We start from the raw sequence: 115,343 nt of genomic DNA, 5'->3' as shown, positions 1-115,343 counted from the left end.
TTCTTTATTTAAATTTAGTTGAATAAATTCTATTGATGCTAATTGAATTATTGAGTTATTTACTTTTTTTGTTATATTCGTTCCGATAACGGATACAGGTATATTATGGACGAAGAAAAACGCACGGATGCTGCGGCGGAACGGGTTAACGGCTTTAAAAACGAAGCCGGACGCTATTATTTTCCCGCAGGCCCACAAAATTTAGTATTAAAAAAACGATGAATGCAGAGCTTAGCGATCGCCTGGAGCATAAAAAATGCGCCTAATACCTTGCGATGCGGTTAAAGAACACTTCATTAATGGAAATTTTGGCCATCTGGATGGCTGGTATCATACTGGAACGGTATATGTTTAATTCATTACTCCCTATCTCTCGCCGCCATGCGCTGATATTTTGTTTGGTCCTTTCGCTATTTGAGTTGTTAACCTATATCGGTAGTGATGTTGTTATGCCCGGTATGTTATCTGTTATCGCCGATTTACATGCCGAACCTCATTATGTCCCATGGTCGCTAAATGCCTATCTGCTTGGCGGCGTGGCTTTTCAGTGGTTAATTGGTCCATTGTCTGACCGGTTCGGGCGGCGCCCTTTATTGCTGGCCGGGTGCGCCCTCTATACTTTTTCCTGTCTGGTCACGCCCTGGGTGAGTGATATTAACCTGTTTACCATGCTACGTTTTATTCAGGGGGTTGGGCTGGGTTTCGTTGTCACCGTTAGCTATCCCGCCCTGCAGGAGGGGTTTAACGAATCGAATGCCATACGTTTAATCGCTATTTTTTCCAATATAGCTCTGCTGTCACCGTTATTTGGGCCGCTGGTGGGCAGCTTTCTTCTTTCATTTATCTCCTGGCGCGTACTTTTTATTATTATCGCTGCACTTGCAGCGTTGAGCTGGTTAGGGTTGCTATTGTTTATGCCAGAAACCATCGGCGTAACGCGTAAGGATGGCAGTAAAATAGAGCCTCAGCCGCTCCATGCGGGGGATATTTTCCGCGTCTACCGCGATTTGTTAAAGAACAGACGTTTTATGTCTGGCAGTACTGCGCTTGGCCTGGCCGGACTTCCGTTGATGACCTGGATAGCGCTTTCTCCTTTGCTGCTGGTTCACAATCTGGGTATGAGCATGCTGGAGTATGCTTTGTGGCAATTACCTATATTTGGTTCGTTGATCGCAGGCAATATTGTACTGAATCATATTGCCGAACGAATTAAAATAGAACGTATTTTAACGAATTCTTTATTCCCTGTTTTTGCTGGCTTAGCCTCAGCTCTTGTTATGACCTTATTTTTTGAAAATATCATTGCGCTGGTTGTCGGAATGGCGATCTATTCCTTTGGTCTGGGGATCTGTAACGCAACGCTATACCGGCTTACGCTATTTTCCAGCGAAGACGGTAAAGGGGCAGTATCCGCCATGATGGGGATGGTATCGGTCTCTATATTTGGGCTGGGTGGTGCGTTGCTGGCCGCGCTGGGCGCTGGCAACAGCCTTAGCGCCTATATTATTTCCGTTTTCCTCCCAGGGATAATCGCCGTGTTGCTGATTGTTTATATTTTCAGAGACCGGGATGTAGACGAAGCGGAGGTGGCAAGCTATTCAGATTGAACATGGACGGACATTTTTATTAAGGATGAATTAAATGACAGTTATTTCTGGTGTTGATGCGCTGTGCGCAATTGAGCACCCTTATCAAACAGGTGCAAATGTGGATCAACTGTTTGATACCGCGATGCGTGAAATAGTGGCCTGGCATGTAGTGAATACACCGGGCTATTCGCAATGGCTTGCTCATCACGGTATTAAACCGGACGTGTCGAATATCACTACGTGGTCGCAATTACCGCCGGTTTTTGCTAATTATTTCAAAAAAAACCTGCTGCTGAGCCAGTCCGGCCAGGCTGCGCTGGAGCTTACTTCCTCCGGCACTACCGGCCAGAAAAGCCGCATGCGTTATGATGAGCGAAGCATATCTGCGGCCCAGGGGATGGTCGATCGGATATTTCGTTACTATGGGTGGGAGAATACTGATAAGCCGTGCAATTATCTTCTGCTGAGTTACGAACCTGCTGATGTTATTACCCTCGGCACCTCCTATACCGATCAGTTTCTGTGCAAATATGCGCCGGTCAAACGTGCGGTTTATGCATTACGACATACCGGCAAAGGCCATGAGTTCGACCTTTTCGGCGTTATTCGTGCCTTACAGGAATTTGCTGAAGAAGGTGCACCGGTTCGTATTTTCGGCTTCCCTGCATTTATGTGGTTCGTGCTCGAGCGGATGCGCGAAATGCAGTTACCGCCGCTAAAATTACATTCCGATTCGTTGGTTTTTTTTGGCGGCGGCTGGAAAACCCACGCTGACAAGGAAATTCCTAAGTCTGAGTTATATGCTCGCCTCACCGGGCAACTTGGAATATGGGATAGCCGCTGCCGTGATGGATATGGTGCCGTGGAACATTGCGTACCTTACGTTGAGTGCAGCCATCATCGTTTTCATCTTCCGGTTTATGCCAGAGCGTGGATACGCGACACCCGTACCTTTGAGGTAAGGGATTACGGTCAGCGCGGTTTTCTCCAGTTTGTTTCTCCCTATATTACTTCCTGTCCGGCCCACAGCATTGTGATGAGCGACCTTGCGGTACTCCATTGTGCAGATGAATGTGAATGCGAACTGCAAACTGACTGGTTTGAACTGCTGGGACGCGCAAGTAATCATCAGGCGCGTAGCTGTGCGCTGGCAGCCTCTGAGCTGATTCAGGAGAAATAATATGTATCTTATCCAGGGAAATTTTTATACAGCATTATCGTCAGAGCAGGTTATCACCCTGTTGACGGACAGGCTGAGCGACACACTGAGCCAGCCACTTCCAACCGAAACTTTATTATCCTGCGCTGGCCGCTTTGTCAGGCGGTTACAGAACGCCACTTTTTTACCTGAACTGGATGAGGTGGCAAGGGCGGAAATTCGCCGTTTTTGTCAGCCAGCGACCCTGCGCAGCAAGCTCGAACATGAGCTGGGTGACAACCCATTTTCACTGCGACGCCCTGACTTTAAGGCGCCTCACTTTGAAAGCTGGCGTCCGCTGGGCGTCGTGGTTCATATCACGCCAGCCAATGCAGAATTGCTTCCCTTTTTCGCTGTGCTTGAAAGCTTGCTGGTCGGCAATATTAACTGGCTGCGCCCAAGTTCCAGCGAGCAGGGACTGACGATTAAACTGCTGGAAGCGTTCATCCGTTGCGATAACACGGGGAAACTGGCGGAGTTTATCGCAGTTGTTCCCGTTGCCACCCATGATCTTGCTCTGTTGCTGCATCACGCCGATGGTGTTTCTGCCTGGGGAGGCGATGCCGCCCTCGACGCCATCCGTCGCCAGTTACCGGCAGGCTGCCGTTGGATCCCCTGGGGACATAAAATCAGTTTTGCCTGGTTAATTGTGGATGCCATCGATGCTTCAGCCCTGGATGCCCTGGCTGATGAGGTGTGTCGCTTCGATCAGCAGGCCTGTTCCAGCCCGCAAATTGTTTTTGTTGATACTGAGAACAAGGCGACGTTACAGCATATTGGCGCTCAGCTGGCGCAGGCGATGCAAAATCGACAGTCGCGATGGCCATCGCTGATGCCTGATGAAAAAGCGGCCGCTGATATTACCACCATGCTCGCGTTCTCACAGATGGATGTTATTTTTGCCGGTGCCGGGAATGAATTCTGGACGGGCGAGGGATGGCGCATCATCCTGCAGCAGACGACGGCAATCGAGCCTTCGCCACTATACCGGACCATTTTGCTGCGTCCTTTGCCGCGACAGAAATTGATGTCGACGTTACGTGCCTGGCGAACCCATATGCAAACCTGCGGTCTGGTTGCCCCTGAACGGGATATTGCGTCTCTCAGCCAGCTATTGCTGGCGGCTGGCGTGAGCCGGGTCACCACCCTGGCCAGTATGCATGAAAGCTATAGTGGCGCACCGCATGATGGTGTGTATGCGTTGAGTCAGCTCGCCCGCCGGGTTTCAGTAACGCTGGATGCAAATGTGCTGCCACGCCAGGCCACGCTTGATCTTAATCCGCCACCGCCGGTGCTGCCTGCACGTCAGCCAATAATGGACCGGGCCGCATTTCTTGATGGTTCCATGCAGCCCGGCGCCCAAATATTCTTCCGCAGCGGGGGAAGTAGCGGCGTGCCGAAACTCGCCGGTTTTACCTACCGCGATTATCACCTGCAGATGCAGGCCGCCGCAGATGGGTTATTCGCCGCAGGTCTGGATCCTGCCAGCGACAGAGCGCTTAATCTGATGTATGCCGGCAATCTCTATGGCGGCTTACTGAGCTTTTTCACCGTGCTCGAAAAAATGGGCGTTACGCATTATCCCATGGGCGGACCTCACGATGACGACTATAGCGAAATTGCCCAGGCTATTGTGAGTCAGAGGATCGATACTCTTGTCGGTATGCCAAGTACGCTGTACCAGCTGTTTAAGCGAGAAGAGACATTGCTGCGTAACTACGGCGGCATCCGGAAACTGATGCTGGGCGGCGAGCATATGGGAATCTCCCAGCGCGAATATATCGCCGGTTTTGGTGTAAAAACGATACGTTCTGCGTTGTATGGCTCCGTTGATGCGGGCCCTCTGGGGCACGCCTGCAGTGCGAGTCCCGAAGGCGTTTTCCATCTGATGGCTGATATTCAGTGGCTGGAAATTGTCGATCCCGAATGCGATCGCCCCGTCGCACCTGGTGATGCAGGTCGTCTGCTGTTTACCTCAACGGCGCGGGAAGGCCAGAATATTATGCGCTATGACATCGGCGATATGGGGCGTTGGGTTGAAGGGCAATGTCTCTGCGCTGCCCCCAGCCCCCGCTTCGAACTGTTAGGGCGCCACGGCAGCCTGGTGCGTATTGGCTCGATGTTTATTCAGCCACAGCGGCTGGCGACGCTCGCCGCTGTGGCCGTGCAGATAATTCTTGAGTATCATCCTGAGAGCGGCCTGGAGCGCATCCGGTTGCTGGCGGAGGGAGATGCCGGTCAGGTAAAACAGAGAGTAAGTGCCGATCCGGAACTGGCAGTAACGCTGGAGGGCGGGTTACTGGAATTACAGGTAATCAGTCTGCCATTTGCGCAATTTGAACGGCATCCGCAAAGCGGTAAAACCCCGCTGCTGATTGATAAACGTCATTAAGTAAGCGGCCAGCGTACCCGTTAATCAATGACGGATTTATGTAAATTATAGGGATATTTGAACATGACAAAGCCAACGGTCAATCATGACTTTGCGTCCGGGTTTTCCCGTCCGAAAGATGCCGACACCCCATCCAGTCTGGAACAACTGGTTAATATTGCCCGCCGCTGCTCGCCCTGGTATGCGCAGCATTTCCGTCATCTGGCGATGACGGGCTGGAAAATTACCGATCTGCCAATAATTAATCCTGACAAATATTGGGAGGGAGGTTGTGGCCTGAAAAACTGGCCCGTGCTTACCGGGCCGGTGAGCGACGGTATCGTATTTAAAACCGGCGGGACTACCGGCGCAGGTAAATTATCTGTTTATACCCTTAATGAGTGGCGTAATTTTGTCACCAGCTTTGGCCGCAGCCTTGCCAGCCAGCTGCAGCCGGGAGCAAGGGTCGCTAATTTATTTTTTGCCGGCGATCTCTACGCCAGCTTTTTATTTATTCATGGCGCACTTTCACATATGGAAAAACCGGTGTGCGAATACCCGTTCACCGGCTCCGTGGCGACACAAGCGCTTACGGAACAGATAGCGATGCACGGCATCACGGTGCTGGCCGGTGTTCCGGCAACGTTGCTGCGTTATGCATCGGAACTGGCAGAACAGAACCTTCAGCTACCGGCCATCTCAACCATTCTTTATGGCAGCGAAAGTCTTTTCGCCGAACAGCTCAGGCAGCTGGCAACCGTATTCCCGAATGCCCGCGTGGCTTCCATTGGCTGTGCCAGCGTTGATGCCGGGCTGATTGGCGCCAGCACGCCTGATTGCCTGCCGGGAGAACACCGGGTGTTTGAACCTGAGACGATTATCGAGATCGTTGATGAGGTAACGGGAGAACCTGTCGATGAGGTTGATTATACAGGAAGGCTGGTCGTCACCAATCTGACGCGTACGCTCATGCCGCTGATTCGTTATCCGACAGGCGATGCGGCAGCCTGGCGTGAGCCGCCGGGAAGCCCAAACCGTAAGTTTGTTTTGCAGGGACGCAGTAGCCTTGGTCATCGTTTGCGGGTGGGGTATGCCTCACTTTTTCCTGATGAAATTGACACGCTTATTGGTGAAAAGGTCGGTAACTGCCACTGGCAAATCGTGATAGAGCATAGTAACAGCTGCGATCACCTTACTTTGCGTATCGCTTTTGCCGGTAATCAGGCGCTTGCCGATAGCGTGCTGATGACATTAGCGGAAAAAGATCACGCCATTGAGGAATTGATGGCGGCAGGGCAGTTACGTCTGCAGGTTGAGTGGTGCGGGCAGGCTGAGCTTATCCTCAACTCCCGAACGGGAAAACTGCAACGCGTAATCGATAAACGTGATTATCGCATTCAGGTCGGGGCTTAAAGATGGTCGTCAGGGATTTTAAGGCGGGCGATGCGCAAAACATTAGCATGCTGTTTCGAGTCATTTATGGCGAGCGTTATGTCTACCCGGATGTCTATCAGCCCAACATGATTTGCCAGCGTAATACCCAGGGAGAGTGGTATAGCGCGGTCGCCGAGCTGGGTGGCGTTATCGTAGGCCATGCTGCGTTATTGCTCCATCCGGGAAAGGGAAAAATGGCGGAGCTGGCCATGTGCGTGGTTGATCCCGCGATCAGACATCGCGGCGTGGCGACCGCTTTAGGCAAATATTTATGCAAGGTGGCGCATACACTTGGGCTGGATACGCTGACCATAAAGATAGTGTCCAGTCATCCATACACGCAGCGGCTGGCTAAGGCGCTGGGTTTTTATTCAACAGCGCTTCTCAGGGACTATGTGCCGACGCCATTTGAGCAAGCAGGGAGGGAGAGCGTCATTCTGGGCGTATTGCCGTTAAAGCCACGTCCTATTCCACTCAATTTGCTTGATTATCGCCATAATGGCTGGATTGCTTTGTTGGCTGAAAAATTCGGCGCGGCGCGACTACCCGCCGCTGGGGCGACGGTGATTCCGGCCGTAGAGTTTACTGCCAGCGGTGGGCGTCTGGATGTTACGCTGAATAATATGACGTTAAAAATCCTTAAGGAGATAGAAAGACAACCATTCAATGAGCTGATTCACTTACGTGCGCGTATTGATGTGGCTTTCCTGTCATTACTCCCCTGGTTATACCGAGCGGGTTATAAGGATATGGGATTAGCCCCCGCGGAAGAGGGACAATGGTTCTGGTTGTTACAGCGGGGCTACAATCCGCGACAGCTTAAGCTGCATTGCCCCATAGCCAATGTCCTGCAGGGCAATAGCCGGTAATTCTCAGAGCTGAACCGCACGGTAATTCTGTACAGGCGTTGGCAGAGGGAGTGGGGGCAATGGAGCAGCAAACGCCGTTAAGCGGTTAATTTTCCTGGCCATATAATTAAAAATCAATGAATTATCGCTCTTCATTGCATGCCCTCCATCCCCTCTGCTGGCCGCCTGCGGAACCGTCAATAATATAGCGGGAAAGATGTTCGGTTTTAGTTGATGTTATCGTGAAAAGGACGAGCTTAATCCCGTCCCGTTCAGACTTAACTGGCTTTTTCTTTCCCTGCTACCGAATAGGTCACCTGCTGATTGCGCGTCTGCATAAATTCTTCCAGCGATACGCCGCGCATGGCGGCATAAATATCCAGATTCGAGCCGCTAATAACCGCACCCAGCTTTTCCAGCAGGAAAAAACTGGCGCCATATTGAATCAGTTTGCGCCAGTCACGATCGCGCACCATTGCGCACTCTTGCTCGGTCAGTTTGGCTTCAGCAAACATCGCCTCCTGCTCGCGACGAAAACGCTCGCGCGGGCCGGGCTGAATAAGCTGATGTAAAAAACGATTTAAACGTAACGCCTCAAGGCTACGCGCCTGAGTAAACGGATATGAACCGCTCAGCTTCTCAATCCCTGCCAGCTGGCTTGCCATCTTCTCCTGATGACGCGTTATCGTATTAACCGGCAAGGTTCCTGACTGATTCTCCAGAATCAAGGTCGCGATCCCGGTCATTGACGGCAAATAGTAAGCCTGATGTTTATTCACCACATTAGCCGACAGCGCGCCGCGCATCACCAGCCACATGATCTCTTCGGTGCCTTCTACGCCGCTGAGTTCGGCATATTCGGCAATGGTCATCTCCGTCAGTTTTTCCGGATCGTTGACGAGCAAATCCATAAACTGCCGATCCCATTCAACGTTATTAAAGCCGCAGCGTTCGCCGTGGACCTGGTGCGATAAGCCGCCGGTCGCCACAATCGCCACGTTAATATCTTCAGGGTAACTTTCTATGGCGCGACGCAGCGCCTGGCCCAGTTTGTAGCAGCGACGCGCCGATGGAATAGGGAATTGCAACACACCGACCTGCAACGGAATTACTTTGGTCGGCCAGTCCGGTTTAAACGGCAGCAGTGCTGAAAGCGGCGAGAATAAACCGTGATCGAGCGGCTTATCCATAAAAAATGACATGTCGAACTCATCGCTCATCAGGCTGGTGCCAATATGGCGCGACAGCACAGCATCGCCTTTTACCGGTGGCAGATCGCGCGCACCGCCGCCCTCATCTGCCACGTGATATTGATGGTCGATACCGAGCGAAAACGCCGAATAGTGATCGAAGAAAAATGAGGTTACATGGTCGTTGAAGATATAGACCAGCGCGTCAGGTTTTTTCTCGGCAAGCCACTGCTGCATTGGCGCAAAACTGTCAAAAATCGGCTCCCAGGGACCTTCTTTCTGCTTATCGTGATCGACGGCAAAGCCGATGGTTGGGGTATGAGAAACGGCCAGGCCGCCAATAATCTTCGCCATAACGGTTACTCCACTTATCGGTTATTTAATGTTTGCGACAGTGCCGGAATTTCACCCAGTCCTGCGCCTTTTATTTTCATAGTCAGTTGGATGTTGCGATGTAAAACAATGCTGATCGCGGCAAGCAGCGCGGGCAGGGCCAGAATAAAATAGATGGCGGACTGGCCTGGAAAAACCCCCATTAACAGGCCACCCAGTGATGAGCTCAGGATGGCGCCGATGCGACCAATCCCGTGCATCCAGCTCACGCCAGTGGCGCGAATCTCTGTCGGGTAGTAGGCGGGCGAGTAAACCTGGAGGCCGTTTTGCGCGCCGTTAATGCACATGCCGGTGATAAAAATAATAACGCCCAGTGCCACGCCGCTCAGGCCAAACAGACCCTGCGTAATCAGACAGACGCAGCCGATAAAATAGACCACGGCAATGACCCATTTGGCGCGCAGCTTATCCATCAGCGCGCCGACAATAACGCCACCCAGCGGACCGCCCAGCTGGAACAATCCGGCGATAATGGCGGCCTGCTCCAGCGAAATGCCGCCCGAGCGCATAATGGTTGGCAGCCAGCCGTTCAGCAGGTAAATCACGAACAGCCCCATAAAATAGGTCAGCCAGAGGATGATGGTGCCGCGTGCAAAGCCATGACGAAACAGCTCCGTAATGGTGCTGTTGCGTTTTACGCCGGGAGAATTAAGGATGAAGGCGCTGTCACTGGCAAATTTCCCACCCATACGATTCAGCAGCGCGGCTATCTGCGCGCGCGGCGCCTTGCGTACCACCAGATTGAGCGCCGATTCCGGTAACAGCCAGACAATAACCGGCAACATTAACAGCGGCAGCGCACCGCCAAAAATCAGCACTGCGGGCCAGTGATAATGGGCCAGCAACCCGGCGGCAATAAATCCGCCCAGTCCCGAACCAATATTGAAGCCGCTAAACATTAAGGTGATCATGATGCCTTTCCGGCGCTCAGGCATATATTCAGAGAGTAGCGTCACGCAGTTCGGCATAACCGCGCCCAGCCCTAATCCGGCAGTGAAGCGCAGCAGCGCCATCTGCGTGGGCGTAGCGGCAAATGCGCAGGCGAGGCTGAACGCTGAGAACATCATTACCGACAATAAAATGACCCGCTTGCGGCCGTAACGATCGGACATCGGCCCGGCGATCAGTGCCCCCAGCGCCACGCCAAACATTGCCGCACCAAGAATTGGCCCCATCGCTGAGCGGCTGATATGCCAGTGTTCAATCAGCGCCGGGGCAATAAAGCCCATCACGGCGGCGTCGTAGCCGTCAAACATAATAATAATCAGACACAGCACCAGTACGCGCCACTGAAAGGACGAAATGGGCCGCGCATCAATCCACGCTTTCACATTGACCAGGTTATTTGCAGTCATCGGGTACGCTCTCTTGTGTGCTACATACGGCAGCTATCGTTGTGGTGAGAGAAAGGTAACAATCGAGTAACACGTTAAGCGGGGTGAGCAGCTGTGTCTGTCAAAAAAGGCTTTTAGAGGTATGAGTTAGCTTTATAATGTGATGCGTTTAACATAGCCAGAAGGCGTTGTAAAGTGCGCCAGAGTGCAGGGAGAGCCAGTCCTGACGCTAAATACGTTAAGTTACACTATGAATTTCGTTTAGGCGATGTCAGCCAGCGTCTCATTGATACAGCTTAACAACGCTTTTGCCGCAGGCGAGTGCAGCGCGCCCTGACGGAACGTTAACCCAATTTCACGGCGCGTATCCGGCAGATTAAGCCTCAGTGGCGTAAGAATTTTGGCACGTAATTCATATTCAAGCTGATGCGAAGAGACGGCCGCCACCATATCTGAATGAAGCAGCAGCCCACGCACTATCGCCAGATCGCCACTCTCCACTACCGGCTGCGGCGCGGGCATGCCCAGGGCCTTAAATGCGCGATCTAATAAATGGCGCGCAGGGGTGCTGTCACGCGGCAGGATCCACTGCGTCAGCGCCAAATCGTCCGGGGTGAGCGGGCGCTCAGCCAGCGGATGCTGCGGCCGCGCCAGTAAAATAAGCTCCTCATCGAACAAAACCTGATTATGAATATCCGGCACGGCATCATTCTGACGCAGTGCGCCGAGAATGAAATCAATATCACCAGCGCGCAGTTCCGTCACCAGCGCGCTAAAAGCGCTCTCATTGGTTACCACTTTGATACCGGGATGGCGCGTCACCAGCTGAGCAATCGCCAGAGGCAACAAACTGCTACGGCACAGCGGCAGTGCGCCCACGTGCACGATGCCGGTTAGCACACCTTGCTGTGCCGCGAGATCTTCAGGTATGTGACGGATCTCATTCAGTGCGCGACTAATAAAAGGCGCTATTTCGCGCCCGGCGGGCGTAGGCATCATGCCTTTTGGCGTGCGCTGAAACAGCGTTAACCCTGCGCCTTTTTCCAGTACTTTTAACGCCGCGCTGACGGCGGGTTGGCTGATACCGAGCGAAGTGGCCACGCTTTGGGTGTGGTGAAGCCGATACAGTGCCAGGAAAATTTGCAGGCGCCGCAGGTTAAATAGCCAGATCGGCTCTGCCTCTTCGCGCCCGCCGTCGCGCTGTTTTAGTTTGCTGAGCAGCGATGGGATCCGATGCAGCTCCTGAATGGCGCGTATGGCGCGCGGCAGAACACATTTCCCCATTTCCGTCAGCATCATGCCGCTCGCGTGGCGCTCGAACAGCGGCGTGGCTAAAGTGTGCTCAAGATCACGGATTGAGCGGGTAATAGCCGACTGGGTACGAAACAATTTATTCGCGGCTTCCGATACGGTGCCGCGTTCAGCAATCATGCAAAATGCACGTATTTGCATGATTTTTAACTGGTATTCTTCAGCTTCTTTTTTCATTTTTACCGTAGAGCGTATGAGGTCTGAATCACAACATAAATAAAAGTCATAACTCACGCAATGAAAGGCATTATCCGTGCGTTGCACGGCATGTCAGGATGAAAAAAACAGCAAAATGCAGGATGACATGATGGAAAAGATGCTAAAAAAGAGTGCCTTAGTGGTCAGTGCACACTCCGCTGATTTTGTCTGGCGTGCGGGCGGCGCGATTGCGTTGCATGCCGCACGGGGTTACGACGTGCATGTGGTATGCCTTTCCTATGGCGAACGCGGCGAATCAGCCAGGCTGTGGCGCAAAGGTAACATGACTGAAACCATCGTGAAGCAGCACCGTCAGGAAGAAGCCGAAGCGGCGGCAAAAATCCTTGGGGCCAGCATTGAGTTTTTTGATCTTGGCGATTATCCGCTACGCGCAGATAAAGAGACGTTGTTCCGTCTTGCTGACGTGTTCCGCAAAGTACAGCCGCACTTCGTCCTGACCCATTCGGTCAACGATCCCTATAACTACGATCATCCGCTGGCCGCTAACCTGGCTCAGGAAGCGCGCATCATCGCGCAGGCCGAGGGCTATCGTCCGGGTGAAACCATTATCGGTGCGCCGCCAGTCTATTGTTTTGAGCCACACCAGCCGGAACAGTGTCACTGGAAGCCGGACGTCCTGCTGGATATTACGTCGGTATGGGAACAGAAATACGCGGCGATACAGTGCATGGCGGGGCAGGAGCACCTGTGGGAATACTATACGCGCGTCGCCCTGCAGCGCGGGGTACAGGCCAAGCGCAACGTGGGGATTGCCTCGCCTAAAGTTATCAGCCACGGCGAAGGTTATCAGAGCCTGTTCCCACGCGTGACGGAGGATTTGTCATGAGTCTGGTCAATAAAAAAGGCGTAGTAGTGCGACATATTGAGCGCGCCGACGCGGGTTTAATTACGCGTTTTGCGCGCTACGGCGTGGCGACAACGCATGAAGCACAGGGACGTACGGGCCTGCTGGATGCGCGCGTGCGCCCGGTGCAGCAAAATCGCGCCATTGCCGGCAGCGCCGTCACCGTACTGGTATCGCCCGGTGATAACTGGATGTTTCACGTGGCGGTAGAGCAGTGTCAGCCAGGCGATGTTTTGCTGGTGACCCCCACTTCTGATTGCCATGACGGCTTTTTTGGCGACCTGCTGGCAACCTCATTAAAAGCGCGCGGTGTGGTGGCCCTGGTAGGCGACATCGGTATCCGTGACAGCCAGACGCTGCGTGATATGAATTTTCCGGTCTGGTCGCGGGCCGTGTATGCGCAGGGGACGGTAAAAGAGACGCTGGGCTCGGTAAATGTGCCGGTGATCTGTGCCGGACAGCTGGTTAATCCGGGCGATATTGTGGTGGCCGATGATGATGGCGTGGTCATTGTGCCCCGCGAGCAGGCTGTGGCGGTTGATGCTGCCGCGCAAAAACGCGTCGATGCTGAAGAAGGTAAACGTCAGCGGCTCGCAGCCGGAGAGCTGGGGCTGGATATTTATCAGATGCGGCCAACCCTGGCTGAAAAAGGGCTGCGCTATGTGGATACCCTTAATGAACTGAAGAATGCCTGATCATGAAACAGACCTTTCTTCCTTGCGTACTGATGCGCGGCGGCACCTCTAAAGCCGCCTGCTTTCTGGCAGCCGATCTGCCTGAAGATAACGCCACGCGCGATCGCGTGCTGCTGGCGGTGATGGGTTCGCCCGATGCGCGTCAGATTGACGGGATTGGTGGGGCGGACCCGCTGACCAGTAAAGTCGCGATTATTTCGCCATCAGCGCGTTCGGACGCGGATGTTGATTACCTGTTCGCGCAGGTTAACGTCAATAAAGCCGTGGTGGATTACGGACAAAATTGCGGCAACATTCTGGCCGCAGTGGGCCCCTTTGCCATTGAGAAAGGCCTGGTGAAAGCGCAGGGCGCCGTCACGCGGGTGCGCATTTTTATGGTGAACACCGGGCAGATCGCCGAAGCGCAAATCGCCACGCCTGATGGTGCCGTAGAGTATGAGGGCGACACGCAGATTGATGGCGTACCGGGCTTTGCCGCTGAGCAGGTGCTCAGTTTTCAGGATATTGCCGGTTCCAGCTGTGGCGCATTACTGCCGACGGGCAACGCGCGCGACAGTTTCGATGGGATTGACGTTACCTGTATCGATAATGGTATGCCAGTGGTGCTGATACGTGCAGCCGATCTGCAGCGCAGCGGGCTGGAAACGCGTGAGCAGCTGGATAATGACGACGCGTTGAAAGCGCGGCTGGAGTCCATCCGCTTACAGGCTGGCCCACTGATGAATCTTGGCGATGTGGCGCAGCGCACCGTGCCGAAAATGACGCTGATTGCCGCCCCGACCCAGGGCGGCACCCTTACCACTCGCACCTTTATTCCTCATCGCTGTCATGCATCGATTGGCGTGCTGGGCGCGGTTAGCGTGGCGACGGCCTGTCTGATCCCCGGCTCTGTTACGGAAGGGCTGGCAAGCGTCAGCGATGACGGCGAGCAGCGGCTGGCGGTGGAACATCCTACCGGCGAATTTAGCGTAATGTTGACGCGAGATGCGGCGGGCAACGTGATCAACAGCGGACTGATTCGCACCGCACGTTTGCTGTTTGAGGGACGTGTAGCCATTCCGGGTTCACTGTGGTCAGGCAACTAAGGAGAGCAAAATGACATGCATTGCGATTATAGGTTTTGGCGAAGCTGGACAAATTTATGCGCAGGATTTAGCGAGTGCGGCGGAGGTGCGCGTTTGGGATAAAAAGTTTCTTAACCTGCAAGCCGAACATTTGCACGGGCTGGCGGTGCAGGCTGGCGTGCGGCCCGCCAGTTCGCTGGCTGATGCGCTGGACGGCGCGCATTTAGTGTTATCACTGGTCACCGCAGGTAACGCGCTCGACGTAGCAGAGCAGGCTGCGCCGCTGCTGCGTACCGGCCAGCTTTTCCTCGACTTTAATTCCGTCGCACCTGAAACCAAGCGTGCTGCGGCAAAAGCCGTAGCCGCCGGTGCCGGGGATTATCTGGACGTTGCGGTAATGGCGCCGGTAGCGCCAAAACGGCTGGGTACGTCGCTGCTGATGGGGGGGCTGGCAGCCAGCCACGCCGCAGAGACATTAAGCGCGCTGGGCTGTAACGCTCGCGCTGCCAGTGAGCGCATTGGCGATGTGTCGGCAATAAAGATGTGCCGCAGCGTGATGATCAAAGGGCTGGAAGCGTTAACCACCGAATGTCTCAGCGCAGCGCGGCAATATGGAGTGGAAGAGGCTGTTTTGGCCTCGCTGCATGCCAGTTTTCCATCGCTGGGATGGGACGATCAACTGCCGCATTATCTTATTAGCCGTGTTGCCGAGCATGGCGTCAGACGCGCCGAAGAGATGGGCGAAGTGGTGAAAACCTTGCAGGATGTCGGTGTGGCAGCGGCCATGAGTTATGCGACGCAGCAGGTGCAGGCTGGGTTACCGGCAAGAATAGCGGAGCAGGGCATGCGCTATAGCGATCTGACGCCGTTCGTCTGGCAGGATACGCTGGACCGGTTGCGGTAAGCGATATAGGGTTGAACGCAGGTGAGTCGTTGAGGAATTAGCGGGTTAAAACATATTTTCTTACGCTGCTTATCTGATAAATGACATTCTCCAGCAAAAAGATTTCACGGTGAAAAGAGGTGATAAATCTATACTTGCCTCACTCGGTATTTCCTCAGGAAACCCCATGAAAACTAAGATTTTTTACAGCCTGCCGTTATTGTCGCTGCTGGCGGTTTTTTTAATACTGCCGAAGGCTTATGCAGCGGATTTGGCGTTGATGCAACCGTCAGTAGGCTGTGACAGCCTGAAAACTATCGACCTGACTGACATCGGCGGTAAAGGCAGCAAAGTAGACAGCACCTCCGTCATCAAACTGAATAATGCGCAGTGGTGTAAAGTGGAAGGCACGCTGGCACCGGAAATTGGTTTTCGGCTGTTATTACCGGCTGACCACTGGAATCAACGCTACATGCAGGTAGGCTGTGGCGGCTTATGCGGCTCCATTACGCTGCAGCCGGGCGCGGCGGCGGGTTGCGCGCCGCTCAACAGCAACGGCTTTGCTGTGGCTGCTACTAATATGGGCCACCGTGAAGAGGAAACGAACTGGGGGAATGACCGCCAGAAACGCAGTGATTTTGCCTGGCGTGGAGAGCATTTGACTGCGCTGGCGGCGAAAAAACTCATTGCCGCGTTCTATCAAAAACCGGCGGCGTTCAGCTATTTCAACGGCTGTTCAGACGGCGGGCGTGAAGCCCTGATGGCAGCCCAGCGTTTTCCGCATGACTTTAATGGCATCGTTGCGGGCGCGGCAGCCATGAATTTCCAGGTGCAGAACGCGATGTATCATACCTGGCAGGTGGTCAGTAACCGGGACAAAGATGGCAATGCGCTGCTGACGGCAAAGGATCTTCCGTTAATACATCAGGCAGTGATGAACCAGTGTGATGCCCTGGACGGCCAGAAAGATGGCCTGATTGCCGCGCCGGAAGCCTGCCATCCCCGCCTGGAGGTATTACGCTGTAAAGCGGAGCAGCAGGGTAAATGCCTGAGCGACGCGCAACTTACCGCGTTGAAGAAACTCTACGATGGGCCGCGCGACGTAAAAACCGGGCGTAAACTGATTGTCGGCGGGCCGCAGTATGGTTCTGAACTGGCCTGGCAAGGCGTGTTTATTCCCGCAGAGGCGCATCAACCCGTTATGAGCGCCATGATTGCGCTCTCCTCGCTGCGTTATGTCCATTTTGCCATCAACCCAGCGCCAGGGTTTACTCTGAGCGATGTGAAGTTTGACCAGGCAACCTTCGATCAACTGAGCAGGCTTCATAACCTTTATGACGCCACCAATCCCGATTTGCGCGCGTTCGCCCGCGCAGGCGGCAAGCTTATCATCTGGCACGGCTGGGCCGATCCGCATATCTCGCCGCTCAATTCAATTGCTTATCACCATGCGCTGGGTAAAGAGATGGGTACGTCGCAGCGGCAGGCCTTTGAGCGTCTCTATTTGCTGCCCGGCGTCTATCACTGTTCGAATGGTGAAGGCCCAAGCCTGGTCGATTTTATGACGCCGGTAATGAACTGGGTGGAAAATGGTCAGGCACCTGAAGCTGTCACCACCTGGCAGGCTTCACCGCAGCAGAATAACAGTTTCGGTCAGCCCGTCGGCGCGGAAGGTAAACCCACCTCACAGGCGGCTCTGATGCAGGAAGGTAAACCTTCGCGGCTGAATCTTCCGGATATGAAACTGGAAACCATTCCGGCCAACGCGGCATCGCGTCCTGTTTATCCTTATCCGCAATATGCCGTGTGGAACGGCAAGGGCGATGTAAAACAGGCGGCGTCATATGTGCCGAAAAAGCTACCGGTTATTAATGAGCATTATGACTGGGCCGGATCTGGTTTTTATCAGCCTTATCAATTTATTAATTAATCATCCGGGAAAATATAAATATTAAAAAACCAGGGCGTTGCGATTGCGACGCTCTGGTTTTTAATCCGGCGTTTAAAAGTGACGGCAAACCCAGAAGGCGCAAGCGCGGGCTCCTCCGCAGATAGTTATATTTATCTTAATCTGGCCTGTTTCCCCTACGACTGCCGAAACCCCGGCAAAACAACTTCCGCTCAACCTCCTTCTTTTCCCGTTGACGATCCGTGACCAACTTCTGAGTTTTCATTCGCAGAGAAGAGCAATATCTAGACATATCGTAATAACAGATATATCTGGTTTAATGAAGTCTGCAACGAGCCCGACGTCATAGCCAAAAATTTATTAATGGATACGACCCGGTAACGATCCTGTTAAATCGCGGAGAAATCATGGACTTAGGCATAAGAAATAGGGTTGCGTTTGTCTGTGCTTCATCGCAGGGGCTGGGTCTGGCCTGCGCTCAGGCATTAGCGGCAGAAGGGGTTGCCATCATTTTAAACGGGCGTGATGAAAGCAAGCTGCAAAGCGTTGTGCAGCAATTTCGCCTCGATAATCCCGCAGCAGCCGTCAGTTATATCGCCGCCGATCTGACCACGTCTTCGGGACGGGAAAAAATCATTGCTTCGTTACCGCAGGTGGACATTCTGGTCACGAATAATGCCGGGCCTCAGCCCGGTGCGTTATCTGACTGGAGCGAGGAGGCCTTACGCAAGGCAATGGAAGCCAATTTTATTCCCGCCGTTCAGCTGATACGCGCCTGGCTTCCCGGTATGCAGGCCGTGGGCTTTGGCCGCATCGTTAATATCACCTCCGCGATGGTGAAATCCCCGCATTATATGATGGGGTTATCAACCTCGGCGCGCACCGCGCTGACGGCAATATGTAAAGCCATCAGTCAGGAGGTGGCGAAAGATAATGTCACGATTAATAACCTGTTGCCTGAGCGGATTGATACGCCGCGGCAGGAATTTATGCTGCAGCGTTTAATTGCGAAAGAGGGGATTAGCCGCGAAGAAGCTCGCTTGCGCAATATGCAATCCATTGCCGCCAGGCGTTATGGCACGCCGCAGGAGTTTGGCGCCGCCTGCGCTTTTTTATGCAGTCAGCAGGCCGCTTTCATCTCAGGCCAGAACCTGCAACTGGACGGTGGATCTTACGACGGTCTGATTTAACCGAGGTGGGGCAGATAATGAAACCGCAGTTTAGCGAGCTGCTTGAATTCGAACAGCAACGCCAGCAGGCCTTAACGCAACCTGACCTTATCCTGCTGGAAAGCTTACTGGCAGAGGATCTTGTCCATATTCACAGCACCGGCATGGTCCATAACAAGCAACAATTTCTGACGCATATTGAACGCATGGGCGGCTTTAGCGCTATTTCACGCGATACACCTGAAATTCGTCTGGAAGGCAATATTGCTATCCTCGCCGGTAATACACGTAACACCGTTCGACTGCTGGAAACGGGTGAAGAAAAAGTGCGGTTTGGTTTCTCCACGCTGGTGCTGCGACGCACGCCGCCGGGCTGGCAAATCGTTTTATCTCAACTGACCCCTTATCAGACGTAAATTTTACTCATTAAGTAAAAGGAGAACAGCATGAAACTGGTACGTTTTACTGAGCAGGGGCGTACGCGCATTGGCAAAGTAATTAACGATCGGGTAGTCGATCTCTCCGCCGTGCCGGGTGTGTCTGAATCGATGCGCCAGCTGATAACCGATCTGCCGCAGCTGCGGATGACGCTTGAAGAAGCCAGCGGACCAGCTTTTCCACTGGCAGATATTCAGTTAGAAGCGCCAGTACAGGATGCGCAAAAATTTCTCGGTATTGGCATGAATTACCGTAAACATGCGGATGAAGCCCGACTGGCTGGCATACCGATCCCTGAAAGTCAGATGTGGTTCAACAAGCAGGTATCCTGTATTAACGGCCCTTTCTCGCCGGTAGTGAAGCCTGATGCCAGCGATAAAATGGATTACGAAATTGAACTTGGCGTGGTGATTGGTAAACGCTGTCGTCACGTCAAAGCCAGCAACGCGGCTGCGGTCATCGCGGGTTACCTTATCGTGAATGATGTCTCCGCTCGCGACTGGTTACACAAATCGCCCACCTTCACCTTAGGAAAATCCTTCGATACGCATGGGCCAACGGGCCCCTGGCTCACGACCGCCGATGAAATACCCGATCCGCTTAATCTGAATATGAAGCTGTATGTGAACGGAGAGCTGCGTCAGCATTCCGGCAGCGGCGACATGATCTATGACATCTATGCGCAAATCGAATACCTCTCAACGGTGATGACCCTTGAACCAGGCGATATTCTTGCCACCGGCACACCGTCGGGCATTGGCGCACCAACCGGCCGCTTCCTGCAGCCCGGCGATGTGATGAGGCTGGAGATAGAAGGCTTAGGCCATATAGAAAATCATGTGGTGGCGGAAGCCGCCCACGCTTAATCGCCGGGGGATGTTATGACCAGTCGGAACTTTCGTGATTACTTAATGCCAGCGGATGCGCATCGTATTGCGCTTGCGCGTGGTGTTGATGTGCATACTTATGGCGAGCGTATGCTTGCCACGGATAAAGCGCAAAAATTAAAAGCCCACTGGCAGGCGATGCTGGATGAAACCTTTCGCGGCATTACCCGCAACGGTGAAGTCCAGCCGCATCTTTACAGTCTGCAGGATGAGGGCTTTGCCGTTGAAATCGCCGCCGCCGCCGCCCGGGCGCTTTTACACACCCTTGCGCCTGAAGTACAAAAAGCGGCGTGTTATCCCATAGATGCCAAACAGTGGCGCGCCTGGTACAACCCCGAAATTCCGTTTAATGATTACGGCGTAAGACTTGAAGAAACCTCAACGGCTACGCGCGCAGCCTTCCTGGAACTACTACGCAGCTGCACAAGCGACCGGGGTTTTACTAAAGTGCAGCAGCTTATGGATGCTAATCATTTTCTGGGCGAACTCTACGATCTCACCAATATCATGAACCGCTGGAGTTTTCATTTCATGCTGTTCGGCGAGCCGTCTGCTACGCAACCCTGGGGCTGGAGCATCTATGGTCATCATGTGGCGTTTTGCTGCTTTATCGTAGGACGGCAGCTGGTCATTGCGCCAACATTTATGGGCGTGGAACCTAACGTTATTGCGCGCGGTGACGACAGCGACTGCGTGCTGTTCACCGAAGAAGAACAGCGTGGACTGGCGCTGATGCAATCTCTCAGCCCGCAGCAGCAGGCGCGGGCGACCGTTTATCAGCAGATGGAAGATCCGCTGATGCCAGCAGAGCGTTTTAACTTTGCCGATCAGCGCCACCTTGGCGGCGCATTTCAGGATAATCGCGTTATTCCGCTGGAAGGGGTGTGCGCCGCGGAGTTTGATGCATCACAGCGCGCCAGGCTGATGGAAACCATAGGCGTATTTCTCGATTTTTTACCGGACGGGCCGCGTCAGGCACGCCTGAAGCAGATTGAGCAACACCTTGCATCGACCTGGTGGAGCTGGATCGGCGGCTGCGGCGATGACGACGTATTTTATTACCGCATTCAAAGTCCGGTGGTATTGCTGGAATTCGATCATCACAGCGGAATGTGGCTTACCAATAAAGAGCCGGCACGCTTCCATATTCATACGATTACCCGCATCCCGAACGGCAACGATTACGGCAAGGCCTTGCTGATGCAATATCAGAAGTAACAACAGGCCGCAGAGCCTGACCCGTCGTACCGGGTGACGTCGTTTTGCCCGGATAACCCACAGCGTTTGTTGACCGCTTCCTGACGGAGGCGGAAGGCTTCGCTGCGCCTAAAAACCATAAGAGACCAACCCTACACATCTATATAACGAGGTTATCAGGCAATGCGTGTCCAAAAATTCAAAACATCTGCATTAACCGTCGTACCTCTGGCGCTGTTCTGTGGCGCGTGTTACGCCGAAACGTCGCCAGCTGCTGAGTCAGACAGCTTTAACGACTGGCTGGCCCAGGGAAATATTTCCGGCGAGCTGAAAACCATGACTTTTTTCAAAGAGTTCAGCGGAACGCTACCGAACAAGCGCACCAGTTCGCTGGGGGGGAATATTCAGTATCGCAGCCCGAAAATAGGTGGATTCAGCGTTGGGCTGGGCGCTTACGGCGCTTATAACCTGGGGGTAAATCCTTCAGACGTTGAGAAAACAGAGATTTATCTGCCGTCCGATAATACTACCGTGCTCGGCAAAGCTTTTTTGCGCTATCAGGGTTACGGGCTCGATCTGCAGGCAGGGCGTTTTGGCCTTGATACGCCTTTTGCCAACGAAGGAGAGGGCTGGACAATGGTTCCGGCGCTTTACCAGGGATTTGGCGGGACGTATGCCCTTAATGAGCAGGGCAATTTTAAACTCAACGCTTACCGTATTTATCGCTTTAAACCGTTGAGCTCTGAACATTTTGAACAGGGCGATGCCGGTAATCCGGAAATCGAAGATACCAGCGTGCCCTCGGTTGACAGCGATGGCTTCACGACGCTGGGTTTACGTTATGGTCAACGCTGGAACACCAGCGCTGAAGCCTGGTATTACAACTTCGATAAGCGCGTTCAGCTCGCTTACGGCGGCGCAGAAATTCCTGTCGCTGGCCTGAAGTTTGGCAACTGGACGCCTTACTGGGGCGCGCAATATCTGCATGAGTGGGACGCCAGCGATCAGGCTTATCCGTATCACAATGTTGATACCGACCTTTATTCGGGGCGCATCGGCGTACGCTCGCGCAATCATGACATCTATTTTGCTGCGACGCATGTACCGTCAAAAGAGGATGCTTTCCTGAGCGGTGGTTTCTTTGCACCCTACAGCTATGGCATTTATGACCACACGCCGCTGGAGAGCGGGCAGCCGCTGGTGTCTATGGTGACCACTAACCAACCCGGCAACGCCTTTGCTCTGCGCTATGCCTACCATGATGAGACCTGGTTAGGCGTCTTTGGCGTGACGCGTCTGGAGCTGAAGGACTCTACGGGGATCTATTACCCGCTGCCTGCCGAGAACATCAACGCGGCCTTTATGATTCTTGGCTATAACGTCACCCCGCGCCTGCATCTGGAATTTGAGTTTGATTATGTCCATTCCCCTTCAGAAGTCACCGGCAACTATCACGCCGAGCGTTTGCGGCTGGTGTACCGCTTTGGCGCGAAGATGGCGGATGACGAATATTAATGCCGATTATTTTCAGGAGATGAATATGGCTAAACGGCAAAGTATTTATATTGCAGGGTTTCCCCATGCTAACCCCATTCCAGCGGCCTGCCGTATTGGGCCGATGCTCTATTCCGGCGTTATCTATGGCCGCGATCCACACACGCAGCAGGTGCCTGCAGATTTTGACCGGCAGTGTAGCCTGATGTTTATGCACGTACGCAGCATTGTGGAAGCGGCGGGCGGAACGCTTGAGGATGTGATTAAAATGACGCTGTGGATGCAGGATAAATCTCAGCGCGAAACGGTGAACCGCCACTGGGAGAGGCTTTTCCCGGACGCGAACGCCCGTCCCGCCCGTCATGCATTAGACGGTTTTTTTACCGGTAATACGCTTATTCAGTGTGATTTTATTGCCGTACTGGAAAAGTAAAAGTTGCGGGCAGTATTTGTAACTGCCCGTCCGTTTATCTATATTGCCTGTGCATCTGACCGCAAGTTTTTAATCGCATTTTTGCGACCCAGCCCTGCGAGTCCGATCGAGAAATCTTATGACGCGGCATACTGGCTTGGTCAGTTACAATATTTCCGATATATTTAAAATCCAGATATTTCTTGTGGTTAATGAGCGGGGTAATAATGGTGCAGAATCGCCGTGCGGATGAGATTGCAGATAATCTCAGCACCGGGCAGGCCGACAGTGCTGTCGCACAGATTAGCGGTAAACCAGGCCGCCGCCAGCGCGCCTTCGACTATGGTGAACTGCGCCTGCTGTTGCTGGCAATGATCGCCAAACAATCCAGCCACGGCTACGAACTGATCCATGAAATAAAAGAGCGCCTGGGAGGCACTTATAAGCCCAGTCCGGGGGTTATCTATCCTGCTTTAACCTGGCTTTACGATCGTGGCTACACTGAAATCGATTTAGAAAAGGGTGGGCGCAAACGCTACAGTATTACTAATGAGGGTCAAGCGTTTCTCAGTGCGAATAAAAACGTGACCGATATGCTGCTGGCACGCGTGGCGCCGAAAGCGCATGGACCATCGCCACAGGCCATCGTAGAGGCGATGGATCATCTGAAGCGCGCGCTGAGTTTGCGCATAAAGATGGAGCCGGTTGCCGCCGAGGTGATTACGCGTATGGGCGATATTATTCATGTGGCGGCGAATCAAATTGAAGCGTTGCTTAACGCGCCAGTATTAAGCGAGGGCGCAGTAAAATGCGTTGCTAATATTGCAACGCCTAATGGCGAACGCTTTTTACGCCGCCTTTGTACTCACTTTCAACACCGAACGCCCGTGGTGACCGATGAAAACAGCGGCCATTTTCGCATGAATATGGGCGAAGTGCGCATGGAGGCGCTGGAGGGCGTTTTCCGCGTGAGCTTAACCGCGCTAACCGCAGAAAAGCTTGATGAAATGCAGCATATTTTAGTGCGCCATCTGGAAGAAACGGCAGTGCGTGAAAAACTGGATGTGATTTGGCAGTCCGTTTAAGGTCATGAAGTGAAATGCAGACGCGATCCGGCCCGTCTGCATTTTATCGTTTAGTCTTTTGCCTGGCGTGGGAATCAGCGCATACTGTATCGCTTTGGATGTCAGGCCTCTCTTCCAGCCGCGTTACTCCAGTTTGAAAATACGCGCGGCATTGCTGCCCAGGATACTGGCTTTATCCTCTTCGCTGATTTCCAGACTCTGAATAGTCTCAATGCCTTTAAAGAACCAGTCTTTACGGATCGGATATGAGCTGCCGTAGAGAATATTTTTGCCGCCAATCACTTTAACTGCCGCTTCGAGCTGCGCTTTACCCCATTGCGGTGCGCCTGAGGTATCGAAGAAGATGTTATTGCTCAGCTGCGCGCGCAGGTTCCCGGTTCCGGTCTGGAAACGATCGACCGCATCGTTAAACTGATGTTGTGGCGGCACCAGCATGTCGGCAAACGCATAAAATGCACCGCCCAGCATCGAATGGATAAACCGCAGGTTTGGTAGCTCATCGAACATGCCGCTGAACAGTTCTCGTCCTACTGCAGTGGCCTGATCGACGCAGCGTCCAAACTGGCGACGTTGATTGGTATAAGTCAGTACCGAATTGAAATCGACCGGCAGCGGCGTGTGGTGCACCACAACCGGCACATTCAGATCATTAAGGAATTTCAGATAGGGACGAAACGCCGCATCATCAAGATAGATTTGGCCGTAGTGCGCCACAATTTGCGCACCACGGAAACCGAGTTGATTCAGGCAGCGATCCACTTCACGCAGGCAATCATCGGTGCCCCACGGCGGGACTACCGCCAGCGCCGACATCCGGCCTTCGCTGCGGCTCACGTATTCTGCCATGCGGGTATTGACCTCTTTGCAGGTCTCTAAATCGAGCCATTCCTGCCACACCGGCAGACGAAAAATAGCGTGATCCACGCCGGCTTTTTCCATGTCGGCGAGCTGACTTTCCAGCGTGTACTGGCCTTCGGCATAGTTAAGATTCACATAGCCTTTAGGTTGTTCAATAATTAACTGGCTCAGCTCCTTTCCTTCAATTTTTTCCACCCGCGTATGTACACCGTATTGTTTAGGCACGCAGTCGAGGAAAGAGTTAAGCAGCTTCTTATCGGAGAAAAGTTCACCCGGCAGCCAGTGCATGTTGGAATCAATAATCTTGCTCATAATCCGTTCCTTTTTATCTAAGTTAAGAGGGTTGTTATTTTTGTGTGGCAAAGACCGACTTGTATTTGGCCGGCTGATCTGTCTCTTTCTCTGTCGGTATCCGCATACCCGCTTTGGCGTGGTATTCGCTGAAAATTGACAATGCTTCTTCATGGGGAAAAAGGGTTTCTATATCCGCAAACGGTTTGCCCCCGCTGCGTTCTTCCACGATACGGCGCACCACTTCCGGGCCTTCGCCGCGTGAGGCAAGAACCAGCCAGTTCACCTTCTCGCGACGTTCATTTTCATAAGCTCTGAGCGCTTCAACAGGATCGGCGACCGCCGCCAGTTTTTCGGCAATCACACGCGCATCGACAAACGTCTGACATACGCTATTGCCGCCGCGGGGATACATGGCATGCGCGGCATCGCCCAGCAGCGTGATGCGGCCAAACGACCATTGCGGTAATGGGTCGTGGTCGATAAGCGGAAACAGGTAGCATTCACGGGCATTACGGATCATTTCGCTGACATCAAGGAAGTCGAGCTTGCAGTCGTCAAATACGTGCTCAATCTCTTTCACCCCGGTTTCCTGGTTCCAGTCCTCTTCGCTCTGCGGCTTTTCGTCCTGCTCAATAACCCAGTTGATTAGCTGATTGCCGTTGCCATCCACGTTGTCCTGGATCGGATAAACGATAAGCGTACCCTGACGAATCGGATCGCCGATGTGCAGAATGCTGCCCCCGGTTTTGAACGGCGGCATTACGGTGACGCCGCGATAAAGCGTTAAGCCTGAGAAATGGCTGCGCGCAGATTCGGGCAGCAGTTTGCTGCGTACCACGGAACGAATACCATCAACGCCAATCACCACATCGGCATGTACGCTTTGCGGCGCATCAGGGTTCAGCTGGGTATCAAAATGCACCGTGACGCCATTTTCATCCTGTTCAAAGCCGCAGCAACGGCAGCCGAGCGTAATAGCGTCCTTGCCTAACCGTTCCTGTACTGCCTGGTAGAGCATCATTTGCAGGCGACCGCGATGGACAAAGCGCTGGTCATGGTCGTAGCCCATATGGCGACCGCAGTTTTCGGCAAAAATTTGCTGGCCGTAGCCGGTGTAAAAGATCGATTCTTTTGCTTCAACGGAAATGTCAACAAACGCGTCGTATAAGCCCAGCTCGGTAAGTTCCCTGACGGCATAGGGTTTAATGTCAACGCCGACACCCAGCGGTTTGATCTCTGCAACCGCTTCAAACAGACGCGGACGAAACCCCTGTTGATGCAGGCGCAGGGCAGTGGCCAGGCCAGCCGGGCCCGCGCCGATGATAACGATATCCAACATAGTCACTTCCTCTTGTTATGAATTTTTAAGCTCAGCGTTCAGAGAATTTCAGATATGACTTTTCAGCGTGCTGCGGTCCGCAGCAGGAGCATCGCGTCCCGGATATTGCGTGACATCACGCAGCCAGATCGGCACGCCTGCCAGACAAACAATCAGTCCTCCAGTTACCAAAACCGCCAGCGGATGCGCGCTGAGGCTGTGCTGTGCCGCAATAAACAGCGGAGGGCCCAGGAACACGCCAACCAGCGTCAGTTGGGTAATCAGGCCGCTGGTAGCGCCGATGCTTTCACGCGACGGCGCAACTAGCGGCGCCAGCGCCCACATGCCTACCAGCAGGCCGCTGCCAAACATAAACAGCCATGACGCACCGACTGAAAGCATGAAACCGAGCGGCAGCATGTAAATCGCGAGTGCCGGAACTCCCGTGAGGATGATGCCGGTGAATCCAATTGCGGCGGCTTTCACCCCCCGGTTAAGCATTGCGCCCACCATCAGGCAGCCGATGCCGTTACACACCATCGCCACCACATTCCAGTGCGCCACTTCTATCGGCGGTATGCTGTAGCGTTGCGATAAATAGGGCGCGAGAGTGGAAATAATGCCGGTTTGTAGAAAGGCGTCGGCACCAAACGAAATGCCGAGCAGGTAGATCAGTGGGCTTCTTAATACAGCGCGCAGGCCACGCGTGCGGGAGAACTGCGCTTTCTCTTCCGCCGTCCGGCGCGGCAGGCTGATCAGGGCAATAACGGCCAGCAGCAGCGTCAGTAACGAATGAGCAATAAACGCGGCGCGCCAGTTACTGAAGTGGTCAGCAAGACCGGCAGAAAGAAAAGGCAGCAGGAAACTGGCGGGAACGAAGGTTGACCATAACGCCATCGCCATGTTGCGCTGTTTTCCTGTGGTAATTCGAATTAACAGCGTTACCGCGGCCACCGCAGTCATGACGTAACCGATGCCGGTGACGATACGGCCCGCCAACAGCAGGTTGAATGCGGGAGCGGCAACCACGCAAATATCGCCAATCACGATAACCACAGCACCCATTAACAGCACGATGCGATCGCCTGCACGATCGACAATATAGCCTGCCAGCAGTGCTCCCAGCGCAACCATCAGTGACGGCAGCGACATGATGAGACCGATCTGACCATGGTCGAATACGCGAAACTCTTTAGCAATAGCACCTAATTCTGTTACGGCTTCGCTGACGGTCATCGCCGCCATTACGCCGAGCGCGTAGGCAACGAGAATTCTGACGAGTGGATTTTGAATGAATGTACTCACGATCCTGACTCCCTATAGCTGATAACACAGTCTGCTAATGCAAAAACAGTGGGGTAGCGGGCATTGCGCCACGCGTATTACAGCGTTACTGCAGAACGGTTAACCATCGTTAGCCAGGGCAAGAAAACGTTCCAGCGTAGGGGGATCGACGCGGATTTCCGGTTGAGTGACAGCCACATCGGCGAATGAAGTGGCTTCGGTAAACCATTTATTCTGGGCAGGAAGCCCCCACTGATCGGCCCGTTTAGGATCGGCCAGATCCCAGCCGAGCGCCGGTTCCAGATCGATATGCTGATAATGGGTATTGAACAATTCGATACGATGCCCGTCAGGATCGCGGAAATAGAGAAACAGCGCGCCACTGATACCGTGTCGGCCAGGACCCCGTTCCAGGCTGGACGCGTAGCCTAACGCACCGGCAACGTCACAGGCGCGGATCATATCGTTGGAATCCGGCAGGGTATAAGCAAAGTGATGCAGGCGTGGGCCCGGCCCCTGGGTGAAGACAATATCGTGCGGGTTGCCTTTTCGTTGCAACCAGACGCCCCATAAATGCTGCATTTCTTTGATATTCGAATAGGTATATTCACTGACACGAAATCCAAGCATCTGATAGAACCACCACGCCTTGCGAACATCGCTGACCTGCAGCTGGTAGTGATCAAGACGCTGTGCGCTGGCCCCATGATAATGCTGATACTGTTTTAGCATCCGCTCACGCGGTTCCATTGATGCGCAAAGTTCGAGCGGCACGCCGACATCGTCGCTGACGCGCAAAGTAAGTCCCTGGTAAGGCACGTCAACCAGCGCCGCCGTTTTGCCCTGTTCAGCAAAATAGTCCTGTGCCTGATAAATATCCTCTTCATTACGTACGCGCATACCGATAGATGCACATGTCGCTTCAGATGATGCACGCAGCACTAAACTGTGGTGCCCGCGCTCTTCAAGGCCGCGTAAATACACCGCACTATCATCTTCATCACTTACAACTAACCCGACCAGCTCGGTATAGAACTGCCTGCTGGCATTGAGGTCACGGACGTTAAGAACGACGTGGCTGGCACGCGTCACGTTAAAGGGGGGATCCAAAACCAACTCATCAATCTGTGGCATGGGCGCGTTCTCTCTTTCAGACGAAGCGATTGTCAGTATGGTTATTTGAGCCAGCGATAACGCTGCCGGCCCGTTTTTTGTCCCGGTTACTACAACTGACTTCGGTAACAGGAAAGCAGGTGAATTTAGATATATCGTATTAATAGATATATCTCATTATGTACGGTGAATTGGCGATCAAGCGCACAGTTCAGAATGAAGATTAAAAAACGTTGAAATACCGCTTCAGGCAAAGAAAAAAGGCGTTTAGCGACGGGGAGCTAAACGCCTTTTATGAGGGGTTCGTACCGTTAGTAAAGGAACGGCGGGTGGCAAAAAAAGAGGTTGCAGGCATCGCCTGTTAGTGCGCTTTCAGCGCAAATCAAGCGCCGACAGATTTAAGCTGGGCGAGCGTTTGTTGCAAAATGACGGCAACCTGTCGCTGCGTCTCTTCATCACTGCCATGATAGCGATGTAACTGGCTACGCAGTTCATGGAGCGCCTGCATCAGCGAAGCCTCAAACGGCTGGCGTTGCTCAACTATTGCCTGATTCACGGTTTCACTCTGCTGGGCAAACAACGCTAGCCGGGCGAGCAACGCATCAGCTATTGCCTGATTGTCGGCCAGCCAGCTTTCACCCTGCTCATTAATCGCGTAGCGTTTTCGGTTACCTTCCTGCTGCACGCTCACATGACCCACATCTTCAAGATAAGTCAGGGCTGGATAAATCACGCCAGGACTTGGCGTATAAAAACCGCCGCTTTTTTCAGCCAGTGACTTGATCAGCTCATAGCCGTAACTGGCCTGCTGTTTCAAAAACGTCAGCAATAAAATCTGTAACTCATCCGCACCAAATTTACGGCCGCGAAGGAAAGAAGGGCGATCGCGTTGGCCGGAATCACCACCGCCACGGCGATGTCCGCGTTGACCCTCGTGACGGCCGCCATGAGGCCCGGCAAAACGGTGATGATGACGCTCGCCACGCATCGCCTGATGCCGCTGGCCAACCTTCATATCCAGCTTCTCTTCACCGCTTTCCGCCCGATCGGCATATTCATTACGGTTCGGGCGTGATCGGCCACTACCGCCACGGCGTTCATTAAGCATATCTCTAAACATAACACTCTCCTGATTAATTATGTCTTACGACTGTATCGTAAGATATTCGAAGTTATATATCTTACGATAATTAAATGCAATAGCAACGTTGCCGTTTTTCGTGTCCGTTTTTTTAATAATAAAGAGAAAAAAGGCGTGGATAGACAGGGAGCAAATCCACCGGGACAGGTTTGGGACATACCGGGGTTGGGGGCTTTACCGGGCCTGTGCATAGTTTCGCATTCAGCTATGTCATGAAAAATGCCGGGCAACACGCAAACAGAAAAGGCGCAGGGGGATTCCCGCTGCGCCTTTTGAATCAATAAGTTAACAAGTTACGGCTAGAATGCGGTGGTGTCTTTAAACAGACCCACTTTCAGATCGCTGGCGTTATAAATAACATTACCGTCAACCAGCACTTCGCCATCGGCCACGCCCATAACCAGCTTACGGTTGATAACACGCTTGAAGTGAATACGGTAGGTCACTTTTTTGGCGCCAGGCAGAACCTGACCGGTAAATTTCACTTCGCCTACGCCCAGCGCGCGGCCTTTGCCTTCGGCGCCCAGCCAGCCAAGATAGAAACCAACCAGCTGCCACATCGCATCCAGACCCAGACAGCCCGGCATTACCGGATCGCCGATAAAGTGGCAGGCGAAGAACCAGAGGTCGGGGTTGATATCCAGCTCTGCTTCTACATAACCTTTATTATAGTTACCGCCTTCTTCGCTCATTTTGACCACGCGGTCCATCATCAGCATGTTGCCGGACGGCAGCGGCGGGCCTTCAGCGCCAAACAATTCACCGCGACCAGAGGCAATTAAGTCTTCTTTTGTATAGGACTCGCGTTTCTCTACCATGTTTTAATAAGCCTTTTTTTAATGAATCATGAACATTAGCTAACAGCTGTAAGCTGAACAACTCCGATCAGCTGTGGTTAAACCAGTTTAGCCAACGCAGAGGCCAGGGACGCTGGCGCGCCTCCTGCTGATTAAATTCTGTGATGCGCGCCTGAATAGTTTGTAACAGGCAGGGTGCATCGTCCTGTTTCCAGGCAACGCCGGTCAATAAAGGCAGCGCTTCATCCACCTCGCTGACGGCCCAGATATGAAACTCTCCAGCCTGTACCGCATCGACGATTTGCTGTTGCAAACAGAGATGACGCACGTTGGCGGCGGGAATAATAACGCCCTGCTGACCGGTTAAGCCGCGCTGCTGACAGACATCGAAAAAGCCTTCGATCTTTTCATTCAGGCCGCCTACCGGCTGCACATGACCGAACTGATCGACTGAGCCGGTTACCGCAATTTGCTGATTAATGGGCTGTTCGGCCAGGGCGCTGACCAGCGCGCAAAGTTCGGCAAGGGAGGCGCTATCGCCGTCCACTTCCGAATAGGATTGCTCAAATACCAGCGAAGCCGAGAAGGGCAGCTGCTGATCGAGCTCCAGTTCCGCCATCAAAAACGCCTGCATAATCATCATGCCTTTAGCATGAATATTTCCGCCCAGCTCAGCCTTCCGCTCAACGTCAGTGAATTCGCCATCGCCAATATGTACTACACAGCTGATACGCGAAGGATCGCCGAACGCGCGAGGATGTCCGGGAAATTCAATGACCGACAGGCCGTTGATTTGTCCCACTACGGCGCCTTCCGTCTCGATGAGAATTTGCTCGAGGAGAATTTCATCGCGCATACGCTCCGGCAGGAAACTTTCACGCCAGACGCGCGCATCCAGTGCGGCCTGTAACGCGGCAGCGTCCAGCTTTTCACCATACAGAGCGGCATCGCGCAGCTGGCGGCCAAGCCAGGCCGGGCAAAGCGGAAGCGTGTCGCGATCGCCGCTATAGCGTACGGCTTCCTGCAACAGGACGGGCCAGAAGTCGGCGGCAATCGGCGGCAGGTTCGCCTGCTGCGCCAGCGCGGTTATCCAGCGGCACCATAACGCCATATCTTCTGCGTCTTCAAGCTGCAGGCTCTCTTCATATTCGCTGTAGATAGCCAGCGCCGCCAGCTCAGGCTCCATTTCCTGAAAATCAGCCATCGCCTCACGGTCACCGCACAGCACCAGCTTTAGCTGCAGCGGCATTGACGGAATGGTGATCGGCAGCGGGCGCGATTCATCGGGCGACAGCCAGTCGAAACGCTGCTGGGCGATAGTCTGCTTCAGCCGCAGCCACAGCAGCGGCTGTGCCAGCAGCGTACGCAGTGAAAGCATTAAAATGCCGCCGTTAGCCTGATGGATCAGGCCGGGCTGCAAACTGATACGTTGGGAAAAAATACGCACGCAGCCAAACAGCCGTTCAGACTCGATCCAGTCGGCAAAATGTACGCCGCCGCGGCTGGCAAAGGGGGCATCTGCTGATTTTGCAGGCTGCCAGGTTATCCGATCGTCATTAATCAGATAGTTACCGCCGTAAAGCTCTTCCGTCTGGCTACTGTTATGCTGTAATGTCTGCGCCAGCAGTGACAGACTCTCACTGTTTTCCGCACAGCGGATCAGCATCAGTGAAAAAGGCGCGCTGCTGTTCTGCAGCAGACTGGCTGCATCAAACAGACGAGGCTGAACGTCAGGCAAAGTATCGCCGACATTATCGCTAAAGACGCGGGAAAAAAGAGACTGGAAGCTTTCGGCATCAGGCTGTAGCGCCTGCCATGCAAGTCGGTTGCTGGTCAAAATAATCGTATTTGTCTGGATAAATGAAAAGCGCGATTATACAGCTTTTCAGGCTGTTACGCACGGCAGAGATCTGACTGTTTCTGAACCGGACACGTAAGGCGTCGCCGCGCCTTTCTCTGCCGCAAGTGATAAAAAAGCTGTTATTCTTAGTTTGTTACCTGCTCATGATGAGATTCCGATGAAATATCAGCAGCTGGAAAATCTTGAAAGCGGATGGAAATGGAAATACCTGGTAAAAAAATACCGGGAGGGTGAGGCGATCACCCGATACGTTGAAATCAGCGCCGCTCAGGAAGCCGTTAAGGCTTTGCTGGCGATGGAAAACCATCCGATAGACGTGCTGAAATGGATTGAGTTACATATTAATCCGGCACTGGAAAATCGTATGAAGCAGACGATTCGCGCGCGCCGTAAACGTCACTTTAATGCCGAGCATCAGCATACGCGTAAGAAATCGATCGATTTGGAATATCTGGTGTGGCAAAGGCTGGCGGGCCTGGCGCAGCGTCGCAACGGTACGTTATCGGATACTATCGTCCAGTTAATTGAGGATGCTGAGCGGAAAGAAAAATATGCCAGTCAGATGTCGACGCTACGTCAGGATCTGCAGGCTATTTTGGGCAAGGATGACGTGAGTTAATGCAGTAAGTTAACGTTTTTCTGATGAAGCAGCCAATAAAAAACCCCGCCGGAGCGGGGTTTTTTTTACGAGTCACTTAAGCCTGCGGCTGAGTAACAACGTCTTTCAGACCTTTAACTTCGATTTCTACGCGACGGTCCGGGCCCAGGCAGTCGATCAGGGCGTTACGGCCTTTCACGCTGTCACAGGTGTTGCCGGTAACCGGGTTAGATTCACCCATGCCACGTGCAGAGATTTTGTTAGCCGGGATACCTTTAGATACCAGGTAGTCAACCACGGACTGAGCGCGTTTTTCAGACAGCTTCTGGTTGTACTGATCTGAACCGATACGGTCAGTGAAGCCCAGAACAACAACGGAACCGTCTTTCGGATCCATTGAGCTCAGCTGAGTGTACAGCTGATCCAGCGCCTGCTGGCCTTCGCCTTTCAGAGTCGCTTTGTTGAAGTTGAACAGCACGTCTGATTTCAGAGTGAAGTGCTTGGTTTCAACAACCGGAGCCGGAGCCGGAGCCGGGGCTACAACCGGAGCTGCTGCTTCATCCTGACCGAAACGGTAAGACAGGCCTACGCTCAGCATGGCGTTATCAGGACGTGTACCAACGGTACCCGCGTCACCGATGTTGTTAACCCACTGGTAGTCCAGACGGGTAGCCCAGTTTTTGTTCAGCGCGTATTCAACGCCAACGGCTGCCAGCGGAGAAACGCCGGTGTCGTGGTCGTTACGGCTGATGTCGGTACCAACAACGTGCTGAGTAGAGTCAGCGCGCCATACCATACCACCCAGACGGGTATATACGTCCAGGTCATCCATGATCGGGTAGCTCAGTTTCGCTGCCAGCTGGATGCCCTGTGCTTTAAATGCGCCGTTAACTACGTCGCCTTTGTTAGGCATACGACCAAGCCAGTCGTAACCCAGCTCAAAGCCTAAGTATGGGTTAGCCTGATAACCTACGAATGCACCAGCGCCCAGCTGGCTTTCGTGAGTCGGGCCATCGTTGTTCACGTAGTTGTTACCGTAGTAACCAGTATCGTGATACTGAGACCAGCCCAGTTTGGCACCGGTGTACCAGGTGTCATCTTTCGGTGCGGCCTGCGCTACGGTAGCGAAGCCAGCCAGTGCCACTGCAATTGCGATAGCTGTCTTTTTCATTTTTTGCGCCTCGTTATCATCCAAATAGGCAAGGAGCTTAAAGTAAGCTCTTGGTTGTAATCCTTCGCCGGGTCCTTTTGCTCGATTATTACTCTACCGGAAAACGGAGGTTATTGAGCACCCTGGCGAGATAAAGTCTACAACGTGGCGAGAAACTTACAAGTAAGTTGTGAAGACGGTCAGCAAAAAAAGGGCGTTTCGTACACAAATTTTAACAATGGCTGCCTGTTTTAGCGGCAAAAAAAACCTGAATTAGCGCGGCGGAAGCGAGGCCTGGCCGCGTGAGAGTAGAATCAGCGGGTTATCAGTAGAAAGTGAGGATTTTTAGCTGAGATTTATCTTATATTTACTTAATGATACAAAGTTGAGTGAATTTTCAACCGATTTTTTTGTCCGCTGGAACAAGACGCACCGGATTGTGGCCGCATTATGAGACCCAGTGCCTGACCTGCAGAAGCCGCTTCTTCCAGCCGACGACGATCTTTTTCGCTAATATCTTCAGCAAACCAGCCTAAAACCACGCTGTAATTCCCCGTTTGCAACGCTCTAACCATCGCTTCAACCGTACTGAACTCCTGATGATAAGGGATCTGCATCATTTTATTCAGCGGCAAGCCGGAAGCCTTGAGCCAGTGCCGACTGATCTTTTGCGGCGGCGTTAGCCAAAGCTGCCAGCGCGACTGCGTACCCAGCTGCTGTAATAGCGGCAGGAGTAACAGCTGCGTTAGTCCTGGCTGAGCTTCACTATAGCTTAACTCGCTAACCCAGCCGGTAGTCAAAACCGGCGATACGGCAACGCGAGAATGACCAGGCAAAGCAGAACGAGCAAAAGAAGACTTCAGTAAATGAGTACGCATGATTATCAGCTCATGAGGTTACTGTATGTATATACAGTAATGCGCTGACGACCGAAGATCAACCTCATTTTTTGAAAACGTCTCGCACTTTTATTATGCAAATGAATGCAAGCTCATTTAGTAATTGAACCATTAATAAGAATTGCCTATGTTTTAGCTGTTGTAAAACAGCAGGTTAGTTTACGTTTCTTAAGGAAAAGGAGCAGCATATGGATTCTTATCAAAGGATACTTCAGTCAAAACAGCAGCTGGCGACATTAGGGAATATCATCGTGCGTTCGCAATTTGGCGGCTATAGTCTGGCCGTTGAAAAAGTAGTGTTCGCATTAATTACCGATGGCGAACTTTATCTGCGCGCCAGCGAAACCCTAAAACGTTATCTCCGCACGCAATCGCTGCCGCCGCTGGTTATTGATAAACGCGGAATGGCGGTAAAATTACGTTATTACCGTATTGATGAAGCGTTATGGAATAACCCACCGTTATTAATCTCGCTGTCCAGATCGGCGCTTGCGCTTGCGCGGCGGCAAAAAAACGCCCGACGAAATAATGTGCGGCTCAAAGATCTGCCTAATATGGGCATCCGAATGGAGATGCTGCTGCGGGAGATTGGCATCGATAGCGTATGCGCGCTGCGCGAGGCGGGAGCAAAAAGCTGCTGGTTACGCTTAAGAATGCTTAACCAGCATCTGGGGCTGAGCTGCTTAATGGCTCTGCAGGGCGCCATTTCCGGTCATCATCAGGCGGCACTGCCTGCAGAGATAAAAGAAGAGCTGCGCAACTGGTTTAATTGCACCATACAGTGGGAAAAAGGGCGGCAAAACTAACCGGCGGCAGGGGATGCCAACTGTTTTTTCAGACGGGCGATTTCGGGCAGCAGCGCAATCAACAGGCCGATTTGTTGTAATACCAGCTGCGCCTGCGGAACGGCTTCACTGTCAAAACGGCCAATACGAGCAGCAAGCTCATTCATCATCTGCTGCGCCTGCTGTTCACTGACGACATTCACCTGTAAAACATCATCAACATAGCAGACGGCATCATCCAACAACGCCAGTATTTCCGGCTGCATTATTTTTTCACGATGCGCGCCTAACGCTGAGATATAGCTTAAAAATGAGTGATTCAGGCAGAGCAGACGAAATGCGGCTTCGCGCAGCTGCGGATCCGGGCGCATTTCGGTTGAAAGGTTAGAAACCACCGACGCCAGTTCGGCATCGCCGTTATGCGCATCGCGGCGCGCAATACGGTATGCCAGACGGTTATCTTTTCCCTGATGATATTGTTCCAGAATCGCATCCAGATAACGGCAGTTGGCCGTTAAGGTTTTTTCCGCTACGGCCGGCAGGCGCCGGAAATGCCAGTCCGGCCAGATAAAACTGACCGCCAGCCAGGAGATGCCACAGCCTAACAGCGTATCGACGATACGCGGTACGGCCACATCGAAGCCTTCCCCCAGCAGATTAAAGCAAAGCAGCACCAGCAGCGTAATAAACATGGTGGCATGCGCATACTGTACCTGGCGGAAAGCAAAAAACAGCACTCCCGACAGCACAATTAGCAATAGCTGCCCGTCAACGGACGGCACCAGCCATAAAACCGGCAAACCAATAGCGATGCCGGTTAAAGTACCGATAATGCGCAGCGCCAGACGTCGGCGCGTGGCGTTATAGCCGGGCTGGCAAACGAACAGGCTGGTCAATAAAATCCAATAGCCGCGCTCCAGGCCGGTAAGCTGAATAAAGGCGTAGCCGACGCACAGCACTAACGACATACGTACGGCATGGCGAAAAAGCGGTGATTCCGGCGTGAGATGTCGGCTAATACGCAGACGAATATCGCTCCAGCCGGTTAATCCCTCGCTGGAAAGATGCGTATCGCTGCCGTCCCGATGCGCCTGCTCCAGCGCCTGTTCCGACTCTATCGTCGCCAGCTGGGCATCAATCGCTTTTAAATTGCTGAGTAAATAACGCAGCGCTTTTTGTCGCGCTTTATCCTGCGGCGTATCGGGTAGCCGATCCAGCGCCGCCTGCAGATGGCTAAACGCGCGTTCAAAGCGCGTATCATGTTGATAGCTGTGCTGCAGCAAAATCGCATCAGAAAGCTGTCGACAGGCGCGCGCCTGCATGGTTAGCAGACGCTGAAAACGAAACAGAATCTCACTGTAGCGCCATTCCTGGCGCAGCGCGTGATATTGCACGTGGGAAGAGCTGGCGCGTTCATGTATATCCTGCGCTACAAAGTAATAATGCAGCGTTCGCCGTGTACCCCGTTGCCCGCGATCGCCGCGCAGCCGACTCTGAATAGAGGTTTTGGTCTCGTTAAGCACGGCAACCAGTTTGCTGTTAGCCATCGCCACCTCAACCAGTCCGCCATCGTCATTCTCTTCCATATCAGGATCAAACAGGCTGGCCTTTGCTTCCAGGTAATTGGCCAGCAGGCTGTAGCTACGCGCCATATTCTCCTGCAGCGGGCGAATGGGAAACAGCAGATGTCCCGCCAGCGTCAGCAGGTTATACCAGACGGCCCCCAGCAGCAGCAGGATCGGCTGAAGATACCATTGCGAAAAGAGACCCGCGCCGAGCATGGTATAAACAGCAATCAGCAGCGCGCCAAAAGCGATGGTGGCGTAGCGCTGACCAAGCGCGCCCAGCAAGATAAAACCCCAGGCAGAAAAAGCCAGGCCGAGAATAAATAGCCAGGGCCTGGGGAAAAGTAACTCCACCGAAACCGAAGCGATGCAGAAACAGAGCAGGGTGATTAACAGGTTACGCAGCCGACCGGTAAAACGGTCATCAAGATCGGCCAGCGCGGCGGCAACCACGCCCAGAGTAAGCGGTAATGTCCAGACAATCTGTTGTAGCCACCAGGGAAAGGCGGCGGCGCCAGCCAGCGCCAGAAAAATGCGGGTTAAATAAAGCCCGGTGCTGTTAGCCGTATAACGACGTAAACCCGCAGTTAACGCGATCATTGCATATAACCTTACTGGTAACGACGACGCGCATTGGCTTCACGTGCCGCACGCGCCTCTTCCGTTGATACGACCCGACGGCCAACCGGCCATAACGCAATGGCCGACAGCTTAAAGTTAGCAATTCCCACCGGAATGCCAATAATGCTGATGCATTGCGTAATACCGAGCATGATATGAGAAAGACATAGCCACCAGCCAAAGAAGATAAACCAAAAGATATTCAGCAGCGTGCCGCCGGTATTGAGCAGCGCATTGCTACGATCGGGACGTAGCTCATCCACATGGACTGCCTCATTACCATAGGGCAGCAGGGAAAGTTTAGCGATCTCCCAGCAGGAGCGCGTCAGCGGCAGGGTAAAGATCAAGACAATACTTACCAGGGTAGCAAACAACCAGCACAGCGTGGTAAAGAAGCCACCCAACACAAAATTAAGGATATTCAAAACGGTACGCATAACAGGCTTCCTTCAAAAAACGGACTTTATCCGGCATATCTGCGTTTGATTGTAACCTGTTTTAACCCTGGAGCGGTAAACTACGGCTCAGTAGACTAGACAGCAAACCGAATCCATCCACCTTTGGTTATGACGCATGGAACTAAAAGCAACGTCGCTCGGCAAACATCTGGCGCAGCATCCTTATAATCGGGTGCGGCTGTTAAGCGCCGGGGTAGAAGTCAGCGGTGAAAAACATGAATATCTGATCCCGTTTAATCAGCTGCTGGACATTAAATGCAAACGCGGCCTGATCTGGGGTGAGCTGGAATTTACGCTGCCGGATGAAAAAGTCGTGCGGCTGCACGGTACGGAATGGCAGGAAACGCAGCGCTTTTACCACTATCTTACGCAGGCCTGGCATAGCTGGAGCGAGGAGATGAGCGAAATCAGCGCGCAGGTGCTGGAGACGCTGGTTGCCACTTTACCGCAGCAGGAGACGCAGGATCGCTGGCTAAAGCAGAGCGAGCTGGCTGAACTGCAGCAGCAAATTGAAGAAACTTTTTCCGCTTTACCGCTGCCGTCGTCGCGGCTGGAGAGCTTTGCTCATTGTCGAACGCTTTATCAGCAGTGCCGGGCATGGTTATGCCACGGCGATACAGAGCGGGCGAAGCGTAACGATGCCTGGACGCGCCGGATGCTGGAAGAGCATGCGGATTTTTTCGCGACGGTAGAATCCACTCCGCTCAATCTTTCACAGGCGCGCGCGGTAGTGAATGGTGAAGAGTCGCTGCTGGTACTGGCGGGCGCCGGCAGCGGTAAAACCTCGGTGTTGGTGGCACGCGCTGGCTGGTTGCTGCGTCAGCAGCAGGCTCAGCCGCAGCAAATTCTGCTGCTGGCGTTTGGGCGTCAGGCGGCGGAAGAGATGAACGATCGCATCAGGTCCCGACTGCATACCGAAGAGACAGAAGCCCGCACGTTTCACGCGTTGGCGCTGCATATCATCCGCCAGGGCAGCAATAAAAATCCGCTTATCTCCCGCCTCGAAACCGACAGCGCGGCGCGCCGACAGCTGATAATAGATACCTGGCAGCAACAGTGTGCGGAAAAAAAAGCCCACGCCAACGGCTGGCGGCAGTGGCTGACGGAAGAGCTGGAATGGGCGGTGCCGGAAGGGGATTTCTGGCAGGACCACGCGCTGGCGCAGCGGCTGGCGAGTCGTCTGGAGCGCTGGCTTGGCCTGATGCGTATGCATGGCGGCGCTCAGGCGGCGATGATTGCCGATGCGCCGGAAGCGATCCGCGACCGATTCGCCAAACGCGTTAAGCTAATGGCGCCGCTGCTGAAAGCGTGGAAAAGCGCGCTGAAAGAGGAGGGCGCGGTCGATTTCTCTGGCCTGATACAACAGGCGGTTAACCTGCTGGAGAAAGGTCGGTTTATCAGTCCCTGGAAGCATATCCTGGTGGATGAATTTCAGGATATTTCGCCGCAGCGGGCGCTTTTGCTGACGGCCTTACGTAAACAGAACCGGCAAACCAGCCTGTTTGCGGTGGGCGATGACTGGCAGGCGATCTACCGTTTTAGCGGGGCGGAAATGGCGCTGACGACGTCGTTTCACCATTATTTTGGCGGCGGCGATAGCTGTGTGCTGGATACAACCTGGCGGTTTAACGATCGTATCGGTGACATCGCCAACCGTTTCATTCAGGAAAATCCCCATCAGCTTGCCAAACCTCTTAACAGCCTGACAAAAGGCACGAAAAAGGCCATTTCACTGCTGCCTGACGATCGGCTGGAAGATTTGCTGAATAAAATGAGCGGTTACGCCCTGCCAGAAGAGCGGGTGCTGCTGCTGGCGCGCTATCATCATCTTCAGCCAGCGTTACTGGCAAAAGCCAAAACGCGCTGGCCTAAGCTCAGGCTTGATTTTATGACTATCCACGCCAGCAAAGGGCAGCAGGCGGATTATGTCATTCTGTTGGGGCTGCAGGAGGGCAGCGATGGCTTCCCGGCGGCGGCGCGCGAAACGGTAATAGAAGAGGGGCTGCTGCCTCAGCCCGAAGACTTTCCCGATGCGGAGGAGCGACGGCTGGCTTATGTGGCTCTGACGCGGGCGAAGCAGCAGGTCTGGCTGCTGTATGATCGTCAGCAGCCATCGGTATTCGTCCAGGATTTTAAACGCCTTGGCGTCCCGCAGCTGCGCAAGCCTTAGGCATCGCTCGGCAAAAGCGCTTATTTAAGGCGCGTCTGTAAATAGTTTTGATAGTCGGGAATCTGAATAGTAACGGCCTGATTAAACAACGGCGAGTTAATCAGGAAGTCGGCGGTGGAACGGTTAGTCGCCGTTGGGATATTCCAGACGGTGGCAAGACGCAGCAGCGCTTTAACATCCGGATCGTGCGGCACGGCGTTCAGCGGATCCCAGAAGAAGATCAACAGATCGATTTTACCTTCGGCGATCAGCGCGCCTACCTGCTGATCGCCGCCCATCGGGCCGCTAAGCATGGCGTTAACCTCAAGACCGGTATTGCGCTGAATCAAATTGCCAGTAGTGCCGGTAGCATAAAGCGTATGGGTATCCAGCAGCGCCTTATGCTGACTGACCCACTCCAGCAGAGCGGTTTTGCAGTGATCGTGCGCCACCAGGGCAATGGTTTTCGCTTCGGCAAGAATACGGCTGGTCTGCTCCATTGATGCATCCTGTTGAGAATAAGGTGAAAATTAAGGGAACGAACCACGAGTTTACCGCTGACGGACGGCAAACATCAACTTGGCCGTAGCGCTTTCATCCAGCTTACCAGGCGCTGGCGCGTGGCGCTGTCCACCTGATGAAACCACAACTGCAACAGGCGTTCCGCAGGCATATTAGCGCCGAGCGCATCGACCGGAAATTTATCCTGGTGCATGCTTAACGGAGGCTGCTGAGCAAAACGCGGTACGGATGCCACCTGGCCGTTACGGTTATAGGCCATCAGCGCCTTTTCCAGATCGGTCTGCGGTCCGTCCAGCAGCGGAAGGCGATCGCGGCGGCTTTCAACCGGCCGGCCTTTTTCGTCCACGAGGATAAACGCGCTGTTTTTATCAAACTGGCGACGATCGCGCAGGCTTTCCAGCGCGGGGAGCCGAATAGAAATAGATTTGACGTTGGCGACAAACGTCACGATCAAAGGGGCGGAGATATAGCTACGCTTAGCGTTGCCATGAGAAGTGTCGAGGACTTTTTCAACGCGGAACAGAAGCTGATGCTCCCCATTATCCAGCTCCAGTCCATCAGCTCCCTTCAGCAGCGAGCCTGAAATTTTGCGTCCGTCCAGTACCAGTAGATCGATATTGGGATCGAGCCTGAGCGTAGTCGCGTAACAGGATGTTGCGAATAGCAACGCAAACATACCTGAACAGATCAAACGCAGCTTCATTGTTTCTCCAGAAGGCGCACGGGAATCCCGGCAGTGAATGTATCAAATTCTTACATTATGGCAGCGTGTTAACATTTTAACATATTATTTTGTGTCCTGAATCGCTAAATGCGCAGATGGACGCTGGCTGTTCATTCCCGAACCATAAATAACCTAAAATGGGTCAATTCATTGCATCAGGAGTTACGTATGAACGATCAAATGATTGCCGAGGTACTGCGATCCACCCGCACCATTGCGTTAGTGGGTGCCAGCGATAAACCGACCCGCGCCAGCTATGGCGTTATGGCCTGGCTACTGCAACAGGGTTATCACGTTATCCCGGTCAGCCCAAAGCTGGCAGGCCAAACGTTACTGGGGCAAAAAGTGTATGCGTCGCTGGCGGACATACCTGAACCGGTTGATATGGTGGATGTGTTCCGTAATTCAGAAGCGGCCTGGGGTGTTGCGCAGGAAGCGATTGCGATTGGCGCGAAAACGCTCTGGCTGCAGCAGGGCGTAATAAATGAGCAAGCTGCGGTGCTGGCTGGAGAAGCAGGGCTAAAAGTGGTGATGGATCGCTGCCCGAAAATCGAAATTCCGCGTCTGGGATTATTAAAAAATTAGGCGAAATGACCAGAAAACGCCTGCGTTGGCTGGCTGAGCGGCGAGAAAAATGAGATGCCTGGCGTGCCAGGCATAATTTTATTGACGTAAACGGGGTGATAAAAGCTGCTGACGAACCGACTCGGCCAGCTCATCTAACGAAGGCTGTTCGGGATGAACGGTTTGCGCTTCGCCTGCAAGCTGAGCTTCGGCCAGATAGGTATGAATCGGTTCACCGTCATCGTCTTCGGTGACGACATGATACCAGGGCGCAGCACGTAAGGTTTCATTTGCGCCAACATCATCAATATCGGGGTCGTCTAACGAATATTCGGGATCGACATCAACCACCACGCCCAGAAAGCCCAGCATTTTATGACGCACCTGCTGACCAATTCCAAATTTACTGGCAATCATCCATACCTCCTGATAAACATTGCCTTTAACCAAGAATATAGGGGCAAAAGCATCGTTTTCAAGTTACAGCACGCGGCAGGCAAACCCCTTCAGATAAAGACCTTCAGGATAGCTGGCGATAACCGGATGATCGGCAGCCTGTCGGAACTGTTCTATAAATTGTACATCACGACGGGCGTCAACGGCGGCGTCAGCGATAATTTTCTGAAATAAATCAGTTGCCATCAGGCCGGAACAGGAGAAGGTCAATAACATTCCGCCCGGATTAAGCAGCTGCATCGCCAGCATATTAATATCTTTATAGCCGCGACAGGCGCCCGCCAGCTGATTTTTGTTTTCAACAAATTTAGGCGGATCCATCACGATAAGATCAAATTTCTCACCGTTATCACGATAGCTGCGTAGCAGCTTAAACACGTCATCACGCAGGAATTGCGCCTTACCAACGTCCAGCCCGTTCAGTTCGACGTTCTGACGCGCCACGTCCAGCGCCGCCTGTGAAGTATCCACGCTGATAACCTGACGACAGCCGCCAAGCAGCGCCGAAACGGCAAAGCCGCCGGTATAGGAGAAGCAGTTAAGCACACGCTTGTCTTGCGCATAGCGACGGGTGGCAAAGCGGCTGTCGCGCTGATCCAGATAGTAGCCGGTCTTGTGCCCGGTACGAATATCGACCAGCAGCTTCATGCCGTGTTCGCTAATCGGCAGCAGATCGGGCGGCAGCTCACCGCAAACCGGGCCCTGGGTCAGTTCCAGGCCTTCTTTCTTACGCACCGCCACATCGGAGCGATCGTAAATGCTGCAGTCGGGATAGCACTGCTGCAGGGCCGAAATAATGGCCGGACGCTGATATTCCGCCCCGGCGGAAAGCAGCTGCAGCACCATGAACGAGCCAAAGCGATCAATCGTCACGCCAGGCATGCCGTCAGATTCACCGGCGATTAAACGGTAGCTGTCCAGGCCATCTCGCACCGTTAGCCAGTCACGCAGTTGCTGGGCAGCCTGCAGGCGGCGGACAAAAAAGGCGATATCGACAGATTCGTCCTGCTGCCAGCTCCAGACGCGTGCACGAATTTGCGAATCGGGCGAGAAGGCGGCGCGGGCCAGCCATTTACCCTGGCTGTCACAAACGTCAATGGTTTCACCACGCTGGGCTTTGCCTTCCATCCGCGCAACGGCGCCGGAAAAAACCCAGGGATGACGACGGAGCAGGGATTTTTCACGTCCCTTAGCGAGAATCAATCGAACGGTCATATTTTGCTATGCTTACCAACGGAAAATGAGGCGACATTGTCCGGTGGTTACCGGCAAAATGCAATCAGCGGACAGCAGGAGGACGCAATGACGCAACAATGTATTAAGGCCTGGGTTCATGGTCAGGTGCAGGGCGTAGGCTTTCGCTACAGCACGCAGATGCAGGCGCAGCAGCTTGGGCTGACCGGCTATGCGCGCAATCTGGACGACGGCAGCGTGGAAGTGCTGGCCTGCGGCGAAAGCGATCGGCTGGAACAGCTGGTGGCCTGGTTAAAGGCGGGAGGGCCGCGCAGCGCCCGCGTCGATCGCGTATTAACGCAGCCGCATCAGCCCGGCGAAATACCGCAGCGCTTTACCAGCGGATAATCAGAAGGGCCATCTGCTCCGCTTAAAAAATCACAGGCATTTAACCGGCTTAGGCAGGCCCGCTATTTTAGTCGCCTGTTTTGCCGGGCCATCGGGAAACAGACGAAACAGATAGCGGCTGTTGCCTTTTTCCTCACCGAATTTCTGCGCCATGGCTTTTACCAGCATTCTTACCGCCGGAGAGGTGTTAAACGTCAGATAAAACTCGCGCACAAAATGCACCACTTCCCAGTGCGCTTCGCTCATCGTAATCGACTCTTCCGCGGCGATATGCAGCGCCAGCGCTTCGCTCCAGTCCGCAGAATTCAGCAGATAGCCCTGAGCGTCGCGCGCAATTTCGTTACCTTCAAACAGCACGATATGGCCTCACTTATTTAACTGATGGCTATATTAGCAAACTTAACGGCGGCAAAAAATAAGGCCCCGCCGATGGCGGAGCCTTGATGATGCGGTAAAAAGTAAGGGCTGGCTTAGTTATTACGCGAGAAGCCAAGAATGCTCAGCAGGCTGATAAAAATATTATACAGCGAGACATACAGGCTAATAGTGGCGCGAATATAGTTGGTTTCACCGCCGTGAATAATATTGCTGGTTTCCCACAGGATCGCGCCGGTAGAAAACAGAATAAACAGGGCGCTGATGGCCAGCTGCAGAGCCGGCAGCTGCAGGAACAGGTTAGCAATTACCGCGACCAGCAGAACCACAAAGCCCGCCATCATCATCCCGCCAAGAAAAGACATATCCTTGCGCGTAGTCAGCACATACGCAGAACAGCAGAAGAACACCAGCGCCGTGCCGCCCAGCGCCAGCGCAATGGCGTCGCCCATGCCTGCTGCCAGGAAAGCGTTCAGTATCGGCCCCAGGCTATAGCCGAGGAAACCGGTAAAGGCGAAGGCGGCCACGATACCGGCCGGGCTATTGGCCAGACGGTAGGTTAAGAACATCAGGCCATAAAAACCCACCAGCATCAGAATCAGGCCCGGCGCAGGCAGGTTCAGTAAGGTGCTGGCGGTAGCGGTAGCGGCAGAAAAGGCCAGCGTCAGCCCCAGCAGGAAATAGGTATTACGCAGAACTTTATGCGTGCTCAGCAACGATGTGCCGGCACCAGAGCGGGAAACGATACGATCCATAATGCACCTCATACAGGGGTCACAATTTAGCGCAGAGCATACGAAGCGCGGCGGAAAGGGAAAAGGCGTTTTACCCTTCTTTACGCGTGAAGCCGCTGTTTTTGTGAGCCAAATGGTGATTATGCCAGCAAATAAAAGCGGTTTGCCTGTTTTTCAGGCGAACAGCAGGCCCGGCTATTTACATTGCGCTGAGGGGTGTTTATAGTTCGCCTCATTGCGGAGGGGTGGCCGAGCGGCTTAAGGCAGCGGTCTTGAAAACCGCCGATGGGAAACCATCCGAGAGTTCGAATCTCTCCTCCTCCGCCACTAAATTTACGACGGGTCAGCAGCAATGCTGGCCCGTTTTCGTTTGGATGGCAAACGGTTCTGCTTAGGCTTTCATCGGGCGCTGCGAAAATAATCAGTCAGATATTTTTTGCATAAAAGGGGCTTGCGCAAGCAGAATCAAGCCGTTAGACTTCGTCGCACAATATGACACGTCAGCAACGCGTTTGCGGATTGTCTTGCGGAGGGGTGGCCGAGTGGCTTAAGGCAGCGGTCTTGAAAACCGCCGATGGGAAACCATCCGAGAGTTCGAATCTCTCCTCCTCCGCCAAATTTTAAGAGCCAGCACAGCGTGCTGGCTTTTTTTATGCCGGTGAAACCTGCCGCCGTCGGCTAACCGCCCACGGTTTTCCCACGCCGAATGGCAAATTTAGCCATCTTCGCCTTTTGCTTTTTATCGTTTAAACGCCCGCTGCTGGAAAAAACGGCGCGCTTATAAAACATCTCGTTACTTTTCAATTAGCTAATCAGATTAAAGCGCAGTGTCGCACGTCTGCTATAGTCCTGATACGATATGAAGCCTGCTTCCGCCGCCGCAAATTATGGCGCCGGGCGGAATGTTATACCCATTATTGGCTCTGACGCCCTGCGGTCAGCAGTCAGCCAGTCATCATCGGATCGAATGGAACAGTAACAATGATCAAAAAACTCAGTCTTTGCGCATTGTCGGTTATTGCGGCGTTACCCTTAGGATTTTCCGCCCACGCCGCTGATGGCGATCTGCAACTCCAGCAGGTATTAATGCTTAGCCGCCATAATCTGCGGGCTCCGCTGGCTGATAACGGCAGTCTGTTGGCGCAGGCGACCAAAAAAACCTGGCCGCAGTGGGAGGTGCCGGGCGGCGAGCTGACCATAAAAGGCGGCGTGCTGGAAGTCTATATGGGGCGTTATACGCGGGAATGGCTGGCGCAGCAGGGGCTGATTAAAAACGATGCCTGTCCGGCGTCCAGGGAGGTATTTGCCTACGCCAACAGCCTGCAGCGTACCGTAGCGACCGCACAATATTTTGTTACCGGCGCGTTCCCTGGCTGCGATGTTACCGTAACGCATCAGGATGAAATGGGCACTATGGATCCGATATTCAGCCCGGTTATTACCAACGACAGCGATGAGTTCAACAAAAAAGCGCTGGCCGCCCTGAATGCGCAGGGTGAGAAGCTGAGCCTCAAGCCAGCTTTCCAGCGTCTGGAAAAAATTGTTGATTATAAAAACTCCCCGGCCTGCGACGGCAAAAAGCAGTGCGCGCTGAGCAGCGATAATCAGAACAAATTCAGCGCGGAAAATGGCAAAGAGCCTGGCGTTGCTGGCCCGCTGAAGGTGGGTAATTCGCTGGTGGATGCTTTTACCCTGCAATATTACCAGGGCTTCCCGCTGGATCAGGTGGCCTGGGGAGAGATTAAAACGCCAGAGCAGTGGCAGGAACTGGCGGCCATTAAAAACGGCTATCAGGATGCACTGTTCACCTCGCCGGAAATTGCCCGGGAAGTTGCTGCTCCGCTGATTGATTACATTCGCAGCCAGCTGGTGGATCAGGATAAGGCCTCAGCGCCAAAAGTGACGCTGATGGTGGGCCATGATTCGAACATCGCCTCGCTGCTGACGGCGCTGGATACCAAAGCGTATACGCTGCCTGGGCAGTATGAAAAAACGCCGATTGGCGGACAGGTTGTTTTTGAGCGCTGGCACGATGTAAAAGCAGATAAAGATCTGGTGAAGGTTGAATATGTTTACCAGACGGCCGATCAGCTGCGTGACGCCGAAGTGCTTAGTCTGAAAAATCCACCAAAGCGCGTAACGCTGCAGCTAAACGGCTGCCAGACGGATGCTAATGGTTTCTGTTCATGGGAGCAGTTTAGTAACGCGCTGAATGCAGCTCTGCAGGGCACCGCGCTGCAGCCTGCCGCCGCCAAACCTGCGGCAGAGGCCAAAGCGGAAGCAAGTCCGGCAGCGGTCACGAAACCCGCAGCCGACAAGCCAGCAACGGATAAAGCCGCAGCGGATAAACCGGCGAATAAAGCGGAAGCTGACAAGGCCGCCCGACAGACAAAAGCAGCGGAAAAACAGGCCGCCGATCGGGAAGCTGCCGCGAAAGCGGCGGTAGAAAAAGCGCAGGCTGATGCAGACAAAGCGAAAGCCGCGGCGGCTAAAGCCAGGGCGGAAGCTGAGCAGGCCGCAAAAGATAAAGCGGCAAGCGATAAGGCCGAGCCTAAGGCGCAGCCGAAGTCTGACGCCCAGCCAAAAGCCGCTGATGAAAAAGCGCAGCAGGCCCCGGCAAAACCGACAGAATCCGCCAGCTGATCGCCAGCGCCGCCATAACAAAGGGAGCAGCACGCTCCCTTTGTTACGCATCTGACAGCTTACTGGCCGGAAACTACCACCAGTTTCTGATTCACAAATTCTTTAATGCCCAAATCCGACAGCTCGCGTCCATAACCGGAACGTTTGATGCCGCCGAAAGGCAGCTCGGCTGCGGTATCGCTGGCGGAATTAATAAACACCATGCCGGTTTCGATACGCGAAGCCATGCGCTTACCGCGGGCAATATCGCCGGTAAATATCGCGCCTCCCAAACCATAATGGGAGTCGTTAGCCAGCCGCACCGCCTCGTCATCATTCTCAACTACGTAAACCTGCGCCACCGGGCCAAAAAACTCGGTATACCAGGCCGGGTTAACACGCGTAATGTTAGTCAGAATGGTGGGCTGATAGAAACAGCCGGGGCCTGATATGATCTTGCCGCCGTAGTGCAGAGTAGCGCCTTTGGCGATGGCCTCTTCGACCTGTTTTACCAGCGTATCGCGCGCGCTGGCTGACGAAAGCGGGCCAAGCGTGGTGCTTTCATCCAGCGGATCGCCGATTTTTACCGCTGCGAAGGCGGCGGTGAATTTCTCCAGGAAGCGATCGGCAACGCTACGCTGAACGATAAAGCGTTTCGCTGCGGTACAGACCTGACCAGTATTGCTCAGGCGCGCCTGCGCGCCTTGCCTGACGGCTTCCTCTAAATCGCAATCGTCCAGCACCACGAACACATCATTGCCGCCCAGCTCAAGGGTGGTCTTCTTTAAATATTTCCCGGCCTGCTGCGCCACGGCGCTGCCGGCGCGCTCTGAGCCGGTTAGCGCGGCGCCCTGAACGCGATCGTCGGCGATCAGCTCAGCTACTTTCTCGCTGGAGATAAAAAGGTTGGTCCAGGCACCTTCAGGCGCGCCCGCTTCCAGCACCAACTGCTCAAAGACGCTGGCGCAGTGCGGAACAATGGCCGCATGTTTAGCCAGTACCGGATTGCCTGCCGCCAGATTCGGCGCCAGTACGCGCATCAGCTGATAGTAAGGAAAGTTCCATGGCTCGACGGCGACCAACACGCCGAGAGGATGATGTTCGATCCAGGCCTGGCCCAAATCGGTGGGATAGGGCACCGGCTGCAAAAATTTTTCGGCATGTTCCGCATAATAGCGGGCGATCTGCGCGCAAATCTGCACTTCGCCACGGCTCTGCTTCAGCAGCTTACCCATTTCAAGGCTGGCGATTTTTGCCAACTCATCTGTGCGGCTGTCAATCAGCTCCGCCAGCTTATGCAATACCTGGATGCGCGGCTGAATATCTCCCTTTGACCAGGCTGACTGATAAAGCTGCGAGGCCGTTTCCAGCGCTGCCTCAACTTCATCGTCACTGTGCTCAGGCCAGGTTTTAATCACTTCACTGGTCGCGGGATTAACAGACTGGTAAGTTGACATACGAAGCTCCTTGCGCGGGATAAAAAAAGGGCGGGAAAATCCCGCCCGTAGGATAATGGCAGACTAGACGTTTTTACGTTCAACCACCGTGTCATCCCAGGTCAGGACATCTGCATCAGTTTTATCGAAGGCGCGAAACAGCACTTCGTCGTTACCCTGCTGGCGCCAAATCTCTTCCGCCAGTTTTTCATCATAATTTGCGACTTCAAAAATTGCCTCAGCAATCTCAGGTGAGGTATGGCGCAGGCTTGCCCATTCGCCAACATGATGTGCTTTGGATTGTTGCGTTGCCATAATGTTCTCCTGTGTTGATTGAGACTATCCGTTGAGTTTTACCGCCAGCTGGGCGACATGTTCGCCCTGGAAACGGGCAATACTCAGCTCTTCTGCCGTCGGCTGTCGTGATCCATCGCCGCCGGCATAGGTTGAGGCGCCGTAAGGCGTGCCGCCGCGAACCTGGCTGATGTCATACATTTCTTTGATACCGTAGCCGATGGGCACCAGCACCATGCCGTGATGTGCCAGCGTGATCCAGGTTGAGGTAATGGTCTGTTCCTGCCCGCCGCCGGTGCCGGTAGAGGTAAATACGCTGGCCAGCTTGCCGTAAAGCGCACCGGAGGCCCACAGCCCGCCGGTGCGATCGAGGAAAGTACGCATCTGTCCAGACATATTGCCAAAACGGGTAGGGGTGCCGAACAAAATGGCGTCGTACTGCGGCAGTTCGTCTGGCGTGGCTTCCGGCGCGTCCTGTTGGGTTTTACCGCCAACCTGAGCAAAGCGCTCGGCATCCATGGTTTCAGGCACGCGTTTGACCGTCACCTCAGCACCGCTAACGCGGCGTGCGCCTTCGGCGACCGCTTGCGCCATGGTCTCAACGTGGCCATACATGGAGTAATACAGCACCAGAATTTTTGCCATTGTTCAGCTCCTTGTTGAAGGTTGTCGATCTATACGGCGATGAGCCGGGCGCGTTTACTTTTTCGGCGTGGCAGGTTTTTTATCACCTGATTCCGGTGCCTGTTTTGGATCGTCTTTACTCTGCTGGGATTGTTTCTGTGTCATAACGTTCTCCTGTAGCAATGAAAGATAACATCAGTAACAGAGTATAGAAGAAGACAGCGAGCTTGCCTGGAACCCGCCATCACCATTGACCCACTGGGATGGGGCAAGCACACTGGCAGCCTTCGTTATAAGGAATAAGTGAATATGTCGGGTCGGTTAACTCGCTACGGATGGACGCTTACGCTGCAGGAAGGCATCCTGATTTTTATTACCATGATCTGGGGCGGCACTTTTATGGTGGTGCACCATGCCATGACCATGAGCGGCCCCTTCTTTTTTGTTGGCGTGCGCTTTGCAACCGCAGCGCTGTTGCTGCTGCTATTTTCATGGCGCTCGCTGGGAGGCTTTACGCGCCGCGAACTGCTGTCGGGTTTATGGATAGGGATTGCCATTGGCTGCGGCTATGGCTTGCAGACCTGGGGCATGCAAACCATCTCCGGCAGTCAATCAGCCTTCATTACCGCCTTGTACGTGCCGCTGGTGCCGCTGTTGCAGTGGGCGTTTTTGGGCAAAATGCCCGGCGTGCTGTCATGGTGCGGCGTGGTACTGGCTTTTTCAGGGCTGCTGCTGTTGGCGGGGCCGGAGAGCGGCGGTCTGGCATTTAGCCGGGGCGAAATCGCCACCTTGCTCAGCACGCTGGCGATTGCGGCGGAAATTATCCTCATCAGCGCCAGCGCGGGGAAAGTCGATATTCGTCGCGTCACCATTATCCAACTGGGCGTGGCGTCTCTGTTTTCTTTTCTGCTGATGCAGCCCAACGGCGAAAGCGTGCCGACCATGTCGCCTTATCTTTGGGGCAGCGCACTGGGGCTGGGGCTGGCCAGCGCGCTGATTCAGGTCACAATGAACTGGGCGCAGCGCAGCGTTTCGCCTACGCGCGCAACGGTTATCTATGCCGGCGAGCCGGTATGGGCGGGCGTGGTCGGTCGTATTGCCGGTGAACGACTGCCCGGCGCGGCGCTGGCAGGCGGCGCTTTGATTGTGCTGGGGGTGTTGGTCAGCGAAATTAAGCTTAAAAGGCGGGCGAAAAGCTAACCCGCATGGAATAAGCGCTAACGGTTCTGATGCAGGCGCTCTGCCTCGCTCAGAGGCGTGATGCGCTGCCCGAAAATCAGCCAGGGAATAGTCAGCCATCAGCGGGCTGACAGATTTACCGCATTTTTTTCTGCACTTAACCTGCCAGCTGCTAAGATGCAGCGCGAGCATCGTTCAGGAAAAGGGCCAGGGTAAAAGTGGTAAATAAGTCCCCAACACGCCGCTCACAGGCGGCAGCGGCAAAGCGTTCAGCGATTCTGGACGCGGCGCTGGAATATTTCTCGCAGTTTGGTATGCACGGCACCAGCCTTGATAAAGTGGCCGAGCGCGCCGGCATATCGAAAACCAATCTGCTTTACTATTTTCCCTCCAAAGAAGCGCTTTATATTGCGGTACTGAAAGAGATCCTGGACGTGTGGCTGGCGCCGCTAAGGGCGCTGCGCGAAGATCAGCAGCCGCTGACTGCGATTCGGCACTATATACAGCTTAAGCTGGAAGTATCACGCGATCATCCGCAGGCTTCACGGCTGTTCTGTCTGGAAATGCTGCAGGGCGCGCCCCTGTTAAAAGCCGAGCTGGAGGGCGACCTGAAGGCGCTGATTGATGAAAAATCGCGGGTCATTGAAAACTGGGTCGTACAAAAACGGCTGGCGCCGGTTGAGCCGCAGCATCTGGTGTTTATGCTGTGGGCGACCACGCAGCACTACGCGGATTTCGCCGTGCAGGTTGAGGCGATTACCGGCCAGACGCTGAATGATGAAGCGTTTTTTAATCAGGCGGTGGCTAACGTGCAGCAAATGGTAATTGAAGGCATCCGCGTTCGCTAAAGACCGGCCAAAACTTTCCTTCCGACGCAAACGTGGCGGTACGCCAGCGGCTGTAACAAAAAGGGCGAACTTTCGTTCGCCCTTGTGATTACCCTATATCAGCGTCGGGACGCCTCACGAGGCCGTAAGGCATTCTGATTTCACCGGTCAGGCTGTTTTACGGCTGCGTAGCCACCAGCCGATACCCAGCAGAACAAACCACAGCGGGGTAACCATCAGCGCCTGGCGAGTATCTTCCTGCAGCGTCAGCAGAACGATAACAAACACGAAGAAAGCCATACATACCCAGCACATCAGCTTGCCCAGCGGCATTTTAAAATGCGACTGCTGGTGGCGCTGCGGATACTTTTTGCGATAGGCCAGATAAGAGCAAAGGATAATGGTCCAGACAAACATAAACAGGATGGCCGAGACGGTAGTTACCATAGTAAACACCGTCATTACGTTCGGGATCAGGTAAATCAGCGCCACGCCAACCAGCAGGCAGAGACAGGAGAAAAGCAGCCCTGCCGTCGGTACCGCGCGTGCTGAAAGACGGCCAAAGGCGCGATGCGCCACGCCCTGTTCCGCCAGGCCGTACAGCATCCGGCTGGTGGAAAAAATACCGCTGTTAGCCGAGGAGGCGGCAGAGGTTAATACCACAAAGTTGACGATGCTGGCCGCCGCTGGCAGGCCAATCAGCACAAACATCTCGACAAACGGGCTGCGATCGGCCACCACGTGACTCCACGGCGTAACCGCCATAATCACCATCAGCGCCAGCACATAGAACATGATAACGCGTAGCGGAATGGCATTAATCGCGCGCGGCAGCACCTTATGCGGATCGTGCGTTTCTGCGGCTGCGGTGCCCACCAGTTCAATACCAACAAAAGCAAACACGGCAATCTGGAAACCGGCAAAGAAGCCGCTTAACCCTTTCGGGAACATTCCGCCTTCGTTCCAGATATTTGACAGCGAGGCGGTACCGCCGCCCGGAGAAGGGTAGTGCATCGCCACTAATACAATGCCGGTAACGATTAACGCAACGATAGCCACGATTTTGATAATGGCAAACCAGAACTCCAGCTCACCAAACAGCTTGACCGTAACGATATTGAGCGTCAGAAACGCCACGATACAGAGCAGGGCGCTCATCCAGATGGAAAAATCCGGGAACCAGAGCTGGAAATAGGAGCTGATGGCGACAACATCGGCAATGCCGGTAACCACCCAGCAGAACCAATAAGTCCATCCGGTAAAATAGCCGGCCCACGGACCAAGCAGGTCGGCGGCGAAATCACTAAAAGATTTATATTCAAGGTTGGAAAGCAATAGCTCGCCCATGGCGCGCATCACAAAAAACAACATAAAACCGATGATCATATAAACAAAAATAATCGAAGGTCCCGCCAGACTAATGGTTTTTCCGGAGCCCATAAACAGGCCGGTGCCGATGGCGCCACCAATAGCAATTAGCTGAATATGTCGGTTATGAAGACTGCGTCGGAGCTTATCCGGGCTTTCTGCGTGCTGCAGAATCTCTTTGGTTTGATCTGTCATGAAGTGGTTCCTGTCTGTGATGTTGTGCGGCTCTGCTGGCCGATATTTATCAGGCTTACCGGCAGGTAAGTTGGCATAAGATAGTGTAATTAACGGATTATCAGCTAATGATTTCTTGTTAATCCTACAGGATTAGCCGACCGTCACTGGCATCATTTATTTACAATTAGCGAGAAGGTGCAACTTTTTTCCAGCGCTGACGCAAAAAACGTCAGAGCGCTCACCTTTCCCGGTAAAGATCGGGCTACAGACTACAATTAACAGGCAAGCGTAGCGGTTAATTAAGGAAAGAAGCGGATGAAAACTATGGCGGTAGCGCTGATGATCATTCTGGCCGGGCTGGCGAGCCTGCCCTGGCTACAGCGCCATCTGCCATCGCACTGGAATCCCTTTACGCCGCTGGCCGTAACCGATCCGCCGGGACCGATCACGCGTTATAAGCTTCAGCGTCTTCGCTACGATCCTGCGGCCTGTCTGGCGGTGCTGCAGCAAGCGCGTGCAGCGGGATTAATCAGTTTCACCCAGCCTCCTGCCATCAGCGGTTCCTGCCCGCTGGCAATGCCGATTCGTATTCAGCGTTTTGCCAGGGTGACGCTCAGCAGCAGCTTTTTGGCCAGCTGTCCGTTGGCGGTCAGCACTACGATGTTTGTCATTCAGGCGAATAAAATAGCGGTAATAAGTCCGCTGAAATCACCGCTGGAGCGTATCGATCACGTAGGAAGCTACGCCTGTCGCAATATTTATCATCGTGCGCAGGGAAGATTAAGTGAGCATGCCACCGCTGACGCATGGGATGTGACGGCGTTTCGGCTGGAAAACGGTACGCGGATCGGCGTGGGGCGAGACTGGCGCAGATCGGGCGAAGAATCGGCTTTGCTGCATCGATGGTTTAACAGCAGCTGCGACTGGTTTGGAAATTCACTGGGTCCGGATTATAACGCGGCGCACGCCAGTCATTTTCATTTGGGTATGCGTGGCTACGCGCTTTGCCGCTAAATCATGGCTGTTTTATAACGGGATTATGGCGACAGCAGCCTAATTTAACCTCGTTGCCGCGGGGTCTGATTGTATAAAGCGGCGCAAAATACGTTAGCAGTATTTAATAGAAGTTAGACTATTTTTTTTAAAAAATTATTAAAATAAACTAAAAAATCTACCGGCAAGCAGTTGCTTTTTCACGGCAGTAATAGCGATCACCATCAGCTGAAGTTACAGTTCTTGCTATGTTGCTGTTTTACAAAAATATTATTAAAGCTATTTTTCTTTAGTGAAAAGGTTAGCTCACGTTACTACTTTCCACCGGCATCCAGCTGAAATTATAAGGGGATTGAATAATTTTAAGAAAAATCTTATTCTTCGTCCTCACTGGCTTAATATTGAGTTTGTGCAGGACTGATTAATATAATTTTACTGAATTATCTGCGGTAACGCAGCGGCAATCTCAGCAGTTAGTTTACATTTGCTTAACGGATCATAAATGCAGCCATCCTTCATCCAGCATCGCTTAAGCAATATAATTAAAATAATTTTTCGAGAGCATTTAATTTTTTGTTACATTAGTGGCAGTTTGACTTAAACCACGGCGCGAGCGGGCTTTGCGTACCGGTGAGGCTTTAATGAAATTCAATGATTACTTCGCCTGGCGCAAGGAGGTCGAGGCACAGTTTTTTTTACTGAATAATACTGAAAAGTTAACAAATACATTACAGCAGCAGCTTGAAGCGCTGGGATGGGATCATTTTGCTTTACTTATCCGCCATCCCGTTCCCTTTACGCGCCCTAAGACGTTTCTTTTTACCACCTATCCAAAAGGATGGATAAAGCGATACGAAAATGAAAATTATTACGCTATCGATCCTATTCTTCGGGTTTGCCAGCTGCCGGGAAAATTTATATTGTGGGATGATGTCGTTTCCGATCGGAATGAAATATTCTGGCAAGAGGCAAAAGAGCATGGATTGATTTCAGGAATTTCCTGTTCGCTGATGGCGCTTAATCGGGCGATCGGGATATTATCTGCATCCTCTAAAAAGGCGGTAAATGTGTTGGCGTTACTGCCGGAACAGCAATTAAGACTACAGTATCTACTGGAACTGTCATTGCAAGCTTTACAGCGTTTAGACGATACCTCAATGCGCATTTTAGATATAACCTTAAGCCAGCGAGAACTGGAAATATTAAAATGGACGGCTGAGGGGAAAACGGCAGTAGAAATTTCACTGATTCTGGCTATCTCGCCCCATACGGTAAATTTCCATCAAAAGAATTTGCAGAGACGGTTCAATGCACCGAATAAAACCCAGGTGGCCAGCTACGCAGCGGCAATGGGTTTATTGTGAGCGTTAGCGCAACTACTAAATTTAGTAGTTTCACAAGGTTAACCAGTTGTCTACCCTTCGGCCTGGGTATCAGCTGGGCTAACGCCGTACGAATATGGCTTAAACGAGGGAGTGCGACAGGGGAATATGATGAAGATTATCCAGACCCAGCTAAAGGATATGCCATCCTCGTTACTGGCGGAATTGGGCAGTTATCGCTATAGCGTATTTGCACGCGGTGAGGGGTGGTCAATACCTTCCCGGCTCAGTACGCCGGGTCAGGAGTATGACCGCTTTGACCGCTCTGATGTCACCTGGCTTATCGCCTGGCACGCGCGTATGGGAATTTGCGGCTGCGCGCGTTTAATGCAGTGGCAGGAGCCGGGCAACGTTGAGGGCATCAGCGTCCCATTCGATCGCAAAGAAGCAATATGGGAAATGTCGCGCTTTTCAGCCCGGCTGGATGTGGATGCTCAATTACCGTTAACCATTCTCTGGCACGCTGTTCAGCTGGCTGAGCTCTCCGGCATTGAATATCTGGTCAGCGCCGCTACGCCAATGCTGGAGCAGATGTTTGAGCAGCACAAAGTAGGATTCGAACCACTCACGCCGGGCTTAATTCAGTCTGAAGACAACCTTTTCGCGGTTAAGATCCCGGTTAAGCAACCTGAGCTGGCAGAAAAGTATCGTGGCGCACGACGCTTTAGCCCCGAAGAGGTTTTGCCTTCGCTGGGCGTATCCATTAACTGGTAAGCGCACGAGCGTTAATGCCAGCGTGTCCATAGCGTAATCAGTAACCACGCGGTCAGCACCCAGCACAGCACGGCGCTGGCCAGCGCAAAAGGCAGCCGCATTATGCCGATGAAAAACCATAACGAAAGTAAATAAAAGAAGTAGGGCACGATTGCCCACATACCAAAAATAAGCGTGGTACGTAACGCTGCCGTGCCCTTATCCGTCGCCACCAGATAATGTGCTATCAGCGCAAAGGTAGGGAACAGAGGCAGCAGGCCAGCTATATAGTAATTTTTACTTTTCGCCAGTATACCGATCGCGACCACTACCAGTGCGCCGATCAACGCTTTCAACAGCAGACCCATTGTTTACTCCACGGAAAAATCCATAACATGCGTGAATAACGGCGTAAAATCAATGGGTTTGACGGATTTAGCGACGGTAAGCGGCTTTGATTTGGCCAATGGTATCGGTGAAGGTTTCAGCCTGCTGTGGATCGTCTAACTGTGCGATAAGCCGTTCCATATTAATAATCACTTTACCCGCATCGGCCTGGCCCATACCTTTCAGCATCATCGTGACCATCGCCTTCAGACAGGCAACTTCATTCGCCAGCTTTTCGGTTTCTTGCGAGGTGTTAAAATCGTTGTAACCCATAGTTTCTCCTTGTTAAAACGGTACAAGCATTTGCACTACTGCTTAAATCAGCGATAGCAGGAAAGTATAACATAAATTATGAGACTGTTTTCTTCGTTAGCCGGGGATAGTGAAGAATAAGACATCGTGTTGAACGGTGAGGTAAAATAAAAAAATGATCTATTTAGCAGGGATAAAAACGGCAACGAAGGCGTTATTCCAGTAGAAAACAACGACAGAATTTATTAATTTAAGTTATTGTATATAAAGGAATTTAAATTTTTATATGATTTCCTGCTTATTTTTTAACGGATTTAACGCTTTATTATCGCCGGGCTGGAAATAGTTCCGCCGTGGGCTGAATAACAACCGCAGGAGCCAGCAATTATCCGTTCCTAAAAAAACGGTGAATTATGTTCAAACCTGTCACGAAAGAGAGTAACATTAAGCCGGTTAATTAAAGTGTCGCCCATAAACTCACCATTCCGGAGAAATCCTCTTTTGATTAGCATTCTTCTTGTGGATGACCACGAACTGGTACGCGCAGGGATTCGTCGCATACTGGAAGATATCAAAGGTATACAGGTAGCTGGCGAGGCATGCTGCGGTGAGGATGCGGTTAAGTGGTGTCGGTCGAATCAGGTTGACGTGATCCTGATGGATATGAACATGCCGGGCATCGGCGGTCTGGAGGCGACGCGTAAAATCGTGCGTTTTAATCCCGATGCTAAAATTATTATGCTGACTATCCATACGGAAAATCCGCTGCCGGCGAAAGTGATGCAGGCAGGCGCGTCGGGTTACCTCAGTAAAGGCGCCGCCCCGCAGGAAGTCATCAGCGCGATTCGCTCGGTTCACGCGGGCCAACGTTATATCGCTTCGGATATAGCGCAGCAGATGGCGCTGAGCCAGATTGAACCGGAAAAGGGAGAATCTCCTTTCAGCTGTTTGTCGGAACGGGAATTGCAGATTATGCTGATGATTACCAAAGGGCAGAAAGTCACAGATATTTCTGAACAGCTTAATCTTAGCCCTAAAACCGTTAACAGCTACCGCTATCGTATGTTTAGTAAACTGAATGTTAATGGCGACGTAGAGTTGACGCATCTGGCCATCCGGCATGGCCTGTTTAATGCGGAGTCGTTGATCAGTAGTGAGTGAAGTTTTTGATGCAAAATCCTTTCTGAAAACCGTCACCAGCCAGCCGGGCGTCTACCGGATGTATGACAGTGGCGGTACGGTCATATACGTTGGTAAAGCTAAAGACCTGAAAAAGCGCCTCAGCAGCTATTTTCGCAGCAATCTTGCCAGCCGTAAAACCGAAGCGTTAGTGGCCAATATCCATCATATTGATGTCACTGTCACCCATACCGAAACTGAAGCGCTGCTGCTTGAACATAACTACATCAAACTCTACCAGCCGCGCTACAACGTACTGCTGCGTGACGACAAATCTTATCCCTATATCTTTTTAAGCGGCGATCCTCATCCCCGGCTGGCTATCCATCGTGGTGCCAAACACGCAAAGGGCGAATATTTCGGCCCGTTCCCTAACGGTTATGCGGTGCGTGAAACCCTGGCGCTGCTGCAAAAAATATTCCCGGTGCGGCAGTGTGAAAACAGCGTTTATCGCAACCGCTCTCGTCCCTGTCTGCAATATCAGATCGGGCGCTGTCTGGGGCCCTGCGTGGCCGGCCTGGTCAGCGAAGAGGAATATGCTCAGCAAACGGAGTATGTGCGGCTGTTTCTCGCCGGGAAAGATGATCAGGTGCTTAATATGCTGGTTAGCCGCATGGAGCAGGCCAGCCAGGCGCTGCGCTTTGAGGAAGCCGCCCGGCTGCGCGACCAGATTCAGGCGGTTCGTCGGGTTACCGAAAAACAGTTTGTCTCTAATCAGGGTGATGACCTTGATGTGATTGGTGTCTCTTACGATGCCGGTATGGCCTGTCTGCACGTGCTTTTTATTCGTCAGGGTAAGGTATTAGGCAGCCGCAGCTATTTCCCGAAAATTCCAGGCGGCACCGAACTGGCGGAAGTGGTGCAAACGTTCGTTGGGCAGTTCTATCTGCAGGGCAGCGAATCGCGCACCTTACCGGGTGAAATCCTGCTTGATTTTAACCTGCCGGAACGCGAGCTGCTGGCGGATTCTCTCAGCGAGCTGGCGGGCCGCCGCATTCATATCCAGAGTAAGCCGCGTGGCGATCGCGCGCGTTACCTTAAGCTGGCGCGCACCAACGCGGCGACGGCCCTGTTGACCAAACTCACGCAGCAATCAACCATACATCAGCGGCTAACTGCGCTGGCCGAGGCGCTTAATTTACCGCGTATCCATCGTATGGAATGTTTTGATATTAGCCATACTATGGGTGAGCAAACGGTCGCTTCCTGTGTCGTATTTGACAGTAATGGGCCGGTGCGTGCTGAATATCGTCGTTATAATATTAGCGGCATTACGCCTGGGGATGATTATGCGGCGATGAATCAGGTGCTGCGGCGGCGTTACGGTAAGGAACTGGAGCCGGAAAAGGTGCCGGACGTGATCCTTATCGACGGCGGCAAAGGGCAGCTGGGACAGGCGAAGCAGGTATTCGCCGAGCTGGAAGTCAGCTGGGATAAACATCATCCGCTGTTGCTGGGCGTGGCGAAAGGCAGCGATCGTAAAGCCGGTCTGGAGACGCTGTTCCTGGAGCCGGAAGGCGAGGGGTTCTCCTTACCGCCCGATTCCCCGGCGCTGCATGTCATTCAGCATATTCGTGATGATTCCCATAATCACGCTATTACCGGGCACCGCAATAAGCGGGCCAAAGTAAAAAATACCAGCGCGCTGGAAAGTATCGAAGGCGTTGGCCCCAAACGGCGTCAGCAGCTGTTAAAATATATGGGCGGCTTACAGCCATTAATGAACGCCTCGGTTGAGGAGATTGCCAAAGTACCCGGCATTTCTCACGCCCTGGCGGAGAAAATCTTTTACTCGTTAAAACACTAACATTGAATCCCTGGTGGCAATGTAGCAACATACGGGTAAACCCTACTCATGCCAGACAGTTAGCGTACCTTATGCAATTGAATATACCGACGTGGCTCACCCTGTTTCGTGTTGTGCTGATCCCTTTTTTCGTGCTGGCATTCTATTTGCCATTTCATTGGGGGCCGATGGTTTGCGCCATCATCTTTGTGATAGCGGCGATTACTGACTGGTTTGATGGCTTCCTGGCGCGCCGCTGGAAACAATCGACCCGCTTTGGCGCTTTTCTCGATCCGGTCGCGGATAAGGTGATGGTGGCGATGGCGTTGGTGCTGGTGGCGGAACAATTCCACGCCTGGTGGATCACCTTGCCTGCGGCGACCATGATTGCCCGCGAGATTATTATCTCCGCACTGCGCGAATGGATGGCGGAAATCGGTAAGCGCAGCAGCGTCGCCGTTTCCTGGATCGGTAAAGTCAAAACCACGGCGCAGATGCTGGCGTTGGTTGCGCTGCTATGGCATCCCAACCCGCTGGTTTCGGCCGTTGGCGTGGTGGCGCTGTATATTGCCGCAGTGCTTACTTTCTGGTCGATGTTTCAGTATTTAAGCGCGGCGCGCGGCGATCTGTTTGAACACTGATCGATATGGTGTAAAAAGCAGCAAACGAATGGCGAGACAAGATAATCTGGTTGACTCATCTGTTCAGGGCAGTAGAATGCAACACATTGAACGGCAATAATATTGCCAGAAGTTCAAAAAAATCAACAGGTTGTTTACTGGTGATTGCGGGAATAGCTCAGTTGGTAGAGCACGACCTTGCCAAGGTCGGGGTCGCGAGTTCGAGTCTCGTTTCCCGCTCCAGATTCAGAGGTGCAGAAGGTTATCTTGCTGCAACTCGCCGAAAAGGGCCGTCAGGCCCTTTTTTCGTTTCAGCAAATCGCTAACCCATCCTTTTCCTGCTGCCGGACCGATATATCCCGTCTCTCTGCGCATCTGTTAAATAAACTATCCCACCCATTTTTAATATGTTTTACGATTTACTCCGGCCTGATTAAAAGAGTATCTTCCAGCCCTTATTATTATTAATGCGGCGAATATTCTACGGGCTTTCTCCTGTACCCGCCGACGTTATTAATATTGAATCGTTAAGTTTGCCTCTGAGGATGATACCCGCGCTTAACCGGGCGTGTATTAATCACACTGGCCGATTTACCGTTAGCAAATGGATATTGCATAGCAGATTTAATAACCCATTAAATCTGCGGCCGAAACGGGCGAAAGGAGAGTGAAGCTGCGGACATCTGTTGTTTCAATACTTCTTGTCAGAGCGCTGTTCAGGCACGAACAATAATGTAAGTTATAACAGGTAAAACAATATGAAAAACAAAAGAAACGAGTCTGGGTACGTTAAATATCATCCGTTAGCGGCGTTTGTTTTGCTCTCTTTAACCGGTGTGACGCAGGTTGAGGCCAATAATATGACCTCTACTGTGGTTAACGGCGTAACGGTTATTGATATTAACAAAGCGAACGACCACGGCATTTCTCATAATGTTTATGATAAATTTAACGTTGATAAAAATGGGCTGATCTTTAACAACAGTCAGAATGCGATAAAAACCACGCTGGCAGGAGAGATACAAGGGAATAGCAATCTCACTTCAGGAGCAGCGAAAGTTATCCTTAACGAAGTTACCTCTAAAAATCAGAGCGCCCTACAGGGATGGTTAGAGGTAGCAGGAAGCAAGGCGCATCTTATCATTGCCAATCCAAATGGCATTAGCTGTCAGGGCTGTGGCTTTATCAATGCAGAAAAAGTTACCGTCACCACCGGTAAACCAGATATGCAGGACGGTATGCTAAAAGGGTATAACGTTAATGGCGGTATCGTTACGCTGACGCAGCTGGAAAATGCCTCGCCAACCGAAATATTAGCACGCTCCATTATAGTCAACGGTGCAGTACAAGCTGGCGAACTATCGTTGGTGGCAGGAAACAATTATATTGATATTGATGGCAAAATTACCGATACGGTAAAAGCGCAGGGTAATCGCCCGGCTTATGGGATTGACGTTGCTGCCATTGGTGGCATGTACGCTAACAAGATCAGCCTGATTACCAGTGAAAAAGGCGTTGGCGTGCGTAATCGAGGTATGATTGCCGGAACGGAAAGTATAGAGATTGATAGCAGCGGTAAACTAGTTAATAACCATGCGCAAATAAAATCGGCCGGGCTGATTAATATAAAAACCAACGGGGATTTGGACAACTCGACGGGTAAAATTTCTTCTGGTACGTCTATATATGTAGATACTAACGAAGCCGCCATTAATAACAGCCTCGCAGGGAATATCGCGGCAATAGAAAATGTTTATATTGGTAGTGGTTCCTTTAATAACAACAATGGAAAAATATCCGCTGGCGGCATCCTGGGATTAAACACGCATAATAAAACCCTGACCAACACAGGGAAGGGCAACTCCGTGGGGATTCATGCCACAGTCGTGGCGTTGCAAACGGGCATGCTGGATAACCGCAACGGGGTCATAAAGGGAAACTTTTTCGGTGCAGAGACTAACGGCATCAATAATAGCCAGGGCACCATTGAAGCTACTGGCGATATGGAAATCAGCAGCAGTGCCAACCTGGAAAATAGCCAGGGGCTTATCCGCTCTACGGTAGGCCATGTATATATTGATGCAGCCAAGAGTCGCATCAATAACGGCAATACGAGAACCGCAGATACTTATAGCGGGGATACACAAGGAATTATTGCCGGTGAAGGGGGGATTCAGATTAAAGCCGCCTCGTTAAATAATCGTACCGGGCAAATCGCATCAAAAGGTGATATCTCTTTTACCACCACGGGGGGGGTTGACAACTATCAAGGCAAACTGATCGGCGCCAGAAACCTTTCTGTTAAAGCCGGATCGCTGATGAACGGTCAGGCCGGAATAAGCAGCACGGGTAATATTCATATTGAGCTGGCAGACGCGCTAACTAATAGCATCGGTATTATTAATTCTGACGAAGGTGATATTGAGCTGCAGGCGGGACGTGTTAATAATAAGGGTGGGCTGCTGGTCGGTCAGAATGTTAATATTGATGTTAAAACCACCGTGGACAATAGCGTTGCGTTAATAGTCGCTAATAAAAACTTAGTCATCAACACGCCTGGATTAGTAGATAACAGCAATGGGCGGAACTTCGGTCATGATTACGGAATTTATTTAGCAATGCCAAATCAACAAGGAGGAATGATCGGCAGGGAAAGCGTAACGATTAATGCTGGCGAAGTGAACAATGAAAATAGCCGTATCGTTGCTGAATTTGGTAAGCTGGCTATCACGGCTAAAAACGCTATTAATAACTCCTACGGCAGAATTATTGCTCATTCGGGGCTTTCACAACTTAAAGCGCAGGCTATCTATAATGATTATGCCATGCTAAGTACCGGCGAAAGCATGACGATAGATACGGACGTACTGAGTAATTACAGCTCAGGTAATGTCATTGATAATAACGCGACGGGCATACTCTCTGCTGGCAAGGATTTAGTACTTAACATAGGTAGAACCTTTACTAACTATGGCTGGATAAATAGCAATGAAAATACCTCTGTTACGGTGGCAGGAATTTTTTCTAACCGTAACACCGTCAGTGCTGCTCGGGATCTGACAATTACGGCAAAAAACATGATTTACAACTATAAAGATATGGCTGCGGGTAACCAACTCATACTCAAAACCGATTCCGATGTGAAAAATAGCCGAGGCAGTAATATTCAGGGCATATCTAAAGTACATATTGAAGCTAAAGGCGACGTGACCAATGAAGGGAATATTGTCAGTAATGTCCAGTTAACCGTTAATGCGGTCAGTAATATTTATAACTATAGTAATATGTTCAGCCACGGAACAGCCGTAATCAAAGCAAAAAATACCAGTAACAGGGGTAGCACCGCTTTATTGGGTGGGGTTTCTGGCCTTGAGATGGCAACGGATACGCTGTCAAATAACGGTTTTATTATTGGATTATAATTTTGCAATGGAATAAAAGCGGCAAGGCGCCTGCCGCTTTTATTTTTTGAGATAATCAATGAAAAAGATAGTTAATTTTTTATGGAGTATTGTTTTTTATCATTTTTCAGCGGTGGCGCAGAGTGACGTAAATACGCTGATAAAAGAACAACACAATAATGACAGTACCGTTCGTCATGAAAACCAGGTGAAGAAAAAAGATGTTTATTCAACCATCGAATCAAAAAAAATGGGTGAGATTGATTTCCCTGATGAAAAACCGTGCTTCAGGCTGGATGAAATTAGCATAAACAATACTCCGCTGGAAATGTCAGCGGCAACAAAAATTAAAGAAGAGGCGGTGGGTCGCTGTCTGGGGAAACAGGGAATATCAAAACTGGCCCAGACGCTGCAGGACGTTTTTATTAATGCGGGCTATATTACCACCCGGATAGAAATTCCGCCGCAGGATTTGTCATCCGCTATCCTGAGATTGAATGTTATCCCTGGAAGGATTGATGATGTCATCCTTGAAAGCGATGACGTTACCAAAGCGATCCTGCCCTTTGGTAAAGAAGATATTCTTAACGTCAGGGATATCGAACAAGGCCTTGAGAATCTGCAAAGAGTCCCTGGCGTGGATGTTAAAATTAATATCGAGCCAGGTAGTCGGGATAGCTATAGCAGGATAGTTATCTATACCAACCGAAAAACAAGCTGGAATATGCGTGCGTCAGTTAATAACTGGGGCGATAAAAGTACCGGGCAATATTTGGCCAGCGTATCCGGCTACGCATATAACCTGGCTCATATTAACGATATCTTTTATCTTTCTGGCAGCCAGAGTATATCGGCAGGCTATAGCAGTATTAGTACCTATTACTCTTTCCCGTTGGGTTATTGGGAGTATGAGCTTTTTTACAGCCATAGCGTTTCTCATCAGGGAATAAATAGTGATGAGCAGGTTCTGGATTATAGCGGAAAAAATCACTATGCCAGTATTAAAACGTCCAGAACGCTTTACCGTGACCGGGACAAGAAAGTTAGCGCATTTATCGAAGCGCTAAGAAGAAAGTCCGATTATCAACTGGATGAGATTAAGCTGGCGCTGCAAAAACGAGATATGAGTAATATTCGCCTGGGGATTAATTATAAACAAAACTATGCTGCCGCCATGCTGAACGGTACCCTGGTTTATCATCGTTTTACCCGCCTGTTTGGTGGACAGCCATCGCCTGATATGGTTACGGGTGATGTCAGTTCGGGCAGTCATCTGCTTAGCCTCGATATTAATTACCTTAAGCGGCTGAGCTATGGTTCTTTGCAGGCATATTATGACGTTAATCTGGGCATGCAATATGCTCCTGAAACGCTGGTATTACAGGATCAGCTGGCTCTTGGCAGCCGCTGGAACGTTCGGGGTTTTGAAAACAGCGCGGGGCTTTATGGCGATAAAGGATTTTATCTGCAGAACACCGTTAATATCATGACGGGATTAAAAGGTGCAGAACCTTATTTAGGTCTCGACTATGGCGAAGTTTCAATGTCTCATTCTTCGCAGCAGGGTGATACCAAAAGGTTAATGGGCGCGACGATAGGTTTAAAGGGCAGCGTTAATTCACTGAGATATAATGTATCGCTGTCCGCACCACTGGCCTATCCATCCGAACTAAAAACCGATCGCCTCACTATGAACTTTAATTTAACTTACCAGATATGATGATGCACGCAGCTATGGAACTGTTTGTCGGCACCGATATTGTCGAAGTTGAAAGAATCAAAAGGGCAATATCACGTTCGAAACGGGATTTCCTGCAACGTGTTTTTACCCCAGCGGAAATCAATAAAATTAACGTTGCCAGCCCAAATTATGAAAGAGCCGCCGGGTTTTGGGCGGCAAAAGAATCGATGGTAAAAGCGCTGGGCACCGGCTTTCGTGAGGGTATCCGTTTCCATGATATCGAAGTCGAACATAACGAATATGGCTGTCCGCGTATCGTGCTGCATGGGCGTTTAAAAGCATTATTAAATAAAAAAGGCAGCGCGCAAATCTCATTAACCATCTCACATTGTAGAACATATGCTATTGCCGTAGTTGCCGTTGTTACACATAATTAATCTAACAGAGCGTGAATATGTATAAATATAATGACCTTAGCAATAAGTCCGTGCTGGTTACCGGGGCCAGTGGGGATATTGGTCTGGCTGTTTGTCAGCAGTTCCTGCGACAGGAATGTCAGGTTTATGCCCTGTATAAATCACACGACGAGGCGCTGACTGAATTAAAAAATAATCATCCGCAGGGCGGAAATCTTCATATTATGCAGTGTGATTTAGCCAATGAAGAGGCGATTAAGCAACTCTGTAGTTATCTGGCTGAAACGGCGGGGAAAATTGATGTTCTGATAAATAACGCCGGCATAGTAAGAGATAGCCTGTTTGCCACGATGAGTTGTGAATCGTTCAGTAGCGTTATAGAAACTAACCTGTTGACGATCTTCAGGCTGACTCAGGCAGCCTTGATGCTGCTAAGGGCTTCTGAGGCGCCGGTGATTATTAATGTCGCTTCCATTGCGGCGATTGTTCCCAGTCCGGGTCAGATTAATTACAGCGCATCTAAAAGCGCCATTCTCGGATTTACGCGCACGCTGGCTGCTGAAATGGCGCCAAAAGGCGTGCGTGTCAACGCGGTAGCGCCAGGGATGATTGAATCCAGAATGGTTAAAAAAGTCTCCCGTACCGTTGTCAGGGAGGTGATTAATACTATTCCACTGAAACGACTGGGGCGCTGCGCAGAGGTCGCCGATACCATAGTTTATTTAAGCTCCTCCGCATCGAGCTATATTGTGGGGCAGACTCTTGTCATTGACGGCGGCCTGGTGATGCGGTGACGTATGAATAAATATATCATCCCGCCGCAGATTTTTCTGGAAATGGGCGGCTGGCGGCAGCCTTTGCTGATGGTTGACCGCATCAATAGCTATCAATATGGCGAAAAAGGATCGATACAGGTTATCAAACACGTTACCTATAATGAGCCGTATATGCTGGGGCACTTCCCGGATAATCCGATTATGCCGGGTGCGATTATTTCTGAGATTTTTGGGCAGGCAAGTGAATATTTATCTTTCCTGACGGACATATGCGATATATACCGCGAACGTCACGGCGATAATTTGCAATCGCTGCGTGATATTTGCAATAAACTCAATGATGAAAATCTGCGTGAGATTATTCGCCTGCGCCGCGCTCAGGTACAGGGCGTTTTAGCTGCGCAGAATTTAAAATTTAAAAATATCGCGTATCCAGGGGACACCATCGAGGTAACAAGCCAGCTAACGTTTTCAGATGACAATGGGTTTAAACATTACGCCGTTTGCGCTCACGTTGGGAAAAAAGTGATTAGTAAAGGGACCATTATTAATTATCGAGAAGTGAAATAATAACAATAGGGGAGATCATCATGGAAACGATGCAAGAAAATATAGTAGAGCGTAAAGCAATCTTGCTGACCATCAAAACCGAAATTATCCAGCGGTTAAATATTCAACGCGAGGCCGATCAGATTGATGACGATACGGCGCTGTTTGGCAATGGCCTGAGGCTTGACTCTGTCGATGCGACAGAAATTTTAGTGCTGCTTGATAAGGTGTTTAATATTCAGGTTAGTGAAGGGGACGATCCTGCCTACATGCGTACCATTAATAATCTGGCCTCTTTTATTATTCAGAAAAAAAGAGCCGCTGAGCGGCCATAACAAAACGCGACCGGGGGAACACACGATGAAAGTGCTTCATGATTTGCATTTAGCTAACCAGGCTAAAATGGGCCGGTATAATGAGAAAACAGTGCCGGCTTCTTATCACAGCCCGGCCGTTGAATATCAGGCCGTGAGGGAAAATGCGCTGCTGGTTGATTACTCGCATATGTCTATTGTCAGCGTAATGGGCGAGGACGCCTGGGCGCTGGTTAATTATTGCGTTACTGCCGATGTTTCTACCCTGCGTGATGAACAGGCGCTTTACTCACTGGTGCTGAATGACGAGGGAGTCCTGCGCGGTGATGTTTATATTCTTTGCGCAGAAGAGGGCTATTATCTTCTGACGGAAAATATGACCTCCGCAGACGTTATTGCCTGTTTACATGCGGCCTTAAATAAAGCCGAAGAGCTGGATATTCAGCAAATACCGGAAATCGACGCGCTGGATGAAGCGCGCTGGGGCGCGGTGCTGCTGGAAGGGCCTTATTCCTGGGAAGTGCTGGCGGAAATTTATGGGTTTGATGTTATCGGTTTGCCCTACCATGAATTTATGCATACCGCAGAAGAGCTGATACTTTTCCGCTGCGGTAAACATGGTGAATATGCCTATTTAATGGTGGGCGAGCAAGCCAGGCTGGCGGATCTGTGGCTGCAACTGCTTGACGTCGGGGAAAAATTCCAGCTGAAAACCGGCGGCCTCGATTATCAGCAAACCGTAAGGATAGAGAACCCCTGCTGGGACGCATCTGGCTGCATGGACGGGTTGCGTAACCCTGTTGAGATGCAGCTGCAATGGGCCATTCAGTATGATAAAGAAAACTTTATCGGTAAAACGGCGGTAGAGGAGATCTCCCGTAACGGCGTCACGCGCAGGCTTATCGGCATCATCCCGCTGGGCGAATGCGCAGCGCTTAAGGTGAATGATAAGGTGCTGGTTGATAAAAAGAGGGTGGGGCAGATTGTAAAAAGCACCTATTCCCCCGCCCGGCAGTCGATGGTTGCCCTGGCGATGATCGATGCCGCCTATGCTTATTCTGATATTCAGGGCTTTACTTTGCAAACCGCTCAGGGCGATGTCGCGGCCATGACGCAAAATCTGCCTTTCCTCTACAACCTCAGTATGCGGGTAAGCCCAACGGAACACAGTTTTATTGATGCCACGAAACTTCGCCGTGCGGAATAGATAATAAGACAGTAATGATGTGAGCTTAATGCGGCGATATTGGCTAAAACCTGACGCATTGAATATTCGCCATCGCTAATTAAGTTATTTTCGTCACGGATGAACAGATGAACAACAGAAAAAGAGTCGTAATTACCGGAATGGGGATATTGTCACCGCTGGCTGATAATATCGCGGAATTTCGTCAGGCCTTATTCAATAAACAGTGCGCCATATCTGACAGCCAGCGTTTTTCCCGCTGGTTTGCCAATGCGCGCGCTGCGGAAGTCCAGGGGCCGGGGGATTATCCTGGCCTTTCGGACGAAATCATTAACTCACTCGATAATGCTGCGCTTTGGGCCTATAAGGTCGGCAAAGATGCGCTGACGCAGGCCGGGCTGATCAATCATCAGGCGAGCCTTGATGAAACCGGACTGATTATTGGCGTTTCCTCAGCCGGAACCGAGGCTTTTTTGCCGCTCTTCGAACGGCGTATGCAGGATTTCTCGCTGGCAAAAGCGATCTTTTCCGGCGGCTTTTCCTCCTGCTGCGCCAGCGTCTCCAGCCTGCTGCGCCTGAAGGGCGGCGTCGAGCTTGTGGCAACGGCATGCACCGCCAGCCCAAATGCGATAGGTATGGCATTTGATTATATCCAGAATGGCAAAAGCCAAATTATGCTGGCGGCAGGAACCGAACCGATTTATTTACCGACCTTCGCCGGATTTTATGCGCTTAACGTGATGCATCCTGAATCCTGTACGCCTTTTTCCGGCACGCCGGGAATGTCCATTGGCGAAGGCGCGGGTGCCCTCGTGCTGGAAGAGTATCAGCACGCCGTTGATCGTGGCGCAACCCTCTACGCTGAGATCCTCTCGTACGCCACTTCCTGCGATGCCTGGCATGAAACCGGACCGGATCCGCGCGCGAACGGAGCCGTACAGGTGATGATAAAAGCGCTGCACAATGCCGACATTGCGCCGGATCGGGTCGATTATGTCAATCTGCACGGGACCGGCACCGAAGCTAACGATCGCATTGAGACGCTGGCGGTGAAAAAAGTTTTCCCACACAGCGCCAGCCTGCCCGTTAGCTCCACTAAATCCTGGTTCGGCCATACAATTGGCGCGGCGGGCATGGTGGAATTAATCGCCTGTCTGGTGACCTTACCCGAAAAGAAGATTCTGCCGACGCTGAATTTTGGTACGCCTCGTGTTAACTGCGACCTGGATTACGTGGCCAACGACTTTCGCGAGCAAGAGGTCAATATTTTCGTCAAAAACAACTATGCCTTTGGCGGCAATAACTGCAGCCTGGTGGTCAGTACGCAGCCTGCATCAGTACCCGTTACGGCCTATCAGGAAAAGCGCGTGGCTATCTCCGGCATAGGGGCGATTACCGCGCTTGGGCACACGCTAAATGAAATGCTGGAGGCTATCTGGTCGTATCAAAAGCCGGTCGCGCTGCAGCCGGTAGTGTTTCATCAGGATACGCTGGCGGAGGTGAGAGAACTGCTTGAGGTTTTACGTGCCACCCGACAGTTTGAAACCGTGCTGGGCTATAGTTTGCCTGACGTCACTCCTCTTTTGCCGGAGCAGACTGAAAACTTTAAAACCTTCCAGGTTACCGGACTGGAGCCGCGCCAGCATCTGCGCCGTTACGATCGGCGTAAGGCCACGCGTGGCGGGACATTTGCGCTGATTGCGCTCTCAGCGGCGTTAACCAGCGCCAGGCGTAAGATCAGGAAAGATGGCGACGAGATTGGCCTGATTATGGGTATGTCGCGCGGCTCGCAGGAAACCACATGGAAATATCTGCAAAGCCTGCAGCCCGATCCGTGCAAGGTGCGCACCTCCGAATTCCCCGGCTCGTTGATGAATGCGATTGCTACCTTTTGTGGCATTTCCGAAGGCATCAAAGGGTATACCACCACGCTGGCAACCGGCGAGAATGCCGCGCTGGGCGCATTGACCTATGGCTATGAAATCATCCGACAGAACCTGCAATCTCAGGTAATCGTTGGCGGTGCGGATGAATACTTCCCTTCAATGGCGCTGTATATGGATGCCGTTACGCAAAAGCTGCATATGACTGCGGATGCGCGGGATTACCAGATTTACGGTAATGCGTCGTCGGGCTTTGTGCCGGGAGAAGGGGCCTGCATGCTGCTGCTGGAAGCGCCGGAGACCGCCGAAGCCAGGGGAGCGGCGGTTCTGGCGGAAATCGTGGGTTACGGCAAATCCTGCAGCAACGGCTATTTTGCCGCGGAGCAGCTAAGCGAGAACGCCCAAGCGTTGACGCTGGCGATCGACCGCGCCCTGACGGATGCCGGCATAACGGCAAAAGATATTGATCTGGTCTGCGGCAGCAGTAACGGCAGCCAGCAACATTCCCACGTGGAAATTGACGCTATCTGGCAATCATTCCAGTACGAAAAGCCGCAGGTACCGGTGGTGAACTATAACGCCTTCTTTGGTTTTGTGGCCTCCAGCGCCGGGCTGCTGAATCTGGCGGTGCTGGTTGACTGTTTCAGGCAGCAGCGGGTGCCGGCGATCCCTCATACGCAGCTGTTTTGCGATGATCGCCTTAATTTTGTGCGTGAGCCGCTGAACATACCGATTAAGCTCGCGTTATTACTGGGCGCAAATGAATCCGGAAACTATTATGCACTGGTCATCAAAGGATAGCCGTCTGGATAATGCAGCGATTATCGCCGGGTACAGCCTCTGTTTGCCGTTCGCCAACACCAGCGATGAATTAATTGCCAGGCTGCGGCAGGGTAAGCAGGTGGCGACCAGCGGATGGTTTGCCTCGGACAGTGAAGCCATCAAAGGCGGATTTAAACGTAACCGGCGTTTTGCCCGGCTGCAGCCTGGAAAAGAAAGCGTACTTGACCAACTGGCGCGCCTGATTGATAACACGCTTGAACAGGCGCGACTGGATAAAAGCTGCCTGGCCGGAGAAAACGTCAGGGTTTATCTGACGGGTCAGGGGCCAAGAGTGGATGCGAAGGCGTATAAATCTTTCTACGACCGCAACGATCTGGAAGATATCAAGCTTACGGCCTCCGTAGCGCAGCTACAGATAGCGAATATGTCGCAGGATCGGCTGGCGCAGCAGCTGGCGCAAAAATATGGCCTGCAATATCTGCCGCCCAATCTTAACTGTGCCAGTAACTCCTCGCTGGCGGCGGTGCATATCGGCTGTCAGGCGATAGAAAAGGGGACGGCCGATCTCATCATGGTGATTAGCTGTTCAGAAATTAAGACGCAGGATTTATGGTTTCTGGAAAGCCAGGCGATGCTGGAAAGCGAAGTGGTTCAGCCTTTTGGCGAACACAGCAAAAGCGCGCTGGTTGCCGAGGGGCAGTGCGTCATGTTGCTGGAAAGCCGCCGACACCGTTATGCCCGGCAGATGACGGCTGGCGTCCGGTTACAATCCGTTTATCGTCAGATCGGCGCAAGCCGCAGTAATGATGCGGCTTATTTAGCCACCAGCCTGCTCAGGCTGATGAAAAGCGCGCTGCTGCAGGCAGGCGTTGCACTTGCAAATCTGTGCGCGATTATTCCTCATGGCAACGGCTCTGAAGTCAGTGATAAAGCCGAAGCGCAGGCGCTTGCTCTGCTATTAACGAACGTCTCAATTCCCGTGCTGGCCTATAAAGGGCAGATGGGCTATACCGCCACCGGCTCCGGAGTGGTTGATTTAATTATTGCTCACTACGCCTTAACCCAGAGGGAGCTGATCCCTGCGCGGGTTAATGATGCAATTATAACCACGCTGGCACCCTGGCTACTTAATGGCGGGGAGACAATAAAACATAATCAGCCTCATCTGTTGAAAGTGGGCGTGAGCCTGGACGGGGCCATTATCGCTGTAGTGATGTCCGATGATCATCAACAGGAAAGCGGCAATGAATAAGGTCTATCTATCCTCTTTCTCTGTTATCGAGCCGGAAGAGGAATTTTATCTCTATTATCCCAGCTGGCTAAACGTTTGGGAGTCGCATCTTTATAACCGGGCGATAAAATCGACCAACGCGCAGGGATGGTATTTCAAACGGTTTGGCTGTGATAAAGCGCTGTATGCCCGAGAGATGATCAGGAAGCCGGCCTATATTAACTATATCGAAGCGATGGAGCAGGCTGCAGAGCAGGCTTTACAACAGCTCGTGGCTAAAGAACGCATGCGATTAATGAAATCGCGTACTGCATTTATTTATGCTGACGCCTGGGGCGAATCAGGTCTGTTTGAAAATATCACCAGCGCCTTACACGTGGCGGTAATTGATACGCTGCCGAAAAATCTGCTGAAAAAATTCTCAGTGAAGGAATTTGCCTGCAAAGTACGCGGAGAGCAGCACGCTTTTATGCAGGCGCTAAGAATGGCGCAGGATTACCTCAGCTGGGATGTGTTCGATTTTGTCGTAATTTGTGTCACCTATCGCGCCATTCCGCTCCTGGTTTTTTCAACGGCGGAAAGCGTGGCCCAGGATAAAAGCCGTGACAGCCAAATGAATATCTCCGTAGAGCGCGTAGGCTGCTTTATCTTTAGTCAGCGTAAGAGTGCTCTACAGGTGGAGTGCGGCAAATATGCCCTTCCCGCCAGTCATAAAATAACCCTGGATACGCTATGTGCAGATAACGCCGATATAACTCAGCTGGCCGTAGCCGGATTAAGCACTAACCTGCTTTATCGGCAGGGCGCGGATAATCAGCACGCATCGATGCCTGATATTATCAGCCTGAGCGAGAAGTATGGTGATAGCGGGTGCCTTACGCCGGCGCTGGGCTGGATTTATCTCGACCGGCACGCCGCGTCTTCCGGGAAAATGCGCACGGTCATGCCCGACGCGTTGGGCGGCTATCACTATTTCGATACCCGCTATGAGCCTTAAGGGAACAGGGATGGCAAGTAATATCAGGGAACTGCCGGCGATAGCCTTAAGCGGCGTGAATAAAAGCTATGGCCGCAATGAAAGTAGAGTCGATGCGCTGAAAGCGGTAAATCTGGAGATTGCGCACGGCGAGTTCGTTGCGCTATGCGGCCCTTCAGGCAGCGGGAAAAGCACACTGCTGAACATTTTGTCTGGCATTGATCGGCCATCCAGCGGAACGGTGATGCTGTTTTGCAAGTTGCTTGATGCGTTGAATGAGCAACAGCTCTCCGTTATCAGAGGCCAGCATCTTGGCTTTATTTTTCAATCCTTTAACCTGATTCCGGTGCTGAATGCGCTGGACAATGTCCGTTATCCGCTGCTGCTTAATGGACGCTATCAGAAAAAAGAAGCCAGGGAGCGCGCGCTGCATTATCTCAACAGCGTCGGTCTGTTCCACCTGGCGAATCGTAAACCGGGCCAGCTTTCAGGCGGTCAGCAACAACGAGTGGCCATTGCCAGAGCGCTGGCGCATCAGCCGAAGCTGGTGGTAGCGGATGAGCCTACAGGCAACCTCGATTTAGCGACCGGCGGGGCGATTTTAGATCTGCTAATAAAAATCAATCAGGAAACCGGCACTACTTTTATTATCTCAACGCATTCGGCCCAGCTCAAAGAGCGGGCCGGGCGTATCGTCGAAATCAGGGATGGAGAAGTCGATGAGAATTAGCGGCTGGCTGTTGTGCGGTATGGGGCTGCTGACGGGCTTAACGACGCAGGCCACGGGCGCCGTTTCTCCACCGATGGTGGCGAAAATTATCCAGCACCAGTTTCCGATGAACAGGGCTGAGTTACACACCCTGACGGATAACCTGTTTACTGAATATCAGCAGCAGAAAAATATTGCCTCGCTGATATTTTATTCCTACGGAATGCTAAAGCTGGCGGATCGGTTTGCCGCAGAAAACGACATCATTAAGGCCTCTGAATATGCCAGGTCAGGCTTTTTTTATCTGGATGAGGCCGCTGAGCTTTATGAGAACGACCCGCGCGTGCGCTATTTAAGGGCCAGAGTGGACGCTTTTCTAACCGCGACGCCTGGCCGCTGTGTTATCGCGCTAAGCGACACGCAGTTTATCCTGAATACCGCCATGAAAGATGATGGGGATATGCTGAGCCACGTTCAATATATGCGCTACCGCGCTTTACATAACTGCGGACAATTTAAACAGGCGGCGGCTTTGCTGACGCAGATAAAGCAGACGCATCCGCATTTAACTTCCCTTTCTTTAGCGCTAAATGCCGTGCCGGAATGGGATGCAGGCGAAGTCACAAAAATCGTGCTGCCTTTAGCCTGGGGAAAATAAATGATGGTTACCGCAAGCCTGATAGCCGCCGCGCTCATCGTCTGTTTTGTTATTTACTGCATGCTGTGCAGCAGGCAGATAACCACATTTGCTCTGTTGAATCTTTTCAGGCACAGGCGGCGTTCATTTTCTACCCTTATGGCGATCGTTATCGGAGGCGTCGCCATTTTTAGCTACGGAGGGTTTATTGATTACGCGTTCTGGATCCTGAAAGAGCAAACGGTCAGAATGAACGTCGGCCATATCCAGATCTATAATCCGCTCTATTTCCAGACGTCCAATAAGAACCTGAGCCTTATTAAAGATTATCAAACGCTGAAAGCGGAAATAGAAAACCATCCTGAACTGGCTGCATATATCGCCACTCTTTCAGGGCAGCTGGAATTTACCGGCGTCATTTCACATTATGAAAATGAAATCTCAAGCTATTTTTCTGCCCTGGGCATCGAGCCGGTACCGGCGCTTAAACTCGGTTCTTTCGAGAAGCTGCTTTCCGGCAGCGATTTATCGCGCATTAAAGAAGAGGTGACGCTGGGCAGCGGTTTAGCAACCACGCTTAACGCGCATTATGCGGACTGGCTGGATTTGATGGTGGTGAACAGCAGCGGCGGGCAGGGAGCGCTCTCTTTAAAGCTGCGCGGCATCTTTTCTTCCGGCATTAAAGACTACGATGATGTGGCAATGAAGGTTCCGCTGGCTACTGCCCAGCGCATTATGGGCACCGAGGGCGTCAGTAAAATTTTAATTTTATTGAAAAATGATGCCGATCTCCCGGCGTTCAGGCACAGGCTTCAGCAATTTATTAACGATAACAACCTGCCGTTGACCACCCGCAGCTGGAAAGAAGCGTCGCTATTTTATCAACAGGTTGAAAGCCTGCTCGCTGGGATCTATTTCTTTATCCGGGCGATAGTGGCGCTGATTGTTATTTTTATGATTAGCAACGCCATGACCATGAATATTGTGGAACGTACCCGTGAGATCACCACTCTGCGCGCCATTGGCCTCCGGCCGGCTCATATTATCCGGCTGTTTCTGCTGGAGGGAATATTTATCGGCGGCCTGGGCGGGATCGGTAGCCTGCTGACAGGTTACGCGCTGGCCGGGATCATTAACCTGCAGGGTATTGCCATGCCGCCTTCTCCCGGACAAACCCACGGATATACCGCCTTTATCAAAACGGACAGCGTCGAACTGTACGCCGTTACGTTTTTATTGCCGGTGCTGACCTCCGCATTGGCCGCTATTTTGCCAGCGATTCGGGCATCGCGCTTAAATATCGCCGACGCTTTTAAATCCAGCTAAAGGAAGAGAGATGAAAAGGGCGGGAATTCCCTTTGTTTTATTTTGTGTCAGCGGATGGGCCGATGTCGCGCCGCCGCAGGCGCTGGAAATTATTCGGCTCGCAGACGAGGTGCGCTCTCCCAATAAACCTTTCCGCTATACGGTAACGATACAGGAGTATAAATCGGCGACATCGCAGCCAGCCAACAAGCAGATACTGGATATCTCGATGCGCTTTATTAAGCCGGAAAAGGGCGGACAGGCGGATGCGCGCTCCCTGGTGCGGTTTGTCTGGCCACCGCGTGACAGGGGGAAAATAATGCTGTCGGACTGGTATGCACTTTGGTTTTACACGCCGGAGCTTCGGCGGCCGATCCCCATTTCGCCGCAGCAGAGGCTGCTGGGGCAGATCTCCAATGGTGACGTTATCGTAACGAACTTCGAGTATGCCTATCATGCTGAACTGGTGGGTGAAGCGCCCTGCGGAGAAACCCTTTGCTACACGCTGGATCTGAAACGAAAGTCACCCGCCGCAACATGGCCCCGGATAGTTTATTGGGTAGAAAAAGGCGGTGACTACCGTCCCTGGAAAGCCGAATATTATTCACTGGATAATCAGCTGGTTAAGCAGGTTATTTATCAGCGCTATCAGCCGGTATTAGGTAAAGCCAGGCCGACAAAAATCGTGGTACAGGATCTCCGCCACGGTAAAGGTTATTCGGTAATGGAATACAGTAATATTCGGTTTGAATCGCTTCCCGTTTCACATTTTACTAAAGAGTATATCCAGCGGGGAGGAAACTGATGGCGATCGCCATTAGGTTGCTGCTGGCGCTGTTATTATTGCCGCTATGCCTGCTGGCGGATTGCCTGCCGGAGGCCAATGTCCAGCTTTACGCACAGCAGTCCTGGATACACAAAGATCCTTCCCGTTGGCAAATAATGCAGAAGAATCCTTATCGGGGTAATAACAGCGTGAGTGATATGGCTATCAGGTACGATAACCGCTGTGAGCTAATCGAAAATGCGCTTAATACGGATATTTCGCTGTTGGCTCTGGCTTATTATCCCTGGCAAACGCCTGCTGCTTTTGAAAAAGACAGGCGACGCACGCGGGCCGCGCTTTATCGGCTCAGCTTCTCTTATCAACTATCAGACGCTTCCCTTATTACAGCCGGTAAATTCAGCGCGAAACCGGGGTTGTTTTATCTGAAGTCGCCTGCGGATTTACTGCATAATTATTATGCAGGCTTTAAGCCGGGCAGGATTTACGATCCGACGCTGCAGGAGATCTATAGCGAATCCTTTTGGGGCGTAAAATTATCAACGGATGCGCTTAACTACGCCTGGTCTTTAACCGTTGTGCCACAGCTAACGCAGATTGATAAGCGCTACGAATCTTCCGGCAGCTGGTCTGCTATTGAACGCTCTAACGCCAGCGAGCGCTATCTGCTCTCCTATACCGATTATCGTCTGCTTGCCCATACGCCCTCGGCGAGCCTGCGGCTCGGCGATAGCAGAACGCTTGCCGTGGCTGATAGTTTTCATCCTGCGCCGCAGTGGACATTTAACGCCGAGCTGGCCTGGCATGCTAAACAACAGTGGCGTCACCTGGCGGGCGAGCGCGTTGAACAGGTACAGAACGGCATCTTTCCCTCTGTGCTTTTTCAGCGCGATCGCCGGAACGGCATAGAACTGGCTTTGTCAGGACAATACACCACCTATCGCTTCAGTCAGCTTGGCGTGGAATATTATTTCCAGAGTGAAGGATATTCCCGTCATCAGTGGCGCAGGCAGATAAATTTTATCCGCTATCTGAACCAGCGCACGGGGTTTGCTCCCGTCGATCGCGCCTTTGATGCGTATAAATATTTAATGGCGGCGGAAATAAATAATATCACCAATAAAGGTAACCTACAGGGTAAACATTACCTTAATACCTATGCCACGCTGGTTATGAATGATGACGCCAGCCTGCGAGCCTATGGCATCGTTAATATGCAGGATAAAAGCGCGATGTTAGGCGTGCATTTTAATAAACCGCTGACGCAGGCAAAAAGGAATATAGATATTTATAGCGGGCTTTATTGCACTCAGGGAAGCAGCGATAGTGAGTTTGGTCTGTTTGGTAAAACGGCGGGAATTTATTCCGGGTTTAAATATTATTTCTGAGAAGGGAATATGGATATAAATCATCAAAAACGGCCTGCGGCATTGATTTTTGCCGGGCAGGGAAGTCCAGTTACCGGTATGGGGGCCGATCTCTGGGATATTAATCAGCATACCCGCAGGATTTGGGACTGCGCCAGTGATGTTTCCGGTATTGATATTCGTCGTGTTTGTTTAAAAGGGCCGGTAAATAAGCTGGTACAAACTCCGGTACAGCAGCTTGCCGTTACGGCAATCAATATCACATTTTATACGCTGCTGCGGGAAAAAGGGATAAAAATTACCGCATCCTGTGGCCATAGCGTGGGCGAATACAGCGCTCTGTATGCGGCTGGCGCCATCACGCTGGAAGCACTCTTCTCCCTTATTCACTTTCGCGCGGCCACCATGCATGAGCTAAGCAAAAGAAATAAGGGCTCTATGCTGGCGGTAAAAGGAGTGGACTATTTGACCACGCGCAAGCTGATTGCCGATCATAGCCCTGAACTGGATATCAGCTGTGATAACAGCTGCCGTCAGCAGGTGGTGGGGGGAACCACCTCGGCGTTAAGCGAATTTTCACGCCGGGCCCGCTGCGAAACCATAAGGCTGGGAGTGAGCGGAGCCTGGCATACTCGCCTGATGCAGGAGGGCGTTCAACCCATGCGGGATTACCTTGCTGCGGTTACTATCGGGCAGCCGCGACATAAGGTGTTAATGAATGTCAGCGGCCAGCCAGAATATCATCCGCAGGCGATCCGGGAAAACTTGTCGCTTCATTTGACCCATACCGTAAAGTGGACGGGGATCGTTGAGCATCTTCTGGCCGAAGAAAACCCGCCGCTTCTGATCGATATTAGTCATAAGGCCTGGCTGGCGTCGCTGCTAAGCGATTTTCCTGCTTTCTCGCCGCAGCGGTTATTACACTGCAGAAAAATCCTGTTATGTCACTGAGGCTACTATGATCCCCGATTATCTGGTTTTCATTCGTTATCAGGACAAACGGTTGATCCCTTTTATCTACCTTATTATTTTAGTGCCCTGGGGTTTTTACTGGAAAAATAATGCCTTTTCGCTAACCCAGCAGGATGCGGGATTTATCAGCGGAATTCTGGCGATTGTGCTGTTCCATCTTATTTATGATTTAAAGGCGTACTGGATGTATAAGGGCGCGATCAAAAACGTCGATCTGACCTGCTTTAACGGCAAAACGCTGTCCGGGGCGGAAATCTTTTTGTCCCGTCCGCTGGTGGCGTGCGCGTTTACCGCACTGGTCTGCTGGGTAATAAGCGGCTGGGGATTAGCGCTGACGGAAAGCCGATATGCTATTTTAGGCCTGTATAGCCTGCTGTCGTTACTGGTCTGTCTGGTATTCAAGGGATTGCGATCGATTTATATCCGGCAGTTGGCCGACATCACGCGGCATAAAGTGCAATATCGCACGCTCTATCATTACGTAAGCCGTTTCATGCTTATGAATTGCGCGTTGAATATATTAACCGTCAGCCCGCTGAAAAATAACCCCGATTTTTCCCTTAACCACGGGTGGCTGTCACCGGCGCTTACGGTGGCGATGTTTATCCTGTGTCTGGTGGTGTTAACCATTAATTTACTGTTCGCTCGGCTGTCAAAAAAGTACGTTTTCCTCGGCAGGCTGTTCCTGCGGGAAATCGATTTTTCCTTTTCCGCCGCCGTTCCCTGCGCTGCGCTACAGGCGAAACCTTTGGCAGTCCGCCTGGTTTTTTTTGCGCTGCTACAGATGCTGTGGATAATCTTTATCAACGCGCTGCTGGCGTGGCTGGCGTGGAGCCTGCCGTTTAGCCTCTACTTCTTTCTCTGTTACCTGCCAGCGAGCGTCTGGTATTTTCTGCATCTTTACTGGCGGTGGCATACAGACTATCTGACCGCCTGTGATATGTATCTGCGCTGTAGTGAGGTCGATAAGCGGGCCAGTGTTTGGTAATTTAAGCTGTAGCCAGCAAAGCGGGCTGACGCACAGATTTATCATACGACTGTCGCTATGGCTAAACTCCGTCTATACCTTATAGCGGTCCGCTAATGGAATAAGCCCCGCTGGCGACGGTTTAACCGTGAAGGATAAAAACAGAACAGAAAGCGCCGACGATTCGTACAGCGTTGTCTTGCATGGAAAAGCTTCTTAAAAAATTTAAGTTTGGGGGGTTGCCAACCGCGGGAAGTTAGTCCATAATGCCGTCCATCTGATGAGGGAACGTGAAAAAACTTCTCGAATCAAGGGGTTAGCATCTGAGCAAAGATTGCACTCCGGTTAAGAATTAGATTATTCGAATACGGATAATCAAACGGAATAAAGGCGCGTTGGCAGAGTGGCCATGCAGCGGATTGCAAATCCGTCCACCTCGGTTCGACTCCGGGACGCGCCTCCACTTTACACCCTGCCCGGGTGGTGAAATCGGTAGACACAAGGGATTTAAAATCCCTCGGCTGTATGGCTGTGCGGGTTCAAGTCCCGCCCCGGGCACCATAAATAATACCGAATAAAATCAAAGCAATAAGTAGTAATGTCGTAACCGCCCAAGGGCGGTTTTTTTGTTTTTGTATTTCCTTAGAATCAGGTAACGGCTACTGCGCCGCGCATCGCCAGCTTGCCGCCAGCGTTGTCCACCGTGATGATAATCTGCTATCTGTTGCATCCTGGTTAAAGGTGTGATCAGATGCCAGGCCCGGCGGGACGGCGCACAGGAAGAGGGGTTTTGCTGATGAGTGAAAAATGAAATCGGCTATTTAACCCAGGAGTTGATTAAACGAGAGCGGCCGCGCGATAATGGCCGGGCTGAACGGAAGTTAATGGACGAAGGAGAGCGTCACCTGGGTGACCCCTGGTTTAACAGTATTTTTTAAGCACCCGCTTCACCAGTAAGTATGCGGCAAACAGGGTTATACCGATACAGGCCTCGTTCGGACCAGCTCTCAAAATAGAAAAACCAATACGCGCATAACAGTATGAGCAGGCCACCGATTAGTGAGCCAACGTAATGAAAGAGTGTGCATTACTGCATCATTTTTTCTGGAGTTCATTCACTACCGCATCGATGATCTGGTTAAAAGCTGAAGTTCCGTTAGTCCACATAACATGCAATGCTTCTCTGCAGAGCCGGCTCAACGCAATCGCCACTCTAATACATGCTCCGCCATTCCCATCTTTTGCCGTGCGCAAAGTTTTACGAAAGCGCATTAGTTACAACATACTAAAACAACCCCATTTTGTCCTGCGTCGGGCATCGAGCCAGTAAAAGCCTGGCAGGAGAAAAAGCGGCAACGGCAGGGCGCTTTTTGATGGCCGACAAAAGATGCGGGTAAAAAAGCGCCTTGCTTAGCTGCTGGTTATATCAAGCCCGCCGTCAGACGACGGGCGAATCAAGCTTAACAGACGGTCTGGGTTACAGCATACCGCTCAGACGACGATGAAAATCGCTGCTGCGCCTGTCCAGTCCGATAATTTTTACCTGGGCATCATAGCGCTGATAGCGGTTTTCGATAGCATCAAGCGCCGCTACGCTGGAGGCATCCCAAATCTGCGCGTGCGTTAAATCAATAGTGACATCCTGCGGATCGTGCGCATAGTCAAAATGCTCAAACAGGTCGTTGCTGCTGCCAAAAAACAGCGGGCCACGCACCACATAGCGCACCGATTCACCCTCTTCGCTCAGCTGCCGTTCCGCATGGATAACGTGCGCCACGCGACGGGCAAACAGTAAAATAGCAAAAATAACGCCGCCAACCACGCCAATGGCCAGGTTACCGGTCCAGACGGTCACGGCAACCGTCAGCACCATGATTACCGTTTCCGACAGCGGGATACGTTTTAGGGTGGCGGGCTGCAGGCTATGCCAGTTAACGGTTTTTAGCGCTACGATCATCATAATACCCGCCAGCACCACCATCGGGATCTGCGCCATCAGCGCGCTGAGTCCGGTCACCAGCAGCAACAGAACCAGCGCGGCCGCGACGGTAGAGATACGTGTACGCGCCTTGCCTAACTCAACGTTAACAATGGTCTGACCAATCATGGCGCAACCGGCAATCCCGCCGTAAAAGCCCGCAAGGATATTGCCGATACCCAGACCCCAACATTCACGACGTTTGCTGGAAGACGTATCGGTAAGATCGTCAACCAGCTTCGCCGTTAATAAAGATTCCATAATGCCCACCAGCGCGATGCTCAGTGCCGTTGGCCAGACAATTTGCAGCGTCGCCAGATTAAGCGGTACGGCCAGCTGATTCAGGCCCGGCAGGCCAGCCTTCATCGGGCCTTCATCTCCGACGTTTGGCACGTGCAGCCCACAGAAAACGGCAATCGCGGTGATAACCACAATCGCTACCAGCGGGGAAGGGACGCTCTTCAAAATTCGCGGCAGCAGCAGCACGATAATCAGCGTCAGAGCAAACAGCAGCCATACCGGCAGCGACTGACCCCAAACGTGCGGCACCTGAGCAAAGAAGATCAGCACGCCCAGCGCGTTCACAAAGCCCAGCATCACCGAGCGAGGAATATAGCGCATCATGCGCGCCAGCCCGGCAAGGCCGAACAGGATCTGAATGACGCCGCCCATCAGCACGGCGGGCATAATATATTCAATGCCATGGGCGCGCACCATCGGGCCGATCACCAGCGCAACCGAGCCGGCGGCGGCGGTCACCATGGCAGGCCGACCGCCCAGCAGCGACAGCGTAAGCGCCAGCACCACCGAGGCAATCAGGCTGACCTTCGGATCAACCCCGGCAATCACCGAAAAAGAGATAACCTCAGGGATTAATGCCAGCGCGGTAATTACGCCAGCCAGACATTCGCGCGTAAATAATTTAGGCGAGCGCAATACTCGGGCGACAGTTAGCTCGCTGTCGGCATGCTTTTCAGCGTTCGCCTCAGAAGAGGTGGTCATAATAGTGCAGGCTCTTATTGTCTTAATGTCAGATGCAGCAGGACGCATCATGGATCTGAAAGGTCTGAATTGCCCATGCAGGACAAGAGGCGCATGTTACCTTTAATTTCCTGTTGATACCAGTTTCAGGCCAGTCTTCCCTCCGATGAGAAGCGCCAGTCTGAAATGGGATTACATAACCACCCTCTCCGCATGTTGGTTCTCTTTAACCAGGCTGGCAGCGCGTCAAGGCTTAAGGGATCGTCCAACAGAATGGTCAAAGTTTAATTACTACCGCCGAAAACAAATGATGTTGTGAGCAGGATACCACGCATTCTTCAGGCGAAAAAAAACCTCTGAAAGTGGAAATCCGGGTTAAACACCTTCAGAGGCGACGCAAATGCATCATTCGTTACAGAGCTTAGCTTAGCTGCGTTTCGCTCAGTGAGTGTAAAGCTATACAACAAAGGTAAAGCTGTACACATAAGGCTTAGGTAAAATGTACTATCATTTAATTATCAAATAATTAAACAGCTCACTAACTATGAAAACGCTATGCAAGCCCATAAAGAAAACGTTTCGCTTGTAACATTTGTTAAAAAGTTAGCGATAAAAACGGGCTGAACGCGCTGAATTGAGAATTTTCTTAATGGGCTGGTGGTCGGAGAAGTTGCTCAAATCGTTAACGCACGAACGGTTTGCCGCCGGTAGCGGGAGCGTCCCAGTGCCGGGTTCTGCATTGTCCGCTCCAGCAAGAATGCCATTTTTTGCACCATAATAACCCCACGCGCTTCTTCACAACTCCTTTACTCAGCGCCTATACTTATCGATAGATATTTACATAGAAGTCTAATTATTAGGTGCCTATATTTTGGATTCCTCTCAACGCTTTCCTCGCCTGCTGCAGCTCACTGCACATGCCTGGCGACTGGCTATCGATCGCCGGTTAAAAGAGAGCGGACTCAGCATGAATAGCTGGCTGGCTATCGCCACGCTGGCCAGTGAAAGTGCACCCATAACGCAAAAAGCGCTGGCGCAGGTGCTGGGGCTGGAGGAAGCCAGCATGGTGCCGCTGATCGATCGGCTGGTGACGCAACGGCTAATAGAGCGTCTGCAGCCGGAGGAGGATCGACGTAAGCGCTTGCTTATTGTCACCGCCGAAGGCTGGGCGGTTTTTGACAAAGTCAAAGTGGAAGCAGACCGGTTACGCGACGAGCTGCTAATGAATATCGATCGTAGCGAGTTGGCGATAGCCCAGCGCGTACTGCAACAACTGCTGGATAAGACAGGAACTCTCTGACGTGGCGAAATCGAACCCTTATGCTCCGCGCCAGTGGCAGCCGCATGAAAAGCCAACGCTGCCCGGTTCACCTTCAACGCCGATTCATCCTACCAAAAAACGCATCGCTTTTGGGCTGGTTGGCCTGCTGATTAGCTTAACGGGCGCGCTGAGTAATGCGCTGGTAACGGCTAATCTGACCAACCTGCAGGGCACCTTTGGCGCTTATTCCAATGAAATCGCCTGGCTACCGGCGGTTTACGTGATGGGGAATATCTCCATCAACCTGCTGCTGGTGAAGTTTCGTCAACAGTTCGGCCTGCGCATCTTTACCGAGGCTTTTCTGCTGCTGTATGTGCTGGTGGCGTTCTTTCATCTGTTCGTTAACGATCTCAGCTCGGCGATCATTGTCCGTACCGCGCACGGCATGGTGGCGGCCGCGCTGAGTTCACTGGGCATTTATTATCAGATTCAGGCATGGCCGGCAAAACATCGCCTTAAGGCGCTGGCGATCGGCATTAGCGTCTCGCAGCTGGCTATTCCACTGGCGCGGCTGTTCTCTTCAGAACTGCTGCAGCTGGAGGAGTGGCGCGGGCTTTATCTGTTTGAGCTGGGGCTGGCGATGATGGCGATGGGATGCGTGCTGATGCTGAAGCTGCCGCCCAGCGATCGCAACAAAGTGTTTGAAAAAATGGACTTCGTCACCTTTATTTTAATGGCGCCGGGGATGGCGCTGTTGTGCGGCGTGCTGTCGCTGGGACGCATCGAATGGTGGTTCAGTACGCCGTGGCTCGGTATCTGCCTGGCGCTGGCGCTGGTGCTGATTGTCAGCGCGGTGGTGATTGAGCATAACCGTAAAAATCCGTTGATCAATACGCGCTGGCTGGGCAGCGGAGCCGTTATCCGGCTGGGTATCGTGATGATTATGCTGCGCGTGGTGCTGGCGGAGCAGAACAGCGGGGCTATCGGCTTTTTGCAGCAGGTCGGCCTGCTGAACGATCAGATGCATGGCCTGGCGCTGGCAATTATTGCCGGCGTGCTGCTGGGCATTACCGCCAGTGCGCTGACCTTAAAGCCCGCGCATTTTAGCTGGCCGATTGTAACCTCTTTGCTGATTATGATGATCGCGTCGTTTATTGATAGCCACTCCAACCCGCTGACGCGTCCGCAAAATATGTATCTCAGCCAGTTCCTGCTGGGTTTCAGCAGCGTTTTCTTTATGGCGCCGGCGATGCTGATGGGGGTCGGCAGAGTGGTTACCCAGCCGAAAAACCTGGTGAGTTTCGTGGTGCTGTTCGGCATGAGCCAGAACTTAGGCGGTCTGATTGGTTCCGCAATTCTCGGCACTTTTCAGGTGTGGCGGGAAAAATATCACTCCAGCCTGCTGGGCGACCAGCTTTCACTGCTCGATCCCAACGTAACCGATCGCCTCAGCCAGTATAGCGCCCTGTTTAATAGCCAGCTGGGCGACAGCACGCTGCTAAGCGCGCAGGCAGTGTCGCAGCTGCAAACCATCTCCACGCTGCAGGCCAACGTGCTGGCGTGGAACGACACCTATTTACTGACCGCCGGCCTGGCCTTTTGCACCCTGATATGGGTGCTCTATCGCCTGATATACCAGCGTATTATCACCCGACGCCAGCAGCAGCGCGATGCCGCTGCTGCCCAAACAATTCCGGCAACATCAGCCAGCATGGAGAAACAATGAGCCAGCAGGAAGAACTCAAAGCCGCCGAGCGCGAGCGTAATAATAAATTTCGTATCCTGTCAATCGCCGTTGGCAGCGGTATCGCCCTGGTTGGCGTACTGGTCATCCTTTACGCCTGGCAGCTGTGGCCTTTTACCAGCGCGGTGCAAAGCACGGAAAATGCGTATGTGCGCGGCCAGGTAACCTTTATCAGCCCGCAGGTAAGCGGTTATATCACTGCAGTTAACGTACAGGATCTACAGCCGGTTCATAAGGGTGACGTTCTGATGACCATTGACGATCGTATTTATCGGCAACGGGTCGAGCAGGCGAAAGCGCAGCTGGCGATGAAGCAGGCGGCGTTAGCCAATAATCAGCAGCAGCGTCGTAGCGCCGAAGCGGTCATTGTGCGTAACCAGGCCGCGCTGGAAAATGCCCAGGCGCAGGCGACGAAAAGCGGCTTTGATTTAAAGCGGGTGGAAAATCTGGTGGCGGACGGCTCCCTGTCGATTCGTGAGCGTGACGCGGCGCGCGCGGCTAACAGCGCGGCGGTGACTGCCGTGCAGCAGGCGAAGGCTACGCTGGAAGTGTCACGTCAGGATCGGCAAACGGTAATGGTTAACCGCGCCTCGCTGGAGGCGGACGTCGCCAATGCGCAGGCGGCGCTGCAGCTGGCGCAAATCGATTTAGATAACACGCGCATTATTGCTCCGGAAGAGGGGCAGCTGGGACAGATTTCAGTACGGCGCGGCGCTTATGTTTCGGCGGGAACGCGGCTGACGTCGCTGGTGCCGGGGCAAAAATGGGTGATCGCCAATATGAAAGAGACGCAGATGGCACACGTGCGTCCCGGCCTGCCGGTCACCTTTAGCGTGGATGCCCTGAACGGCGCGGAATTTCACGGCGTGGTGGAATTTATCTCTCCGGCGGCAGGCTCGGAGTTCAGCGCTATTTCACCGGATAACGCCACCGGCAACTTTGTGAAAATAGCCCAGCGTATTCCGGTACGCATCAGGATTACGGATGACGCGCAGGCGCGCCTGCGTCCCGGCATGTCGGTAGAGGTGAATATCGATACCTCCGCCGCAGAGGAGTCGCGGCCATGATGCGCTGGAAACCGCAGGCGCTGGCGCTGCTGATCCCGCTGCTGGTCGGCTGCGCCAGCGAAGTTGCCAGGGCGCCGTCGTCGTTACCGATCCCGCCTCAGTGGCGTTATCAGGTGGGGCCGTCCGCCGCGCCGGAGGCGAACTGGTGGCGTACCTTTGCCGATCCCGATCTGAACCAGCTGGTGACCCAGGCGCTGCGTAATAACCCCGATATTCTTACCGCCCGTTCACGCGTTGATGAATATCGGGCGCAGCTGCGCGCCGCCGCTGGCGATAATTTCCCTACGCTGGATGTCGGCGTAGGCGCAACGCGGGCGCGCTCGCTGTCAGCCGCGACCGGACAACCGTACGAGAGCGACGTTTATCAGGGATTGCTGCAGGCAAATTATGACGTGGATCTGTGGGGAGCGCGTAGCAGCAGTATCGATGCGGCACGCGCCTCGCTGGCGGCGCAGCAGGCCGCCGCCGCCGCCGCCGAGCTGACGATCGCCACCTCGGTTGCTTCCGGCTACATATCGTTGCTGGCGTTGGACGAGCAGCTGCGCGTGACCCAGGCGACGCTGGCGACGCGTGAGAATTCGCTTAATCTGGCGCAGCGCCAGTTTGCCGCGGGCTATACCTCGCGACTGGAGTGGATGCAGGCCGCCTCGGAATATCAGGCGGCGAAGGCGCAAATTCCGCAGCTTGAACATCAAATCCATCAGCAGGAAAACGCGCTGAGTATTTTAGTCGGCATGAATCCGCGCCGCATTGCTCGCCGGTCGAACTTTACGCAGGTGATGCCGCAGCAGCTGCCGTCGCTGTTGCCGTCGGAGCTGCTGCAGCGTCGGCCAGATATTGTTCAGGCTCAGCGGCTGCTGCTGGCGGCGGACCAAACGCTCGCCTCTTCTCAGGCGCAGCTGCTGCCTTCGCTTAACCTGACCGCCTCCGGCACCCTGCAATCTTCGGTACTGCATCAGCTGGTGGATAACCCTTTCCGCCTGTGGAGCATTGGCGGCAGCGTGCTGGCGCCGCTGCTGAACCGTGAAGCGTTGACGGCGCAGGTAGATGTTTCGATGGCATCGCGCAATCAGGCGCTGTACGGCTATGAGAAAGTAGTGCGTAACGCCTTTAGCGAAGTGAACGATGCGCTGGATGCGATTCGGCAGACCCAGGCGCAGCTGCAGGAGGTAGAAAAGCAGCAGGAGATTGCCGCCGACACGCTGCGTATCGCCCGTAACCGCTATCAGAACGGCTATGCTTCCTATCTTGACGAGCTGGACGCCCAGCGTACGCTGTTCAGCGCGCAGCTGAACGTGATACAGCTGAAAAGTAATTTGCTGCTGGCGCAAATCGATCTGTATCGGGCGTTGGGCGGCGGCTGGCAGCCTTAACCTCTCTCACCGCCGCGCCGGATCGATGACGTTCGGCGCGGCCTCAACGCGCGGTTACGATTTAAACCGGCTGTGCTACACTAAACGGCCGCAGTGCAGAAGCAGGGCGGTGTCCGGTTTATCGGTTATGCCCGCTGTGATGATAACGAAAAATGAATGAAACTTTGCCGCCTGAACCTCCAGAACGAGAAGAACCGCCGCTGCTTGACGATGCGCAGTTTACTATTGTGGTGCTGTTATTGACCTCTTTTTCGCTGATATTGTTTGTTATTATCGTTACGCTATGGATGTCATAATTCATTCAGCAACCGGTTCGTCGCCAGCCGCGCCGGCAGTTCAGATCGGTACAGTGCCGCCCGCTCAGCCCTTAACCTTTTCCCCGATTTTGTAACTTGATTTGCTGGCTGCGTAACGCCAGCGCCAGCGGTTCATATAGCGTGCGGCTGCCGTTGGGATCGGGCAGGCCAAATAGCGAGCCAGGCGTGCGATGATCGTCTGCCCATGCCGGATACTCCACGACCGGATAGAGCGAAATGCCCTCCATCGCCACGCCCTGTTCCAGCGCCAGCTCGACCTCTTCAGCGACAATGTTCAGCCAGTTGACCCGCGCTTCGCCTTCCGCGCCGGTCTCCGTCAGCAGCATTGGGCGCTGATAGCGTTGCCAGACCTCCTGCAACAGCAGATGCAGCGGACGCCAGGCAGAATGCGTCGCGTTTAAGGGCGAGCCGTCGTTGAACCGTTGATTATCGGGATAGTAGTTCAGGCCGATAATATCCAGCGCCTCCGGGCTGCCGCCCAGTTCCGGGCACTGTGTGCCGCACAGCATATCCCAGGCATCGAACTGTGAAAGATGCTGACGCCGCGCCTCTTCGCGCGCTGCCGCACTCTCATCGACGGGCGCAACATGCACCAGCGGTTCTGTTAACACAAAGCGCGCCTGCGGACAGACGTCACGAATCGCGGCGATGGCCGCCAGGCTGGCGCGCACCAGCTGTTTTTTCAGCGCCAGACCGCGTCCGCTCGCGTAAGGGTTAAGCCAGGCAACTTCCGCCCCCGCCCACGACCAAAAAGAGATCTGGTTAATCGGCGTGAAAAAAGGTTGCTCAACGCCCTCGTTTTGCATCACTTCCGCCATGGCGCGGGCGAAGCGGGCGAAGGCGTCAACGAACCCGGCTGACCAAATATCGAGATGGTCCGGATAGCCAAAATGCGCCACCTCCCAGATAACCTGGATGCCATGCTGGCTGGCGGCATGCACCATCGGCAGGAAAGAGGACCAGTCATACTCGCCGGGCGTTTTTTCGATCAGATACCAGCGTGCGCCGTCGCGGGCGGTCAGCAGGCGATGCTCCGCCAGCGCGGCATAATCCTTATGAGCCAGCATATCGTGCCCGCTGCTGATAATCATATCCAGACGCTTACCTTCGCTGCGGCAGGCGGTTGAGCAGGGAAAGCTGCCCTGAAAAAAACTGTTAAACAGTGACGGTTGATGACGCTGCGGTGACTCAGGCGATGAGGTAATGAGCATGCGGTTCTTCTCCCGTAAAAAAGGCAGGCGCGGAACGTTTCGCTAAGTCTAGACTAAATGGCACCCCTGACCCGTTTTTCACCGTTGATATTGCGAGGAGCGAAATATGCATAGCCGACTACGTATTATCCAGGGCGATATTACTCGCCAGCAGGCAGACGCGATTGTTAACGCGGCGAACAGCAGCTTACTTGGCGGCGGCGGCGTTGACGGCGCTATCCATCGCGCGGCGGGTCCGGCGCTGTTGGCCGAGTGCCGCCAGCTGGCGGCGAGCCGGGGCGGCTGCCCGACGGGAGAGGCGGTGCTGACCGGGGCTGGCAACTTACCGGCGCGGGCGGTGATCCATACCGTTGGCCCGGTCTGGCGCGGCGGCGGCCAGGGCGAAGCGGAGCTGCTGGCCAGCGCCTATAATAATAGCCTGCGGCTGGCGGCGGAGCATCGCTTCGCCACCATCGCCTTTCCGGCCATCAGCACCGGTATTTATGGCTACCCTAAAGCGGCGGCGGCGGCGATCGCCTTGCGGACCATCAGCCAGTTTTTGCAGCAGCACGACTATCCGCAGCAGGTCTGGCTGGTCTGCTTTGATGAGGAGAGCTATCGTCTTTATCGCCAGCATTCAGAACAGTCGGATGACGTCGGCGGAGCAGACGGTGAATAATAACCATCAGGTTTAGAAAAAAAGGAAAAATAATGGCTGAAGCGTTTTACCCGCAGGATAACGTTACGCCTGCAGACAGCCGTACCCGCCTCGCCAGGGCCGTTAAACCCCGTACCGTTCAGCATCCTCAGCACAGCGGTTTGCATTCATTAAGCGATGGGCTGGACGCCTTCGCTGCCCGCTATCAGCTGTTATCGATGGCGGAAGAACGCATCGATATTCAGTATTACATCTGGCAAAACGATATGTCCGGGCGGCTGCTGTTCAGCGCGCTGCTGGAGGCGGCTGACCGGGGCGTCCGGGTGCGTTTGCTGCTGGATGACAACAACACTATGGGCCTGGACAAAACGCTGAGCGAGCTGAATCGCCATCCCAACATTGAAATCCGCTTATTTAATCCGTTCTCTTTCCGCACCCTGCGGGCGCTGGGTTATCTCAGCGACTTCGCCCGTTTAAACCGGCGGATGCACAATAAAAGCCTGACCGTTGATAATATGGTTACCATCGTTGGCGGGCGCAATATCGGCGATGAATATTTTGGCGCAGGCAAGCAGCCGCTGTTTTCCGATCTGGATGTCATGGCGATCGGGCCGGTAGTGGAAGAGGTTGCGGCCGATTTTGAGCGCTACTGGCAGAGCGGGGCGGTTAACGCTTTTTCGGCGGTGGTGGATGATGCGCCGGAAGATTCCCGCGCTGCGGTCACGCTGCCTGAGGCCTGGCGCGACAGCGAACAGGTGCAGCGCTATATGCAGCGCGTGCAGTCCTGCGGCTATATAGCGCAGCTGGACAGCGGCGAGTTGGAGATGATCTGGGCGCCGGCGCGTCTGCTGAGCGACGATCCGCGTAAAGGGTTGGGCAAGGCGCGGCGCAGCACGTTGCTGCCGCAGCGGATGCTGGAAATTATTGGTCGCCCACAGCGGCAGTTCGATATTATTTCCGCCTATTTTGTCCCGACGCGCGCGGGCGTGGCGCAGCTGCTGCTGCTGGCGCGCAGCGGCGTCAAAATCGCGATCCTCACTAACTCGCTGGCGGCTAACGATGTTTCGGTGGTGCATGCCGGCTATGCCAAATGGCGCAAAAAACTGCTGCGGCACGGTGTTAAGCTGTATGAGCTAAAGCCGCAAAACAGCAGCGAAGAGAAGCCGCACGATCGTGGGCTAACCGGGAATTCCGGCTCCAGCCTGCATGCCAAAACCTTTAGCGTCGATAACCAGAAAGTGTTTATCGGCTCTTTTAATTTCGATCCGCGCTCGGCGGTGCTGAATACCGAAATGGGGCTGCTGATCGAAAGCGAAGTGTTGGCAAGCAATATCCATCAGCGATTTGTCGAGGAGATGCGCGAGCGCGCCTGGACGCTGCGGCTGGATAAATGGGGCCGGGTTAACTGGGTGGAGTATGAAGGCGAAGCGGGAGAAATCGTGCATAAGCATGAGCCGAAAACGCGCTTTTACCAGCGTCTGCTGGTGCATCTGGTTTGGCGTCTGCCGGTGGAGTGGTTGTTATAGCGGGCATCCTTGCCCGCCTGTCGCTCAGGGACGGGCCTTTTTCCCGGAGAACAGGAAGCGCAGCAGCGGGATGCGCCGATGAATTTCATACAGTACAAAGGCGATACCGAATACAAACGCCAGGCCGGCGATAAAGCCCAGCGCATTATTGTGAATATGCGGCGTAATAAAGATGCCGTACAGCAGCGTCAGCGGATGATGCACCAGATAAATAAACAGCGAGGCGTTGACCAGCCAGGTAATGCGCGGCGAATGGGCATTTAAAAAACGATGTCCAAAGGCGAACACCACGTTGACCATCCACAGGCCCATCAGCATCGACACCACCGCATCGATTTCATACATCCAGCCTTCCCCGCTGCTGTAGCGCTGGTTGGCCATATAGGCGAAAAACGCCAGCACCGAACCGATAAGCGTCCACGGATTAAAGCGCACAAAGCGCGCCTTCAGCGCCGGATTACGCCAGGCTAACGCGCCAAGACAGAAGAAGGGCAGATAAAACAGGGTTTGCATCACGGTGAAGTTAAACAGCCCATCGGTGAGCAGCGCCGGCTGAAAAATAAAGATCAGGCGGCGAAACGTACACCAGCACAGGCTGTAAAACAGGATCGCCAGGGTTAAGACTGGCCAGCCGGGCGCGGCGGCATCGTTTTGCGCAGCCATGCGCAGGCGGTGAAATAGCCCCAGCCCCAGCGTGGTAAAAATAACCAGCACCAGCAAAAACCACAGGTGAGAAACCAGTTCCCAGACTAAAGTATTATATTTGTCATAGGTGGAAAACTGCGACCAGCCGGTGATTTTCCCGGTCCATGCTTTCAGCATAAAAAACTGGGGCAGGGTGATCAGCGGAATGGCGCTTAGTATGGGAATACCGACGCGCTCAACGCGCACTTTCCACCATTCCTGCGGCGTATAGCGCAAATAAAGCATATAAGAAAAGTAACCGGATATGACAAAAAACACCTGCATACGAAATGCATGAATAAAGTCATTAAACACGGTTAACCACAGCGACGGTTCCGCGCTGTTAACGGACCACTGATGGCTGGAATAAATAAGAGAAACATGAAAAGGAACGCCAAGAAGCATCAGATACGCGCGAATAGAATCGAAGAAATATTCACGCTGCTGGGGTTTAGTAAGCATAGTTATCCAGATTTAGTACGTTTTATATACCGGCTCGCCCTGAACCTGACAAAAGTAAGCGCTTTACTTTACCGGAACGGAAATCCATATAATATCAGCCGATTCTGTAACAGACGAACAACGCAGAGATAAGCTCTGAGGGCAGAGAATACCGGAACAAAACGACAGGTATACTGTCGGAAAACCGAATAATCCATTAATATGGATGGGATTGATTTAAGCACACGAAAGGGGGGGATGTGCTGATTACTAACAAAAATAAATCGGGACTGAAAAAACTGCACTGGGTTAGTGCGGCAGTTCTGTTTGCCTTGTATACCAACACCGGTTGGGCTTTTAGCATTGATGATGTAGCAAAAGAGGCAAAGTCGTTAGCGGGAAAAAGTTTCGAAGCGCCGAAGAGCAATTTGCCCTCTCAGTTCCGCGACATGAAATATGCTGACTATCAGCAGATCCAGTTTAATCACGATAAAGCCTATTGGCATAAACTGAAAACCCCATTCAAGCTGGAGTTTTATCATCAGGGCATGTATTTCGATACGCCGGTGAAACTTCACGAAATCACCGCCAACGCGGTGCGGGAAATCAAATACAGCCCGGACTATTTTAATTTTGGCAATGTTCATCACGATCCGGAAACCATTAAGAACCTGGGTTTCGCCGGTTTTAAAGTGCTTTATCCGTTAAACGCCAAAGATAAAGATGACGAAATTACCAGCTTCCTGGGTGCCAGCTATTTCCGCGTGATTGGCGGCGGCCAGGTTTATGGCCTCTCTTCACGTGGGCTGGCGATCGATACCGCGCTGCCCTCCGGCGAAGAGTTCCCACGCTTCCGCGAATTCTGGATCCAACGTCCGAAACCGCAGGATAAACAGTTAGTTATTTATGCGCTGCTGGATTCGCCGCGCGCGACCGGCGCCTACCGCTTTGTGCTGCGTCCGGGCAGCGATACCAACGTGGATGTTCAGGCAAAAGTCTATCTGCGTGACAAAGTGGGCAAGCTGGGCGTTGCGCCGCTGACCAGTATGTTCCTGTATGGCCCGAATCAGCCTTCTCCGATAGTCAACTATCGTCCTTCTCTGCATGATTCCAACGGTCTGTCGATTCATGCCGGTAACGGCGAATGGATCTGGCGTCCGCTGAACAATCCGAAACACCTGGCGGTCAGCACCTTTACCGTGGAAAACCCGAAAGGTTTTGGCCTGCTGCAGCGCGGACGCGAATTCAATCAGTATCAGGATCTCGACGATCGTTACGATCTGCGCCCCAGCGGCTGGATCGAGCCGCAGGGCGACTGGGGTAAAGGTCGCGTAGAGCTGGTTGAGATCCCGACGGCAGACGAAACCAACGATAATATCGTTGCCTTCTGGACGCCGGAGAACCTGCCGGATCCGGGCAAGGAGATGAACTTTAAATATCGTCTGCACTTTACCCGTAATGAAGACCAGCTGCATTCGCCGGATACCGCATGGGTGAAAAACACGCTGCGTTCTACCGGCGACGTGAAACAGTCAAACCTGGTGCGCCAGCCAGACGGCACCCTCGCTTTTGTGGTGGATTTTGTCGGTCAGGATATGAGCGCGCTGCCGGATAACACGCCGGTCACGCCTCAGGTCAGCATCGGCAATAACGGTGAGATTGTTGAACAGAGCGTGCGCTATAACCCGGTGACCAAAGGCTGGCGCTTAATGTTGCGCATTCGCGTAAAAGACAATAAGCAGCCGACCGAAATGCGTGCCGCACTGGTTAACGGTGATAAAGCGCTGACGGAAACATGGAGCTATCAGTTGCCTGCCAATGAATAAATCAATCCTAACTCCCGCTGACTATATCGACGTGCTGCCGCTGCCGTCGGACGGCAAAGCGGCGCTGTCGTCAAATCTGCCCGCCCCGGAGGCGGGCGGTGATATTTACAGCACCTTACATCAGCAGCTGGGCCAGGACGGCCTGGCCGAAGTGCGTCCCGACGACGCGCCGCTGACCTCGGTAAAATCGCGTATTAAAATGAGCTGGCCGGACTCGCTGGACGACGGCAGGCAGTTCAGCGAGGATTATCTCGGACGCACCACGCTGAAGGCGATGCCGCCGGTAAAGCGTTCGCTGATGTTCCCGGAAGCCTGGCGTACCAACCCGCTGGCTCGCGCCTGGGATTCGCTGCGCGGACATAAATCAACGCCGCGCTACGCCTCGGCGGAAGAACAGCGCCAGGAAGATAAATGGCGTCACGTCGGCTCAGTTCGTCGCTATATCCTGCTGATCCTGACGATTTTCCAGACGGTAGTCGCGACCTGGTATATGAAGACCATTCTGCCTTACCAGGGCTGGGCGCTGATCGATCCGATGGATATGCTCAACCAGAACTGGCAGCAGTCGCTGCTGCAGCTGCTGCCTTATGTATTGCAGACCGGGATTCTGTTCCTGTTCGCCATTCTGTTCTGCTGGGTCTCCGCCGGTTTCTGGACGGCGCTGATGGGCTTCCTTCAGCTGCTGATTGGGCGCGATAAGTACAGTATCTCTTATTCGCTTACCGGCAATGAGCCGATCGATCCCACGCATCGTACCGCGCTGATTATGCCGATCTGTAACGAAGACGTAGAACGCGTCTTTGCCGGTTTGCGCGCCACCTGGGAATCGGTGGTTCGCAGCGGAGAAAGCCAGCATTTTGATGTTTATATCCTTAGCGACAGCTACGATGCCGATATTGCTGTGGCAGAGCAGAAAGCCTGGATGGAGCTGGTGCGCGACGTGGGCGGGGCAGGGAAGATCTTTTATCGCCGCCGCCGTCGCCGCGTGAAGCGTAAAAGCGGCAACATCGATGACTTCTGCCGCCGCTGGGGCAGCCAGTACAGCTATATGGTGGTGCTGGATGCGGACAGCGTAATGAGCGGCGAATGTCTGACCGGTCTGGTGCGCATGATGGAAGCGAATCCAAACGCCGGTATTATTCAGTCTTCGCCGAAGGCGTCCGGTATGGATACGCTCTATGCGCGCTGTCAGCAGTTTGCCACGCGCGTTTACGGGCCGCTGTTTACCGCCGGGCTTCACTTCTGGCAGCTGGGCGAGTCGCACTATTGGGGCCATAACGCCATTATCCGCGTGAAGCCCTTTATCGAGCACTGCGCGCTGGCGCCGCTGCCGGGTGAAGGCTCGTTTGCCGGATCGATCCTTTCGCATGACTTCGTCGAGGCCGCGCTGATGCGTCGCGCCGGCTGGGGCGTGTGGATTGCCTACGATCTGCCCGGTTCGTATGAAGAGCTGCCGCCGAATCTGCTGGATGAGCTGAAGCGTGACCGCCGCTGGTGTCACGGCAACCTGATGAACTTCCGCCTGTTCCTGGTTAAAGGGATGCATCCGGTTCACCGTGCGGTGTTCCTGACCGGCGTCATGTCTTATCTTTCCGCGCCGCTGTGGTTCCTGTTCCTTGCGCTCTCTACCGCCTTGCAGGTGGTGCATACGCTAATGGAGCCGCAGTACTTCCTGCAGCCGCGCCAGCTGTTCCCGGTATGGCCACAGTGGCGTCCGGAACTGGCGATCGCGCTGTTCTCCACCACGCTGGTGCTGCTGTTCCTGCCGAAGCTGCTGAGCGTGGTGCTGATCTGGTTTAAGGGCGCGAAAGGCTACGGCGGCGCGCTGCGTCTGCTGGCGTCGATGCTGCTGGAAATGCTGTTCTCGGTGCTGCTGGCGCCGGTGCGTATGCTGTTCCATACGGTATTCGTGGTTAGCGCTTTCCTCGGCTGGGAAGTGGTGTGGAACTCGCCGCAGCGCGACGATGATGCTACGCCGTGGAGCGAAGCGTTCCGTCGTCATGGTTCGCAGATGCTGCTGGGTATTGTCTGGGCCGTCGGCATGGGCTGGCTGGATCTGAACTTCCTGTGGTGGCTGTCGCCGATTGTGTTCTCGCTGATTCTGTCGCCGTTTGTCTCGGTGATTTCCAGCCGGGCAAGCAACGGGCTGGCGACCAGGCGTGCGAAGCTGTTTCTGATCCCGGAAGAGTATGCGCCGCCGAAAGAGCTGGTGGATACCGATACCTATCTGCAGCTGAACCGCGAGCGTGCGCTGAAGCAGGGCTTTATGCATGCGCTGTTCCATCCGTCGTTTAACGCGCTGGCAACCGCAATGGCGACCTCGCGTCACCTGAAAAGCGATCTGCTGGACCATGCGCGTGACCGTCGGGTTGAACATGCCTTAAGCGATGCGCCGACGAAGCTGAGCCGCGATGAGCGCCTGGCGCTGATTAGCGATCCGGTTGCCCTGGCGCGTCTGCACTATCGCCTGTGGCAGGATGCAGAAAAGTACCATGAGTGGCAGGACTACTATCGTACGCTGCAGCTGAATCCGCTGGCGTACGCCCCGGCGAAATAGCTGAGAACGTTCGGCCGGGCTCCCGATGCAAAGAGATTAGCATTATTCAATAGCGGCTTGCGGGCCGCTTTTTTATTTCCCGTCGCGGCGTTACGCCAGGTTTATTGTCAGAAGGCGCGCAAACGCCGGGCAGCCAAAATGACGCCGACTGAGGCAAAGAGGTAGCAGGTTGAAGAGAGGATTACGCAGCGCAGCATTGCTGGCGCTGGTACTGCTGTTAACCGGCTGCGGCAGTATTATCAGCCGCACCATACCCGGACAGGGGCACGGCAACCAATATTATCCCGGCGTACAGTGGGATGTGCGCGACACGCCGTGGCGTTTTCTCACCATTATCGACGTGCCGCTGTCGGCCCTGCTGGATACGCTGCTGTTACCCGTCGATGCGCATCACGGGCCTTATGAGTAATTATTGGTGGTTACCAGCGGTCTGACTCGTTATTGCTGCCGCTGTCTTCCCACTCCTGGGCGACCGCTTCGCCCTCTTCGGTATCCAGCGGCGGTTCCAGCTGGAATTCACCCTCATCCCATTCGTGCAGCGTGTTTTCCGGCATCCATTCCTGGCGCAGCTCCACCTCATCGAAGTCGCCGTCGAAAATGGCCTGCGCCGCTTCACCGGTGCGGATCGGCAATAGCTCGCCATCATCGCTTTCATCAGCGAGAAACTCTGCCTGCCACATGATTTCGCCATCCCGCATCACATATTTTTGCAGATTGAACTGCCCTGCGGAAATCTCGTCTTCATCCAGATCGGGGTTATTCGCCACGAACTCTTCACGGGCGCTATCGATAGCTTCTTCCAGTGTGCTAAACATGCTCATCAGTTTCTCCTTATTCTCCTCGGGGATGGTTTCAGGAAAGAATAGACGAAGATTTAGCACCACATCGCGCCAGGGCTAAAAAAACTGCGCGGAGCGGGGAGGCAAAAAGCCCCTTTCGCTCCGTAGCGGAACGAAAGGGAAAACGGGTTAGTAGAGTTTTTCTTTGCCGGGCGGACGGGTTTTAAAACGACGATGCAGCCACATATACTGCTCCGGCGCCATCAGTACCGCTTCCTCGACTATCTGATTCATCCGCTTTGCGGTGGCTTCCTCGTTATCCGTTGGCACATCTTCAACGTTTGGCAAAACGATCAGCTCGTAGCCTTTACCGTGCGGCAGACGACGCGGCAGGAAAGGGATCACCGCCGGCCTGGCGGTGCGGACCAGCATATAGCTGCCTTTGGTCGAGGCCGCGTCCGGCACGGCGAAAAAGGGCACGAAGACGCTGCTTTTTGGGCCGTAATCGTGGTCGGGCGCGTACCAGATGATCTCGCCCGCCTTCAGCGCGCGGATCATTCCTTTTAGATCCCTCCGATCGATCATGCTCTTATTCGAACGCATCCGGCCCCAGATTTGCAGCCAGTCGATCAGCGGATTGTCATTAGGGCGATAAACGCCGATGCCCGGATTCAGCATACCGAACATGCGTGCGCCCAGCTCCAGAGAAAGGAAATGCATCCCGATCAGCAGAATGCCTTTTTGCTCGCGCTTTGCCTGCTGAATATGCTCATCACCGATACCGGTGAACCACTTGCGCACCCGCCAGTCAGGCCAGAACCAGGCGATGCCGGTTTCCAGAAAACCCATACCCACCGATTCAAAGTTGCGCTTCAGCAGCGCATCGCGCTCGGCGGGCGGCATCTGAGGAAAGCACAGTTCAATATTACGTTGGGCGATCGCCGCGCGCCGTTTCATAAAGCGCATCGAAAGACGGCCCAAACCACAGCCAAGATGATAAAGCACCGGATAGGGCAGCAAAACCACCAGATAAAGCAGGCCAATACCAAGCCAGAGTAACCAGTAACGCGGATGTAGCAGATCGCGAGAAAATTGAGGCAACTGAGTCATGTTCTTCCAGTTATTCGTTGCAGCAGATAAAAAACGCCGCAGTGTCCAGTTTAAGGGCCGTATTGTGCCATTTTTTTACTTATTGCTGAAAGCGGGATGTCAGCCAGATGATACGGCAGCGCATGCGCTGCGCTGCCGCAAAGCATTAAAGATTAAACAAACCTTTCACTTCATGCGGTTCACTGCGCCAGTATTGCGGCGGCGCCTGCACTTTTTCGCCCAGTTCGGCGGCGGCGTGCCACGGCCAGCGCGGATCGTAGAGCATCGCGCGCGCCAGAGCGACGGCGTCGGCTTCACCGTTGACCAGAATCGCCTCCGCCTGCTGCGCTTCGGTAATCAATCCCACGGCAATCACCGGCATAGTGGTCATGGCAGCCTTAATACCTGCGGCGAAAGGCACCTGATAATTCGGACCTACGCTGATCTGCTGCTGCGGTGACAGGCCGCCGCTGGAGACGTGAATATAGTCGCAGCCGGCCGCTTCCAGCGCTTTGCTCAGCGCAATTGACTGCGCTTCATCCCAGCCGCCTTCCACCCAGTCAGAGGCGGAAATACGCACGCCAACCGCCTTATCACGTGGAAAGACGCGGCGCACCTCATGGAAAATTTCCAGCACCAGGCGCATGCGGTTGGCAGCCGAACCGCCATATTCATCGTCACGCTGGTTAGTTAAAGGCGAAAGGAACTGATGCAGCAGGTAGCCATGCGCAGCATGAATTTCCACCAGCTCAAAGCCCAGCCGATCGGCGCGAATGGCGCTGTCGATAAAAGCCTGTTTGATTTCCTCGATGCGTGCTTTGGTCAATGCCAGCGGGCTGGCATCGTTCTCATGGTAAGGCAGCGCGGAGGGCGCCGACGTTTGCCAGCCGCCCTGCAGCGGCGTTAACAGGCCGCCGCCGCGCCACGGCACGTCGCAGGAGGCTTTGCGTCCGGCGTGGCCCAGCTGGATCCCCAGCGGCATGGTCGCGTAGCGTTTCACATCATTGATGGTTTCCGCCAGCGCCTGCTCCGTTTCATCATCCCACAGGCCGAGATCCTCCGGCGTAATGCGTCCGGCGGGCTCAACGGCGGTGGCTTCGATAATCAGCAGCCCGGCACCGGACAGGGATAAATGCCCCAGATGAATACGATGCCAGGGTGTGGCTTTGCCCTGTTCCGCCGAATACTGACACATCGGCGCGATGATGATGCGGTTGCTGAGCGACAACTTGCCCAGCTGCAACGGCGTAAATAGCTGACTCATTTTTTCTCCAACGGTTATCACGCAGGCGATAGTAAGGTTGCTAATGATATAACACGGCTTAACGCAATTGGCAGCGCGGTTAATTGTCAGTATGTGCGGTAAGGTTGGATCGTCAAATAGAGAAAAAATGCGGCAGAGCTTTGTTTCACTGCTAAATCAGGTATGATGTTGCCCGCAAAAAAGAGCTCACTACCGGGAAAGAACACCATGCCAGTGTTACATAACCTCGTTTCAAACAAAGAGCTGAAAGCGCGCATGCTGGCCGAAACCGAGCCGCGCACCACAGTCTCTTTCTATAAATATTTCACTATCGCCGACCCGAAAGCTTTTCGTGATGCGCTTTACCTTGCGCTGACCGGGCTGAAAGTCTTTGGCCGTATCTATGTGGCCCAGGAAGGGATTAACGCGCAGGTCAGCGTGCCGGCCAGCCTCTATCCGCGGATGCAGGAAACGCTGTATATCTTTGATCCGGCGCTAAATAATCTGCGCATGAATATTGCGCTGGATGATGACGGCAAATCTTTCTGGGTGCTGCGGCTGAAGGTGCGCGATCGCATCGTAGCCGATGGCATTGAGGATGAAAATTTCGATGCCAGCCAGGTGGGCGCCTATCTGAAGGCGGATGAAGTCAACGCCATGCTGGACGATCCGAATGCGCTGTTTGTTGATATGCGCAACCACTACGAATATGAAGTGGGGCATTTTGACAAGGCGCTGGAAATCCCTGCCGATACTTTCCGCGATCAGCTGCCGATGGCGGTGGAGATGCTGCAGGATAAGAAAGATAAAAAAATCGTCATGTACTGCACCGGCGGAATTCGCTGTGAAAAGGCCAGCGCCTGGATGCTGCATAACGGTTTTGAACAGGTATATCACGTTGAAGGCGGGATTATCGAATATGCGCGACGCGCGCGGGAGCAGGGCCTGCCGGTACGTTTCAAAGGGAAAAACTTTGTCTTTGACGAGCGCATGGGCGAGCGCATTTCCGATGATGTGATTGCTCACTGTCACCAGTGCGGCGCGCCGTGCGATACGCATGTTAACTGCGTGAACGATGGTTGCCATCTGCTGTTTATTCAGTGCTCGTCCTGCGCCGAGAAGTTTCAGCACTGCTGTAGCCCGCTGTGTATGGAAGAGGCGGCGCTGCCGCCGGAAGAGCAGCGTGCACGTCGCGCCGGGCGTGAAACCAGTAATAAAATCTTCAACAAGTCGCGCGGCCTGTTAACCGCCACGCTGGCTATTCCGGTGCCGACCGATAACGAATAGCGTTAAAACAGTAGGATAAGATACGCGCATCAGGCAACTGGCAACGTGCCGGAATACCTGGCTGAGCGTCGCAACCTGCTCCCTGGCCGTCCGGCCCGCGCCGTCCATTGCGCGGGCCGCTTTACAGAAAGCACGCGGCGGATAAGCCCGTTTGCTTTTTTTGGCTTTAAATGCTGTTTTTTGCGTAAAGATTGATATTCCACGCTAAGTTATTGCCTGAAATTAGCCCACTATTCCAGCAAATTTGCATTTTGCCCTCGCAATCGATAAAGTAAATCCGTGTCAATAAACGTGATGCAGATCTCATTCTGTTGAGCGTATTCATGCTGCGTTATAGCTTTCCTTACCATCAGCCGCTGCTGGCTATGAAAGCTATGGTGCTGCCTACCGTCATCGCGTCATCCGTGAGGAAACGATATGAACGTCGCTACAGGCTCATCTAAAAAACATTTCTGGCAGAAAAAAGGCCAACCCGATCTTACCGTCGATGATATTACTATTGTCGATAACGCCATGCTGAAACGCGCCGTCGGCGCAGCCGCGCTGGGCAATGCGATGGAGTGGTTTGACTTCGGCGTATACAGCTATCTGGCCGTCACCATTGGTAAAGTCTTTTTCCCCGGCGGCAGCCCGGCGGCACAGCTTATCGCTACGTTTGGCGCTTTCGCCGCCGCCTTCCTGGTGCGTCCCATTGGCGGACTGTTTTTCGGCCCGCTGGGCGACCGCATTGGACGGCAAAAAGTGCTGGCAATCACCATGATTATGATGGCGATCGGCACCTTCTGTATTGGACTGATCCCCGGCTATAACGCCATCGGCATCGCTGCGCCGTTACTGCTGCTGCTGGCGCGTCTGGTGCAGGGCTTTTCAACCGGCGGCGAGTATGGCGGCGCGGCTACCTTTATCGCCGAGTATTCAACCGATAAGCGTCGCGGCTTTATGGGCAGCTGGCTGGAGTTCGGTACGCTGGGCGGTTATCTGCTGGGAGCCGGGCTGGTTACCGCGCTAACGGCACTATTGTCTGCCGATCAGCTGCTTAACTGGGGCTGGCGTATTCCCTTCTTTATTGCCGCGCCGCTGGGGCTGTTTGGCCTTTACATCCGGCTGAAGCTGGAAGAGACGCCGGCGTTTCAGAAGCATATGGAAAAACAGGAAGCGCTGGAACACAGCAAACCACAGCTAAGCCTGTGGCAGATGCTGCGTAAATATCGGGCGCAGATGCTGAAATGTATCGGCCTGGTGCTGCTGTTTAACGTCTCCAACTATATGCTGACCTCTTACATGCCCAGCTATCTGACCGGCGTGCTGGGTCTGAGCGAGCTGAGCGGCCTGATGCTGGTGCTGGTAGTGATGTTTGTAATGATGCCGCTAACGCTGTTTTGGGGACACTGGAACGATCGCCTGGGACGCCGTCCGGTGATTGCGCTGGGTGCGGTAGGGCTGCTGGTTCTGTCGATCCCGTGCCTGATGCTGGTGGCTACCGGTAATCTGGTGTTTGTTTTCGTTGGCCTGATGATCCTCGGCATACTGCACAGCTGCTTTAGCGGCACCATGCCTTCGGCGCTGCCGGCGCTGTTTGCCACCGATATTCGCTACAGCGCGCTGGCCATCGGTTTTAATATCTCCGTATCGCTGTTTGGCGGCACCACGCCGCTGGTCACCGCCTGGCTGGTGGACCGCTTCCAGAATCTGTTGATGCCGGCTTATTATTTAATGGGCGCGGGCGTTATTGGATTGATTACCGTGTTCTTTATGCGCGAAACGGCGCGTAAGCCGCTACACGGCTCCGCACCGGCGGTAGGATCAGAAGCGGAAGCCGTCAAACTGGTAAATAAACTGAAGCTGCATCGACAAAAAGAGAACCGGGTAACGCAATAATAGCCGGCACAGCAGAGCGCGGATTATTAAACAATCACAACGCTAATAATTGTTGTGAAAATAATAAGGCACAATATTATTGTGCCTTTATTTATTATTTAAAACGGGACAGAGAAAACGGCGATAAATCAAATTCGCATGGTTTATTGCTGGCAAAATCGCAGGCTATTTCGCCTAATACGCTGGCAAATTTAAATCCGTGACCGCTAAGCCCGCTTATTACCAGGCGGTTATTATCTTCCGGCAGCGTATCGATAATAAAATCCTCATCGGGAGAATTATCATAAGCGCAGGCGGCGCCGCGTAAACAAACGCCCACTCCCGGCAAAAAACGGCGTATAAAATTGAAAACTTCACTGCCGTCGCTGGCAAAGGCGCCAAAAGGCTGGCGATCCTGCGCGGTTTGCATTGGCTGTCCACCGTCATGGCGGCCTATTTTTAGCTCGTTATTATCGCCGGGAAAACCATAATATTGGCTGCCATCGGTCATTTCGACGGTGAAGCCGGGAAATTTATTATTTTCACCGTAGCGGCCATCGGCCTGATACCAGGCAAACACTTTGCGTACCGGCGTAACCGGCAGGTCGGGGCAGAACTGCTTCACGGCGGTGCCGACGCTGAGTAACAGCTTATGGCCATAATAGTCGCCGTCGGCAGTAGTAACGCGCTGTAGCTCGCCTTCACGGGCGATAGCGGTGACCTGGCAGTTAAACAGCTGAGCGCAGCCCGCTTCGCATGCCAGTCGAATCCAGCTGCGAATCGCCACCTCTGATTTCAGATAGCCGGATCGCGGTTCGAAAACGCCCGCGTAGCCTTCGGGCACGTTAATATCCGGCCAGCGTTGACGTATCTGCTCCGGCGATAAAACCTCTACCTCCAGCTGAAACTGGCGCGCGCTTGCTATCACATTGGTGATAAACGGCGAGTCGACGGGGGAAAGATTGATAATGCCGCTGCGATGCATAATCTGCTCGCCGGACTGCTGCTCCAGCTCATCCCACAGCCGCTGGGCGCGCAAAACCAGTGGAACATAGCGTGCGCCCTCGCCGTAGGCGTGGCGAATCAGGCGTGTCGCGCCGTGGTGGCTGCCTTCCTGATGGGGCGGATGCGCGCTGTCAATCATCAGCACCTTGAGTCCGGCACGGGTCGCGTACCAGCCTGCGGCGGCACCGACGGAACCACTGCCAATAACGATAAGATCATAAACCATTAGCCAACTTCTCCTGATGCTGCGAAGGCTTAGCAGCATAGCAAAAGCGCGCAGATAATAAAAAGGCACCCCGAAGGGTGCCTGGATAACCAAAAACAGTGGCTAATGCTTTTTGTAGTCTCGGGCAAGGATTTCGCTGGCTTCTATTTTAGCGATGCCTGCTTCCAGAATGGAGATAAACTGTCTGGCAACGTCCGTAGTCAGCCAATAAGTCGGCCCTACGTCGGCTTCATCAGGCTGTTGCTCTTTAGATGAAAGCGAATGCAGACGAATCATCATCGCATCATACGAGTCCACGGTACTGATATCCCATCCAACGAGGGGATGTGTCTGAATAATCTCTTTATTACTGTCCATTATAACCCCCTTATTACTCGTAGAACGAAGTGATTATTTGAGGTTTCAATGCGGCTTTTTTTCACAGAGCAGAGTGATTATAACAGCGTTACAGATTTAAGCGGCACGAAAAATGTGCGAATAGCGATAATTAATCGGCTAAAAATAATATTTGCCCAGAATTCTGATTATTCTTAGCAGGAAAAGAACTCCTGCATAATGCAGGAGTTTATAACAATCAAAGGCTGGTATCAGGTTGAATTTTAACCGGGGCGTTACGTTTTTCCAGCTCAGCCGCAAGGTGAGCAAAATGCTGCTGCATTCCCTCATCATGATTTTGGTTTTGCGCTTCCAGCCGCAGGCTATGAATCAATAACTGATTAGATTTATCGTCCAGACAAAAGGCAAGATAGGAAAATGCGTTTTCCAACACGGTAAGACGGCGCTGTTGTTCACCAATTAGCGCCAGCAGTTCACCAAAGGTCATCGCCTCTTCAGGTTTTTCAGCGGTCATGGTTAACACCTCCTGTAAGTCATGACGGACGCCAGAATATGTCATCGGCTTACAACAGTCTATAACCGCGTTGAGACGGCGGCGAGGCGGTAAAGATAAAAAAAAGCCGGATGGCATTATCCGGCAAACAACGGCACAAAGAGAAAGTTAGTCAGTGATAAACCAGTCATCGGCGCTTTCCCAAGTTTCCTGCAGGATCTCGGTCACGCGATCTTTTGCTTCTTTACCACTGCCCATCACGGTCAGGTTATTGGCGCTGGCGTAGCGCACCGAAATATGGTTGGCCATTTCCGGAAATTCTTTATCGATTCGTTTTGACAGTTCCTGCGTCAGCGCATCGATAGCGCCGGCAGGGAGCTGAGTCGTTTTTGCTATGGTTACTTCAACACGCATATCTGCCTCCGCGGTAAGTACTGGCTATTTATACAGTTAACGCGTCAGCAAAGCAATGAAAAGCTAGCGGGGAAGGAGTAAAAAAAGAGGCCGATCGCAGAAGCGGCTGACGCACGGAGATCAGCCGCCCAGAGAGAATCAGGCAATGCGCCAGTTCAGCGTTTCGCCAGCCAGGAACGGCACCAGCGTGTCGCCCGCCGCCGCAATGCTTTCGGTGACGGTCCAGGGTTCGCGCACCAGGCGAATCGTTCCTTCATTCAGCGGCAGGCCGTAAAACGTCGGGCCGTTTTCCGAGCAGAAGGCTTCAAAGTGCTGCAGCGCATCCATCTCTTCGAAAACGGTAGCGTAGGCGGGCAGCGCGGTCGGCGCATTAAAGACCCCGGCGCAGCCGCAGCTGGCTTCTTTACGATGGCGCAAATGCGGTGCGGTATCGGTGCCGAGGAAAAAGCGACGGTTGCCGCTGGCGATCGCCTTGCGCAGCGCCTCCTGATGTACGTTGCGCTTCAGAATCGGCAGGCAGTAGAGATGAGGGCGCACGCCGCCCACCAGCATATGGTTACGGTTAAACATCAGATGCTGGGGAGTAATCGTCGCCGCCAGCAGATCGTTGCCCGCTTCGACATACTGCGCGGCCTCTTTGGTGGTGATATGTTCAAACACCACCTTCAGCGCAGGATAGCGCTGACGCAGCGGCTCCATGACCGTTTCGATAAAGCGCGCTTCGCGGTCAAAAATATCGATATGCGCATCGGTCACTTCGCCATGAATCAACAGCGGCATCCCGATGCTTTGCATACGATCCAGCACCGTGGCGATGGCGTCGATACTGGTTACGCCGTGGCTGGAGTTGGTGGTGGCATGGGCCGGATACAGCTTGGCTGCGGTAAATACGCCGCTCTGAAAGCCTTTTTCCAACTCATCAGGCTGCAGTGAATCGGTAAGATAGCAGGTCATTAACGGCTGGAAAGTATGCCCTTCCGGCAGCGCGGCCAGAATACGCGCGCGATAGGCGGTTGCCGCCTCCACGCTGGTGACCGGCGGCACAAGATTAGGCATAACAATGGCACGGCCACACACGGCGCTGGTAAAAGGCAATACGGCGCGCAGCATCTCATCGTCACGCAGATGAATATGCCAGTCGTCAGGGCGGCGAATGATCAGTTGCTGGGGTTGTGCAGTCATGAATTAGGCTCCGGCGATAGGAAAAAAGGCAGTTTTTAGCCGGGTATCAAGCATAAGGATAAAGGCAACCGATTGCACTTGCTTTATGCCAGCCGCGTTAAAAAAGTTCTGTGGCAGGGGGAAAAACGCCGCAGTTATCGCCAGGCGGCCTGCCGATCGCCGGAAACTGCCAGGGCTAACGGCGTATAAAGACAAACGGCCCGCGCGTAGGGCATAGCGCGGGCGGCCTCTTAATCAGTAAAGGGGATCACCAGCTCGCCGGGTTTTACCACAATCCCTTTCGCCAGTTTTTTCGCCAGCGCTTCCGCTTTGCTGCGATCTTCGCTTAGTACGTAAGCCGGTTCGCGATCGAAATAGCTTTTCAGCGACTGGTTAAGATAGGGCGTTAGCGTTTGCAGGATCGGCTGCATTTTTTCCGGCTGGACATTCGCATCAACGATCTCCAGATCTTTTAAATAGACCGCGCCTTTTTCTTTATCGAAGAACGGCTGGGCCTTCATCTTCAGCTGCATATCTGCCTGCTGGGGGCCAAGTAGCGAAGTGATGTTAACTTTCGCATTGCCGGAGAGCGTCACCTTCCCGGCTTCCTCGCGGCCAATCTGGCTGCTGAGATTGCTCAGCACAATATGTGCGTTAACCAGCCCGGAGATACCAATATCTTTCTGATAATTATTATGTTTTTGCAGGGCCTGATTGATTTCCTGCTCGGAAATCGTGTACTGGGTCAGCTGATTACAGGCGGTCAACAGACCCGCCAGCAGCATGGCGCAGAGCGCCAAAAACGCCTTGTTCATGACAATCCTCGGAAGTAATACGGAGAAAGTCTCCTTTTAAGGAGGCTAAGCTTGCCGTAATCACCGCCGTGAGTCACCAGGAAAACAGAAAAAGAGAGGGAAAAAGCGGGAAATGACTATTGCAGGCGGCGCAGCGCCGCCCTGAAAGATTAGCCAGCAACCGAACTTAACAAATTAACCTGCGTCTGCTTCGCCATATTATCGCGATATTCCGCCACCCGGCTGGGCCAGTTAATGCCCGCGACCAGCGACAGCGAACGCAGCAGAGGAAACAGATTAATATCATCAAGGCTCAGCTCGCCGTTAACGGCGTTCGGTTTCACGATCAGCTTATCAAGATCGCGCATATCGTTAGAGATGTTTTTAATCAGCCCGTCCGCATGCTGTTTTAATTCGGCAAAGTCGCCAATATTGGCTTCCTTTTTATTTTTAAAGCAGGCCCGCGCCTGCGGCGTGGCGAATTCAGCGAAGGCGCCTTCGGCAACACGCGGCAGCAGCAGCTTATTCACGTAGCTGTTCACGTTGCGCAGCCAGTCGTTAATGGCGGGGTTGGTTTTGCCGATCAGCAGCGGCTCGCCGTCCAGCTGATCGATATAGCGCACAATATCGAGGCTCTCCGGCATACAGCTGCCATCTTCTTTTTGCAGAATCGGCACCATTTTCTGACCAATCAGACGAGTTGGTGTCTCCTCATCATCGTTAAGCAACACCACCAGTTCTACCGGAAGGTTTTTCAGGCCAAAAATCATGCGCGCTTTAACGCAAAACGGACAATGATCGTAAATATAGAGTTTCACCTCATCTCTCCTTACTGATATTGCCGACGGCAGGCTGCCGTCAGCAATCATTTGAATATGCTTAAAAAGTATGGAAGAGATCCAGGGGAAGGGCAAACCGCAGCGGCGTATCAGCCGCCGCGCAGCATAGCCGGCGCCGCGGTGCGCGGCTGAAATTGCCACCACAGCGCCAGCAGGGTAATCGCGCCGGTGCAGCCCAGCATCAGCCAGGGCAGTTCTGGCAAGGCCAGCTCGCGTCCGGTATCAAACATCCAGCCGCCGCCGGTATAACCCAGCGCGCCGCCCAGCGCCAGCCCCAGACGGCTAAAGCCCAGATAGCTGCCGCGCGCCCTGGCGCTGGCCAGCTCAGCGCTCAGGGTTTCACGCGCCGGCTCGGCAATAATCGCCCCGATATAGAACAGGCAGATTAAAATAAACAGCTGCTGTAAGGAGTCGGTCAGGCCAATCGGCAGCAGGCTGAGCGTCATCAGCAGCAGGCCAGCCATCAGACGATGCTCCAGGCGGAAGCGCTTTTCGCTCCAGCGGGCGATGGGATAAAGCAGCGTCAGCGATAGCGTAGCCTCAATGGCATACATCCACTTGACCGCGCTGGCAGTCCCGGCGATCTGATTCACCATAATCGGCAGCATGAGCATCACCTGAACCGCCAGAATGTAATAGCCGGTTAAGGTCAGCACATAGGTGCAAAAGCGGCGGTCTTTCAGGACGCGTCCCAGCCCTTCGCGCAGCGGCGTGGGCACGGTAGAAATGCGCCAGGCCGGCAGCAGCAGCGCGTTAAACAGCGCGGCCAGCACGAAAACCAGCGCGCCCACCCAGCAGACCAGACGGAAATCCCAGGCCAGCAGCCAGCTGCCAATCAGCGCGCCCAGCACCGCGCCGGCGCTGTCCTGCATCATCAACAGGGAAAAGAAACGGCCACGCGCCTCGGGGCGGATTAGCTTCACCACCAGCGCGGTACGCGGCGGATCGAACAGCGTGCCGCCAATGCCGGAAAGCAGGCAGGAAAACCACAGGATCCACGGCTCGTGCGCCACCGCCATCGTGGCGAAACCGGCCGCGCGCAGCAGCATACCGCTGACAATCATCGGTTTGGCGCCGAAGCGATCGGCAATCGCGCCGCCAAACACGCCAAGCCCTTGCTGAACCAGCTGACGCAGCCCCAGCGCAATACCGACTATCATGGCTGCCCAGCCGAGCTGATCAACGAAGCGGATTGAGATCAACGGGAAAACGACAAAAAATCCCAGCACCACCAACATGTTATCTACCAGCAGAAAAACCCGACCAAGACGTCGGGCACGCGCCATTCCAGCCATGCTGATTCCTTAGCAATGCTAAATAAATTTACTCTTGAAAGATATTATTTTGCGCGTTAATTGTTTAATTTAACAGCAAGCGCAGAATGATATTTTTTTATCGATCTTTGGCAAAATGTGCTGTAATTTCAGCGAAGTAATGGTGTCTGCCGCAGCGTTATCACGCGGGTGTTTTACCGCCGCTAATCGGGGCGGCGATCGTAAATCGTCGTCGATAAGCTGGCTGCGTTAATTTTTAGCGCGTCGGGCATCAATTAATTTTGTTTATCAGCCATGGCTTTCAGGAGAAGAGATGTTTGGCTACCGTTCCGCCGCACCGAAAGTGCGCCTGTCCACCGATCGGCTGGTGGTCCGCCTGGTTCATGAGCGCGATGCATGGCGCCTGGCTGATTATTACACTGAAAACCGCGCCTTCCTTAAGCCCTGGGAGCCGGTACGTGATGAAAGCCACTGCTATCCTTCCGGCTGGCAGGCGCGCCTTGGGCTGATTACCGATATGCATAAGCAGGGCAGCGCCTTCTATTTTATCGTCATGGACCCTGAAGAGAAGGAAGTACGCGGCGTGGCCAACTTTAGCAACGTGCTGCGCGGCTCGTTCCACGCCTGTTATCTCGGCTATTCGCTGGGCGAAAAATGGCAGGGGCAGGGAATGATGTTTGAGGCGCTGCAGACGGCAATTCGCTACATGCAGCGACAGCAGCGTATGCATCGTATTATGGCAAACTATATGCCGCATAATCAGCGCAGCGGCAGCCTGCTGGCGCGGCTGGGCTTTGAAAAAGAGGGGTACGCGAAAGATTATCTGCTTATTGACGGTCGCTGGCAGGATCATGTGCTGACGGCGTTGACCTGTCAGGCGTGGACGCCGGAGCGGCGTGACTAAGCGTTGATTTTTCACTTTATGCGCCGCCGGAAAAAGCGGCGCGGGAGTCTGCGATGACGGTAAAGATTGGGGTAGTGGGATTGGGCGGTATTGCGCAAAAAGCCTGGCTGCCGGTGCTGGCGCATGCTGACGGCTGGACGCTGATGGGCGGCTTTTCGCCAAATCAACAGAAGGCTCGGCAGATTTGCGCCAGCTGGCGTATGCGCTGTTATGCGCAGCTTGATGCGCTGGCCGCCGACTGCGATGCGGTATTTGTCCACAGCAGCACCGCCAGCCACTATCAGGTGGTGCGTACGCTACTGGAGCAGGGAGTGGACGTCTGCGTTGATAAACCGCTGGCGGAAACGCTGAGCGAGGCGGAGGCGCTGGTAGAGCTGGCGCATAAGCGGGGGCGAAAACTGATGGTGGGTTTTAACCGCCGTTTTGCGCCACGCTATCAACAGCTTAAAGCGGCAGTGCGGCAGCCGGCCTCCATCCGCATGGAGAAACACCGCAGCGACAGCGTCGGGCCGCACGATCTGCGTTTTACGCTGCTGGATGACTATCTGCACGTCGTGGATACCGCGCTGTGGCTGGCGGAGGGGAGGGTCACGTTGCGGCACGGCTATATCCAAACCACCGCAGCGGGAGAGATGTTATACGGCGAGCATCACTTTAGCGTGGGCAATACGCAGGTTACCACCAGCATGCACCGACGCGCCGGTACGCAGCGGGAGTCGGTTACGGCGATTGCTGACGGCGGCGTTTGGCAGCTGGATGAGATGCGTGACTGGCGGCACGAGCGCGACGGCCAAACGCTAACGGAGGCGGTGCCCGCCTGGCAAACGATCCAGGCTCAGCGCGGTTTTGACGGCGCGGCGCGCCACTTTATCGCCTGCGTGCAAAATCAGACAATGCCGGAAACCAGCGGCGAGCAGGCGTTAAAAGCCCAGCGCATCGTGGAAAGGATCTGGCGCGATCTTGAGCGTGAATAACCTGCTGTCACAATCCTTTGTGGTTATTTCGCTGCGTATCGGTAGACTAACCGCCGGATCGGCCCGCTGCCGGTCCGCTATTGTCTGTTAACCGGATTGAATATTCAGGATGCGCAGTTAACCATGAATTTGTTGAAATCCCTGGCAGCGGTCAGCTCAATGACGCTGTTTTCCCGCGTGCTGGGCTTTGCCCGCGATGCGATTGTGGCAAGAGTGTTCGGTGCCGGGATGGCTACCGATGCCTTTTTCGTCGCCTTTAAACTTCCCAACCTGCTGCGCCGTATCTTTGCCGAAGGCGCGTTCTCTCAGGCTTTTGTTCCCATCCTGGCGGAATATAAAAGCAAGCAGGGGGAGGAAGCGACGCGCGTATTCGTCGCTTATATTTCCGGCCTGTTAACCCTGGCGCTGGCGTTAATCACTTTCCTCGGTATGATTGCCGCTCCGTGGGTGATTATCATTACCGCGCCGGGCTTTGCCGATACCGCCGATAAGTTTGCGCTGACCAGCAGCCTGCTGCGCATTACCTTTCCCTATATTTTTCTGATTTCGCTCGCCTCGCTGGTGGGGGCGATCCTGAATACCTGGAACCGCTTCTCAGTACCCGCCTTTGCGCCCACGTTATTAAATGTCAGCATGATCGGCTTTGCGCTGTTCGGCGCGCCCCATTTTCATCCGCCGGTGCTGGCGCTGGCCTGGGCGGTGGTCGTCGGCGGGGTGCTACAGCTCGGCTATCAGCTGCCGCACCTGAAAAAAATCGGCATGCTGGTGCTGCCGCGCCTGAACCTGAAGGATGCGGGCGTCTGGCGCGTGCTGCGACAAATGGGGCCGGCTATTCTTGGGGTTTCCGTTAGCCAGATTTCGCTGATCATCAATACCATTTTTGCCTCTTTTCTGGTCTCCGGCTCAGTATCCTGGATGTACTATGCCGACCGCCTGATGGAGTTCCCTTCCGGCGTGCTGGGCGTGGCGTTAGGCACCATTTTACTGCCGTCGCTGTCGCGCAGCTTCGCCAGCGGCAATCACGCCGAATATTCGCGCCTGATGGACTGGGGGCTGCGCCTCTGCTTCCTGCTGGCGCTGCCGAGCGCGGTGGCGCTGGGCATTTTGTCCGGCCCGCTAACCGTGGCGCTGTTTCAGTATGGGAAATTCAGCGCTTTTGACGCCGCCATGACGCAGCGGGCGCTGATCGCCTATTCGGTCGGGCTGATGGGGCTGATTATGGTTAAGGTGCTGGCGCCCGGTTTTTACTCGCGTCAGGACATTAAAACGCCGGTAAAAATCGCCATCGTGACGCTGATTATGACGCAGCTGATGAACCTGGCTTTTATCGGGCCGCTGAAACATGCCGGGCTGTCGCTCTCTATTGGGCTGGCGGCCTGTCTGAACGGCGCGCTGCTTTACTGGCAGCTGCGTAAGCAGCAAATCTTTCAGCCACAGCCGGGCTGGACGGCGTTTTTACTGCGTCTGATTGTGGCGGTGGTGGTGATGGCGGGCGTGC

At 53.2% G+C, this 115,343-nt stretch carries 103 protein-coding genes and 5 tRNA genes (1 of these 108 running past the window's edge); 68 read left to right on the top strand and 40 right to left on the bottom strand.

Features of this window, described 5'->3' with window-relative positions:
• Window positions 1-299 precede the first annotated feature (299 nt).
• The 5 genes from COO59_RS01395 to COO59_RS01375 all read left to right on the top strand — a co-directional run bounded on the left by COO59_RS01395 (window position 300) and on the right by COO59_RS01375 (window position 7,461).
• Entirely contained in the window at window positions 300-1,607 is a 1,308-nt protein-coding gene (locus COO59_RS01395; RefSeq protein ID WP_240614063.1) for an MFS transporter, read from the top strand.
• A gap of 34 nt (window positions 1,608-1,641) precedes the next feature.
• Window positions 1,642-2,769, top strand: a complete 1,128-nt coding sequence (locus tag COO59_RS01390; RefSeq protein ID WP_103058043.1) for a LuxE/PaaK family acyltransferase — start codon at window positions 1,642-1,644, stop codon at window positions 2,767-2,769.
• 1 nt (window position 2,770) lies between these two features.
• Complete coding sequence (locus tag COO59_RS01385; RefSeq protein ID WP_103058042.1) at window positions 2,771-5,179, top strand: acyl-CoA reductase; 2,409 nt, start codon at window positions 2,771-2,773, stop codon at window positions 5,177-5,179.
• A gap of 63 nt (window positions 5,180-5,242) precedes the next feature.
• The gene (locus COO59_RS01380) at window positions 5,243-6,571 is read left to right on the top strand and encodes a phenylacetate--CoA ligase family protein (RefSeq protein ID WP_103058041.1); all 1,329 of its coding nucleotides are present in this window, start codon (window positions 5,243-5,245) and stop codon (window positions 6,569-6,571) included.
• A gap of 2 nt (window positions 6,572-6,573) precedes the next feature.
• Window positions 6,574-7,461, top strand: coding sequence for a GNAT family N-acetyltransferase (locus COO59_RS01375; protein WP_103058040.1), 888 nt, complete (start codon window positions 6,574-6,576; stop codon window positions 7,459-7,461).
• 257 nt (window positions 7,462-7,718) lie between these two features.
• Here COO59_RS01375 and COO59_RS01370 read toward each other — a convergent pair whose 3' ends face one another.
• The 3 genes from COO59_RS01370 to COO59_RS01360 form a co-directional block, all read right to left on the bottom strand.
• Window positions 7,719-8,984 carry a gallate dioxygenase gene (locus tag COO59_RS01370; protein WP_103058039.1) on the bottom strand — a complete coding sequence of 422 codons (1,266 nt, stop codon included), beginning with the start codon at window positions 8,982-8,984 and terminating at the stop codon, window positions 7,719-7,721.
• A gap of 14 nt (window positions 8,985-8,998) precedes the next feature.
• Window positions 8,999-10,378 (bottom strand): MFS transporter, encoded by a 1,380-nt coding sequence (locus tag COO59_RS01365; protein ID WP_103058038.1) that lies wholly within the window; start codon window positions 10,376-10,378, stop codon window positions 8,999-9,001.
• A 240-nt stretch (window positions 10,379-10,618) separates the two neighbouring features.
• Window positions 10,619-11,845, bottom strand: a complete 1,227-nt coding sequence (locus tag COO59_RS01360; RefSeq protein WP_103058037.1) for a LysR family transcriptional regulator — start codon at window positions 11,843-11,845, stop codon at window positions 10,619-10,621.
• A gap of 130 nt (window positions 11,846-11,975) precedes the next feature.
• On the opposite strand from COO59_RS01360, the gene galB reads away from it, so the two are divergent.
• The 12 genes from galB to COO59_RS01300 all read left to right on the top strand — a co-directional run bounded on the left by galB (window position 11,976) and on the right by COO59_RS01300 (window position 23,964).
• Window positions 11,976-12,713 (top strand): 4-oxalmesaconate hydratase, encoded by a 738-nt coding sequence (gene galB, locus COO59_RS01355; RefSeq protein ID WP_103058260.1) that lies wholly within the window; start codon window positions 11,976-11,978, stop codon window positions 12,711-12,713.
• Window positions 12,710-13,426 (top strand): 4-carboxy-4-hydroxy-2-oxoadipate aldolase/oxaloacetate decarboxylase, encoded by a 717-nt coding sequence (locus COO59_RS01350; RefSeq protein WP_103058036.1) that lies wholly within the window; start codon window positions 12,710-12,712, stop codon window positions 13,424-13,426. Before galB ends, COO59_RS01350 begins: the two co-directional genes overlap by 4 nt.
• Before the next feature lie 2 nt (window positions 13,427-13,428).
• Entirely contained in the window at window positions 13,429-14,511 is a 1,083-nt protein-coding gene (locus COO59_RS01345; RefSeq protein WP_103058035.1) for a 4-oxalomesaconate tautomerase, read from the top strand.
• Window positions 14,512-14,521: 10 nt separating this feature from the next.
• A complete protein-coding gene (locus tag COO59_RS01340; protein ID WP_103058034.1) occupies window positions 14,522-15,394 on the top strand; it encodes a DUF1932 domain-containing protein in 873 nt (290 codons plus the stop codon).
• Between the two features lie 166 nt (window positions 15,395-15,560).
• A complete protein-coding gene (locus tag COO59_RS01335) occupies window positions 15,561-17,303 on the top strand; it encodes a tannase/feruloyl esterase family alpha/beta hydrolase (RefSeq protein ID WP_103058033.1) in 1,743 nt (580 codons plus the stop codon).
• Between the two features lie 386 nt (window positions 17,304-17,689).
• Window positions 17,690-18,472 (top strand): SDR family oxidoreductase, encoded by a 783-nt coding sequence (locus tag COO59_RS01330; RefSeq protein ID WP_103058032.1) that lies wholly within the window; start codon window positions 17,690-17,692, stop codon window positions 18,470-18,472.
• 17 nt (window positions 18,473-18,489) lie between these two features.
• Complete coding sequence (locus COO59_RS01325) at window positions 18,490-18,867, top strand: nuclear transport factor 2 family protein (RefSeq protein ID WP_103058031.1); 378 nt, start codon at window positions 18,490-18,492, stop codon at window positions 18,865-18,867.
• A 30-nt stretch (window positions 18,868-18,897) separates the two neighbouring features.
• Window positions 18,898-19,755 (top strand): fumarylacetoacetate hydrolase family protein, encoded by an 858-nt coding sequence (locus COO59_RS01320; RefSeq protein ID WP_103058030.1) that lies wholly within the window; start codon window positions 18,898-18,900, stop codon window positions 19,753-19,755.
• Between the two features lie 15 nt (window positions 19,756-19,770).
• Window positions 19,771-20,994: a DUF3500 domain-containing protein gene (locus COO59_RS01315; RefSeq protein ID WP_103058029.1), complete on the top strand. Its 1,224-nt coding sequence runs from the start codon at window positions 19,771-19,773 to the stop codon at window positions 20,992-20,994.
• A 162-nt stretch (window positions 20,995-21,156) separates the two neighbouring features.
• Window positions 21,157-22,488, top strand: a complete 1,332-nt coding sequence (locus COO59_RS01310) for a hypothetical protein (RefSeq protein ID WP_103058028.1) — start codon at window positions 21,157-21,159, stop codon at window positions 22,486-22,488.
• 25 nt (window positions 22,489-22,513) lie between these two features.
• The gene (locus COO59_RS01305) at window positions 22,514-22,900 is read left to right on the top strand and encodes a RidA family protein (protein WP_103058259.1); all 387 of its coding nucleotides are present in this window, start codon (window positions 22,514-22,516) and stop codon (window positions 22,898-22,900) included.
• A 206-nt stretch (window positions 22,901-23,106) separates the two neighbouring features.
• Window positions 23,107-23,964 carry a DUF2218 domain-containing protein gene (locus COO59_RS01300; protein WP_103058027.1) on the top strand — a complete coding sequence of 286 codons (858 nt, stop codon included), beginning with the start codon at window positions 23,107-23,109 and terminating at the stop codon, window positions 23,962-23,964.
• 123 nt (window positions 23,965-24,087) lie between these two features.
• Here COO59_RS01300 and COO59_RS01295 read toward each other — a convergent pair whose 3' ends face one another.
• From COO59_RS01295 to COO59_RS01265, 7 genes are all read right to left on the bottom strand, one after another.
• Window positions 24,088-25,134 carry an amidohydrolase family protein gene (locus tag COO59_RS01295; protein WP_103058026.1) on the bottom strand — a complete coding sequence of 349 codons (1,047 nt, stop codon included), beginning with the start codon at window positions 25,132-25,134 and terminating at the stop codon, window positions 24,088-24,090.
• 34 nt (window positions 25,135-25,168) lie between these two features.
• Entirely contained in the window at window positions 25,169-26,455 is a 1,287-nt protein-coding gene (locus tag COO59_RS01290; protein WP_103058025.1) for an FAD-dependent monooxygenase, read from the bottom strand.
• A gap of 48 nt (window positions 26,456-26,503) precedes the next feature.
• Complete coding sequence (locus tag COO59_RS01285) at window positions 26,504-27,739, bottom strand: MFS transporter (RefSeq protein ID WP_103058024.1); 1,236 nt, start codon at window positions 27,737-27,739, stop codon at window positions 26,504-26,506.
• Window positions 27,740-27,838: 99 nt separating this feature from the next.
• Window positions 27,839-28,852 (bottom strand): 3,4-dihydroxyphenylacetate 2,3-dioxygenase, encoded by a 1,014-nt coding sequence (gene hpaD, locus COO59_RS01280; protein ID WP_103058023.1) that lies wholly within the window; start codon window positions 28,850-28,852, stop codon window positions 27,839-27,841.
• 361 nt (window positions 28,853-29,213) lie between these two features.
• Window positions 29,214-29,951 carry a PadR family transcriptional regulator gene (locus COO59_RS01275; protein WP_103058022.1) on the bottom strand — a complete coding sequence of 246 codons (738 nt, stop codon included), beginning with the start codon at window positions 29,949-29,951 and terminating at the stop codon, window positions 29,214-29,216.
• A 320-nt stretch (window positions 29,952-30,271) separates the two neighbouring features.
• Window positions 30,272-30,790: a bifunctional 3-hydroxydecanoyl-ACP dehydratase/trans-2-decenoyl-ACP isomerase gene (gene fabA, locus COO59_RS01270; protein WP_103058021.1), complete on the bottom strand. Its 519-nt coding sequence runs from the start codon at window positions 30,788-30,790 to the stop codon at window positions 30,272-30,274.
• Between the two features lie 67 nt (window positions 30,791-30,857).
• On the bottom strand, window positions 30,858-32,606 hold the full coding sequence (locus COO59_RS01265; RefSeq protein ID WP_103058020.1) for an AAA family ATPase: 1,749 nt from the start codon (window positions 32,604-32,606) through the stop codon (window positions 30,858-30,860).
• Between the two features lie 181 nt (window positions 32,607-32,787).
• Between COO59_RS01265 and matP the strand changes: the two genes are divergently transcribed.
• Window positions 32,788-33,249 carry a macrodomain Ter protein MatP gene (gene matP, locus COO59_RS01260; protein WP_103058019.1) on the top strand — a complete coding sequence of 154 codons (462 nt, stop codon included), beginning with the start codon at window positions 32,788-32,790 and terminating at the stop codon, window positions 33,247-33,249.
• A gap of 76 nt (window positions 33,250-33,325) precedes the next feature.
• Here the strand turns inward: matP and ompA are convergent, their stop codons facing one another.
• On the bottom strand, window positions 33,326-34,399 hold the full coding sequence (gene ompA / locus COO59_RS01255; protein ID WP_103058018.1) for a porin OmpA: 1,074 nt from the start codon (window positions 34,397-34,399) through the stop codon (window positions 33,326-33,328).
• A 350-nt stretch (window positions 34,400-34,749) separates the two neighbouring features.
• Complete coding sequence (sulA, locus tag COO59_RS01250; protein WP_103058017.1) at window positions 34,750-35,256, bottom strand: SOS-induced cell division inhibitor SulA; 507 nt, start codon at window positions 35,254-35,256, stop codon at window positions 34,750-34,752.
• A gap of 209 nt (window positions 35,257-35,465) precedes the next feature.
• Here sulA and COO59_RS01245 point away from each other — a divergent pair, with 209 nt between their 5' ends.
• The gene (locus tag COO59_RS01245; RefSeq protein ID WP_103058016.1) at window positions 35,466-36,083 is read left to right on the top strand and encodes a TfoX/Sxy family DNA transformation protein; all 618 of its coding nucleotides are present in this window, start codon (window positions 35,466-35,468) and stop codon (window positions 36,081-36,083) included.
• Here the strand turns inward: COO59_RS01245 and yccS are convergent.
• Window positions 36,080-38,227, bottom strand: a complete 2,148-nt coding sequence (gene yccS, locus COO59_RS01240) for a YccS family putative transporter (protein ID WP_103058015.1) — start codon at window positions 38,225-38,227, stop codon at window positions 36,080-36,082. The two genes, COO59_RS01245 and yccS, sit on opposite strands and share 4 nt — an antisense overlap.
• An 11-nt stretch (window positions 38,228-38,238) precedes the next feature.
• On the bottom strand, window positions 38,239-38,685 hold the full coding sequence (locus COO59_RS01235) for a YccF domain-containing protein (protein WP_103058014.1): 447 nt from the start codon (window positions 38,683-38,685) through the stop codon (window positions 38,239-38,241).
• 136 nt (window positions 38,686-38,821) lie between these two features.
• Between COO59_RS01235 and helD the strand changes: the two genes are divergently transcribed.
• The gene (gene helD, locus COO59_RS01230) at window positions 38,822-40,876 is read left to right on the top strand and encodes a DNA helicase IV (protein ID WP_103058013.1); all 2,055 of its coding nucleotides are present in this window, start codon (window positions 38,822-38,824) and stop codon (window positions 40,874-40,876) included.
• Between the two features lie 20 nt (window positions 40,877-40,896).
• Here the strand turns inward: helD and COO59_RS01225 are convergent, their stop codons facing one another.
• Together COO59_RS01225 and COO59_RS01220 are read right to left on the bottom strand one after the other, a co-directional pair.
• Window positions 40,897-41,355 (bottom strand): methylglyoxal synthase, encoded by a 459-nt coding sequence (locus COO59_RS01225; protein ID WP_103058012.1) that lies wholly within the window; start codon window positions 41,353-41,355, stop codon window positions 40,897-40,899.
• Between the two features lie 74 nt (window positions 41,356-41,429).
• Window positions 41,430-42,080: a DUF2057 family protein gene (locus COO59_RS01220; RefSeq protein WP_103058011.1), complete on the bottom strand. Its 651-nt coding sequence runs from the start codon at window positions 42,078-42,080 to the stop codon at window positions 41,430-41,432.
• A gap of 189 nt (window positions 42,081-42,269) precedes the next feature.
• On the opposite strand from COO59_RS01220, the gene COO59_RS01215 reads away from it, so the two are divergent.
• Complete coding sequence (locus tag COO59_RS01215; protein ID WP_103058010.1) at window positions 42,270-42,686, top strand: CoA-binding protein; 417 nt, start codon at window positions 42,270-42,272, stop codon at window positions 42,684-42,686.
• A 78-nt stretch (window positions 42,687-42,764) separates the two neighbouring features.
• Here COO59_RS01215 and hspQ read toward each other — a convergent pair whose 3' ends face one another.
• A complete protein-coding gene (gene hspQ / locus COO59_RS01210) occupies window positions 42,765-43,082 on the bottom strand; it encodes a heat shock protein HspQ (RefSeq protein ID WP_103058009.1) in 318 nt (105 codons plus the stop codon).
• A 63-nt stretch (window positions 43,083-43,145) separates the two neighbouring features.
• On the bottom strand, window positions 43,146-44,336 hold the full coding sequence (rlmI, locus tag COO59_RS01205) for a 23S rRNA (cytosine(1962)-C(5))-methyltransferase RlmI (RefSeq protein ID WP_103058008.1): 1,191 nt from the start codon (window positions 44,334-44,336) through the stop codon (window positions 43,146-43,148).
• An 87-nt stretch (window positions 44,337-44,423) separates the two neighbouring features.
• Here rlmI and yccX point away from each other — a divergent pair, with 87 nt between their 5' ends.
• Window positions 44,424-44,702, top strand: a complete 279-nt coding sequence (yccX, locus tag COO59_RS01200; RefSeq protein WP_103058007.1) for an acylphosphatase — start codon at window positions 44,424-44,426, stop codon at window positions 44,700-44,702.
• Window positions 44,703-44,732: 30 nt separating this feature from the next.
• Here yccX and tusE read toward each other — a convergent pair whose 3' ends face one another.
• Window positions 44,733-45,059 carry a sulfurtransferase TusE gene (gene tusE / locus COO59_RS01195; protein WP_103058006.1) on the bottom strand — a complete coding sequence of 109 codons (327 nt, stop codon included), beginning with the start codon at window positions 45,057-45,059 and terminating at the stop codon, window positions 44,733-44,735.
• Between the two features lie 113 nt (window positions 45,060-45,172).
• Window positions 45,173-45,832: an FtsH protease modulator YccA gene (gene yccA / locus COO59_RS01190; RefSeq protein ID WP_103058005.1), complete on the bottom strand. Its 660-nt coding sequence runs from the start codon at window positions 45,830-45,832 to the stop codon at window positions 45,173-45,175.
• A 218-nt stretch (window positions 45,833-46,050) separates the two neighbouring features.
• Here yccA and COO59_RS01185 point away from each other — a divergent pair.
• The 3 genes from COO59_RS01185 (at window position 46,051) to agp (ending at window position 48,454) form a co-directional block, all read left to right on the top strand.
• A tRNA-Ser gene (locus tag COO59_RS01185) sits at window positions 46,051-46,138 on the top strand.
• Window positions 46,139-46,339: 201 nt separating this feature from the next.
• Window positions 46,340-46,427: transfer RNA gene (locus COO59_RS01180), tRNA-Ser, on the top strand.
• Between the two features lie 365 nt (window positions 46,428-46,792).
• Window positions 46,793-48,454 (top strand): bifunctional glucose-1-phosphatase/inositol phosphatase, encoded by a 1,662-nt coding sequence (gene agp / locus COO59_RS01175; protein WP_103058004.1) that lies wholly within the window; start codon window positions 46,793-46,795, stop codon window positions 48,452-48,454.
• 59 nt (window positions 48,455-48,513) lie between these two features.
• Here the strand turns inward: agp and COO59_RS01170 are convergent, their stop codons facing one another.
• The 3 genes from COO59_RS01170 to wrbA form a co-directional block, all read right to left on the bottom strand.
• Entirely contained in the window at window positions 48,514-49,890 is a 1,377-nt protein-coding gene (locus COO59_RS01170) for an NAD-dependent succinate-semialdehyde dehydrogenase (RefSeq protein ID WP_103058003.1), read from the bottom strand.
• 63 nt (window positions 49,891-49,953) lie between these two features.
• Window positions 49,954-50,184, bottom strand: coding sequence for a YccJ family protein (locus tag COO59_RS01165; protein WP_103058002.1), 231 nt, complete (start codon window positions 50,182-50,184; stop codon window positions 49,954-49,956).
• A gap of 24 nt (window positions 50,185-50,208) precedes the next feature.
• Window positions 50,209-50,808, bottom strand: coding sequence for an NAD(P)H:quinone oxidoreductase (gene wrbA, locus COO59_RS01160; RefSeq protein WP_103058001.1), 600 nt, complete (start codon window positions 50,806-50,808; stop codon window positions 50,209-50,211).
• Window positions 50,809-51,096: 288 nt separating this feature from the next.
• Between wrbA and COO59_RS01155 the strand changes: the two genes are divergently transcribed.
• Window positions 51,097-51,987 carry a DMT family transporter gene (locus COO59_RS01155; RefSeq protein ID WP_103058000.1) on the top strand — a complete coding sequence of 297 codons (891 nt, stop codon included), beginning with the start codon at window positions 51,097-51,099 and terminating at the stop codon, window positions 51,985-51,987.
• Between the two features lie 197 nt (window positions 51,988-52,184).
• A complete protein-coding gene (rutR, locus tag COO59_RS01150; protein ID WP_103057999.1) occupies window positions 52,185-52,814 on the top strand; it encodes an HTH-type transcriptional regulator RutR in 630 nt (209 codons plus the stop codon).
• A 147-nt stretch (window positions 52,815-52,961) separates the two neighbouring features.
• Here the strand turns inward: rutR and cycA are convergent, their stop codons facing one another.
• Window positions 52,962-54,356: a D-serine/D-alanine/glycine transporter gene (gene cycA, locus COO59_RS01145; protein ID WP_103057998.1), complete on the bottom strand. Its 1,395-nt coding sequence runs from the start codon at window positions 54,354-54,356 to the stop codon at window positions 52,962-52,964.
• A gap of 297 nt (window positions 54,357-54,653) precedes the next feature.
• Here cycA and COO59_RS01140 point away from each other — a divergent pair, with 297 nt between their 5' ends.
• From COO59_RS01140 to COO59_RS01130, 3 genes are all read left to right on the top strand, one after another.
• Window positions 54,654-55,352, top strand: coding sequence for an extensin-like domain-containing protein (locus COO59_RS01140; RefSeq protein ID WP_103057997.1), 699 nt, complete (start codon window positions 54,654-54,656; stop codon window positions 55,350-55,352).
• A gap of 620 nt (window positions 55,353-55,972) precedes the next feature.
• Window positions 55,973-56,695 carry an autoinducer binding domain-containing protein gene (gene sdiA / locus COO59_RS01135; protein WP_103057996.1) on the top strand — a complete coding sequence of 241 codons (723 nt, stop codon included), beginning with the start codon at window positions 55,973-55,975 and terminating at the stop codon, window positions 56,693-56,695.
• A gap of 129 nt (window positions 56,696-56,824) precedes the next feature.
• Complete coding sequence (locus COO59_RS01130) at window positions 56,825-57,427, top strand: acyl-homoserine-lactone synthase (protein WP_103057995.1); 603 nt, start codon at window positions 56,825-56,827, stop codon at window positions 57,425-57,427.
• Between the two features lie 11 nt (window positions 57,428-57,438).
• Here the strand turns inward: COO59_RS01130 and COO59_RS01125 are convergent, their stop codons facing one another.
• Together COO59_RS01125 and COO59_RS01120 are read right to left on the bottom strand one after the other, a co-directional pair.
• The gene (locus COO59_RS01125; RefSeq protein WP_103057994.1) at window positions 57,439-57,774 is read right to left on the bottom strand and encodes a GlpM family protein; all 336 of its coding nucleotides are present in this window, start codon (window positions 57,772-57,774) and stop codon (window positions 57,439-57,441) included.
• A 67-nt stretch (window positions 57,775-57,841) separates the two neighbouring features.
• Entirely contained in the window at window positions 57,842-58,066 is a 225-nt protein-coding gene (locus tag COO59_RS01120; protein WP_103057993.1) for a DUF2594 family protein, read from the bottom strand.
• Window positions 58,067-58,546: 480 nt separating this feature from the next.
• Between COO59_RS01120 and uvrY the strand changes: the two genes are divergently transcribed.
• From uvrY to COO59_RS01005, 23 genes are all read left to right on the top strand, one after another.
• Complete coding sequence (uvrY, locus tag COO59_RS01115) at window positions 58,547-59,206, top strand: UvrY/SirA/GacA family response regulator transcription factor (protein WP_103057992.1); 660 nt, start codon at window positions 58,547-58,549, stop codon at window positions 59,204-59,206.
• Entirely contained in the window at window positions 59,199-61,031 is a 1,833-nt protein-coding gene (uvrC, locus tag COO59_RS01110; RefSeq protein ID WP_103057991.1) for an excinuclease ABC subunit UvrC, read from the top strand. Before uvrY ends, uvrC begins: the two co-directional genes overlap by 8 nt.
• Before the next feature lie 71 nt (window positions 61,032-61,102).
• Entirely contained in the window at window positions 61,103-61,651 is a 549-nt protein-coding gene (gene pgsA, locus COO59_RS01105) for a CDP-diacylglycerol--glycerol-3-phosphate 3-phosphatidyltransferase (protein WP_103057990.1), read from the top strand.
• 146 nt (window positions 61,652-61,797) lie between these two features.
• Window positions 61,798-61,873, top strand: a tRNA-Gly gene (locus COO59_RS01100).
• Window positions 61,874-62,388: 515 nt separating this feature from the next.
• Window positions 62,389-65,052, top strand: a complete 2,664-nt coding sequence (locus tag COO59_RS01095; protein WP_103057989.1) for a two-partner secretion domain-containing protein — start codon at window positions 62,389-62,391, stop codon at window positions 65,050-65,052.
• A gap of 58 nt (window positions 65,053-65,110) precedes the next feature.
• The gene (locus COO59_RS01090) at window positions 65,111-66,751 is read left to right on the top strand and encodes a ShlB/FhaC/HecB family hemolysin secretion/activation protein (protein WP_103057988.1); all 1,641 of its coding nucleotides are present in this window, start codon (window positions 65,111-65,113) and stop codon (window positions 66,749-66,751) included.
• A gap of 20 nt (window positions 66,752-66,771) precedes the next feature.
• Complete coding sequence (gene acpS, locus COO59_RS01085) at window positions 66,772-67,149, top strand: holo-ACP synthase (RefSeq protein ID WP_103058258.1); 378 nt, start codon at window positions 66,772-66,774, stop codon at window positions 67,147-67,149.
• Between the two features lie 17 nt (window positions 67,150-67,166).
• Window positions 67,167-67,922 carry an SDR family NAD(P)-dependent oxidoreductase gene (locus COO59_RS01080; RefSeq protein WP_103057987.1) on the top strand — a complete coding sequence of 252 codons (756 nt, stop codon included), beginning with the start codon at window positions 67,167-67,169 and terminating at the stop codon, window positions 67,920-67,922.
• 3 nt (window positions 67,923-67,925) lie between these two features.
• Window positions 67,926-68,474, top strand: a complete 549-nt coding sequence (locus COO59_RS01075) for a 3-hydroxyacyl-ACP dehydratase FabZ family protein (RefSeq protein WP_103057986.1) — start codon at window positions 67,926-67,928, stop codon at window positions 68,472-68,474.
• Between the two features lie 20 nt (window positions 68,475-68,494).
• Window positions 68,495-68,788 carry an acyl carrier protein gene (locus tag COO59_RS01070; RefSeq protein ID WP_103057985.1) on the top strand — a complete coding sequence of 98 codons (294 nt, stop codon included), beginning with the start codon at window positions 68,495-68,497 and terminating at the stop codon, window positions 68,786-68,788.
• Between the two features lie 25 nt (window positions 68,789-68,813).
• Entirely contained in the window at window positions 68,814-69,974 is a 1,161-nt protein-coding gene (locus COO59_RS01065; protein WP_103057984.1) for an aminomethyl transferase family protein, read from the top strand.
• 107 nt (window positions 69,975-70,081) lie between these two features.
• Window positions 70,082-72,637 carry a beta-ketoacyl-[acyl-carrier-protein] synthase family protein gene (locus tag COO59_RS01060; RefSeq protein ID WP_103057983.1) on the top strand — a complete coding sequence of 852 codons (2,556 nt, stop codon included), beginning with the start codon at window positions 70,082-70,084 and terminating at the stop codon, window positions 72,635-72,637.
• Between the two features lie 4 nt (window positions 72,638-72,641).
• Entirely contained in the window at window positions 72,642-73,871 is a 1,230-nt protein-coding gene (locus tag COO59_RS01055; RefSeq protein ID WP_103058257.1) for a beta-ketoacyl synthase N-terminal-like domain-containing protein, read from the top strand.
• A complete protein-coding gene (locus COO59_RS01050) occupies window positions 73,864-74,847 on the top strand; it encodes an ATP-binding protein (protein ID WP_103057982.1) in 984 nt (327 codons plus the stop codon). Before COO59_RS01055 ends, COO59_RS01050 begins: the two co-directional genes overlap by 8 nt.
• A 10-nt stretch (window positions 74,848-74,857) precedes the next feature.
• The gene (locus COO59_RS01045) at window positions 74,858-75,556 is read left to right on the top strand and encodes an ABC transporter ATP-binding protein (RefSeq protein ID WP_103057981.1); all 699 of its coding nucleotides are present in this window, start codon (window positions 74,858-74,860) and stop codon (window positions 75,554-75,556) included.
• A complete protein-coding gene (locus tag COO59_RS01040; RefSeq protein WP_103057980.1) occupies window positions 75,546-76,193 on the top strand; it encodes a hypothetical protein in 648 nt (215 codons plus the stop codon). The genes COO59_RS01045 and COO59_RS01040 overlap by 11 nt, the downstream gene beginning before the upstream one ends.
• Window positions 76,194-77,498, top strand: coding sequence for an ABC transporter permease (locus COO59_RS01035; RefSeq protein ID WP_409371621.1), 1,305 nt, complete (start codon window positions 76,194-76,196; stop codon window positions 77,496-77,498). It abuts the gene before it with no gap.
• Between the two features lie 10 nt (window positions 77,499-77,508).
• A complete protein-coding gene (locus tag COO59_RS01030; RefSeq protein WP_103057979.1) occupies window positions 77,509-78,282 on the top strand; it encodes an outer membrane lipoprotein-sorting protein in 774 nt (257 codons plus the stop codon).
• Window positions 78,282-79,649 carry a hypothetical protein gene (locus tag COO59_RS01025; RefSeq protein WP_240614062.1) on the top strand — a complete coding sequence of 456 codons (1,368 nt, stop codon included), beginning with the start codon at window positions 78,282-78,284 and terminating at the stop codon, window positions 79,647-79,649. The genes COO59_RS01030 and COO59_RS01025 overlap by 1 nt, the downstream gene beginning before the upstream one ends.
• Window positions 79,650-79,658: 9 nt before the next feature.
• Complete coding sequence (locus COO59_RS01020) at window positions 79,659-80,579, top strand: ACP S-malonyltransferase (RefSeq protein WP_103057978.1); 921 nt, start codon at window positions 79,659-79,661, stop codon at window positions 80,577-80,579.
• Window positions 80,580-80,586: 7 nt separating this feature from the next.
• Entirely contained in the window at window positions 80,587-81,588 is a 1,002-nt protein-coding gene (locus tag COO59_RS01015) for a hypothetical protein (protein WP_103057977.1), read from the top strand.
• A gap of 368 nt (window positions 81,589-81,956) precedes the next feature.
• Window positions 81,957-82,030: transfer RNA gene (locus tag COO59_RS01010), tRNA-Cys, on the top strand.
• A gap of 11 nt (window positions 82,031-82,041) precedes the next feature.
• Window positions 82,042-82,128: transfer RNA gene (locus COO59_RS01005), tRNA-Leu, on the top strand.
• Window positions 82,129-83,044: 916 nt separating this feature from the next.
• On the opposite strand, the gene COO59_RS01000 is transcribed toward COO59_RS01005, so the two are convergent.
• On the bottom strand, window positions 83,045-84,547 hold the full coding sequence (locus tag COO59_RS01000) for a SulP family inorganic anion transporter (RefSeq protein WP_103057976.1): 1,503 nt from the start codon (window positions 84,545-84,547) through the stop codon (window positions 83,045-83,047).
• An 847-nt stretch (window positions 84,548-85,394) separates the two neighbouring features.
• On the opposite strand from COO59_RS01000, the gene COO59_RS00995 reads away from it, so the two are divergent.
• The 5 genes from COO59_RS00995 (at window position 85,395) to COO59_RS20850 (ending at window position 90,267) form a co-directional block, all read left to right on the top strand.
• A complete protein-coding gene (locus COO59_RS00995) occupies window positions 85,395-85,826 on the top strand; it encodes a MarR family winged helix-turn-helix transcriptional regulator (RefSeq protein ID WP_409371624.1) in 432 nt (143 codons plus the stop codon).
• Between the two features lies 1 nt (window position 85,827).
• Complete coding sequence (locus COO59_RS00990) at window positions 85,828-87,513, top strand: MFS transporter (RefSeq protein ID WP_103057974.1); 1,686 nt, start codon at window positions 85,828-85,830, stop codon at window positions 87,511-87,513.
• The gene (locus COO59_RS00985) at window positions 87,510-88,598 is read left to right on the top strand and encodes an HlyD family secretion protein (protein ID WP_103057973.1); all 1,089 of its coding nucleotides are present in this window, start codon (window positions 87,510-87,512) and stop codon (window positions 88,596-88,598) included. Before COO59_RS00990 ends, COO59_RS00985 begins: the two co-directional genes overlap by 4 nt.
• A complete protein-coding gene (locus COO59_RS00980) occupies window positions 88,598-89,971 on the top strand; it encodes an efflux transporter outer membrane subunit (protein ID WP_103058254.1) in 1,374 nt (457 codons plus the stop codon). The genes COO59_RS00985 and COO59_RS00980 overlap by 1 nt, the downstream gene beginning before the upstream one ends.
• 152 nt (window positions 89,972-90,123) lie before the next feature.
• Window positions 90,124-90,267, top strand: a complete 144-nt coding sequence (locus COO59_RS20850) for a hypothetical protein (protein ID WP_165786470.1) — start codon at window positions 90,124-90,126, stop codon at window positions 90,265-90,267.
• 71 nt (window positions 90,268-90,338) lie between these two features.
• Here COO59_RS20850 and COO59_RS00975 read toward each other — a convergent pair whose 3' ends face one another.
• The gene (locus COO59_RS00975; protein WP_103057972.1) at window positions 90,339-91,499 is read right to left on the bottom strand and encodes a glycoside hydrolase family 1 protein; all 1,161 of its coding nucleotides are present in this window, start codon (window positions 91,497-91,499) and stop codon (window positions 90,339-90,341) included.
• 106 nt (window positions 91,500-91,605) lie between these two features.
• Between COO59_RS00975 and COO59_RS00970 the strand changes: the two genes are divergently transcribed.
• Window positions 91,606-92,157, top strand: a complete 552-nt coding sequence (locus COO59_RS00970; RefSeq protein WP_103057971.1) for an O-acetyl-ADP-ribose deacetylase — start codon at window positions 91,606-91,608, stop codon at window positions 92,155-92,157.
• A gap of 32 nt (window positions 92,158-92,189) precedes the next feature.
• Complete coding sequence (locus tag COO59_RS00965) at window positions 92,190-93,662, top strand: phospholipase D-like domain-containing protein (protein WP_103057970.1); 1,473 nt, start codon at window positions 92,190-92,192, stop codon at window positions 93,660-93,662.
• Between the two features lie 24 nt (window positions 93,663-93,686).
• Here COO59_RS00965 and mdoC read toward each other — a convergent pair whose 3' ends face one another.
• On the bottom strand, window positions 93,687-94,808 hold the full coding sequence (mdoC, locus tag COO59_RS00960; RefSeq protein WP_103057969.1) for a glucans biosynthesis protein MdoC: 1,122 nt from the start codon (window positions 94,806-94,808) through the stop codon (window positions 93,687-93,689).
• 269 nt (window positions 94,809-95,077) lie between these two features.
• On the opposite strand from mdoC, the gene COO59_RS00955 reads away from it, so the two are divergent.
• The 3 genes from COO59_RS00955 to COO59_RS00945 all read left to right on the top strand — a co-directional run bounded on the left by COO59_RS00955 (window position 95,078) and on the right by COO59_RS00945 (window position 99,579).
• Window positions 95,078-96,613, top strand: coding sequence for a glucan biosynthesis protein G (locus COO59_RS00955; protein WP_103058253.1), 1,536 nt, complete (start codon window positions 95,078-95,080; stop codon window positions 96,611-96,613).
• Window positions 96,606-99,170: a glucans biosynthesis glucosyltransferase MdoH gene (gene mdoH / locus COO59_RS00950; protein ID WP_103057968.1), complete on the top strand. Its 2,565-nt coding sequence runs from the start codon at window positions 96,606-96,608 to the stop codon at window positions 99,168-99,170. Before COO59_RS00955 ends, mdoH begins: the two co-directional genes overlap by 8 nt.
• Before the next feature lie 169 nt (window positions 99,171-99,339).
• A complete protein-coding gene (locus tag COO59_RS00945) occupies window positions 99,340-99,579 on the top strand; it encodes a YceK/YidQ family lipoprotein (protein WP_103057967.1) in 240 nt (79 codons plus the stop codon).
• A gap of 10 nt (window positions 99,580-99,589) precedes the next feature.
• Here the strand turns inward: COO59_RS00945 and COO59_RS00940 are convergent, their stop codons facing one another.
• The 3 genes from COO59_RS00940 to COO59_RS00930 all read right to left on the bottom strand — a co-directional run bounded on the left by COO59_RS00940 (window position 99,590) and on the right by COO59_RS00930 (window position 102,302).
• Complete coding sequence (locus COO59_RS00940) at window positions 99,590-99,991, bottom strand: MysB family protein (RefSeq protein WP_103057966.1); 402 nt, start codon at window positions 99,989-99,991, stop codon at window positions 99,590-99,592.
• A gap of 147 nt (window positions 99,992-100,138) precedes the next feature.
• Entirely contained in the window at window positions 100,139-101,059 is a 921-nt protein-coding gene (locus COO59_RS00935) for a Kdo(2)-lipid IV(A) acyltransferase (RefSeq protein WP_103057965.1), read from the bottom strand.
• A gap of 145 nt (window positions 101,060-101,204) precedes the next feature.
• Window positions 101,205-102,302: an NADH:flavin oxidoreductase/NADH oxidase gene (locus tag COO59_RS00930; protein WP_103057964.1), complete on the bottom strand. Its 1,098-nt coding sequence runs from the start codon at window positions 102,300-102,302 to the stop codon at window positions 101,205-101,207.
• A 207-nt stretch (window positions 102,303-102,509) separates the two neighbouring features.
• Between COO59_RS00930 and trhO the strand changes: the two genes are divergently transcribed.
• Together trhO and proP are read left to right on the top strand one after the other, a co-directional pair.
• Window positions 102,510-103,568 (top strand): oxygen-dependent tRNA uridine(34) hydroxylase TrhO, encoded by a 1,059-nt coding sequence (gene trhO, locus COO59_RS00925; protein WP_103057963.1) that lies wholly within the window; start codon window positions 102,510-102,512, stop codon window positions 103,566-103,568.
• Between the two features lie 417 nt (window positions 103,569-103,985).
• On the top strand, window positions 103,986-105,446 hold the full coding sequence (gene proP / locus COO59_RS00920) for a glycine betaine/L-proline transporter ProP (RefSeq protein ID WP_103057962.1): 1,461 nt from the start codon (window positions 103,986-103,988) through the stop codon (window positions 105,444-105,446).
• A 94-nt stretch (window positions 105,447-105,540) separates the two neighbouring features.
• On the opposite strand, the gene solA is transcribed toward proP, so the two are convergent.
• From solA to mdtH, 8 genes are all read right to left on the bottom strand, one after another.
• Complete coding sequence (solA, locus tag COO59_RS00915) at window positions 105,541-106,656, bottom strand: N-methyl-L-tryptophan oxidase (protein WP_103057961.1); 1,116 nt, start codon at window positions 106,654-106,656, stop codon at window positions 105,541-105,543.
• Between the two features lie 102 nt (window positions 106,657-106,758).
• A complete protein-coding gene (gene bssS, locus COO59_RS00910; RefSeq protein ID WP_103057960.1) occupies window positions 106,759-107,013 on the bottom strand; it encodes a biofilm formation regulator BssS in 255 nt (84 codons plus the stop codon).
• Window positions 107,014-107,230: 217 nt separating this feature from the next.
• Window positions 107,231-107,506 carry a hypothetical protein gene (locus tag COO59_RS00905; protein WP_103057959.1) on the bottom strand — a complete coding sequence of 92 codons (276 nt, stop codon included), beginning with the start codon at window positions 107,504-107,506 and terminating at the stop codon, window positions 107,231-107,233.
• Window positions 107,507-107,653: 147 nt separating this feature from the next.
• Window positions 107,654-107,899 (bottom strand): DNA damage-inducible protein I, encoded by a 246-nt coding sequence (dinI, locus tag COO59_RS00900; RefSeq protein ID WP_103057958.1) that lies wholly within the window; start codon window positions 107,897-107,899, stop codon window positions 107,654-107,656.
• A 138-nt stretch (window positions 107,900-108,037) separates the two neighbouring features.
• Entirely contained in the window at window positions 108,038-109,081 is a 1,044-nt protein-coding gene (pyrC, locus tag COO59_RS00895) for a dihydroorotase (RefSeq protein ID WP_103057957.1), read from the bottom strand.
• Between the two features lie 230 nt (window positions 109,082-109,311).
• Window positions 109,312-109,875 carry a lipoprotein gene (locus COO59_RS00890; RefSeq protein WP_103057956.1) on the bottom strand — a complete coding sequence of 188 codons (564 nt, stop codon included), beginning with the start codon at window positions 109,873-109,875 and terminating at the stop codon, window positions 109,312-109,314.
• A gap of 149 nt (window positions 109,876-110,024) precedes the next feature.
• A complete protein-coding gene (gene grxB, locus COO59_RS00885; protein WP_103057955.1) occupies window positions 110,025-110,672 on the bottom strand; it encodes a glutaredoxin 2 in 648 nt (215 codons plus the stop codon).
• 110 nt (window positions 110,673-110,782) lie between these two features.
• Entirely contained in the window at window positions 110,783-111,988 is a 1,206-nt protein-coding gene (gene mdtH / locus COO59_RS00880; protein WP_103057954.1) for a multidrug efflux MFS transporter MdtH, read from the bottom strand.
• Between the two features lie 292 nt (window positions 111,989-112,280).
• Between mdtH and rimJ the strand changes: the two genes are divergently transcribed.
• The 3 genes from rimJ to murJ all read left to right on the top strand — a co-directional run.
• Window positions 112,281-112,871: a ribosomal protein S5-alanine N-acetyltransferase gene (rimJ, locus tag COO59_RS00875; protein WP_103057953.1), complete on the top strand. Its 591-nt coding sequence runs from the start codon at window positions 112,281-112,283 to the stop codon at window positions 112,869-112,871.
• 53 nt (window positions 112,872-112,924) lie between these two features.
• Complete coding sequence (locus tag COO59_RS00870) at window positions 112,925-113,845, top strand: Gfo/Idh/MocA family protein (protein WP_103057952.1); 921 nt, start codon at window positions 112,925-112,927, stop codon at window positions 113,843-113,845.
• A 123-nt stretch (window positions 113,846-113,968) separates the two neighbouring features.
• Window positions 113,969-115,343 carry the 5' portion of a murein biosynthesis integral membrane protein MurJ gene (gene murJ, locus COO59_RS00865; RefSeq protein ID WP_103057951.1) on the top strand. It continues 164 nt past the right edge of the window, so 1,375 of the gene's 1,539 nt are visible here — the first part of the coding sequence; its start codon is at window positions 113,969-113,971; its stop codon lies off the right edge, out of view.

Origin of the sequence: Mixta theicola (genome assembly GCF_002895925.1) — a bacterium.
Classification (GTDB): Bacteria; Pseudomonadota; Gammaproteobacteria; order Enterobacterales; family Enterobacteriaceae; genus Mixta; species Mixta theicola.
The sequence above is the reverse complement of the archived record's forward strand: the minus strand, read 5'-3'. Positions and strand labels throughout refer to the sequence as shown.

What these genes read in the sequence shown, in the direction of transcription:
- COO59_RS01395 (WP_240614063.1), top strand. Translation starts at nt 300, where the DNA reads ATGGAAATTTTGGCCATCTGGATGGCTGGTATCATACTGGAACGGTAT.
- COO59_RS01390 (WP_103058043.1), top strand. Translation starts at nt 1,642, where the DNA reads ATGACAGTTATTTCTGGTGTTGATGCGCTGTGCGCAATTGAGCACCCT.
- COO59_RS01385 (WP_103058042.1), top strand. Translation starts at nt 2,771, where the DNA reads ATGTATCTTATCCAGGGAAATTTTTATACAGCATTATCGTCAGAGCAG.
- COO59_RS01380 (WP_103058041.1), top strand. Translation starts at nt 5,243, where the DNA reads ATGACAAAGCCAACGGTCAATCATGACTTTGCGTCCGGGTTTTCCCGT.
- COO59_RS01375 (WP_103058040.1), top strand. Translation starts at nt 6,574, where the DNA reads ATGGTCGTCAGGGATTTTAAGGCGGGCGATGCGCAAAACATTAGCATG.
- COO59_RS01370 (WP_103058039.1), bottom strand. Translation starts at nt 8,984, where the DNA reads ATGGCGAAGATTATTGGCGGCCTGGCCGTTTCTCATACCCCAACCATC.
- COO59_RS01365 (WP_103058038.1), bottom strand. Translation starts at nt 10,378, where the DNA reads ATGACTGCAAATAACCTGGTCAATGTGAAAGCGTGGATTGATGCGCGG.
- COO59_RS01360 (WP_103058037.1), bottom strand. Translation starts at nt 11,845, where the DNA reads ATGAAAAAAGAAGCTGAAGAATACCAGTTAAAAATCATGCAAATACGT.
- galB (WP_103058260.1), top strand. Translation starts at nt 11,976, where the DNA reads ATGGAAAAGATGCTAAAAAAGAGTGCCTTAGTGGTCAGTGCACACTCC.
- COO59_RS01350 (WP_103058036.1), top strand. Translation starts at nt 12,710, where the DNA reads ATGAGTCTGGTCAATAAAAAAGGCGTAGTAGTGCGACATATTGAGCGC.
- COO59_RS01345 (WP_103058035.1), top strand. Translation starts at nt 13,429, where the DNA reads ATGAAACAGACCTTTCTTCCTTGCGTACTGATGCGCGGCGGCACCTCT.
- COO59_RS01340 (WP_103058034.1), top strand. Translation starts at nt 14,522, where the DNA reads ATGACATGCATTGCGATTATAGGTTTTGGCGAAGCTGGACAAATTTAT.
- COO59_RS01335 (WP_103058033.1), top strand. Translation starts at nt 15,561, where the DNA reads ATGAAAACTAAGATTTTTTACAGCCTGCCGTTATTGTCGCTGCTGGCG.
- COO59_RS01330 (WP_103058032.1), top strand. Translation starts at nt 17,690, where the DNA reads ATGGACTTAGGCATAAGAAATAGGGTTGCGTTTGTCTGTGCTTCATCG.
- COO59_RS01325 (WP_103058031.1), top strand. Translation starts at nt 18,490, where the DNA reads ATGAAACCGCAGTTTAGCGAGCTGCTTGAATTCGAACAGCAACGCCAG.
- COO59_RS01320 (WP_103058030.1), top strand. Translation starts at nt 18,898, where the DNA reads ATGAAACTGGTACGTTTTACTGAGCAGGGGCGTACGCGCATTGGCAAA.
- COO59_RS01315 (WP_103058029.1), top strand. Translation starts at nt 19,771, where the DNA reads ATGACCAGTCGGAACTTTCGTGATTACTTAATGCCAGCGGATGCGCAT.
- COO59_RS01310 (WP_103058028.1), top strand. Translation starts at nt 21,157, where the DNA reads ATGCGTGTCCAAAAATTCAAAACATCTGCATTAACCGTCGTACCTCTG.
- COO59_RS01305 (WP_103058259.1), top strand. Translation starts at nt 22,514, where the DNA reads ATGGCTAAACGGCAAAGTATTTATATTGCAGGGTTTCCCCATGCTAAC.
- COO59_RS01300 (WP_103058027.1), top strand. Translation starts at nt 23,107, where the DNA reads ATGGTGCAGAATCGCCGTGCGGATGAGATTGCAGATAATCTCAGCACC.
- COO59_RS01295 (WP_103058026.1), bottom strand. Translation starts at nt 25,134, where the DNA reads ATGAGCAAGATTATTGATTCCAACATGCACTGGCTGCCGGGTGAACTT.
- COO59_RS01290 (WP_103058025.1), bottom strand. Translation starts at nt 26,455, where the DNA reads ATGTTGGATATCGTTATCATCGGCGCGGGCCCGGCTGGCCTGGCCACT.
- hpaD (WP_103058023.1), bottom strand. Translation starts at nt 28,852, where the DNA reads ATGCCACAGATTGATGAGTTGGTTTTGGATCCCCCCTTTAACGTGACG.
- COO59_RS01275 (WP_103058022.1), bottom strand. Translation starts at nt 29,951, where the DNA reads ATGTTTAGAGATATGCTTAATGAACGCCGTGGCGGTAGTGGCCGATCA.
- fabA (WP_103058021.1), bottom strand. Translation starts at nt 30,790, where the DNA reads ATGGTAGAGAAACGCGAGTCCTATACAAAAGAAGACTTAATTGCCTCT.
- matP (WP_103058019.1), top strand. Translation starts at nt 32,788, where the DNA reads ATGAAATATCAGCAGCTGGAAAATCTTGAAAGCGGATGGAAATGGAAA.
- ompA (WP_103058018.1), bottom strand. Translation starts at nt 34,399, where the DNA reads ATGAAAAAGACAGCTATCGCAATTGCAGTGGCACTGGCTGGCTTCGCT.
- sulA (WP_103058017.1), bottom strand. Translation starts at nt 35,256, where the DNA reads ATGCGTACTCATTTACTGAAGTCTTCTTTTGCTCGTTCTGCTTTGCCT.
- COO59_RS01245 (WP_103058016.1), top strand. Translation starts at nt 35,466, where the DNA reads ATGGATTCTTATCAAAGGATACTTCAGTCAAAACAGCAGCTGGCGACA.
- yccS (WP_103058015.1), bottom strand. Translation starts at nt 38,227, where the DNA reads ATGATCGCGTTAACTGCGGGTTTACGTCGTTATACGGCTAACAGCACC.
- COO59_RS01235 (WP_103058014.1), bottom strand. Translation starts at nt 38,685, where the DNA reads ATGCGTACCGTTTTGAATATCCTTAATTTTGTGTTGGGTGGCTTCTTT.
- helD (WP_103058013.1), top strand. Translation starts at nt 38,822, where the DNA reads ATGGAACTAAAAGCAACGTCGCTCGGCAAACATCTGGCGCAGCATCCT.
- COO59_RS01225 (WP_103058012.1), bottom strand. Translation starts at nt 41,355, where the DNA reads ATGGAGCAGACCAGCCGTATTCTTGCCGAAGCGAAAACCATTGCCCTG.
- COO59_RS01220 (WP_103058011.1), bottom strand. Translation starts at nt 42,080, where the DNA reads ATGAAGCTGCGTTTGATCTGTTCAGGTATGTTTGCGTTGCTATTCGCA.
- COO59_RS01215 (WP_103058010.1), top strand. Translation starts at nt 42,270, where the DNA reads ATGAACGATCAAATGATTGCCGAGGTACTGCGATCCACCCGCACCATT.
- hspQ (WP_103058009.1), bottom strand. Translation starts at nt 43,082, where the DNA reads ATGATTGCCAGTAAATTTGGAATTGGTCAGCAGGTGCGTCATAAAATG.
- rlmI (WP_103058008.1), bottom strand. Translation starts at nt 44,336, where the DNA reads ATGACCGTTCGATTGATTCTCGCTAAGGGACGTGAAAAATCCCTGCTC.
- yccX (WP_103058007.1), top strand. Translation starts at nt 44,424, where the DNA reads ATGACGCAACAATGTATTAAGGCCTGGGTTCATGGTCAGGTGCAGGGC.
- yccA (WP_103058005.1), bottom strand. Translation starts at nt 45,832, where the DNA reads ATGGATCGTATCGTTTCCCGCTCTGGTGCCGGCACATCGTTGCTGAGC.
- agp (WP_103058004.1), top strand. Translation starts at nt 46,793, where the DNA reads ATGATCAAAAAACTCAGTCTTTGCGCATTGTCGGTTATTGCGGCGTTA.
- COO59_RS01170 (WP_103058003.1), bottom strand. Translation starts at nt 49,890, where the DNA reads ATGTCAACTTACCAGTCTGTTAATCCCGCGACCAGTGAAGTGATTAAA.
- COO59_RS01165 (WP_103058002.1), bottom strand. Translation starts at nt 50,184, where the DNA reads ATGGCAACGCAACAATCCAAAGCACATCATGTTGGCGAATGGGCAAGC.
- wrbA (WP_103058001.1), bottom strand. Translation starts at nt 50,808, where the DNA reads ATGGCAAAAATTCTGGTGCTGTATTACTCCATGTATGGCCACGTTGAG.
- COO59_RS01155 (WP_103058000.1), top strand. Translation starts at nt 51,097, where the DNA reads ATGTCGGGTCGGTTAACTCGCTACGGATGGACGCTTACGCTGCAGGAA.
- cycA (WP_103057998.1), bottom strand. Translation starts at nt 54,356, where the DNA reads ATGACAGATCAAACCAAAGAGATTCTGCAGCACGCAGAAAGCCCGGAT.
- COO59_RS01140 (WP_103057997.1), top strand. Translation starts at nt 54,654, where the DNA reads ATGAAAACTATGGCGGTAGCGCTGATGATCATTCTGGCCGGGCTGGCG.
- sdiA (WP_103057996.1), top strand. Translation starts at nt 55,973, where the DNA reads ATGAAATTCAATGATTACTTCGCCTGGCGCAAGGAGGTCGAGGCACAG.
- COO59_RS01130 (WP_103057995.1), top strand. Translation starts at nt 56,825, where the DNA reads ATGAAGATTATCCAGACCCAGCTAAAGGATATGCCATCCTCGTTACTG.
- COO59_RS01125 (WP_103057994.1), bottom strand. Translation starts at nt 57,774, where the DNA reads ATGGGTCTGCTGTTGAAAGCGTTGATCGGCGCACTGGTAGTGGTCGCG.
- COO59_RS01120 (WP_103057993.1), bottom strand. Translation starts at nt 58,066, where the DNA reads ATGGGTTACAACGATTTTAACACCTCGCAAGAAACCGAAAAGCTGGCG.
- pgsA (WP_103057990.1), top strand. Translation starts at nt 61,103, where the DNA reads ATGCAATTGAATATACCGACGTGGCTCACCCTGTTTCGTGTTGTGCTG.
- COO59_RS01095 (WP_103057989.1), top strand. Translation starts at nt 62,389, where the DNA reads ATGAAAAACAAAAGAAACGAGTCTGGGTACGTTAAATATCATCCGTTA.
- COO59_RS01090 (WP_103057988.1), top strand. Translation starts at nt 65,111, where the DNA reads ATGAAAAAGATAGTTAATTTTTTATGGAGTATTGTTTTTTATCATTTT.
- COO59_RS01080 (WP_103057987.1), top strand. Translation starts at nt 67,167, where the DNA reads ATGTATAAATATAATGACCTTAGCAATAAGTCCGTGCTGGTTACCGGG.
- COO59_RS01075 (WP_103057986.1), top strand. Translation starts at nt 67,926, where the DNA reads ATGAATAAATATATCATCCCGCCGCAGATTTTTCTGGAAATGGGCGGC.
- COO59_RS01070 (WP_103057985.1), top strand. Translation starts at nt 68,495, where the DNA reads ATGGAAACGATGCAAGAAAATATAGTAGAGCGTAAAGCAATCTTGCTG.
- COO59_RS01065 (WP_103057984.1), top strand. Translation starts at nt 68,814, where the DNA reads ATGAAAGTGCTTCATGATTTGCATTTAGCTAACCAGGCTAAAATGGGC.
- COO59_RS01060 (WP_103057983.1), top strand. Translation starts at nt 70,082, where the DNA reads ATGAACAACAGAAAAAGAGTCGTAATTACCGGAATGGGGATATTGTCA.
- COO59_RS01050 (WP_103057982.1), top strand. Translation starts at nt 73,864, where the DNA reads ATGAATAAGGTCTATCTATCCTCTTTCTCTGTTATCGAGCCGGAAGAG.
- COO59_RS01045 (WP_103057981.1), top strand. Translation starts at nt 74,858, where the DNA reads ATGGCAAGTAATATCAGGGAACTGCCGGCGATAGCCTTAAGCGGCGTG.
- COO59_RS01040 (WP_103057980.1), top strand. Translation starts at nt 75,546, where the DNA reads ATGAGAATTAGCGGCTGGCTGTTGTGCGGTATGGGGCTGCTGACGGGC.
- COO59_RS01035 (WP_409371621.1), top strand. Translation starts at nt 76,194, where the DNA reads ATGATGGTTACCGCAAGCCTGATAGCCGCCGCGCTCATCGTCTGTTTT.
- COO59_RS01030 (WP_103057979.1), top strand. Translation starts at nt 77,509, where the DNA reads ATGAAAAGGGCGGGAATTCCCTTTGTTTTATTTTGTGTCAGCGGATGG.
- COO59_RS01025 (WP_240614062.1), top strand. Translation starts at nt 78,282, where the DNA reads ATGGCGATCGCCATTAGGTTGCTGCTGGCGCTGTTATTATTGCCGCTA.
- COO59_RS01020 (WP_103057978.1), top strand. Translation starts at nt 79,659, where the DNA reads ATGGATATAAATCATCAAAAACGGCCTGCGGCATTGATTTTTGCCGGG.
- COO59_RS01015 (WP_103057977.1), top strand. Translation starts at nt 80,587, where the DNA reads ATGATCCCCGATTATCTGGTTTTCATTCGTTATCAGGACAAACGGTTG.
- COO59_RS01000 (WP_103057976.1), bottom strand. Translation starts at nt 84,547, where the DNA reads ATGACCACCTCTTCTGAGGCGAACGCTGAAAAGCATGCCGACAGCGAG.
- COO59_RS00985 (WP_103057973.1), top strand. Translation starts at nt 87,510, where the DNA reads ATGAGCCAGCAGGAAGAACTCAAAGCCGCCGAGCGCGAGCGTAATAAT.
- COO59_RS00980 (WP_103058254.1), top strand. Translation starts at nt 88,598, where the DNA reads ATGCGCTGGAAACCGCAGGCGCTGGCGCTGCTGATCCCGCTGCTGGTC.
- COO59_RS20850 (WP_165786470.1), top strand. Translation starts at nt 90,124, where the DNA reads ATGAATGAAACTTTGCCGCCTGAACCTCCAGAACGAGAAGAACCGCCG.
- COO59_RS00975 (WP_103057972.1), bottom strand. Translation starts at nt 91,499, where the DNA reads ATGCTCATTACCTCATCGCCTGAGTCACCGCAGCGTCATCAACCGTCA.
- COO59_RS00970 (WP_103057971.1), top strand. Translation starts at nt 91,606, where the DNA reads ATGCATAGCCGACTACGTATTATCCAGGGCGATATTACTCGCCAGCAG.
- COO59_RS00965 (WP_103057970.1), top strand. Translation starts at nt 92,190, where the DNA reads ATGGCTGAAGCGTTTTACCCGCAGGATAACGTTACGCCTGCAGACAGC.
- mdoC (WP_103057969.1), bottom strand. Translation starts at nt 94,808, where the DNA reads ATGCTTACTAAACCCCAGCAGCGTGAATATTTCTTCGATTCTATTCGC.
- mdoH (WP_103057968.1), top strand. Translation starts at nt 96,606, where the DNA reads ATGAATAAATCAATCCTAACTCCCGCTGACTATATCGACGTGCTGCCG.
- COO59_RS00940 (WP_103057966.1), bottom strand. Translation starts at nt 99,991, where the DNA reads ATGAGCATGTTTAGCACACTGGAAGAAGCTATCGATAGCGCCCGTGAA.
- COO59_RS00935 (WP_103057965.1), bottom strand. Translation starts at nt 101,059, where the DNA reads ATGACTCAGTTGCCTCAATTTTCTCGCGATCTGCTACATCCGCGTTAC.
- COO59_RS00930 (WP_103057964.1), bottom strand. Translation starts at nt 102,302, where the DNA reads ATGAGTCAGCTATTTACGCCGTTGCAGCTGGGCAAGTTGTCGCTCAGC.
- trhO (WP_103057963.1), top strand. Translation starts at nt 102,510, where the DNA reads ATGCCAGTGTTACATAACCTCGTTTCAAACAAAGAGCTGAAAGCGCGC.
- proP (WP_103057962.1), top strand. Translation starts at nt 103,986, where the DNA reads ATGAACGTCGCTACAGGCTCATCTAAAAAACATTTCTGGCAGAAAAAA.
- solA (WP_103057961.1), bottom strand. Translation starts at nt 106,656, where the DNA reads ATGGTTTATGATCTTATCGTTATTGGCAGTGGTTCCGTCGGTGCCGCC.
- bssS (WP_103057960.1), bottom strand. Translation starts at nt 107,013, where the DNA reads ATGGACAGTAATAAAGAGATTATTCAGACACATCCCCTCGTTGGATGG.
- COO59_RS00905 (WP_103057959.1), bottom strand. Translation starts at nt 107,506, where the DNA reads ATGACCGCTGAAAAACCTGAAGAGGCGATGACCTTTGGTGAACTGCTG.
- dinI (WP_103057958.1), bottom strand. Translation starts at nt 107,899, where the DNA reads ATGCGTGTTGAAGTAACCATAGCAAAAACGACTCAGCTCCCTGCCGGC.
- pyrC (WP_103057957.1), bottom strand. Translation starts at nt 109,081, where the DNA reads ATGACTGCACAACCCCAGCAACTGATCATTCGCCGCCCTGACGACTGG.
- COO59_RS00890 (WP_103057956.1), bottom strand. Translation starts at nt 109,875, where the DNA reads ATGAACAAGGCGTTTTTGGCGCTCTGCGCCATGCTGCTGGCGGGTCTG.
- mdtH (WP_103057954.1), bottom strand. Translation starts at nt 111,988, where the DNA reads ATGGCTGGAATGGCGCGTGCCCGACGTCTTGGTCGGGTTTTTCTGCTG.
- rimJ (WP_103057953.1), top strand. Translation starts at nt 112,281, where the DNA reads ATGTTTGGCTACCGTTCCGCCGCACCGAAAGTGCGCCTGTCCACCGAT.
- COO59_RS00870 (WP_103057952.1), top strand. Translation starts at nt 112,925, where the DNA reads ATGACGGTAAAGATTGGGGTAGTGGGATTGGGCGGTATTGCGCAAAAA.